The organism is Camelimonas fluminis (assembly GCF_014656355.1).
Classification (GTDB): domain Bacteria; phylum Pseudomonadota; class Alphaproteobacteria; order Rhizobiales; family Beijerinckiaceae; genus Camelimonas; species Camelimonas fluminis.
On record NZ_BNCG01000003.1, the window covers coordinates 115343 to 230685 of the forward strand.

The following is a 115343-nucleotide window of genomic DNA, read 5'->3' on the forward strand; positions in this document are numbered from 1 at the left end:
TAAACCAGCTCCATCCCCACCTTGTAGAAACTCACCGCGTCGCCAAGGCGCGCTGTCATGGCGCGCGCCGCCGCCACGTCCGGAAAATCCAGCGCGACGATCAGACGGTCGCGGGGTGGAATGGCCGCGCGGGACGGCCGGGGGGGAGTTTGCGCGTTCATGACGCCTCTTCGCACAGGCGCCGCGCCGCACTCAAGCCCTGGAGCGGGTGATTCCGTCTCGACCAAAGGCCAGAGCGCCGCGGCGGCGGATCAACGCGGACGATGTTTGCCGTTGGGAAGCGCCTGGTGAGCATGGGCATGCCCGTTGGCGTTCTGGCGGCGGTAAGCCCAGACCCGCGCTGGCGGCAGGTTCCACCAGACGCGGCCGGACGGCTGCGAGCTGTAGTCGTCGGATTTCGGGATCGGCGAGACCGGCGAATATGTGAACTGCACGAAAGGCGCGCCGGGCTGCATCAGATGGAAGGCGTCGTTCAGCAGTTTCATGCGCATGGGCAGCGGCTTGGTGAACAGCGGCAGGCTGGACACGGTGGCCGCCGCCGGTTCCTGCAGACGCTCGGCCAGCAGCTCCGGAAAATTGTAGGCGTCGCCCTGCAGGATGGTGGCGGCGGGAAAGCGCCTGGCCAGCAGGCTGCAAAAATCGGCGCTGTACTCCACCAGGATCAGGCGGTTCTCCGGCACGCCGCGGCGCAGGATGGCTTCCGTGACCGGGCCGGTGCCAGGCCCAAGCTCGATGACCGGGCCGGTGGCGGCCGGATCAAGATAGCTGGCCATGGTGCGGGCCAGCATCTTGCCCGAGGGCGTCACCGCGCCAGTGACGAGCGGACGCTCCACCCACGAGCGCAGGAACCGCGCCTCATCCTCGATGCGGACGGGCGGTTTTCCGGATTGGCGTTGGCGGGGCAAGGTCAGCGGGCTCCGGCCGGGTGGAGAGAGGCGGCGCAAGGGACAGGGCCGCTGTGCTCCACGGTTGCTGCTGCATGATCGCCAGCTGACATGGAATTCCTTCCATCGATGCATCGCCCCGCCAGCGGACGGGTCACAGGCTGATGCTCCAGCCGACCTGACCGTCTGACAGACGGACTGGCCAGCTTTAACTGTTTCTGGTTACACCCGTTGCGCCGGAGCGCATAGGGCTCCCGATCAAATTCCGGTCAGGACAACCGGTTTTGATGGCGCTGTCCGCCATGAACAGCGCGACGGGCCCGGGCAATCCCGCCGTCTTCAGCCGCCGAGGCCGCCGAACAGCTCCTTGACGCGGGACAGGAAGCCGGCGCTCTCCGGGTGCGTTTCACCCGATGACTCGCGCTCGAATTCCTGCAGCAGCTCACGCTGGCGACGCGACAGGTTTTGTGGCGTCTCGACCACCACCTGGATGTACAGGTCGCCGACATTGCGGCTGCGCAGCACCGGCATGCCCTTGCCCTTCAGGCGCAGCTGGCGTCCGGTCTGGGTGCCCGCCGGAATCGACACTTTCGCCGGCTCGCCGTCGAGCGTCGGAGCCTCGAACTCGCCGCCAAGCGCCGCGAGGGTCATCGACACCGGGGCGCGGCAGAACAGGTCGGCGCCGTCGCGCTGGAAGATGGCGTGCGGCTTGATGGCGAGGAAGATGTAAAGGTCGCCGGCCGGGCCGCCGTTGCCGCCCGCCTCGCCCTCGCCCGACAGGCGGATGCGCGTGCCGTCCTCAACGCCAGCCGGCACATTGACCGACAGGTTGCGTTCGCGGGTGACGCGGCCGGCGCCGTGGCAGACGTCGCATGGATTGTCGATGATCTCGCCGCGGCCGCCGCAGGTGGGGCAGGTCCGCTGGATGGCGAAAAAGCCCTGGGCCGCCCGCACCTGACCAGCGCCGCCGCAGGTGCCGCAAGTGCGGGCGCGTGAGCCCGCCTTGGCCCCGGAGCCCTCGCAGCTGTCACAGCGCACCGCTGTCGGCACGCGGATCGCCGCGGTCTTGCCGGCGAACGCCTCTTCCAGGGTGATTTCGAGATTGTAACGGACATCGGAGCCGCGATTGCGGCCCTGGCGGCCGCCGCGGGCGCGACTGTCGCCGAAGAAATTGTCAAAGATGTCGGTCATGAAATCGGAGAAGTCGGCGCCAAAGCCTGGACCTCCGCCGCCCACGCCGCCCTGCTCGAAGGCCGCGTGTCCAAACCGGTCGTAAGCGGCGCGCTTCTGGCCGTCCTTCAGAACCTCATACGCCTCGGCCACTTCCTTGAAACGCACCTCGGCGGCCGCGTCGCCGGGATTCTTGTCCGGGTGCCATTTCATGGCCAGCTTGCGAAAAGCGACCTTCAGGTCACCGTCAGAGGCGGTCCGTTCAACCTCAAGGACCTCGTAGTAGCAGCGCTTGGTCATCGGGCAAATTCCAGACCTGATCCTGTCATCTTCTCATCGTCAGCCATGCGCGTGAGCGTCATGACCATTCAGCCGGGCACAACCAGACCGCCGCCCGGTCTCTCCCGGCATGCGCGTCATATGGTGATCCGGCTTTTTCCAGAAAACGTCCAAACCCTGAAGCCATTGTCCAGCGGGGCCTTTTCCGCCGCACGCCGGGATATGGCTTCCATTCAGCCAGGGCCGGTTTCCGGCCCTGGCGCCGGCCTTCGCCCGGACGCGCGAACCGTCGCGACGCCCGGACTGCTGCGCCAAAGGCAACGGGGCCGCAAATTGCGGCCCCGCGTCAGTCGGCTTAGCCGTGCTTCTTGTTGTCGTCGACTTCCTGGAAGTCGGCGTCGATGACGTCGTCATCCTTCTTGGCGCCAGCGGCGCCGGCGTCGCCGCCTTCCGAAGCCTGCTGGGCTTCGTACATGGCCTGGCCCAGCTTCATGGAAGCCTGCATCAGCTCATTGGTGCGCGCCGTGATCGCCTCGGCGTCCTCGCCTTCAAGCGCGGTCTTCAGGGCGGCGACAGCCGTCTCGATCGCCGTCTTGTCAGCGGCCGAAACCTTGTCGCCGAACTCCGCCACCGACTTCTCGGTGGAATTGATCAGCGCCTCGCCCTGGTTCCGGGCTTCGACAAGCGCGCGCCGCTTCTTGTCTTCATCGGCGTGAGCCTCGGCGTCCTTGACCATCTTGTCGATGTCGGCGTCTGAGAGACCGCCGGAAGCCTGGATGCGGATGGCCTGCTCCTTGCCGGTCGCCTTGTCCCTGGCCGAGACGTTGACGATGCCGTTGGCGTCGATGTCGAAGGCCACCTCGACCTGCGGCACGCCGCGCGGCGCCGCCGGGATGCCGGCCAGGTCGAACTGTCCCAGCGCCTTGTTGTCGGCGGCCATTTCACGCTCGCCCTGGAAGACGCGGATGGTCACGGCGGTCTGGTTGTCTTCAGCCGTCGAGAACACCTGGCTCTTCTTCGTCGGGATTGTCGTGTTGCGGTCGATCAGACGGGTGAACACGCCGCCCAGGGTCTCGATGCCCAGGGAGAGCGGGGTCACGTCGAGCAGCAGCACGTCCTTGACGTCGCCCTGGAGAACGCCGGCCTGGACAGCCGCGCCGATGGCGACAACCTCATCCGGGTTGACCCCCTTGTGCGGCTCCTTGCCGAAGAACTGCTTCACGACTTCCTGGACCTTCGGCATGCGGGTCATGCCGCCGACCAGAACCACTTCATCGATCTGGCCGGCCGAGAGGCCGGCGTCCTTCAACGCCTTGCGGCACGGCTCGACAGTGCGCTGGATCAGGTCGTCGACCAGGCTCTCGAACTTGGCGCGCGACAGCTTGAGCGCCAGGTGCTTCGGACCGGAGGCGTCCGCCGTGATGTACGGCAGGTTGATCTCGGTCTGCGAGGCGGACGACAGCTCGATCTTGGCCTTCTCGGCGGCTTCCTTCAGGCGCTGCAGGGCGAGCTTGTCCTTCTTCAGGTCAATCCCCTGCTCCTTCCTGAACTCATCCGCCAGGTACTCGACCAGGCGCATGTCGAAGTCTTCGCCGCCAAGGAAGGTGTCGCCATTCGTCGACTTCACCTCGAACACGCCGTCGCCGATCTCGAGGATCGACACGTCGAAGGTGCCGCCGCCCAGATCGTACACGGCAATGGTGCCGGCGGCTTTCTTGTCGAGGCCATAGGCCAGCGCCGCGGCGGTCGGCTCGTTGATGATGCGCAGCACTTCAAGGCCGGCGATCTTGCCGGCGTCCTTGGTGGCCTGACGCTGGGCGTCGTTGAAGTACGCCGGCACGGTGATGACGGCCTGATCGACGGTCTGGCCCAGAAAAGCCTCCGCCGTCTCTTTCATCTTCTGCAGCGTGAACGCCGAAATCTGCGACGGCGAATAGTCCTTGCCATCAGCTTCGACCCAGGCGTCGCCGTTCTTCGCCTTGACGATCTTGTACGGAACAAGGCCGATGTCCTTCTGGGTCATCGGATCGTCGAAGGAGCGGCCGATCAGGCGCTTGATGGCGAAGAAGGTCTTCTCCGGATTGGTGACGGCCTGGCGCTTGGCCGGCTGGCCAACGAGGCGCTCGCCGTCATCAGTGAACGCGACGATCGACGGCGTGGTGCGCGCGCCTTCCGCGTTCTCGATAACTTTTGGCGTCGAGCCGTCCATGACGGCGACGCAGGAATTGGTGGTGCCGAGGTCGATGCCAATGACCTTACCCATGATTGATCCCTCACTTTCAAAGCAGACCGCCAGGCCCCGAAGCGACCCGGCCATGGCCCGGCCTGTCATCCATGCCGGCATGACAGACCAGATAGACTGAATGCGACCGCCTGCTGGATGTGCAACCGCATCCTGGTGGTTTGATCGCGCCTTCTCCCGGGCGGCGGATCGCCGTCCGGCAGACAGAACGCGCTGTTCTCATCGCGCTATATAGGAGGCCGTTCCATGGCTCGCAAGCCAACCTAAGGCACGCAGGATCCACATGGCTGACGCCTGTCGCGGCATGAGCTCCGCGCCATTGGCATGACAACCGCATATGGCCTGAAGCCTGTCGGTGGAACGCCCGCCTGGAGCGGTTTCCGGTCAACGGGATCGGAAACCGCTCCAGGTTTTGCTGTTTTGAGCGCATTCTGCTCGACCAGACAGGCTCCGCCTGTCCGGCATGCGCTGTCGCGGCGGCATTGCGCGCAATGCCGCCCGCACTGGCGCTCAATTGGCGGGCCAGACCGCAGCATGCAAGAGGCGCAACCGGCAAAATCCATGCTGTCGGCAGGTCAGGCGACTGTTTGGCGCGAAATGTCTTTGAAATGAAGCGAAATTTCTGGCGACGCCCCTGTATCTGCGGCGGCTCCGGCCAGTTTCAGACCGGCTGTTGCACGAAAGTTCGAAAAGGCCTCAGTAACGCAGTTCGCCCCGCCGGGCCGCGCCCAGCGCCGCGGACAGGGCGGCCGCGAAACTCTCCCGCTCCGCCGCCGACAGCGCCTCGCCAACCGCCACCACCTGGCCGCGCGAAGCCAGACTGAGCCGCAGCAGGCCGAATTCATCGTCGTTCTCGCGCAGCAGGCTGGTCCACAGCGGATTGAAGCGCCACTCCGCCTGCTCGCCGGTGTGCGACACCTTGCGCAACATCAGGCTGACGCTGGTGACGACGATCTCCTCGAAGGCCGCGGCGTGCGAGAAGCTGAGGCGAAAAGCAAGGTAGAGGGCCAGCACGTCGACGCCGAAGAAGCCGGCGACGGGCCAGGCGCCCATGATGACGAACGGCAGGCTGGCCACGACGCTGCACGCCAGAACCAGCGCCATCACCAGCCGGAAGCCGCGCGCGCCCAGCGAACGGTGCGGCGTGATCAGCACGCGGAACTCATCCCGTTCCGCCGGATCAGGCCAGCGGGCCGGGCTCATCGCGTCATCCGGCGGCGCGAGCGACAGCGCCGGCTGAACGCTATGTGGATTGCCTGTCATGATGGCTTTCACCATAACCCCCTCATGACCATCCGCAAATCCGCTTCTTCCGCAAAAACATCGTCAGCGAAAAAGCCGGCCAGCAAGGGCGCGGGCAAGGCGGCCCCGGGGCCGGCCCAGCCGCAACTGCTGCCGCCAGAGGACGTCGCCGAGATTTTCGCCCGCTTCCACAAGGCGGACCCGGAGCCGCAGGGCGAGCTGGAATATGTCAACGCCTACACGCTGCTGGTGGCGGTGGTGCTGTCGGCCCAGGCGACGGACGTCGGCGTCAACCGGGCGACGCGCGGCCTGTTCGCCGTGGCCGACACGCCGCAGAAGATGCTGGCGCTCGGCGAGGACGCGGTGCGCGATCACATCAAGACCATCGGCCTGTTCCGCGCCAAGGCGCGCAATGTCATCGCCCTCTCGCAACTGCTGATCGACCGTCATGGCGGCGAGGTCCCGGTGGATCGCGAGGCGCTGGAAGCCCTGCCGGGCGTGGGACGCAAGACCGCCAATGTGGTGCTGAACATTTTCTTCGGCCACGCCACCATCGCCGTCGACACGCATCTGTTCCGGATCTCGAACCGGATTCCGCTGGCGCCGGGCCGCACGCCGCTGGAGGTGGAGCAGGGCCTGCTGCGCGTAATTCCGGAGCAATACCTGCTGCACGCCCACCACTGGCTGATCCTGCACGGCCGCTATGTCTGCAAGGCGCGCAAGCCCGAATGCTGGCGCTGCCTGATCGCCGATATCTGCCGGTATGAACCCAAAAGCACGCCGGGGTGAGCCGGAACGCCCCCCTTTGCCGGCTCAGCCGAACACGATCAGACCGGCGAGACCCGCGGCGCCGACAACCAGCCGCCACCAGCCGAACAGGGCGAAGCCGTGGCGCGACACGTAGCCGAGCAGGCTGCGCACGACGAACAGGCCGGAGATGAAGGCCATGGTAAAGCCGATGACGATGAGGCCGCCGTCATTGAAGGTTAGCTGCTTGTAGTTCTTCAGCAGGTCCCAGGCGAAGGCGCCGGCCATGGTCGGCATGGCCAGCCAGAAGGAAAACTCCGCCGCCGCCCGCTTGGTCGCGCCCAGAAACATGGCGCTGACGATGGTGGCGCCCGAGCGCGACACGCCGGGGATCATGGCGAGACACTGGGCGCAGCCGATGGCCAGATAGGTGCGCAGGGGGAACGTTTCGGCGTCGTCGTAGCGCGGCTCCAGCTTCAGCCCGTCCACCACCAGCAGCACCAGGCCGCCAACGATCAGCGCCACGCAGACAATCCACGGATTGAACAGCACGCCCTTGATAAAGCCATGCAGCAGCGCGCCCAGGATCGCCGCCGGCAGGAAACCGACCAGCACGCCAATGACGAAACGCTGTGTCTCCGGCCGCGTGCGCAGGGTGCGGAGCAGGAAAATGATGCGACCGAAGTAGACGGAGACGATGGCGAGGATGGCGCCAAGCTGCACCAGCACCTCGAAGCTCTGGCCGGTCGACCTGAAACCGAGGAAGTGGCCCAGCAACAGCAGATGGCCGGTCGACGACACCGGCAAAAATTCGGTCAGCCCTTCCACCAGACCCAGGACCGCAGCCTGGAACGCCTCAATGATGCCCATTCCTGTTGCTCCAGACTGCCTGTCGTCGCCACGATTTCCATCCAGCGATCAACAATTGCTCGTGATGCAGACCCATGCTCCGCCGGAGGCGGATTTCGTCCTGCGCCTTTGGTTTCACGCGTCTTGCGCGCCGTCAGCGCAACGGCGCTGCGTGAGGCGGCCCCCGGCGGCGGCGCCAATTGCGCAGCTTGCGCCGGATCGTCGCCACATTCCGCAGTGATACAGGTCGAATCATGGCGTCAAAACGTCGGCAGGCGTTGACAGCGACGGCTGGCCTTTCGACGCCGAAAGGCTCAAGCAGGTATCTCCGCATCACTAAATGGACGGTTAATGCCCCCACTCATCACAGGAACTGCCGGCGCGGCGCAAAAGACAATGATTGTCGCCGGATGCGCCCCTGACTATACGGGAGCCTTTCCCGATAAATCCTGGTCTGGCCGCCGCCTGACGCCTGAGTGGATCTGCCCCTGATGGCCACCCTGCACCATCACGCCTTCTGTCCGCACTCCCGCTTTGTCCGCCTGGTGCTGGGCGAGTTCGATCTTGAGCCGGAACTGGTCGAAGTGCGGCCGTGGGAGCGGCGTCAGGAGTTCCTGATGCTCAATCCGGCCGGCGACGCGCCGGTGCTGGAAGCAGACGGCGCGCTGCATCCGGACAGCGACGCGGAGGGCGACGCCCCGGCCGACGCCGCGCCGCTGGTGCTCTCTGGCGCCGCCGTCATCAACGAATATGTCGACGAGTTGCTGGGCGCCCGTCACCCTGACCGGCGTCTGTTGCCTGGCGGCATTGCAGCGCGCGCAGAAGCCCGCCGCCTCACCGCCTGGTTCAACGAAAAATTCTTCGCGGAAGTCACCACCTACCTGTGCACCGAGAAGATCTACAAGCGCTTCATGGCGACGGAACTGGGCGGCGGCCCACCGGATATGAACGGCGTGCGCGCGGCCCGCGCCAATGTACGCTATCATCTGCGCTACATCGGCTTTCTGCTGCGCGACGCGCCGTTTCTCGCCGGCGGGCGTCTCACCAGCGCCGATCTGGCGGCGGCGGCGCACCTGTCCTGCGTCGACTACCTCGGCGACGTGCCGTGGGGCGAGGACGAGGCGGCGGCGGCGTGGTATGGTCGCATCAAGTCGCGGCCATCGTTCCGCACCCTGCTGCAGGATCTGGTGCCCGGCATGGCTCCGGCGGCGAGTTATACGCGGCTGAACGTCTAGGGTATTTTCGGAAAACGTGGGCTCCACTTTTCCTGAAGAAAGCGCGCCGAATCAAAAGGACAGAGCTTTTTTCCTGTCCTTTGAGCCGGTTCATGGCGACGTCGCTGGAAACGCGCCAGGCGGCTGTCCGTTGCCAAGAGAAGATGCATCGAATCAACGACATGAGCCAGAATCCGGCTTCCGCGCGATCCGCTTTGCTTCAGTTTGCGGAAGGGCTGGCGCGGCGGCGCCCCAGGACCCGAAGCCGGCGACGGAATGACAATGCATGACGCTTCCCGGCCCGAGGCGCGCCAGCAGGCGCCCGCCAGTCACAAGGCGACGGCCGGAAACACGCCAGCGGCTGTATTGAGCGGCGCGGCGCTGCGCGAGGCCGTGGTGGCGCGCGCCCTGGCTGAAGGGTTCGACGTGGCCGGCGTTGCGCCGGCCGCCGCCCTGCCCGAAACCGGCGCGCGACTGATGGCCTGGCTCGCCGCCGGCTATCACGGCGAGATGGACTGGATGCGCGCGGGCGCCGAACGGCGCATCAGCCCGCAGGCGATGTGGCCGGAAGCGCGCTCCGCTTTGGTGCTCGGCCTCAATTACGGCCCGGAACACAATCCCCTTGATGGCCTGGCGGACCGGGACCGCGGTCTGATTTCCGTTTACGCCCAGGGGCGCGACTATCATGAGATCATCAAGGGGCGGCTGAAGCAGGTCGCCGGTTTTCTCGCCTCGCGCGCCGGCGCCGACGTCAAGGTATTCGTTGATACGGCGCCGCTGATGGAGAAGCCGCTGGCCGCCCTGGCTGGCGTTGGCTGGCAGGGCAAGCACAGCGTGCTGGTGTCGCGGAGCCTGGGCAACTGGCTGTTTCTTGGCGTCATTCTCACCACCGCCGAATTGCCGCCCGACCCGCCCGGCAGGCCGAGTTGCGGCTCGTGCCGCGCCTGCCTCGACGTCTGCCCGACCGATGCGTTCCCGGCGCCGTATCAACTCGATTCACGTCGTTGCATCTCCTATCTGACCATCGAGCACGCCGGACCGGTGCCCCATGCCTTCCGCAAGGCGATCGGCAACCGGATTTTCGGTTGCGACGACTGCCTCGCCGTCTGCCCGTGGAACAAGTTCGCCCGGGCCGGCCGTGACGCGAAGCTGGCGGCGCGGCAGGAGAATGACCGGCCGGCGCTGGCTGAACTGCTGGCGCTCGATGACGCGACGTTCAGAAGCCGTTTCGCCGGGACGCCGGTGAAACGTACGGGACGCGACCGGTTTTTGCGCAATGTGCTGATCGCCACGGGAAACTCTGGCGACGCCAGGCTGGCGGAGCCGGCGGCGCGGTTGCTTGATGATCCATCAGCGCTGGTGCGCGGCGCCGCCGTCTGGGCCCTCGGCCAGTTGCTGGATGCGGGCAGTCTTGGCAAATTGCGGCGCCAGCACGCCGCCGAAACCGAGCAGGACGTCCTGGCCGAATGGGAGGCTGTGGCAGACCTCCCGGCGCGGATATCGGAACCGGAGCAGACGTAATGTCAGAGCTGTTTGTGTTTGGGTTGGGGTTCTCGGCGCAGGGCTATGTCCGCCGTTACGGCGCCGGCTACCAGCGCATCGCCGCCACCCGCCGGCAGGCGCCTGACAACACCACAGACGCGACGGCGGCCAGCGGCGTTGTCATGCACGCCTTTGACGGCGCCGCGACAACCACGCCTGATCCGGCGATTGCCGCCGCGCTCGGTCGCGCCAGCCATCTGCTGGTTTCGGCGCCGCCGGACCAGGCCGGAGATCCGGCCCTGCGTCACTTCAGCGGAGTCATCGCCGGCGCCGCCGGGCTGACGCACATCGTTTATCTCTCCACCATCGGCGTTTACGGCGACCATCAGGGCGCGGTGATCGGGGAAGACGCCGAACTCCGGCCCGGCAGCGCCCGCAACCGCGAGCGCGTCGCCGTCGAGCAGCAATGGCTGGAACTGGGGCGCGCCGCCGGCAAGTCCGTGCATGTATTGCGCCTGTCCGGCATTTACGGGCCGGGCCGCAACCAGTTGGTGAAGATCCGCGAAGGCGTGGCGCACCGGCTGATTCGCGCCGGCCAGGTGTTCAATCGCATCCACGTGGACGACATCGCCGCGGCGATCGACGCCGCCTTCCGCCGGCCGCAGACCGAACAGCGCGTCTGGAACATCACCGACAGCGAACCCTGCGCGCCGCAATTGCCGATCGAATACGCCGCCGGACTGCTGGGCGTCGCGCCGCCGCCGGCCATTCCGTTCGAGGAGGCCGAGTTGACGCCCATGGCGCGCAGCTTCTGGGGCGAGAACAAGCGCGTTTCCAACCGCCGCATGCGCGAGGAGCTGGGCGTGACGCTGGCCTATCCGAGTTATCGCGAGGGTCTGGCGGCGCTGGCCGCCGCCGGCGAAGGGCGCTGAACCGCGCCCTGGAGCGAGGCGCCGGACCCGGCGGGATGCTGATCCATGGCATCGCACGGTCGCGCCATGGGTCGTGTATCCGCCCGCAAAGCGCCGCCGACATTTGCGCCGCCGCCCTGCATCGCGTGATGCGAATGATGGCTGCAGACCGTCAGGCCTCGCCGCCCGCGGCGAAATGATTGACGTAGCGCTTGCTGATAAAGGAAACCGGCAACAGCACGAGCACGTCAGTGGTGCCGAACTGGCGGTCGACCACGGCTTCCCCGCCGAATGAGGCGCCGAGGCGCAGATAGCCCTTGATCAGCGGCGGCAGCGCGTGCAGCGCCTTTTTCGGATCCACCGCCTCTTTGGCCATGCGGTTCATGTCGACGCGGCAGGACGGCAGCGCCTGCACGGCCCAGTCCTCCGGCGGCGCGGCGAAATGGTGCAGGAAGCTCAGCGGCAGGGCCAGCTTTTCCGGATCGACGCCTTCAAGGCTGGCGCAGCCGAACATGGCGTCGATGCGGTGGTGCTGCACATAATTCCAGATGCCCTGCCACAGCAGCTCCACCGTACGCTTGGTGCGATATTCCTTCAGCACGCACGAGCGGCCCAGCTCCAGGAAACGCTTGCCGCGGTGGCGGGCCAACAGCGGCGCGATATCGAATTCACTGGCGGTGTAGAAACCGGAGTGGCGCTCCGCCACCTCCTGACGCAGCAGGCGGTAGGTGCCGACCACCTTCGGCTTGCGCTTCTCCACCCCGCCGGCGCCGCTGTTGTCGATCACCAGCAGATGATCACAAATGGCGTCGAAGCCATCCATGTCGCGCCGGGCCAGGCGGGCGGCGGGGTTGGGGACCGCCGACATTTCCTCGTAAAAGACCCGGTATCGCAGGCGCTGCGCCTGCTTGATCTGCTTGCGCGTCGTGGCGAGCCGCACTTCCAGCGGGCCGATGCGTCCCAGCACCGGCGAAATATCGCCAAGGTCGGCGACGAAATCGGGCAGCGGAACGTGGCCGGGAATCAGCCTCAACGCGCCATTGCCCGCGCGCCGCGCCGGATACAGCATGGCCGCCGCCGCCATCGGTGCAAAACGGTTGAGAAGCGGATTGCCCCCGGCGGGCCGGCCTTCGCGCCAGTCGTTGCTCATGCAGACGCGCCTCTTGATCGCATCAGGTGCCCCACCCAGCCGCGCGCCCATGCGCGCGCTGCAGGCGATGCGCTTATAATCATATTCCCTGAGCCGGAATGTGACAATCATGAGCCTTTGCACACAAGGGCTCCGGCCATTTGCGACAGGTGCGTCACGCGTGCCCTGGATGTCACAGTGGCGGCGGCCTTTGACGCAGCCGCCCCGGCGTGCCAGATGCCCAGATACGGCGACGCGCCGGCGCGGCCGCCGGCAATGACAGGAAAGGCGCGGCAATGGGCGATCTGGACGGGCTGCTGGTGGTGTCGATCGAGCAGGCGGTCGCCGCGCCTTACGCCTCTTCGCGGCTTGCCGACGCGGGCGCGCGCGTCCTCAAGATCGAGCGGCGCGAGGGCGATTTCGCCCGCCGCTATGACCGGCACGTCAACGGCCAGAGCAGCTATTTCGTCTGGCTGAACCGGGGCAAGGAATCGATCGCCGTCGATTTGCGCGACCCGGGCGACATCGCCCTGATCCGCCGGATGGCGCTGCGGGCTGACGTCTTCATCCAGAACGCCGCGCCGGGCGTGCTGGCCAGCCTTGGCCTCGACATGGCGGAGCTGCGGGCCGCCAATCCGCGTCTCATCACCTGCTCCATTTCTGGTTATGGCGAAGAGGGCCCGCTGAAGGACCTCAAGGCATACGATCTGCTGGTGCAGGGCGAAACCGGGCTTGCCGCCATCACCGGCACGCCGGAAGGCTCCGGCCGCGTCGGCGTTTCGGTCTGCGACATCGCCGCCGGCATGACCGCGCATCAGGCGATCCTGCAGGCGCTGATCGGCCGCGCCCGCACCGGCAAGGGCCGGCACATCGCCGTCTCGCTGTTCCACGCGCTCGCCGACTGGATGAACGTGCCCTATCTGCAATTCGTCATGGGCGGCGCGGCGCCAACGCGCATGGGACTCAACCACCCCACCATCGCGCCCTATGGCGCTTACGCCTGCGCTGGCGGCAAGGAGATCCTGTTCTCCATCCAGAACGAGCGGGAATGGCGCAAGCTGTGCGACGACGTGCTCGGCCAGCCGGAACTCGCCGACGATCCGCGCTTTGCGGACAACACCGCCCGCGTACACAACCGTCCGGCGCTGGACGCGGCGATCAACGCCGTGTTCGGTAAGCTGCCCCGCGAGGAGGTTTCGGAACGGCTGGAGGCGGCGCGCATCGCTTGGGGCCGCATCAATGGCCTCGACGATCTGGCCAGCCACGCCCAGGCGCGCTTCGTGGACGTGGAGACGTCGAAAGGCCGCGTGACGCTGCTTGGCCCCGGCGCGCTGCACGACGGCGCCTCGCCCGTCGGGGCCCGGGTGCCGGAGGTCGACGAACAGGGTCCGGCGCTGCGGGCGGAGTTCGCGGGTTAAAGCATTCAGGAAGCGCTTCAACCGGCGCCGCCCCGCAGGCGTATTGGCGTTCCGCTTTGCCAGCCGGTTGCGTCATGGCCGGACCTGTTCCGGCGCTCCCTGGAAACAGCGTTTGCACTGTCTGCATGGAATTTGGGCGCGCAGACATGAATGTCCGCGCCACACGCGGCATGACGTGGCGGGGATGAACGGGGCAGAGCGCGCGCCATGGGAGGATGCATCCCGCCATGGCGCCAAACGCTTATTCCCCGTCGATCCAGCGCAGGGCCCGGGCGAGCAGGCTGACGGCGTGAGCGTGCAGTTTGTCGCCGGTTTCCTTCGGGGCCTTGCCGGCGCAGGCGCGGGCGTGGGTGCCTTCAATAATCAGCGCCAGCTTGTAGCAGGCGAGCACGCCGTACCATTTGATGTGCGTGAGATCGCGGCGCGAATGCTTGCCGTAGTGCTCGACGAGTTCTGGAATGGTCGGGAAGCCCGTCCATGGCTGCACGGCGATATCGTCCGGGCGCGGCGTTTCGGTTTCGGACCAGGTGGCCATCATCCAGCCGAGGTCGAGCAGCGGGTCGCCGATGGTGGTCAGTTCCCAGTCGACAATCGCCGCCATTTCCGGGCTGTCGTTGCGGAACATGACATTGGCGAGGTGATAGTCGCCATGGATGATGCCTGGCTCGAAAACCGGCGGCACGTTGGCGGCGAGCCACGCGGCCACGCGGTCAACGCCCGGCAGGCACTCCGGCCCCGGCCAGCCGGCGTATTCGCGGTAGCTTTCCAGCTGCGAGCGCCAGCGATCGACCTGGCGCTCCAGATAATTGTCGACCTTGCCGAAATCCTCCAGGCCAAGGGCGCGGTAGTCGAGCGCGCCAAGTTTGGCCACGGCTTCGACCATGGAGAAGCCCATGCGGCGGCGCACGGCCTCAGAGCCGGCGTGGTAGGGCGGCAGGCCGGTGGTGGCGTTAAACCCCTCGATCGGCTGCATCAGGTAGAAAAACGCCCCCAGCACGCTGTCGTCGGCGCAGGCGGCGATGAAGCGCGGATGCGGCACGTCGCTGTCGGCGATGGCCGCCAGCATGCGCGCCTCGCGCTGCATGGTCTTGTTGGAATTGCCGCGCAGGTGCACCGGTGGCCGGCGCAGCACATACGCCCTGCCGTCGCGATTGAAGCGCAACAGAATGTTCTGTGTGCCGCCGCTCAGGCTGGTCACGTCCGTCAGGGGGCCGGAGCCAAGACCCTGGCTGTCCATCCATCCGGCGAGCGCCGCCAGATCAACGCCGTGTTCCACGTTTCATCCTCCCGTGCGCGCCGGTTGTCCGGCCGGATGCGGACGCCGCGCGGGCGTGGGCCGCATCCCTCTGCCTTAAATACAAGCCGGCTCAATAAAGCGTCAGGCCGCCATCAACGGTGAGCGTCTGACCACAAACATAGGACGCATAAGGCGAGGCCAGGAACAGGGCGGCGCCCGCCATATCCTCCGGCTGGCCCATGCGGCCGGCGGGGATTTTGGCCAGCGACGCTTCCAGACGCTTCGGATTGCGCGTGGTGACATGGGTCAATTTGGTGTCGACCAGGCCAGGGGCGATGCCGTTGACGCGAATGCCCTCCGGCGCCCAGGCGGCGCCGAGCGTCTTGGTGAGGCTGATGGCCCCCGCCTTGGACGCCGCGTAGGCCGGATTGCCGATATTGGCGCGCTGGCCGGAAACCGAGCTGACGATAATCAGGCTGCCGGCGTTTTCGGCCAGGGTCTGGCGAAACCTGCGGGCGCAATCCATGACGCTGTTGACGTTGACGTTCATGACGCGGTCCCAGCCGTCACGCTCGAACTCGGCGCGCTTGTAGGCGACGATGCCCTGGCAGAGCACCAGCACGTCCAGGCTGGGGAAGGGCGCCGGCGCCGCGTCGACGGCGGCCTGGTCCGAGACATCGACCTTTGTATAGCCAAGGCCGTCGAGGTCGGAGCCGTCTTCCCTGGTGTAATCAGCGGCGGCGGCGCGGGTGCCCCACACATGCACATTGGCGCCATGCGCCCGGAACTGCTGGGCGATGCCATTGCCGATGCCGCTGGAGCCGCCCACAACCAGTACGTTGCGCCCCGAAAAATCGAATCCGTTCACGCGTCAACTCCCGTTGGCGACAGCCCCTAGGGCCCTGTCCCTGTTGTATGTGACTTTTGACGCAACGACAGACGGCGTCAAATGGTTTATCCAGATGACCTAAACGCGAGCAGGGGCAGTCGTCAAGATGGCGGTAAAGCAGGACCAGGCGTCCGAGGCGGCGCGGGAAGGCGCCCGCGAAGCGATCAAACGGTCGGCGCGCGACCTGTTCGCGCGGCGCGGCGTCGACGGCGTGACCGTGCGCGAGATCGTCGCCGCCTCGGGGCAGAAGAACCACGGCTCCCTCACCTATTATTTCGGCTCGAAGGAAGAACTGGTGCGCGAACTGGTGGCGGAAGGCGCGCGCGTCATCAACGAAGCGCGCAACGCCATGCTGGACGCGCTGGAACACAGGCCGGACGGGCTGACCCTGCATGAAGCGATGCAGGCGCTGGTGCTGCCGTCGTTCGCCCCGGGCGATACGGACGACAGCGTCGACAGCTACATGCGCTTCATCACCCTGCTGTCGCTGACGCACCGGCGGCTGTTCATGGCGTCGCTGGCCGGCGATCTCAACTCCGGCTATCTGCGCTGCCTCGACCTGCTGCGGCGGCTGACGCCGGGCATGGACGAGCGGCTGCGCAACCGCCGGCTGGTGTTCATCGAGGCGTCGCTCGGCGCCATGCTGTCGCTGCGCGAGACGGCGCTGGCCGGGACGCCGCCGCCGCAACATATGTGGCGCGATCCCCACGCCGTCGCCGACGTGGTCATGGCCTGCCTCGCCATTCTGACCGCGCCGGAACCGGTGGTCGCCGATGCGGCCGGGTCTCAGCCGATCCGCCCATAAGGCGGCGCCGCGATCGCCGCGCCGCGCAGGTCGGCGATGGTGGGGAAACCATTCACCGCCATCAACAGATCGGCTTCGGCCAGGATGCAGCGGATGACATGAGAAACCCCGGCCGCGCCGCCGATGGCCAGGCCATAGGTATATGGCCGGCCAATGCCGACGGCCGCCGCGCCGAGCGCCAGCGCCTTGGCCACGTCGGAACCGCTGCGCACGCCGGAATCGAACAGCACCGGCGTGTTGCCCGAGGCCTTCACCACCGCCGGCAGCATGTCGATGGCGGCGATGCCGCCGTTGGCCTGACGTCCGCCGTGGTTGGAGCAGTAAATGCCATCGGCGCCGCCATCGATGGCGCGGCGGGCGTCATCGGGATGGCAGATGCCCTTGAAGATCAGCGGCAGCTTCGTCAGTGAGCGCAGCCACGGCAAGTCCTCCCACGTCAGCGGGTTGCCGAAGACGCGGCCAAACATCTGCACGGCGGCGACCGGGTCCTCCTCCACCGGCTTGTCCAGCAGCTTGCGGAACACCGGATCGGAGAAATAATTGGCCAGGCACAGGCCGCGCAGTTGCGGGAAGTTCGACGTGGTGAGATCGCGCGGCCGCCAGCCGGTGACCCAGGTGTCGAGGGTGACGACGATCGCCTTGTAGCCCGCCGCCTCGGCCCGGGAAACAAGGCTGGCGGCCAGATCGCGATTGGTGGGCGTATACAGCTGGAAAAAGTTGGGCGTGTCGCCAAATTCCTGCGCCACGCGCTCCATGGGATCCTGCATCAGCGTCGAGCTGACCATCGTCACCTTGCTCTGCGCGGCGGCTTTCGCCGTGGCGATGTCGCCATGGCCATCCTGATCGCAGATGCCGATGACGCCGACCGGCGCCAGGAACAGCGGCGACGGCAGTTGCATGCCGAACAGATTGACGGAGAGGTCGCGCTTCACCGCGCCGACGAACATGCGCGGAATGACGCCCCAATGGTTGAAGGCTTCGGCGTTCAGGTCCTGGGTGCGTTCATCGCCGCAACCGCCAGCGACATAGGACAGCACGCCCGGCGACATGGCTTGTGCGGCGCGCGCCTCCAGGTCGCGGTAGCACATGGGGAATTTCGGCATGTGCCCATGCAGGCCGCCAAAGTAGATCTCGTTCTGAAAGTCGCCGAAGTGAGGCATTTTCCATCCCTGTCGTTCTGTCGTTGCCCGCCATGATAGGCGCCAGCCGTCGCCGCTCAAGCGACTTGCGCGCACGATGACGGCGGGGGAATGCGGAACGCGCGCGGGGTTTCCCGGCGTGGGGCCTTTCAGGACAATGCGACGTTCGGTTTTGCGGGAAAATGCTCTATGGCGGAGGCATGACCGACCTCGCCCCCTTCCCGGCCGCCGCTCCGCCTGCGACGACCCTGTCCGTCTGCGTGACCTGCAGGCAGCGCGTCAATGCGGCCCCCGGCTATGTCGAACCAGGCCGGCCGCTGCTTGCGGCGCTGGAGCAGCGCCTGGCTGACAGCGGGATTGTCGTGCGCGGCGTCCAGTGCTTCGCCGTCTGCAACCGCCCCTGCACCATCGCTTTGCAGGCGCCAGGCAAATGGAACCAGATCATCGGCGATCTGACGCTGGCGGGCGACGTCGACGCCATTGTCGACGCCGCCCTGATCTATGCCCGAACGCCGGACGGCATCATCCCCTGGGCGCAGACGCCGATGGCGTTCCGCCGCGGCGGCGTGGCCCGTCTGCCGCCCCCCCCCGCCTGACAGCGTTCCTGACGCTTTTGCCGCTGAAAACGCGCGCGATCAGCGTGCGGAACGCCTCAAGCCAACGCGACAAAATCAGGCCCTCAGCGCTTCCGCCAGCCAGGGGCCAGCGATATCGAGATCGGCCTTGACGAGGCCGTGACCGGCAGGAACGGTTTCCGCCCGCACCTCAACGCCGGCGGCCTGCAAATCCCGCAGCAACCGTAGCCGGCTGTCCGGCGTGACCATCGGGTCCATGGCGCCGGACACGACCAGCGCCCGCACCGGGCCGCTTTGCGACGCTGCAGGCGTGGCGGCTTCGCCGGGCGCGAAGGCCGACCCGGTGAATGGCGCCATGGCGCGGAACAGCGCCGCGCCGGCAAGCGCGCCTGGCCGGCGCAGCAACATGGCGGCGGCAATATTGGCGCCGTTGGAGAAGCCCAGCGCCACCGGAGACGCGAGGCCATGGCGGTCGCGCGCCGTCGCGATGAAATCCGCCAGCTCGTCAGCCCGGACGCGCAGATCGTCCTCGTCCAGCAACCCTTCGGCGAAGCGACGGAAGAAGCGGCGCGCGCCGCCTTCCAGCACCTTGCCGCGCACCGACAGCAACGGCGCATCCGGCGCCAGCATACGGCCGAGCGGCACAAGGTCGTTTTCGTCGCCGCCCGTGCCATGCAGCAGCAGCAGCGGCCGCCCGGCCTGATGACGGCCAGGTTCAAAGCGGTAAACAAAATCGGTGTTGGCGGCGCCAGTCATGGCCTGTCTCCCTTCCGCTGTCGCCGCCCGTGAGTGGCGGCGACAGCCTGTTTTGGCAGCGCTCAGTCTTCGAGCGACGGCAGCGTCGCTTCGATCTGCGCGCGGTGCGCCTCGTACTGCGGCGGCAGCTTCAGCTGCTCGCCCAGATGCGCCAGCGGTTCATCGACGGCGAAGCCTGGATCGTCCGTGGCGATCTCGAACAGCACGCCGCCCGGCTCGCGGAAGTAGATCGAGCGGAAATACTGCCGGTCACGCTGTTCCGTCGGCCTGAGACCGTGATCCCGGACCAGCCGGGCCGCCAGCTCCGCCTGTTCGGCGTCGCTGGCCGCCCGGAACGCCACGTGATGGACGCTGCCGCGCCCGAGGCGCCCGCCCGGAAAATTACCGGCGACGTGCAGATCAACCACCGAACGGCCTGCCCCGTCGCCCAGAGCGAGCCGGGTGACGGCGCCCTCGCGGCCGCTTTCCTGGAAGCCGAACACCGACGTCAGGATGGCGGCCGTGGGGCCGGCTTCACGCAGCAACAACGTCACGCCGTCGATCCCGGTGATGGCGTTCGCCTCCGGAACGCCCCCGCCTGTCGCGCCGGCCGTGCCGGCGGACGCTGGCGCGTCGCCTATCGCGACCAGCGACAGCAGGGCGCCGTCAGGATCTTCGAAATCGATGACGCTGTCGCCAAACCTGCGGGCGACGCCGTCATGGCGCACGCCCTTCTCGACAAAGCGGTGAGCCCAGAATCCGATCGACCCGGCGGGAACCCGAAAGGTCGTGCGCAGGACATCGCCGACGCCGGCCCGCCCCCTGGTTGCGTGGGGCCAGGGGAAAAAGGTGATCAGCGAGCCGGGCGCTCCGGCGTTGTCGCCGAAATACAGGTGCCAGGTTCCAGGGTCATCGAAATTGACCGTCCGCTTCACCAGCCGCAGCCCCAGAACATCAACATAGAAGCTGCGGTTGTGGGCGGCGGCGCCGGCAATCGCGGTGACATGGTGAATGCCGTTGAAGGTCATGGCGCATCTCCTGTCGAACGCCCGGGACATGGCCAGGGCGTCCGTTGCATGCGAACCCGGCGCGCCGGTCGCATTTCGTCTGGCCGGCATATGCGCATGCGTGAGCGCGGATAAAAGGAGATGTATCTTGCGAGCATGCAAATGAAGGTGTGCGTCTGGCGCAGGGACACGGCTCCCACGCCTGTCGGGGCGCGGGCGCGAGACAGAAAAAGGCCCGACGTCGCCGCCGGGCCTTTCATGTCTCAGGTCAGATTGACCGCAGTTTTCAGCCGCGCTTGCGGTCCATCCAGGCATTGAACTCGCCGACGATGCCGCGACGGAACAGCAGCACGCACACCACGAAGATGGAGCCGATAACCACCGGGACCGGCAGCGAGGAGGTCGCCAGGTAGTTCTCCAGGCTGACGACCAGCACGGCGCCAACCACAGGGCCCATCAGGGTGCCGATGCCGCCGAGCAGGGTCATCAGCACGACCTCGCCGGACATCTGGAAGCCCACGTCGGTCAGTGAGGCGAGCTGGAAGACGATGGCCTTCACCGAGCCGGCGAGACCCGCCAGCGACGCCGAGATCACGAAGGCGCCCAGCTTGTAACGGGAGACGCGGTAGCCCAGCGAAATGGCGCGCTGCTCGTTCTCGCGGATCGCCTTCAGGATCGAGCCGAAGGGCGAATGCACCACCCGCCAGATGAACAGGAAGCCGATGACGAACACCGCCGCCACGAAGTAATACATGTTCAGCGAGTTCGACAGGTCGATGAAGCCGAACAGCTTGCCGCGCGGCACGCCCTGGATGCCGTCTTCACCGCCGGTGAACGGGGCCTGCAGGCAGAAGAAGAAGAACATCTGCGCCAGCGCCATGGTGATCATGGCGAAGTAGATGCCCTGCCGCTTGATCGCCACATAGCCGAAGACCAGGCCCATCAGCGCCGCGAAGGCGGTGCCAAGCAGGATCGCCAGCTCCGGCGGATAGCCCCACGCCTTGATGGCGTAAGCGGTGATGTAGGCGGCGCCGCCGAAGAAGGCGGCGTGGCCGAAGGAGAGCAGACCCACGTAGCCAAGGAGCAGGTTGAACGCCGCCGCGAACAGGGCGAAGCACAACACCTTCATGACGAAGACGGGGTAGATCAGGAACGGCGCGACGAGGATCAGGGCGAGGCCGATGATCATCAGCGCGATGGTGCGCGGCGACGTTTTGTGACCGGCGGTCACGTCAGCGACGTTCGGTGAAGCGGCTTTTGTAGCCATGGTTTATTCCTTCCCGAACAGGCCGGCCGGGCGCACGAGCAGCACCAGCACCATGATGACGAAGATGACCGTGCTCGAAGCTTCCGGATAGAAGACCTTGGTCAGGCCTTCGACGAGGCCCAGCACGTAACCGGTGATGACAGCGCCCATGATCGAGCCCATGCCGCCGATCACCACCACCGCGAAGACGATGATGACAATGTTCTGTCCCATCAGCGGGCTGACCTGGTAGACAGGCGCGGCGAGCACGCCGGCAAGACCGGCGAGACCGGCGCCGATGGCGTAGGTCAGGGTCAGCAGTCGGGGCACGTTGACGCCGAACGCCTGGACCAGGGTCGGGTTCTCGGTGGCGGCCCGCAGGTAAGCGCCAAACTTGGTCTTCTCGATCAGCAGCCAGGTCGCCAGACAGACGACAACCGACGCGACGATCACGAAAGCGCGGTACTTCGGCAGGATCATGAAGCCGAGGTTAAACGCGCCCTGGAAGGTCGAGGGGATCGAATAGGGCTGGCCCGAGGTGCCATACCAGTGGCGGAACAACCCTTCGATCACCAGGGCGAGGCCGAAGGTGAGCAGCAGTCCGTAGAGGTGATCGAGATTGTAGATGCGCGACAGCAGCACCTTCTCGATGACCACGCCGACGAGGGCGACGCCAAGCGGCGCCAGCACCAGCGCCGGCCAGAAGCCGATGCCGGCGTAACGCAGCAGGAACCAGGCGAAAAATGCGCCCAGCATGTACTGCGCGCCGTGCGCGAAGTTGATGACGCGCAGCATGCCGAAAATGACCGCGAGGCCGAGGCTCAGCATGGCGTAGAACGAGCCGTTGATCAGCCCGATGAGGAGCTGGCCCATGAGGGCCGGCAATGAGATTCCAAAGACGGTGACCATGCGGGAGCGCCTTACAGACCGAGGGTTTCGTTGAGGCTGTCCATCCGGCCCTCGAGTTCGTCCGCACGGAACGTATCGATCATGTGGCCGTCTTCCATCACGTAGAAGCGGTCAGCCACCTTGCGGGCAAAACGGAAGTTCTGCTCAACGAGGAGAATGGTCATGCCCTTCGCCTTGAGGGCGCGGATGACGTCGCCGATGCGCTGCACGATCACCGGCGCGAGACCTTCGGTCGGCTCGTCAAGCAGCAGGATGTTGGCGCCGGTGCGCAGGATGCGCGCGATGGCCAGCATCTGCTGCTCGCCGCCGGAAAGCTTGGTGCCCTGGCTGTTGCGCCGCTCCGCCAGATTGGGGAACAGGTGGTAGATCTCGTCCAGGGTAAAGCCGCCCTCGGCGACTTTCGGCGGCAGCAGCAGGTTCTCGTGGACGCTCAGCCCGGAGAAGATGCCGCGCTCTTCCGGCACGAAGCCGAGGCCGGCGTAGGCGATGTGATGCAGCGGCAGGTTCATCAGATCCTTGCCACTGAGGCGGATCTCACCCTGGCGCTTGCGCAGCACGCCCATGATCGACTTGAGGGTGGTGGTTTTGCCGGCGCCGTTGCGGCCAAGCAGCGTCACCGTCTCACCCCTGTGAACCTGGAGATCGACGCCATGCAGCACATGGCTCTCGCCATACCAGGCCTGGAGGCCTTTCACCTCGAGCAATGGCTCAGTCATGTTCGGACCCCATGTATGCTTCGCGGACGCGCGGGTCCTGGCTGACGGTCTGGTAATCGCCTTCGGCGAGGATTTCGCCGCGCTGCAGCACGGTCACCGCGTCGCACAGGTCCTCCACCACGTGAAGGTTGTGCTCGACCATGATGACGGTGCGGCCCTGGGCGGCCTGGCGGATCAGGTCGGCGATGTGGCCGATGTCCTCATGGGCCATGCCGGCCATGGGCTCGTCGAGCAGCATCACGTCCGGCTCCAGCGCCAGGGTGGCGGCCAGCTCCAGGGCGCGCTTGCGGCCATAGGGCAGCTCGCCAGCCGTATGATTGATGAACGCGTCGAGTCCAACCGAGCGGATCAGAGCGGCGGCGCGGTCGTTCAGCACGGAAAGGGCGGTTTCCGGCTTCCAGAACTGCGTCGCCAGCTGCCCGGGACGCTGCAGGGCGATGCGCACGTTCTCCAGGACTGACAGGCTCGGAAACACCGCCGAAATCTGGAACGAACGCACCACGCCAAGACGGGAGATCTCCGCCGGGGCCAGACCGGTGATGTCCTGGCCGCGATAGGTGATCACGCCGCGCGTCGGCTGCAGAAACTTCGTCAGCAGATTGAAGCAGGTGGTCTTGCCGGCGCCGTTCGGTCCGATCAGGGCGTGGATCGAACCTTCGCGCACCGACAGATCGACGTCCTTGACCGCCACGAAGCCCTTGAACTCCTTGGTCAGCCCCTTTGCGGACAGGACGACGCTCCCTCCGGCGGCGCCGCCGGAGGCCGGGGCGCCAGTATTTTGATTTGTTGGCATGGTCATTTTCAGTTCGCCAGCGGGCAACCGCTTTCCTCTACGGTCATGAAGGCCTGGTTCCCGGGGATGGTGGCCAGGAGTTTATAGTAATCAAACGCTTGCTTGCTCTCCGAAGGCTTCTTGACTTCAAAAAGATACATGTCGTGGATCATGCGCCCGTTGGCGAGAACCTTGCCGTTGCGGCTGAAGGCGTCTTCAACAGGCATGGCGCGCAGCTTCGTCGCCACGGCGTCGGCGTCATCCGTACCCGCCGCCTCAATGGCCTTCAGGTACTGCAGCACGGCGGAATAGGTGCCGGCCTGGATCATGTTGGGCATGCGGCCCGTCACCTTCTGGTAGCGCTGGCCAAAGGCGCGCGCCTTGTCGTCCAGATCCCAGTAGAAACCCTCGCTCAGCACCAGGCCGTTGGCGGCTGGCAGGCCGAGGCCATGAACCTCCGACAGCGTGACCAGCAGCGACGCCAGGCGCTGGCCGCCCTGGACGATGCCAAACTCGGCCGCCTGCTTGATGGCGTTGGCGGTGTCCATGCCGGCGTTGGCCAGGCCAATGACCTTGGCGCCGGAGTTCTGGGCCTGAAGCAGGAAAGACGAGAAATCAGGGGCGTTCAGCGGGTGCCGCACCTGGCCGACGACGTTGCCGCCCTTTGATTTGACGAACTTGGCGGTCTGTTCTTCAAGCGAATGACCAAAAGCATAGTCGGCGGTCAGGAAGAACCAGTCCTTGCCGCCCTGCTCCACCAGCGCGCCGCCGACAGCCTTGGCCATGGCGTGGGTGTCGAACGCCCAGTGGAAGCCATAGGGCGAGCATTGCTTGCCGGTCAGCTCCGAGGTGGCGGCGCCAGTGACGATGTTGATGCGCTTCTTCTCGCGCGTGAGCTGCTGCACGGCGAGCGCGGCGGACGAGGAGGTCAGCTCGACAATGGCGTCGACCTTGTCGGCGTCATACCAGCGGCGAGCGATGCCGGCTGCGATATCAGCCTTGTTCTGGTGGTCGGCGTCAATCAGCTCCACCGGCGCGCCCAGAACCTTGCCGCCAAAATCTGCGATGGCGAGACGGGCGGCGGCGACTGATCCCTTGCCGCCGAAGTCCGCGTAAACGCCCGACTGGTCATTGAGAACGCCAATGCGGACAACGCCGTCTGAAATCTTGCCTGGGGCGGCAATCTTGCCTGGGGCGGCTCCCGGCTTTTCCTGCGCCTGCGCGCCGTGGGCGACGAGCACCGTGACCGCCGCGGCAGCCATGGCGACGCGCCTGATTCGGGCGCGAATCGTCACATTTCCAGCCATATTTCGCCTCCTGAACACACTGTGTTCATCGCTACAGTCTGCCCTGCGATGCTTTCAGTGCATAGGTCAATTTTTCGCTCTGAACGCTAATGACCTTGCCCTACAGCGACTTGTCAAGGCTGTTCACGCGAATCGGAGCCCCTCGCCCTACGAAGTGTCAACATGCTGTCGCTTTTTGATGTTTGCCACAATTCGACATTCTGACGGCTTGCACTTTTTGCCCGGGCCGGGTCACAGCGCCGCCACGTCATCATCATGATGTGCCTCTAACTGCGCTCCAGAATGAAGGCTCGACCAGTCTCGAAAGGATTGCGACATGGCAGACGCCGCCAGGCCGGATGCAAATGCGCCCAAAACCGGCAAGACCGACCCAGCTCCGGAGAAACAGGCGCCTGCCGGCACGAATTCTTCCCTAAAAAACGACCCGGCGCCGGGCGCCGCCACGACGAAGGCCCCTGAGCCCACTCCGGCGACGCCGGTGGCGGCGAGCGCCGGCAAGGCAGCCGCGCCTGCAGCGGGCAACGCGGGCAAGACGCCCGCGAAAGCATCCGCAGCAGCGAAAACATCCGCCCCGCCAGCGGTAAAGGACAGCGCGGCGCCGGCGGCCACGACGTCCCCGACCGGCAATCCGGCCACCGGAAAAGCGCCCGGCGCAGGCGCGCCTGCATCTGGAGCGGCCACCGCCACGCAATCCCCCGCAGTTGCGGCGGCGCCTGCCAAAGCCGCGCCCACGCCAGTGGCCTCGCCATCCGACAGGGTTGGTGCCATGGCGACGAACACGGAGAAGCCGGCCGCCAGCGCCGCCGCCACGCCCGGCCCCACGCCAGCCGGCTCCGCGAACTCCGCAACTGCGACCGCCGCCCCGTCTTCATACCAGCCGCGTCAGCCAACATCCGACTGGCGGCCCGATGGCGCGGCGACGTCAGCAAAACCATCCGCCCTGCGCCCCCTGCTGCTGGGCGCAGCCGGCGGCGTGCTGGCCGCCCTGGCCGTGGTGGCGATTGCCGGAACCGGGACCAGAACAGGCGGAGCGCCGGCGCCCGCCGCTGGCGACGGCAAGATCGCCACAGCGATGGAAGAACTCGAAAAGGAGCGCGCCGCCGCCACCGCCCGCAATTCCGCTGTTGAAACAGTGGAAAAAACCGCTGCCGGCTTGAGCGCGCGTCTGGACGCCCTGGAGCAGAAGGCCGGCGCCGCCGCCGTTCTGCCGGACGCCGTCGAGACCCGCCTCAAAACGCTTGAGCAGAAAATCGCCGGCCTGGAAAACGCCAGCCAGACTGGCCGCGTCGCCGGCGGACAGGGCGGCGCGCGCGAGGATGCGGCGATTGCCGGCCTCGACCGTCGCATCGCCGGCCTCGAACAGCGCCTTGCCGCAAACGGCGGGGGACGGAGCCAGATTGACCCGTCCGTGAGTTCCCAAAATCCGGCGGAGCGAACATCGCGACAGGAGGCGCCGCCACGACAGGAGGCGCCGCCGCGCGAGGAGCCAGCGCAGCAGGCGTATGCTCCCGGCAACGGGCCCCAGGATGGCCTGCGTCCCCCCGGCCTGATTCCCGAACCGGCGCAGCCGCCACGGCCAACGGGTCCGGTGCGCGGCTGGGTGCTGCACAATGTCTATGGCGGCGTCGCGGTGCTGGAAGGCCGCCACGCTGGCGTCGTCGAGGTGCGCCGCGGCCAGAACGTGCCTGGCCTTGGCCGCATCGCCGGCATCGAGCGACGCGGACAGCGCTGGATCGTCACCACCGACAGGGGTGTGATCTCCGCGCCAGCCTACTGAACCGGCTCGCCCAGAGCCAGGTCAGCACGAGACCCGCCGGGTCTCCCGCCAGGGGGACGCGGCGGCTTGACGGGCGGGAAAGGCAGGCGTAAGCCTTTCTCATCCGTGGTGATTTGGCCGGCCGGCTTGCAGCCACGTTAAATAATTCGCTAAAGGGCCGCGGACGTTTTTTTTGAGCGACCCGGCTTTCTGGCCGGGTTTTTTCATGTCCGCCCGGACCCCCGGCGTGGAGCATGATGCGCCACCGTGCGGCGCTGTTGTCGGGGAGACGATCGTGGCCATCAACCGCCCTCTTCATCCGGAATCACGTCTGGTTCACGCAGGATCGCTGCGCTCGCAGTTCGGCGAAACCTCGGAAGCCATGTTCCTGACCCAGGGGCATGTCTACGAGTCCGCCGAGGAATGCGAAGCCCGCTTCAAGGGCGAATTGCCGGGCTATCTCTACGCCCGGTTCTCGAACCCCACGGTCGAGATGTTTGAGCAGCGCATGGCGGCGCTGGAAGGCGCGGAAGCGGCGCGCGCCACCGCCTCCGGCATGGCCGCCGTCACCGCCGCCATTCTCGCCCAGGTCAGCGCTGGCGACCATGTGGTGGCCGCGAAGGCGCTGTTCGGCTCCTCGCGCTGGCTGACCGACGAACTGCTGCCGCGCTATGGCGTGGAAACCACGCTGGTCGACGGTGAAGACCTCGACCAGTGGCGCGCCGCCGTGCGGCCCAACACCCGGACGGCCCTGATCGAGAGCCCGGCCAATCCGACCCTAAGCATCGTCGACATCGCCGGCGTGGCGGAGATCGTCCATTCCGTCGGCGCCTCGCTGGTGGTGGACAACGTGTTCGCCACGCCATTGTGGCAAAGCCCGCTGGAACTGGGCGCCGATTGCGTCGTCTATTCGACCACCAAGCACATCGACGGTCAGGGGCGCTGTCTCGGCGGCGTCATTCTCGGCAGCCAGGCCTTCATCCAGGCGCACATCTTCAATTTCCTGCGCCAGACCGGTCCGGCGATGTCGCCGTTCAACGCCTGGGTGATGCTGAAGGGGCTGGAGACCCTCGCCGTGCGCGTGCGCCAGCAGACCGCCAACGCCGGCGCCGTCGCCGACGCCCTGGCGAGCCACCCCAAGATGTCGAAGCTGATCTATCCCGGCCGCGCCGACCATCCGCAGGCGGAGCTGATCGCCCGGCAGATGCGCGCCGGCTCGACGCTGGTGGCGCTGGAAGTAAAGGGCGGCAAGGAGGCGGCGTTCCGCTTCATGAACGCCCTGTCGCTGGTGAAGATTTCCAACAACCTCGGCGACGCCAAGAGCCTGATCACCCATCCGGCCACCACCACCCACCAGCGTTTCGACAATGCGGCGCGGGCGGCGATGGGCGTCTCGGACGGCCTGCTGCGGCTTTCGGTTGGCCTCGAACACGCCGACGACCTGATCGCCGATCTCGCGGACGCGCTCGACAGGGCGTGAGTTGTAAGCGGGGCCCTGGGCGTTTGGGCGCGGCGCGGCGGCGTGCTAACAAACAGGGCGGATCAGGAGCCGGTCCGGCCAGTCGGATCGGACGCGCTCCAGATCGCGCGTCTCCGGAAAATGGGCGATCATTTCCCCGGAGATGGCTTCTGGGGCAGAATTCCGTCGCCCGGTTCCGGGTTTTGCCTGTCGTTTTGATCCATGCGTTTTCCAGGCGCGAAGCGGCGTCCGCTTCACCGGAAAGCGCTCTGGAGCATTTTCTGTGAAACCGGATTCACAGAAACTGTTCCAACCCTTTGTATTGACGCATTTTCTTCACGAAAGGTGGGAGCCACTTTTCTCGAAAATGCTCTAGTGTGAGCGGCGCCCATGCAGACCTTCTTCGTCCAGATCAAATGCAAGCTTGGCCAGACCTACGCCGTGGCCAGCGCCCTCGCCGACCGCGAGATCGCCTCCGAGATCTATTCGATCGCCGGCGATTTCGACATTATCGCCAAGTTCCACGTGGATCGCGACGTGGACATCGGCCATTTCGTCGCCGAGAAGGTGCAGCCAATTCCCGGCATCGCCGATACCCGCACGCTCATCACCTTCAAGGCGTTCTGATATCCCGCCGTTTGGGGAGCGCCGCCGCCATATCCGCGATGCCCATCTACCCGCGATGCCCATGACCGCCGACAGCGTCTCCCGGACTGACGGCGCGCCCGCCGGGCGCGCGCCGCTGCTTGCGTTTCTCATCACCGAGGACTGGTTCTTCGCCTCGCATTTCCTGCCAATGGCGCGAGCGGCCCGGGAGATGGGCCTTGACGTGGTCATCATCACCCGGGTGCGCGAACACCGCGCCGTGCTCGAGGCGACTGGCGCGCGCGTCATCTCCCTGGAGGCCGAGCGCAAGAGCCTGAACCCGTTCGCGGTGCTGGCCAATGTCACGCGCCTCGCCGCCATCCTGAAACGTGAGAAGCCCGACATCCTGCACATGGTGGCGCTGCGACCAATCCTGGTCGGCGGCGTGGCGGCGCGGCGCGCCGGCGTGGCCCGTCGGGTGTTCGCCCTGACCGGCCTCGGCTTCCTCGGGGCCCGCAAGGATGCCGTGGGGGCCAATGCGGCGCGGGCGATCCGCGCCCTCGTGCGCGGACCGCTGGAGAACGGCACGACCCGTTATCTGTTCGAGAACCCTGACGACGCCGCCGGCCTTGATCTGGCGCCCGACGACCCGCGCGTGGTGATCGTCGGCGGCGCCGGCGTCGATCCGGAGCAGTTCGCCCCGGCGCCGCAGCCCGAAGGCCCGACGCTGCGCGTCGCCGTGGTGGCGCGGATGTTATGGTCGAAGGGCGTCGATCTGGCGGTGGAGGCGGTGCGCCTCGCCCAGGCGCGGGGGGCCGACGTCGCCCTGTCGCTCTACGGCGCCCCCGACCCGTCCAATCCGCGCGCCATTCCCGAGCCCACGCTGCGTGAATGGAACACGCGCCCGGGCGTGACCTGGCATGGCCGCACCAGCGACATCGCCGGCGTCTGGCGCGGCCACCATGTGGCGTTGCTGCCGTCACGCGGCGGCGAGGGGCTGCCGCGCACCCTGCTGGAGGCGGCGGCCTGCGGCCGCGCCGTCGTCACCACCGACGTGCCGGGCTGCCGCCATTTCGTCCGCGACGGCGTCGACGGCTTCATCGCGCCGCCGGACGATGCGGAGACGCTGGCGGACATTCTCGTGCGCCTCGCCGGTGATCGCGACCTCGTCCTGGCCTGTGGGGCGGCGGCGCGGGAGCGCCTGCTCTCCGGTTTTACCGAACGGCATGTGATGGAGCGCATCAAAGTCATGTACGCCAGCCTGCTGGACGCCCAGCCATGATCGACAACCACGACGCTTTCATCCGCGCCCACACCGCCGTCACGCCGACGCCGCACGCCCCGGAAATTTCACTGCATCTCGCCACCGAAGCGACGGAGCTGTGGAAGAAAACCGAGGAAGAGCTGGGCGAGATCGGCCTGCCACCGCCATTCTGGGCCTTCGCCTGGGCCGGCGGCCAGGCGCTGGCGCGCTATATTCTCGACCATCCTGAAACGGTCGCCGGAAAACGGGTGCTGGATTTCGCCTCCGGCTCTGGCCTTGTGGCGATCGCCGCCGCCCGCGCCGGCGCGGCCCAGGTGGAGGCGGTGGACATCGACCTGTTCTCCGCCAGCGCCATCGCCATCAACGCCGGCCTGAACAATGTCCGCATCGCGGTGCGAACCGACAATCTGCTCGGCGACCAGCACGATGGCGCGTGGCCTGCCGACGACTGGCGCGACGACGGTTGGGACGTCGTGCTCGCCGGCGACATCTGTTATGAACGCGATCTGGCGGCGCGGGTGATCGGCTGGCTGGAAGCGCTGGCCGAACGCGGCGCCAGCGTGGTGCTTGGCGACCCGGGTCGCAGCTATCTGCCGAAAGCCCGTCTCACCCAGGTCGCTGTCTATGAGGTGCCGGTAACGCGGGAACTGGAAGACAGCGAGGTGAAGCGCACCTGCGTCTGGCGGCTGCGGCGGGATTGAGGCGGTTCGCCCGGCCATTCATGCATTGAAGCGCGACGTTGCGGCGCGCTTTGGCGGGGTGGGTTTTGGCGGGATGGGTTTTGGCGGACTCTGACGAAGCGGGCTCCGGGTTGCGCCAGGAGGCGCCGGCGCCCACAATAAAGGCGAGCGGCGGCGGGACGTTCGCCAGGATCAGGATCATGACCATCAGGCACGGCCACGCGCAGCATGACGCCCATCACGGCGATCATGGCCACCACGACCACAGCCAGCACGATCATGACCATTGCGCCCACGCCGACGCGCGCCGCGAGCAGGCGCCGGTCGCCATGGCCGAGGCCGAGCGCCTGTGCCGCGAGCGCGGCGTGCGCCTGACCGATCTGCGCCGCTCGGTGCTGGCGGCGCTGTATGAAACCCACCGGCCGCTGGGCGCCTATGATCTGGCCGAGATACTGGCTGGCCAGTCAGGCAAGCGGATCGCCCCGGTCACCGTCTACCGGGTGCTGGAGTTTTTGACCGAACAGGGGTTCGTGCACCGTCTGGTGACGCGCAACGCCTTTATCGCCTGCCCGCACCAGCACGACGCCGGCGACGTCACCGTGTTCCTGATCTGCGCCCGCTGCGGCGGGGTCGATGAACTGGAATCGCCGGCGATCAACGCGGCGATCGGCGACCTGCTGAAGACATCGCAATTCACGCCGGCGGCGAAGATCGTCGAGATCGACGGCGTCTGCGCCCATTGCCACGGATCGGCCGACGCGCCGGGCGGCGCGGCATAACGCATTTCAGGTCCTACGCCCCATCATGCACCAGTCCTCCGCCATCCAGGTTTCCGCCCTCCCGGCGCGCGCGCCCTTTGACGCCGGCTTCGGCGTTTACGTGCACTGGCCGTTCTGCGCCTCCAAATGCCCCTATTGCGACTTCAACAGCCATGTGCGCCGGGCGCCCGTGGATGAGGCGCGCTATGTGGCGGCGTTCAAAACCGAGCTGGCGCACCGCGCCGCCATCGCTCCGGACCGCACGGTGTCCAGCATCTTCTTCGGCGGCGGCACCCCGTCCCTGATGAAAGGCGCGACGGTGGGCGCCATCATCGACGCCATCGCCGGCCTGTGGCCGGTGGCGCCGGACGCTGAAATCACCCTGGAAGCCAACCCCACCAGCGTCGAGGCCGGCCGGTTCCGCGACTACCGCGCCGCCGGCGTCAACCGCGTCTCGCTTGGCGTCCAGGCGCTCAACGACCCTGACCTGAAACGACTTGGCCGCCTGCACAGCGCTGGGGAGGCGCTGGCTGCGGTGCGCGTCGCCGGGGAGATTTTCGAGCGCTATTCGTTCGACCTGATTTACGCCCGCCCGCATCAGACCGCTGAGGCCTGGCGGGCCGAGCTGGAGCAGGCGATCGCGCACGCCGTCGAGCACCTGTCGCTGTACCAGCTGACCATCGAACCCGGCACCTGGTTCGACCGGCTGTATCGCGCCGGCAAGCTGACGACGCCGGACGAGGATCTGGCGCGAGCGTTGTGGGACGTGACCCAGGAGGTGTGCGACCGCCACGGCATGCCGGCCTATGAAGTATCGAATCACGCGCGCCCGGGCGCGGAAAGCCGGCACAATCTGGTCTACTGGCGCTACGGCGAATACGCCGGCGTTGGTCCAGGAGCCCATGGCCGACTGGTTGGCGCGGACGGACGCCTGGCCATGGCCACCGAACTGGCGCCGGAAAAATGGCTGGAGCAGGTGGAGCGCCAGGGTCACGGCCTGACCGAGACCGAGCGACTGACGCCTGAAGCCCAGGGCGACGAATATCTGGTGATGGGCCTGCGCCTTGCCGAGGGCATCGTCCCGGCGCGCTATGCAGCCCTCGCCGGCCGCTCCCTTGACGCTGGCCGGATTCGTGACCTGACGGAGCACGGACTGCTTCGCGCCGAAGGCGGGCGGCTGGCCATCACCCCCGCCGGCTTTCCGGTGCTGAACGCGGTGATCAGCCAGCTGGCGGCCTGAATCTTCCCGATATTTTTCTCCTGTCGGCCCCCTTGCCGACAGGAAATGATCGTCGCCCTCCCGCCATGAGACGGCGTTTTCGGGACGACGTGCTATGATGACGGCGTCGTTTCCACCTGGAACGTGGAAACAAATCACTTTCGGTTTGACACATTTTCTTCAGGCGAAGCGGTTTCGACTTCGCCTGAAACTGCTTTGAAGCGCGACGCGACGCGGCGGGGGAGCTGGACAATGGCTGAGACGCTCAAACACCGACGGCCGGACCAGGAGCACCGACAGCAGGGCGCCCATGGCGGCCCTTCGCGGCGCGAGGCGCAGCCGTCCCGCTTCACCGCCTTCGGCATGGCGGCCGAGGTCGAGCCCATCGCGCCCGGCCTGCATCTGGTGGCGACGCCGATTGGCAATCTGAAGGACATCTCCTTCCGCGCCCTGTCGACGCTGGCCGCCGCCGACGCCATCCTCGCCGAGGACACCCGCGTCACCCGCGTGCTGCTGGCGCACTACGGCGTGACCACGCCGCTGTTGAACTATCACGAGCACAACGCCGCCCAGATGCGCCCCAAAATCATGGCGCGACTGGCGGAGGGGCAAGCGCTGGCGCTGGTCTCCGACGCCGGCACGCCGCTGGTGTCGGACCCCGGCCACAAGCTGGTGGAGGATGCGCTGGCGCATGGCCACGCCGTCACCACCGCCCCCGGCCCTTCCGCGGTGCTCACCGGTCTCGTGCTCTCCGGCCTGCCCATGGACGCCTTCTTTTTCGGCGGCTTCCTGCCGACAAAACAGGCGGCGCGCAAACACCGTCTGCTTGAACTGGCAGGCGTGCCGGGCACGCTGGCGTTCTTCGAATCACCGCAACGGGTCGGCGACATGCTGGCGGACGCCGCCGGGGTGCTCGGCGATCGCCCTGCTGCCGTGGCCCGTGAACTGACCAAGATGTTCGAGAACGTGCGGCGCGGCCGGCTCAGCGAACTGGCGGCACAGTACGCCCAGGAGGGGCCGCCGCGCGGCGAGATCGTGGTGATGATTGGCGGGCCGGACCGGGCCCAGGCCGCCGCAGACGCCGGAGCTACGGTTGACGACCGTCTGCGCGCGTTGCTGCCGGCCCACTCCATGAAGGAGGCGGTGGCGCTGGTGACGGCGCAGACCGGTCTGCCGCGCAAGGAGGTTTACGCCCGCGCCCTGTTGCTGGACCGCGCCGACAGCGACGGCTGAACCGGTCGCCAGCCGATGCACGGTCGCCAGCGCATGAAGCACAATCGTCATCTGGCCAGCGGCGCGCGCGGCGCCAGCGCCGAGACCATTGCGGCGTGGCTGCTGCGCCTGAAAGGCTACCGCATCCTGGCGCGGCGGTTTCGCGCCGGGACCGGAGAGATCGACCTGATCGCGGCCCGGGGCGACGTCATTGCTTTCGTGGAAGTGAAGGCGCGGCGGCGCAGGGACGATGCGGCGATCGCCATCACGGCGGACAAACAGCGGCGCATCGCCAGCGCCGCCCGCATCTGGCTGGCGCGTCATCCAGGACTTGTGAACCGCACCTTGCGGCTGGACGCGGTGTTCATCGGCGAGCTGTCGTGGCGCACGCCCTGGCGCGCATTGCGCCATGGGGCTTCGGGCTGGCCGCGGCATCTCCGCAATATCGCGCCCCTGCCCTTTTAAAACCTGTTCTGGTCAGTATGGCCCGGAAACGGCTCCAGGTTTTCTGTTTGAACGCGCTCTGACGGCCAGACGGGTCCGGGTGGCCGGAGAGCGCTCCAGAACGCATTGCAGAACACCGGTGCGCGCCGTTGCGCCCGGAGCCTTCGCCGCCATAAATTGACGGCGCAGGGATTCTGGCGTCGCCAGGCCCGGGCATGATGAGATACGGCCTCTGACCTGTTGGACAGAGCCGGTTCTCGCGCCGCCGGAGCGGTCCGCTGTCAGGCGGACGTGACAGGCCTCCGGCATCCTGATTTGTCGCGCTTCCGGCGAAGCGAACGTCGCCCAGCCGGATGCGCCCTGACGCGAGGCCCCCATGGTCCTGAATGTTGCGGTCCAGATGGACCCGATTGAGCGCATCAACATCACCGGCGACTCCACTTTCGCCATGCTGCTGGAAGCGCAGGCCCGGGGGCACCGGCTGTTCTACTACACGCCGGACCAGCTCTCGATGCGCAATGGCGAAGTCAGCGCGCCGATGCGCACGCTGCAGGTGCGGGACGTGGCCGGCGACCATTTCACCGTCGGCGACGCCGAACGCACGCCGCTGGAGCAGCTGGACGTGGTGCTGATGCGCCAGGACCCGCCGTTCGACCTGGCCTACATCACCGCGACGCATCTGCTGGAGCGCATTCACCCCAAAGTGCTGGTGGTCAACGATCCGGCCGAGGTGCGCAACGCGCCGGAGAAGATCTTCGTCACCCATTTCCCACAACTGATGCCGCCGACCCTCATCAGCCGGGACAAGGCGGAAATCGAGGCGTTCCGCCGCGAGTACGGAGCCATCGTCATGAAGCCGCTGCACGGCCACGGCGGCGCGGCGGTGCTTCGGGTGCTGCCGGAGGACCCGAACTTCGGCTCGATGTTCGACCTGTTCTCGGTGACGTTCCGCGAGCCCTGGGTGATCCAGCGCTTCCTGCCGGAGGTCACACAGGGCGACAAGCGCATCATCCTGGTCGAGGGCAAGGCGCTGGGCGCCGTCAACCGGGTGCCCGCCCCCAATGACATCCGCTCCAACATGGTGCGCGGCGGCGCCGCCAACGCCACGGAGCTGACCGAACGTGAGCGTGAGATCTGCGAGACCATCGGACCGGAGCTGGCCAGGCGCGGCCTGATCTTTGTCGGCATCGACGTGATCGATGGAAATCTCACCGAAATCAACGTCACCTCGCCCACCGGCATCCGGGCGATCCGACGCATCGGCGGCCCGGATCTTGCTTCAGCCATGTGGGACGCCATCGAGGCGCGCCGGGCCTGACGACCAGGGCTGGCCTGCAGAATGCATGGTCCGGCGCGGTGCGCCGCGCCGAGACATGTCATGGAGCTTTTCGCTTGAACCAGGCCGCCGAAACCGTTGCTGTTCCAGCCTTGCCCGACGCGCCAGCGGACGGCGCTGCGCTGACGGACGCCGTGATGGCGCTGGCCGATGCGCACGGCGACGACCTCGACGGCCTGCGCCGCGCCCTGCTGGCCCTGCTGCGGCAGACACTGGCGGACGGGCGCGCGGCGGCGCGGACCAAACTGCTGGAGGAGCGCGACGGACTGCGCGGCGCCCGCCGGCTGTCGTGGCTGATGGATTCCATCGTGCAGGCGCTGCACGCGGTGTTCACCCGGCGGTTTTTTCCTGTCAGCAATCCCTCCACCAGCGAGCGGCTGGCCGTCGTCGCCACCGGCGGCTATGGCCGGGGCACGATGGCGCCCGGCTCGGACGTGGATCTGCTGTTCCTCACGCCCTGGAAGCCAACGCCATGGGGCGAGAGCATCGTCGAGGCGGTGCTTTACCTGCTGTGGGACCTGAAGCTGAAGGTCGGCCACGCCACCCGCTCCATTGATGAGTGCATCCGCGAAAGCCGCGGCGACCTGACGATCCGCACCTCGATTCTGGAGGCGCGGCTGGTGGCCGGCGACGCGGCGCTGTTCGAAGACATGGCCCGGCGTTTCGACGCCGAGGTGGTGGAAGGCACGGCGGCGGAATTTGTCGAGGCCAAGCTGGGCGAACGCGACGCCCGCCTGCGCCAGGCCGGCGCGGTGTCGCGCTATGTGGTCGAACCCAACGTCAAGGAAGGCAAGGGCGGCCTGCGCGATCTGAATACGCTGTTCTGGATCGGCAAATATGTCTACCGGGTGCGCGACGCGCGCGAACTGGTGCGGGCCGGACTGTTCCTGCGCCAGGAATATGCGCGCTTCAACGAATGCGAGGAATTTCTGTGGCGGGTGCGCTGCCACATGCATTTCATCACCGGCCGCGCCGAGGAGCGGCTGTCGTTCGATCTGCAGCCCCAGGTGGCGGCCGAGCTCGGTTACACCGACCACGGCGCCCTCTCCGGCGTTGAGCGGTTCATGAAGCGCTACTTCCTCATCGCCAAGGACGTGGGCGATCTCACCGCCATCGTCTGCGCCGCCATGGAGGCGCAACACGCCAAGAAGCGGCCGATGCTGGATCGCTTCATGAACCGGCTGAAGCCGGCGGCGCGGCTCAGATCCGCCGACTTCCTGCTGGAAGGCGACCGCATCACCGTGCGTTCCGAGGACGTGTTCCGCAACGATCCGGTCAATCTGGTGCGGCTGTTCTCGCTGGCGCAGCAGCACAATCTGGCGCTGCATCCCCACGCCAGCCGCCTGGTCACCCGGTCGCTGAAGCTGATGACCAGGGCGATCCGCGAGGACAGGGAAGCCAACCGGCTGTTCCTGGGCATCCTGACATCGAAAAATTCGCCGGAAGCGGTGCTGCGCGCCATGAACGAAACCGGCGTGCTCGGCCGGTTCATCCCGGAATTTGGCCGGGTCGTCGCGATGATGCAGTTCAACATGTATCACCACTACACGGTGGACGAGCATCTGCTGCGGGCGACTGGCGTGCTGGCCGAAATCGACGCCGGGCGCATGCAGGACGAGCACCCGGTGTCCAACCGGATCATCCGCACGCTGCAGCACCGGCGCGTGCTGTATGTGGCGGTGTTCCTGCACGACATCGCCAAGGGCCGCCCGGAGGACCATTCCATCGCCGGCGCGCGCGTCGCCCGGCGGCTGTGTCCGCGCCTGGGCCTGACGCGCACGGAGACCGAACTGGTCGCCTGGCTGATCGAGCATCATCTGCTGATGTCGATGACGGCGCAGAGCCGCGACCTCGCCGACCCGGTGACCATCGACACCTTTGGCCAGGTCATCCAGACGGTGGAGCGCCTGAAGCTGCTGATGATCCTGACCGTCGCCGACATCAAGGCGGTGGGACCGGGCGTCTGGAACGGCTGGAAGGGCGAGTTGCTGCGGACGCTGTATTTCGAGACCGAAAGTTACATCACCGGCGGCCACGGCGACACGGCGCGCAACGAGCGCATCCGCAACGCCCAGGAGGCGCTGCGGGCGCTGCTGCCAACGTGGAGCGACGCGGACTTCGAGGCCTACGCCGCCCGGCACTATCCCGCCTACTGGCTGAAGGTAAACCCCGAGCGCAAGGCGCGGCAGGCAGACCTGTTCCGCAGGACGACGGCGGATGGGCACACCACCGCCACGGCCGTGGTCACCGACCAGTTTCGCGGCGTCACCGAACTGACCGTCATGGCGCCGGACCATCCGCGCCTTCTGGCGATCATCACCGGCGCCTGCGCCGCGGCGGGCGGCAACATCGTCGACGCGCAGATTTTCACGACCGCCGACGGCATCGCCCTCGACACCATTTTCATCTCGCGCGCCTTTGTTGAGGACGCGGATGAGTTGCGGCGCGGCGAGCGCATCGGCGAGGCCATGGTGCGGGCGCTGAAGGGCGAGGTGAAGATCGCCGATCTGGTGGCGGCGCGCGGTTCGAAAACCCGGACGCGGCCGTTCCGGATCGATCCGGAAGTCATCATCGACAACAGCCTGTCGAACCGCGAGACGGTGCTGGAGGTCTCCTGTCTCGACCGCACCGGCCTGCTCTACGATCTGACCACGGCGATCGGCGGCCTCAACCTGAACATTTCATCGGCGCACATCGTGACTTTTGGCGAACATGCGGTCGACACCTTCTACGTCACCGACCTGACCAACGCCAAAATCGTTGCGCCGTCACGCCAGGCGGCCATCCGGCGCCGTTTGCTCGAAGCGTTGAAAGCGCCGGCGGCGGCAGGCGGCCAGGGCGCGCGCAAAACGGGCGGCCGCACGGTCGCGCCTTGATTTTGCGGACAGGCCATCTGATATGGCTGTCAATTCCTTTCCCTATTCAACCAGCCGGGTGACATGAACCAGAAGCCGAATGAAGACCGGGACGACCCGGTCGCCACGCCAGATCAGGAAACCCCCGTCTCCGCGGAAACCGGCGCTGATGGGGCGCAACGTGACCCGGGCGAGGTGATCGCCGCCCTGGCCGCCGAGAACGCCGAACTGAAGGACAGGTCGCTGCGCGCGCTGGCGGACGTGGAGAACATGCGCCGCCGCACCCAGAAGGAAGTGGCCGACGCCCGCGCCTATGGCGCGACCAATTTCGCCCGCGACATGCTGACGGTCGTCGACAACATCAGCCGGGCGCTGGAAGCCGTGCCGGAGGCTGATCGCGGCGCGCTGGACGAGCGGACGCGCGGCCTGGTGGAAGGCATCGAGCTGACCCAGCGCGACATGCTGAAGAACCTTGAGCGCCATGGCGTGAAGATGGTGTCGCCGCTCGGCGAACGCTTCGATCCCAATCTGCATCAGGCCATGTTCGAGGCGCCCGATCCGTCGGTGCCGAACGGCACGGTGGTGCAGGTGCTGCAGGTAGGCTTCACCATCGCCGACCGGGTGCTGCGCCCGGCGCTGGTGGGCGTTTCCAAGGGCGGCCCGAAAGCCGGCGCCGAGGCGCCGCAGACCGGCAACGCCTGAGAAAAACAGGCGCGGGCGCGCCCGCGCGCTACGAACAGACATTCCGGCCCGGGGCGTTTGCTCCGGGCTTTTTATTGCCGGATCAGGACACGCCGTCGTCAACACATCCCCAGGACTGGCCACAGGGCTGGCGATGGCTCACGTCAATAAAGGCGCCAAAGTCAAATCCGGGACGCGATCTGACCAATCACCCCGAACGCGCCCTGGAAACCGCGCCGGCGCCAAACCGCTGTTCGATATAGTCCTCGACCATCACGCGGAAATCAGCGGCAATGCCGGGGCCGCGCAGGGTGGTCGCCTTGGCGCCGTCGATGAACACGGGCGCCGCCGGGCTCTCGCCGGTGCCAGGCAGGGAAATGCCGATGTCGGCGTGCTTGGATTCGCCAGGGCCGTTCACGATGCAGCCCATCACCGCCACATTGAGATTCTCGACCCCCGGATAGCGCTGCTTCCACGTCGGCATGGACGTAACGATCCAGTCCTGGATATCGCGGGCCAGCTCCTGGAACACCGTGGAGGTGGTGCGGCCGCAGCCAGGACAGGCCGCCACCAGCGGCACGAAGGTGCGGAAACCCATGGTCTGGAGCAGTTCCTGGGCGGTGCGCACCTCAACCGTGCGGTCGCCGCCAGGCTCCGGCGTCAGCGAGAAGCGAATGGTGTCGCCGATGCCTTGCTGCAGCAGGATGCCGATGGCGGCGGACGAGGCGACAATGCCCTTGCTGCCCATGCCCGCCTCGGTGAGGCCGAGGTGAATGGCGTAGTCGGCGCGGCGCGACAGCTCGCGGTAGACGGCGATCAGATCCTGCACCGCCGAGACCTTGGCCGACAGGATGATGCGGTCGCGACCCAGCCCCATCTCTTCCGCCCGCTCGGCTGAGCGCAGGGCCGACTGGATCATTGCCTCGCGGGTGATGGCCCGGGCGTCGCGCGGCGTGGCCGATCCGGCGTTCTCGTCCATCAGCGACGTCAGCAATTCCTGATCCAGCGAGCCCCAGTTGGCGCCGATGCGCACCGGCTTGTCGAAACGCAACGCCATTTCGATGATGGCGCCGAACTGCCGGTCGCGCTTGTCCTTGAAGCCGACATTGCCGGGGTTGATGCGATATTTGGCCAGCGCCTCGGCGCAGGCGGGATGATCCGCCAGCAACTTGTGGCCGATGTAATGGAAATCGCCGACCAGCGGCACGTTGACGCCGATGCGCGCCAGCCGGTCGCGAATGCGCGGCACGGCCGCTGCGGCCTCATCGCGGTCGACGGTGATGCGCACGAGTTCCGAGCCGGCGTTGGCCAACGCCGCCACCTGGCGAACCGTGGCGTCGATATCCGCCGTGTCCGTATTGGTCATCGACTGGACAACGATGGGCGCGCCGCCGCCAACCTGAACCTCGCCCACCATGACGCCGACTGTCGGCCGGCGCAGGGCCGGACCTGCAACATCGGGATCCTGCGACGCCGCGAGGTCGGCGGGGCAATTGGATGGGGAAGTCGGCAACGGGGCGATGGTCACTGCGTCGTCCTGGATAGTGGGCGCCGGTTTGCTGGCGTCGGGGGTTATAGCGCCAAATGCCCCGCCCGCACAGGGAGCTTCGCGCATGCGGGCCGCGCCGGCCTGGCGTTGGAACTCCCGGTCTGGGCAAACGCTCGAGGAAGCGCGCAGATTCGCTCGTAGAAAAATTGTCGGACAATCTTTTTTGAAATCAACGCCTTGAATCCGCTCGACGCCGTTTCAATGTTAACTGTTCGGACCGGGAGGCATGCGCGCTTTCCGGAGAGACCGATGTCCATGGCCAGGTCCTGGGCAACGTTTCACCTGCGGCAGGACGCGGTTTCCTGACGTGGAGCCTGTCTCTGGAGATGAAGATGTCCCATACCGCCTCGACCTCCACCACCTCGCCCCAGTGGGAAGGCGCGCGGGCCGGCGGCAAATGCGGCCGCGGCCCCAAACGCGCCCTGGAAATCGTCGGCATTGTCTTTGCCTTTATCTGGTTCTGGCCGCTCGCCCTCGCCTACATTGCCTGGAAACTGATGGGGTATCCCGTGCCAAATGAGTTCCGCGCGTTCATGGAACGCAACTTCACGCGCATGGGCGATTTCCCGTTTGGCGACAGGACGCGCGCCGCCCAGCCGCGTCCGGCCAGCGGTCCCACCGGCAACAGTCACTTCGATGACTATCGCCGCGCCGAGATCGGGCGCCTCGAGGCGGAGCGCCGCCGTCTGGACGATGAAGTCCGGGAGTTCGGGGAGTTCGTTGAAGAGCTGAAGCGCGCCAAGGACCGTGAGGAGTTTGACGCCTATATGCGCAAACGCCGCGCCATGAGCCCGACGACCGAGGCCTGAGGCGCACGACGACGCTGAAAAAAAAGAAAGCCCGGGTTCGCGCCCGGGCTTTTCTGCTTTTTCCGGACTGTCAGGCTTTCTGGAGCAGCGCCTTCGCCAGGGTGACGAAAGCCCGGGCCCGGTGCGACAGGCCGCCGGCGCCGCCATGCGCCGCCGCGTCCCAGTCAACGCCGTGCTTGGCGTCAGCGTCCATTTGGCCGAACGTCATTTCGTGACCATCAGGCCGGAACATCGGATCGTAGCCAAAGCCGCGATCGCCGCGCGGCGGCCAGACCAGATCGCCGAACACCCGCCCCTCGAACAGCGCCTCGGCGCCATCCGGCCAGGCAACCACCAGAGCGGAGACGAAATGACCGCGCCGGCGATCGTCCGGGCCAACGCCGCGCAGGTTCAGCTCATTGTTGATGCGCGCCATGGCGCCGGGGAAGTCCTTGGCGGGACCGCCCCAACGCGCGGAGAAAATGCCTGGCGCGCCATCCAGCGCTTCGACACAGACGCCAGAATCGTCGGCCAGCGCTGGCAGACCTGACGCCTGCGCCGCCGCATGGGCCTTGATCGCCGCGTTCTCGGCGAAAGTGGTTCCGGTTTCCTCCGGCTCCGCCAGGCCAAGTTCGCCCGCCGACACCGCCGCGACCCCGAACGGCGCCAGCAGTTCGCGCATTTCCACCAGCTTGCCGGGATTGTGGGTGGCGATCACCACCTTGCCCGACAGGCGGCGCAATGTATTGGCCGGGGCGCTCACTGGCCGACCGCCTGCTTCTGCAGCCCCACAAGATTGGTGGCGCCGACGCGGGCGAGGCGCAGCAATTCCAGCAACTCCTCGTCGCTGAATGGCTTGCCTTCCGCCGTGCCCTGCACCTCAACGATGCCGCCGGAACCGGTCAGTACGAAGTTGGCGTCGGTTTCGGCGGTGGAATCTTCCGCATAATCGAGATCAAGCACCGGCGCGCCCTGAACGACGCCGCACGAGACGGCGGCGACATGGTCCTTCAACGGATGGGTGTTGATGATCGAGCGGGCGCGCATCCAGGCGATGCAGTCATGCAGGGCGACCCAGGCGCCGGTGATGGCGGCGGTGCGGGTGCCGCCATCGGCCTGGAGCACATCGCAATCGATGGAAATCTGCCGCTCGCCGAGGGCTGGCAGATCGACGACGGCGCGCAACGAGCGGCCGATCAGACGCTGGATTTCCTGGGTGCGGCCGGACGGCTTGCCGGCGTTGACCTCGCGGCGGGTGCGCTCGGCGGTGGCGCGCGGCAGCATGGAATATTCAGCCGTGACCCAGCCCCGGCCCTGGCCACGCAGCCAGCCTGGGGCGCGATCCTCGAGCGAGGCGGTGCAGAACACATGGGTTTCGCCAAAGCGCACGAGGCAGGAGCCTTCCGCATAGCGCGCCACGCCGCGCTCCAGCGTGACCTTGCGCATTTCATCGGAGGCGCGTTTTGAAGGGCGCATCTGTCTGTCCTGGGTTGTGTGGGTTCAAAATGTCGGTTTGAGACGTCGCAGAAAGCTATAACGGTCCAGGCGCGGGGCCGTAAGAGCCTGTTTGGGAATTCGGCGGCGGAGATCCGGCGAGGGATTTGCGTCTCGCCAGGAAACAATCGCCGCAGGCCGCATTGATGCTGGCCGGATCATTGACGCCACAGGGCGGGAAAGAGCCGCCGGATCGGCCAGGCCCGACAATGTCCGGACTGGCTTCCGGCCCCCGACGGCTTCACCAGCGCCGCCTCTGGCAAGGCGAACAGGGGGTCGCTACATTTGCAGCCAGGGGACAGGACGTCCCGTATCGACAGGAGCGACAGCATTGGGGCCATTCCAGGAAAGGGGCGCGCAGACGACCCTGAACGAACGGTCTCGCGAAATTTTCCGCCAGATCGTCGAGAGCTATCTGGCCACGGGCGAGCCCGTCGGCTCGCGCAACCTGTCGCGCATCATTCCGATGCACCTGTCGCCGGCCTCAATCCGCAATGTAATGTCCGATCTGGAGCACGCCGGCCTGATCTATGCGCCGCATACCTCCGCCGGCCGCCTGCCGACGGAAACCGGCTTGCGGTTTTTCGTCGACGCCATGCTGGAGACCGGGCATCTGGCCGACGAGGAGCGGCGACGCATCGAGACGGAGATGCGCGCCGCCGCCGCCGACAGTTCGCTCGACACCGCGCTGGCCCAGGCGACGCAATTGCTGTCTGGCCTGTCGCGCGGCGCCGGCGTGGTGCTGACCACCAAGACCAACGCCCGGCTGCGGCAGATCGAATTCGTGCGTCTCGGCCCCCAGCGCGGCCTGGTGGTGCTGGTGAGCGACGACGGCAATGTGGAGAACCGGCTGCTCGATCTGCCGGCGGGCCTCCCGTCCTCGGCGCTGGTCGAGGCGGCGAATTTCCTCAACGCCCGCATCAGTGGCCGCACTCTGGACGAGTTGCGCCAGGACGTGGCCGGGCAGCGCACCGCCATGGAGCGCGAGCTGGACGCGCTGACGGCGCGGCTGGTGGAGGCCGGGCTGGCGATTGCTGTCGGCGGCTCCTCGGACACCCGCCAGCTCATCGTGCGCGGCCAGGCGAATCTGCTGGAGGATGTCAGCGTTGGCGCCGACCTGGAGCGCATGCGGCTGCTGTTCGCCGACCTCGAAACACAGAAAGAAGTGATCGACCTGCTGTCGCGCGCCGAGGATGGCGAAGGCGTTCGCATCTACATCGGCTCGGAAAACCAGCTGTTCTCGCTTTCAGGCTCCTCAACCATTGCCGCGCCGTTCCGCGACGCGGAGGAACGCATCGTCGGCGTCGTCGGCGTCATTGGCCCGACGCGGCTCAATTATTCGCGCATCATTCCGATGGTCGACTACACGGCGCGGGTGGTGTCGCAGCTCTACCGGCGGCGCTGAAGCCTGGCGGCCGGCGGCTTAGTCCGCTGACAGAACTTTCTGCATCCACAACAGATCGAGCCAGCGGCCGAACTTGCGGCCAACCTGAGGCATCAGGCCGGTTTTCTCAAAGCCAAAAGCCGCGTGCAGCCGGATCGAAGCCTCGTTGTCAGCGGCAATGGCGCCGACCATGACGTGCTTGCCACAGGCGCGGGCAGCATCAATCAACGGCGGCATCAGCGCCCGGGCGACGCCGCGCCGGTGAAACTGTGGGCCGACATAGACGGAATGCTCGACAGTGGCGGCGTAGCCGTCGAAATGGCGAAAATCGCCGAAGGTGGCGTAACCGGCGATGGCGCCGTCTGCCAGTTCGGCCACCAGAAACGGATAGCCGCGCGCCGCCCGCTCCGTCATCAGCGCCAGCCGGTTGTCGAGAGAGGCCGGCGTCTCGGTCCAGACCGCCATGGTTTCGCGCACCGCGTAATTGTAGATGTCGAGAATAGCCGGGGCGTCCGCCGTTGTGGCCGCCCGCACCAGGGGCGCCCTCACCTTGCCGCCTGCCGCCAGATCTCCCGCCATCGTTCTCTCCTTCCGCCATTGCGCAGGCCATCTGCCTCCGGCCAGCCCCATTCCGCAAGAGGCATTCCACGGCCGGTGGCATGCCCCAGGCGCTGATCGGGCTGCGCCTCCCGGACCGGCCCACGGAAAAAGCCCGGTCCGGCCGCCAGGGGGAGCGGAAACGGACTTGAACCCTGCGGATCAAGCAGCGAACATTGCCGCCATCAACAAAGCCGATACAGACGGCCCATCGCCCCGATGGCAAAACCCGGGAGTGAAGGGCGGGAGGACACATGAGCGGACTGTTTTCACTCGAAGGTCGCGTCGCGCTGGTTACTGGCGGCTCGCGCGGCATCGGCAAGATGATCGCGCGCGGCTATATCGATAGCGGCGCGAAAGTTTACATCACGGCCCGCAAGGCCGCCGCCTGCGACGCCACGGCGGCCGAGCTGTCGCAGAACGGCGGTCAGTGCATATCGCTGCCTGGCGATATCTCCACCGTCGAAGGCGCCAGGGCGCTGGCGCAGCAGATTGCCGAACGTGAAGACAGGCTCGACATTCTGGTGAACAACGCTGGCGCCGCCTGGGCGGCGGAGTTCGACACCTTTCCCGAAAGCGGCTGGGACAAGGTGGTGGACCTCAACCTGAAAACGCCGTTCTTCCTGACCCAGGCGCTGGCCCCGCTGCTGCGCAAGGCCGCAAGCGCTGACAAGCCGGCAAAGGTCATCAATATAGCCTCCATCGACGGCATTTTTGTTAATCCGCTGGAGACCTATCCCTACGCCGCCTCGAAGGCCGGCCTGATCCATCTGACACGGCGCATGGCGGCGCAGCTCATCGCCGATCATATCGTCGTCACGGCCATCGCGCCCGGCCCGTTCAGCTCCAACATGAACACCGCCGCCCGCGACAGCGCCGAGGGCGTGGCCCGGCGCGTTCCTGCCGGCCGCATTGGCGATGATGACGATATGGCCGGCGCCGCCATTTTCCTGGCCTCGCGCGCCGGTGACTACGTGGTGGGCTCGACGCTGACTGTTGATGGCGGCGTGGCGTTCGCCCGGCCAGGTTTTGAGGGCGAGAGCTGGTCCGAGGACGGTTGACGCCGGTTCCGGCGAAAACAGGCGGGCGCCGCTTGAGCAGGCCGCTCCGTGGCCCCTGACGCCAAAAACCGGTGAGCCTGGCCCGCTGGAGTCTGGCGAAAAACGGCCCAACGCATTTCCCGCCAGGAAAGCGGCGGACACCATTGTGCGGCAGACACGGGCGGGGCAATCCCCGCTCGTTTTTCGTTTGCGCGCCATCGGGCAGCCGCCCAAAACGCCAGCACGCCATACAGCATTGACGCGCACATACCCCTCAAAACGCCGGAAGAATACAGTATCCATTTAGGAATTATTATAAATATCAGATACGGATAACTGAAATCTGAATACTATTCTGAATACGAGAAAATATTCCTTTTATTGAATTCATTTTTTACGGCAGACCGCAATATTCAGACTGACCCAAGACGCTGATCTTTGTCGCTGACAGGTCGCTGCCCGTAGTTTGGAAAAGAGTTTTGGCATGGGCAGCAATTCCGGCAGGTCGCGACGCGCTCGCGGGCGCAAACACGTTGCATCCGTCGTTCTGGGCGCGGTGCTCGTTACACCGGAAAACGTCAGCGCCGGCGCCCCAAAGCCCATCGCCGGCGTTTCAAAGGTCATCGCGCCGCAAGCGGCGGCGGATGGCGGACTGTTCCTGCTGTGGGGCCGCGCCGGAACCGATGGAGCGAAAACAGCCCCGGACCTGCAAATCGGGCTTGATGGCTTCCCCGATGCGCCCATGCGCATTGTCAGCGACGGCCATGGCGTCGAGGCGCGCAATCTGGGCCAGGCCGGGGGTCGCGGCGGCAACGGCGCGCATGGCATGTTCACCGCCAGCGGCGGCAATGGCGGCGCCGGCGGCAATGGCGGCGCCGTCACCGTAACCACAACGGGCCGGGGCTCCATCACCGTCAGCGGCGATGGCCATCATGGCATTGTCGCCGCCAGCGCGGGCGGTCATGGCGGCGACGGCGGCGACATCTTTTCGCTCGGCCTGGGGCTGAACCAGGCAGGCAACGGCGGCGGCGGCGGCGCGGCGGGGAACGTCATCGTCAGCAATGAATTCGACATCGTCGCCACAGGCGACGGCGGTGCCGGCATCTGGGCCGAGAGCGATGGCGGCGACGGCGGCGGCGGCGGCAAGGCTCCGGGCTTCAGCGTCGCCAGCTTTGGCGGCGCCGGCGCCGGCGCGACGGATGGCGGCGCCGTCACCGTGCGTCACGCCGGCCGGATCACCACGTCCGGCGACAATGCCTATGGCATCCTGGCGCGAAGCCGGGGCGGACGCGCTGGCGACGGCGGCGACGCCAGCAGCCTCGCGCCAACCGGCGGGCGCGGCGCCGACGCCAGCCGCGGCTCGTCCGTGGTCGTGCATACCCAAAAAGGCGGCGTCATCAGCACCTCGGGGGCCGGCGCCTCCGCCATCCTGGCGCAAAGCTCCAGCGGAAAAGCCGGGAGCGGCGGCAGCGCCGGCGGCGTCATTCCCTCCAGCGGCGCCGGCGCGGACGGCGGCGCGACAGGCAGCGTCATCGTCAACAACGGGGCGACGCTGACAACCGCCGGCGTGGGCGCCGGTGGACTTGTCGCCCAGTCAATCGGCGGCGACGGCGGCAGTGGCGGCGCGGCCGCCGGTCTCATTTTTCCCCGTGGCGGCGCCGGAGGCGCTGGCGGTCAGGGCGGCAAGGTCTGGGTCACCAACGCTGGCGACATCACCACCGGCGGCCATGATTCTGGCGGCGTCACCGCCCAGTCGATTGGTGGCGGCGGCGGCGCGGGCGGGGCCGCCATTTCCGTCAACATGCTCGGCGCCATCGCCATGGGAGGCCAGGGGGGCAAGGGCGGCTCCGCCAGCGCTGTCTGCGTCAATGGCGACGCGACGTGCTCGGCTCCGGCGCCGGCGGCCATTGCCGCGATCCACACCAGCGGCGACCGTTCGGCTGGCGTCACCGCCCAGTCTATCGGCGGCGGCGGCGGCGCGGGCGGCTTTGCCATCGCCGCGGCGGCGGGCGTCAAAACGCCAGCGATTGCCGTTGCCCTGGGCGCCAATGGCGGCGCGGGGGGAACCGGGGGCGACGTCTTTGTGGGCTCACAGGGGACGATCGTCACCACCGGCGCCTTCTCGACCGGGGTTGACGCCAGTTCGGTTGGCGGCGGCGGCGGACGGGGCGGATTTTCCATTGCGGCGGCGGCAGCGACAGATATTGGCGCCATCGCCGTGTCGCTCGGCGGCAGGGGCGGCGCCGGTGGGCGCGCAGGCGGCGTCACCGTGGACACCCGCCTCGACATCGTCACCCAGGGAGATCATGCGGCGGGCCTGTCCGCAGCCAGCATTGGCGGCGGCGGCGGCAACGCCGGTTTCTCGGTTGACGCCGGGCTGGGCGCTGGCCCGGCGATCGCCCTGTCCTTTGGCGGGACTGGCGGCGCCGGCGATGCTGGCGGCGCCGTGCAGATTCGCAATACGGGTTCGATCCGCACCGGCGTTGCGGAAACGGAGGCCGGCGCGGGCTCCACCGGCATTCTGGCCCAGTCGGTTGGCGGCGGCGGCGGCAACGGCGGCTTCAGCGTGGCCGCTGGCGTCAGCACGCTGGCTGGCGCGCAGCTGTCGCTTGGCGGCGCGGGTGCGACAGGCGCGACCGGCGGTGACGTCAACGTCGTGAACAATGACGCCGCGCACATGGGCAATCTGGTCGCCACGGCGGGGGCGAACGCGGCCGGCATCCTCGCCCAATCGATCGGCGGTGGCGGCGGTAACGGCGCATTCTCGGGAAGCGGCGGCTTTGGCGCGAACGCCGCCCTGGCCGCTTCGCTCGGCGGCGCCGGCGGATCGGGCGGCGACGCCGGCCATGCGGCGGCAAGCAGTTTCGGCCGGATCGTCACGCGCGGCGACGCCTCCGGCGCCATCATCGTCCAGTCGATCGGCGGCGGCGGCGGCAAGGGCGCGTTCACCATCGCCGCAACCGGCGGCGAAACGGCGGTTACGCTCAACCTGGGCGGCGGCGGCGGCGGCGGCGGCAAGGGCGGCGGCGTCAGCGTCGCATCGGATGGCGCCCTTGTCACCCACGGCGCCCAGGCGCACGGCGTCCTCGCCCAGTCAGTTGGCGGCGGCGGCGGCGCGGGCGGTCTCACCGGTTCAGGAAGCGCCGGCAAGTACCGCGCCATATCGCTGAATTTGGGCGGCAAGGGCGGCAGCGGCGGCGCCAGCTCCGACGTCGCCGTCTCCACCACCGGCTCGGTCAGCACCGGAGGCGCCCAGTCGGCAGGCGTTCTGGTCCAGTCCATCGGCGGCGGCGGCGGCAGCGGCGGGGTGGCCGTCAACGCCACCGGCGCTGGCCAGGACGCCATGACCTACAATGTGGGCGGGGCCGGGGTCAGCGGCGGCAACGGCGGCGGCGTTATCGTCAACAACGCGGCGGACATCGTCACGCGGGGCGCCCTGGCGTGGGGCGTGGCGGCGCAGTCCATTGGCGGCGGTGGCGGCGACGGCGGCTTCAGCATCGCCAGTGCGCTGTCGCCGAATGGCAAGGGCCTGACGAAGCTCACGGGCGGCGACAGCGTCAACGACAGCAGCGGCGGCGTGGTGACGCTGACGCATGACGGCGACATCCAGACCTCAGGCGATGGCGCCAGCGGCGTTCTGGCCCAGTCCATCGGCGGCGGCGGCGGGGCGGGCGGCTTCGCCGCGGCGCTGGCGTTTGGTCGCGATGGCGACGGAACCGCCAACGCCACCGGCGGCAAGGGCGGCGCTGGCTCGCATGGCCAGACAGTGCGGGTTTCAACACGCGGCGCCGTCAGCACCCGGGGCGCCAATGCTTCCGGCGTGGTCGTTCAGTCCATCGGCGGCGGCGGCGGCGCAGGCGCGATGGCCATCGCGGCCGGTTTCAGCTCATCGGCGAAAGGCGCGAGCAACGCCACTGGCGGGGTCGGCGGCAGTGGTGGTCATGGCGGCGACGTCGTCGTTGACAACGCAGCGGCGATCTCCGCTCGAGGTCAGGCGTCACATGGGCTACTGGCCCAATCCATTGGCGGCGGCGGCGGCCTCGGCGGTCTGGCGATTGCCGGAACCCTGTCGCTTGGTGACGACGCGGCGAGCAACGCCACCGGCGGAGCAGGCGGCCAGGGCCAGCGTGGCGGCGTGATTGACGTCGCCAACGCCGGCGACGTCACGGTGAGTGGCGCGGGAGCAGCCGCCATCATGGCGCAGTCCATCGGCGGCGGCGGCGGCGCCGGCGGGTTTGCCGGCGCCCTCGCCATCAACAGCGCGAGAAAGAGCGTAACCGATGCGACGGGCGGCCAGGGCGGAGCAGGCAATGACGGCGGCGCCGTCACGGTCACGAGTTCCCGAAAGCTGCGGGCGGACGGAGACCATGGCGGCGGCGTCATCGCCCAGTCCATCGGCGGCGGTGGCGGCGCTGGCGGCTTCGCCATTGGCGGCGGCCTCGCCTTCGCGGCGAAAGCAGCCGCCGCCACAACAGGGGGCACCGGCGGCAGTGGCGGCAACGGCGGCGCCGTCATGCTCACATTGCCAGACGGAAGCATCGAAACCCACGGTGCGCTCGCCCACGGCGCCATGGCGCAAACCATCGGCGGCGGCGGCGGCAAGGGCGGCTTCGTCATCAACGCCGATGTCGCGCTTGGCGGCGCGGCGGACGTCACGACCGGGGCCGGGGCCGGCGGCGCCAGTGGCGACGGCGGCGCGGCAAGCCTCATCAACACCGCCAGGATCGTCACGACTGGCGACGGCTCGATTGGTTTGCTGGCGCAATCCGTCGGCGGAGCCGGCGGAGCTGGCGGCTTTGTTGTCAGCGGCGCGTTTTCCAGCGCCCGTCATGGCGCGCCAGCTGATGAGAGCGGGGACGGGCCGTCCGGCGGTGACCAAAACAGCAATACTGATGCCGGCGAACAGAACGCCGGCGAACAGAACGCCGGCGCGAAGGACGACGCCGTAACGACCCGTGTCGGGAGTGCGGGCGGTGGCGGTGGCCAGGGCGGAGCTGTTCTGGCGCGAAATGGCGACCACATTCTCACCCGTGGCAGGGCGGCGACCGGACTGATGGCGCAATCCATCGGCGGCGGCGGCGGCAAGGGCGGCTTTATCATCGCCGGCGCAGGCAATCTTGACGGCGACGCTCACGGCATGGTCGGCGGCGCGGGCGCCAGCGGCGGCAACGCCGGAGCCGTTCAGGTGATTCAGGGCGCCAACGGCCAGATCGAAACCCATGGCGACCTGGCCCGGGGACTGGTCGCCCAGTCGATTGGCGGCGGCGGCGGCGACGGCGGCTTTGGCCTTGGCGCGGCTTTCAACGTATCCGGCGACGGGAGGAACGAGGTTGGCGGCGGAAGCGCGGGCCGTGGCGGACACGGCGGCGTGATCGCCGTCGCCAACGCCGGAGCCATCATCACGTCAGGCAGCGGCTCCATCGCCCTGCTGGCGCAATCGGTCGGCGCAGGCGGCGGAACTGGCGGCTTCGCCGGGGGGCTCAGCATCTCCGCCGGCAAGAGCATCAGCCAGACGACCGGCGGAGCCAGCGGCGCAGGCGGCGCGGGCGGCGCGGTTGACGTCGAAAACAGCGGGACGATCACCACAGCCGGCGCTGCCAGCGCTGGCGTGGTCGCCCAATCCATCGGCGGCGGCGGCGGTCATGGCGGCCTGGTGGCGGCTGGCGCCGTTTCCACGGGGGAAGGCGCTGCGAACAGCGTTGGCGGAACCGGTGGAGCAGGCGGGGACGGCGCCTCGGTCAGGCTTCACAACTCCGGCCGGATTGTCACCGGCGGCGACCTCGCCTGGGGGCTGATGGCCCAGTCCATCGGCGGCGGCGGCGGCGTTGGCGGCATGGCTGTCGCCGGCAGCCTCAGCACTGGCGACAAGGGTGAAACGTCCACGACTGGCGGCTCTGGAGCAGTCGGCGGCGACGGCGGCGACGTCGCGCTCCACCACAGCGGCGCCATCAACACAACCGGCAAGGGCTCTGCCGGCGTCATGGCTCAGTCCGTCGGCGGCGGCGGTGGCGTCGCCGGCTTCAGCGGCGGTCTTTCCCTGGGAAGCAATGGCCTGCTGACCAGCGCGACCGGCGGCAAGGGCGGCTCTGGCGGGCGCGGCGGCAGCGTCTCGCTGACCGGCGACGGCGACGTCGCAACCAGCGGCGACAACGCCCCCGCCGTGATCGCGCAGTCCATCGGCGGCGGCGGCGGAATGAACTCCCATACCATCGATCTCAGATCGCTGATGTCGGGCGGCGCCCTGCTGGCCGGAGGCGAAGGGGTCAGCGGCGGTTCTGGCGGCCGGGTGACGACCACACTGGGCGGCGGCGCCCTCAATACCAGCGGCGCGCTGGCGCACGGCATTGTCGCCCAATCCATCGGCGGCGGCGGAGGCCTCACCGCCCTCACCGCCAGCCAGATGCTCGAGGCAAAGGAGCTGTATCTGGTTGCTGGCGGCTCCCGCGATGCAGGCAAGGTTGCCGGATCACAGGACGGCGCCGGCGTCGACCTGCGCAGCGCCAACCACATCAGCACGGCCGGCGCCGGCGCCATGGGCGTCATCGCCCAATCCATCGGCGGCGGCGGCGGCGTCATTGGCGTCGCGCATGCTGGCGGCGACCTGACGCTGGCCGTTGCCCGCCTCGGCGCGGATGGCGTGCGCGGCGCTGGCGGCTCAGTCAGCCTGACCCAGAGCGGCGCCATCGCGACAGAAGGCTTCGCGGCCACCGGATTGCTCGCCCAATCGATCGGCGGCGGCGGCGGCGTGCTCGTTGCCACCGACACGACCTCCATGGCTGGCTGGCGGATTGGCGTAACCAATGGCGGCGGCGACGGCGGCGCGGTCAGCCTCGACAACGCCGCAACCATCGCCACGCGCGGCGACAGGGCCGCTGGCGTCATTGCCCAATCCATTGGCGGCGGCGGCGGCCTGTACCTGTCGCATGACGTCGCGTCGCTGAAGCCAGCCGCCGCGGCGGGCGAACCGTCCGCGGGCAACGGCGGGGCGGTCCACATCGCCAACGCCGGCGCCATCGCCGCCACAGGCAACCAGAGCGGCGGCATTATCGCCCAGTCGATCGGCGGCGGCGGCGGCCTCGCGGCTGGATTCGCCGGCAGCAGCGGCGGCGCGGGGGCCGGCGGGAATGTCATCGTGCGCAACAGCGGCGCCATTGCCGTAGCCGGCGCCGAGGCCATGGGGATCTTCGTCCAGAGCGCCGGCGGAACCGGCGCCGCGGCGATCAACGTCACGACCAGCGCCGACGTGCGCGCAACCGGAGCGGGCGGCGTCGCCATCCGCGCCGTCTCACAGGGCGGCGCCGGACCCGACGGCGACGTCGCGGTGACCATTGACGGCGCGACGGTTGAAGGCGGCGCTGGCGGCCGGGCTGTGGTGATCGGGACGCGCGGCGTTGGCAAGCTCGTCAATAGCGGCCATCTGCTCACACGTGACGGCGCCGCAGGCGTCGCCGTCTCCATCGACGCCAGTGAGCTGGCATTCGCCAACCAGGGGGTGATTACCGGCAACATCCATCTCAGCGGCGGCGCCACGTTGCTCGACAATGCGATCAGCGGCGTGCTCCGCCCCGGGCGCAGCATCGCGATGCCGACCGGCTCGACATTACGCAATCAGGGCGAGATCATGCCGGGCGGCCCCGGTCAACTGATGACAACGGATCTGATCGCCGACCTGGAACAGACGCAAAGCGGACGGATCGCCGCCAAACTGTCGCCCGGCGACGCGGAGGCGGACCGCATCAATGTGAAAGGCATGGCGCGCTTGCACGGCGCCATCCGGCTGTCGCCCTTTGACCCTGGAGCGGCGCGCCCCGGAACCTTCGAGACGCCGCCCGTGCTGCACGTGGAGGGCAGCTCCGACGCGGCCGACCTGGCGCTGGAGCCAATCCCCAGCGCCGTGGCCACGTTCCGGATGACGCGCCCCGCCACCGGCGACATGGCGGTTGCCTATGACGTGGACTTCCTTCCCGGCGGCCTGGCGCTCAACCAGCGGGCCATCGGCGCAACGGTCAACCGCATCCAGAGCGCAGCCAACCGCTCGCCGTTCTCACCAGTAACCGCTGGGCTGTTCGTCATTCCGACCCTGCAGCAACTGGCCTCGGCCTACGGCGCCCTGTCTGGCGAAAGCCTGACGGCGAGCCAGTCGGCCGCCTTCATGACCATGGGGGGTTTTGGCGATCAGGTTCTGGCGGCGGCGCAAGGCGGCGTGAGTTCCGACAGCGCCAGCCCTGTGATGGGCGCGAGCGAGGCGGCCCATGGGGTGCGCGCTGGCGGGCGGGTATGGGCCAGCGCCGGCGCCGGCGGCGCGCGCCACGGCGGCGACCGCTTCCACAGCGGCAGCGCCAGCCAGCGCAACTTCCACAGCGCTCTCACGGCAGGCGTTGACTATCACTTCGACAATGGGGCGATGCTTGGCGTGGCGGTGAACAACGCCCAGGGCGGCTTCAGCGTGCGCGAACGCGGTGGCTCCGCCAGCAGCCAGCACGTCCAGGGAGCCGTCTACGGCAGCGTGGCGCGCGGCGACGCCTGGCTGACGGCAACGGCGGCGGCCGGCGCGCACCAGTTCCAGAGCCAGCGCACGCTCGCCGGCATTGGCCCCACGGAACGGGCTCTGGGCAGGTTCAATGCGGAAAGCCTGAACCTGCGGACGGCAGCCGGCTACAATTTCAGTTACGGAGCCATGCGCCTCACGCCTTTCGTGGGGATCGACTACAAGCTGCTGCATGTGGACGCGTTCCGGGAGCGCGCCACGCTGCTGGACAACCAGCCCGGACCCATGGGCCTGGCGGTGCGCAGCCAGTGGAGCCGCTCGATGGAAAGCCTGGCGGGACTTGAGTTCAGCGCCAGTTTGCCCCTGGGAGCCAATGGCGTGTTGACGCCCTGGCTACGGGCGGCGTGGGTGCACGAGTTCTCGCCGCGGCGTAACCTTGTGGCGACGTTCCGCAGCGCCCCGGGCTTTGGTTTCGGCGCGATCGGCGCGGCGGCTGCGACGGACCGCGCGCGCATCGACATGGGCGTGACTGCCCGGTTTGGCGACGCATTGTCGCTCAACCTGCGCGGCGGCGCGACCCTTGCCCACCGCCTGGCTTCCTGGCAGGGCGCTGTGGAGTTGCTGTACCGCTGGTAAGCAGCCTGCGTCTTGCCTGCCCTGGTCCGGACGGCGTCGTCACCGCGCTTCCGTCCGGACCAGTCAACGTCTTGCTGCCGCAAGACCGGCATAACATCCGGTTTTGCCACGTGTCTTTTGCCGCGTGTCTGATGCGGCGGCCCTTGGCGAAGCCGCCCGACGCTGGTATTGCCCATGCAAAGGCCATCGAGCCCCGCATTGCCGGCCGGCGCGTTTGCCGCCGGGACAGCCGCCCCCAGAGAGAGCATGGCGACGCATCCCTTTGACAACATTCGCAACTTCTCGATCGTTGCGCATATCGACCATGGCAAATCCACGCTGGCGGACCGGTTGATCCAGGAAACCGGCACGGTGGCGGCGCGCGACATGGGCGAGCAGATGCTCGACTCGATGGATATCGAGAAAGAGCGCGGCATCACCATCAAGGCCCAGACCGTACGGCTGGAATACAAGGCGCAGGATGGGCGCGATTACATCCTCAACCTGATGGACACGCCCGGCCACGTCGACTTCGCCTACGAAGTGTCGCGCTCGCTGGCCGCCTGCGAAGGCTCCATCCTGGTGGTCGACGCCTCCCAGGGCGTCGAGGCGCAGACCCTCGCCAATGTCTATCAGGCGCTCGACGCCAACCACGAGATCGTGCCGGTTCTGAACAAGATCGATCTGCCCGCCGCCGAGCCCGAGCGCGTCAAGGAACAGATCGAGGACGTCATCGGCATCGACGCCTCTGAGGCGATTCCGGTTTCGGCCAAGACCGGCCTCGGCATCCCCGACGTGCTGGAAGCCATCGTCAAAAGACTGCCGCCGCCGCAGGGCGACGAGACCGCCCCGCTGAAGGCGATGCTGGTCGACAGCTGGTATGATTCCTATCTCGGCGTGGTCGTGCTGGTCCGCATCATCGACGGCGTGCTGAAGAAGGGCATGACCATCCGCATGATGGGCTCCGGCGCCAATTACGGCGTCGACAAGGTCGGGGTGTTTCGCCCGAAGATGACCGACATGGCCCAGCTCGGTCCCGGCGAGGTCGGCTTCTTCACCGGCTCGATCAAGGAAGTGGCCGATACCCGCGTCGGCGACACCATTACCGAGGAGCGTCGCCTGACGGCGGAGGCCCTGCCCGGCTTCAAGCCGGCCCAGCCGGTGGTGTTCTGCGGCCTGTTCCCGGTGGACGCGGCCGATTTCGAGAACCTGCGCGCCGCCATGGGCAAGCTGCGCCTCAACGACGCCAGCTTCTCCTATGAGATGGAGACGTCGGCTGCGCTCGGCTTCGGCTTCCGCTGCGGGTTCCTTGGGCTGCTGCATCTGGAGATCATCCAGGAGCGGCTTGAGCGGGAGTTCAATCTCGACCTGATCTCGACGGCGCCGTCGGTGGTCTACAAGCTCAACATGGCGGACGGAACGCAGGTTGAACTGCACAACCCGGCCGACATGCCCGACGTAATGAAGATTGCGTCGATCGAGGAGCCGTGGATCCGCGCCACCATCATGACGCCAGACGATTATCTCGGCGCCATCATCAAGCTGTGTCAGGACCGGCGCGGCGAGCAGGTGGATCTGAACTACGTCGGCAAGCGCGCCATGGTGGTTTACGACCTGCCGCTGAACGAGGTGGTGTTCGACTTCTACGACCGGCTGAAGTCGGTGTCGAAGGGCTACGCTTCGTTCGACTACGCCATTTCCGGCTACCGTCAGGGCGATCTGGTGAAGATGTCGCTGCTGGTCAACGCCGAGCCGGTGGACGCCCTGGCCATGCTGGTGCACCGCACCCGGGCGGAAATGCGCGGCCGCGCCATGTGCGAGAAGCTGCGCGAGCTGATCCCGCAGCACCTGTTCCAGATCCCGATCCAGGCGGCGATTGGCGGCAAGATCATTGCCCGCGAAACCATCCGCGCCCTGCGCAAGGATGTGACGGCGAAGTGCTACGGCGGCGACGCCTCGCGCAAGCGCAAGCTGCTCGACAAGCAGAAAGAAGGCAAAAAGCGCATGCGCCAGTTCGGCAAGGTGGAGATTCCACAGGAAGCCTTCATCGCCGCGCTCAAGATGGACGAGTAAGGCCACATGCTGGCGGGCGCATGAGACTGGCGTGACGGTTTCATGCGTCTTTCCCGGCCAGAGGCCAGGAATATTGCCAGACATATCGCGACAATGATCACGCCGCCACCCTGGTTTCCGGACAGCTCCGCGAGCACTTTCCCGCCAGCCGGGGGGGCTGTCAAAGCCCGGAACATCGCGTTCGACTGCATAAACCAGGGAGCCGCGCAGCAGCGCATTATGGCTCTGCCGACATCAACCCGCCGAACGGGCCAGCCACTTCAGCTCTTCCTCGGTGTGATCATTGTCGTCAGGGCTCGTCCCTGCGACTGCGACAAACGCCTCGACAGCAGCAAAGCGACTGTCGCCCAATGCGATCCGGCGCACGGCATCCACATCGGCCTCGCCGTCTGCATCATTGATTGGCCGGCCAGGAAACGCCACTGGGGACAGCGCCGGGGCAACGTCATCCGGCGCTGGGCGGAAAGCGGCCATCTCCTCCCGGAAGCTGGACATCGCAGCCTCTGGAACTTCAACCACGATTGGATCAACGGACGCAAAAGCCGGACGCAACTCCAGTATGACGCGCCCATCCTGCCATCGCAGCACCTTCAGCTCCCGGACAGGAATGCGCATGTCAAAATTACTCAATGATTCGCCCCCCGAAATGACATGCGACCGCGAGCTGTAAAACCAGCACTCGCGTCGCGCACCTTTCTTCAAACGCGCAAGATCCGGAAAAGTTCATGATTGCCGTGCACGCCGCATGCGCTGGCGCCCAGGCACGCCATGACCCGTCGGAACAAGGCTCAATAAAGCCCACCTTCCCGCGGCGTGTTTGAGTTGAGGCCTTCCCGCGACCGGAGACGCCAGGCCACCCGCCAGCATCAACCCGACTGAGTCGAATCAGCGGAATATATTGAATATATTTACCTTTCTACAAAACGCGCGCCATTTCCCGCCCCCTGGTTGCGCCCGTCGCTCCGGCGCGGCAGAGGCAAACCGCGCGACCGTCGCGTCAATCCAGATATTGCGGCCCAGATATTACGGCGGCCTCCTGCCAGCGGCCATCTGGCCCATCAGGTAAAATGGCGCATCATTCTGGCACAAATGTCGTGGCGACGCCATTGATGCAGTATCTCAGTCCAGTCGGAGGCGGTCCATCAGGAAAAACGTGCCCCAGATGGCCGCCACATCTACTGCAGTGCACTTCCGTTCGCACCATGCCATAGCTGTCATCACGGCTTATCTCAATGGAATCTGGCTCAGGACTGTCAAAACTCGGCCATCCGGTGCCGCTATCAAATTTTTTTGCCGATGAGAACAACTTTTGGCCGCATCCGGCGCAGACAAATGCGCCGTCCCGCGTCTCATGGAGCAAGGCGCAGCTGCCTGGGCGCTCCGTGCCGTGACCACGCAGCACGGCGTACTGGTCCGGCGTCAGCAGCCGCCGCCATTCCGCGTCGGTGTGCTGGACGGGATAAATTTTGTCCTGCATGGACATGAACTGAACTCCCTTGCCTGTTTGCCGGGATCAGACCCCACTCGCGGGCAACGATACTACGGCGCCCCGGAAATGGCATGAACGGTTTGCCTGTGGTTTCTCTCCGTAGGGCGGAACGGGGGGCCGCCGCTCCAGGAGGAGCGACAGGGCCTGACCACGCGCTGACATGACTTTGTATCGCCCAATTTGGCGTATCGATGTCCCGATGCCCAGATAGATGGGGCGACGCCGGCCTGATGGCAGGCGCCACATGAACAGGGCTTGATCGATGATTCCGGGTGTGACTTCCTGGCTGACGGCGGCTGCGACGATCTGGGCCCACATGGCCACGGCGGGTGACCAGTATGACTGAAGCGTCGGACGCCCGCTCCGAAGAGCCCGATGGTCCAAGCCTGTTCCGGCGCCGGATGGCCGTCATCATGGCGGCCGACGTTGCCGGCTACTCGCGTCTGCTCGCGACCGGCGAAGAAGACGCCCTGAAGCTGTTCCACCAGTGCCGAAGCGTCTTCGACGCCGAAGTGGCGCGATACGGCGGCCGGATTTTCAATACCGCCGGTGATTCGGTCATGTCCGAATTTGCCTCGGCGGTGGAAGCGGTGCGGGCGGCCATCGCCATCCAGCATGCGCTCCAGGCCGTCAACCAGCCCTGGCCAGAGGACCGGCGCGTGCGCTTTCGCATCGGCGTTACGATCGGCGATGTCATTGAACGCGATGGCGATCTGCTCGGCGATGGCGTCAACATCGCCGCCCGCCTGGAGTCGGTCGCCCGCCCCGGCGGCGTGTGCGTGTCGCGGATTGTCCACAACGCGGTGACAGGCAAAGTGTCAGCCTCCTTTCGAAGCATCGGTCCCCAGACGCTCAAGAATATTCCAGCGCCGGTCGAGGCGTTCACGGTGGCCTTCTCTGGAGAAGCCGACCAACGGCAGGCGTCCACGCCGGACGCGCGCCGGCCCGGCGGCGGCAAACGTTCCGACGGCCAGGACCGCCGCGCGCGCCGCCGGCGGCGCTGGCTGCGGATCCTCCTGATCATCCTGGCCTTTAGCGTCGTCGTGCCGACCGTGCGGCACGCCAAGCGTCTGCTGGAAACCCAGCTTGGCCTGAAACTGCCAGCGCCGCCGCCCGAGCAGACCGTCAAAACGCCGGCGCAACGGGCAATTGGAGCGCTCCCCGGTTCGGAACCGCCAGATGCGCCGGCCGGAGCGCGGGATCTCTACCAGAAAGGTCGCGCCCTCGAAGCCAGCGGAGATCTGGCTGGGGCGCGCACCGCCTATGTGGAAGCCGCCCGCGCCGGCGCGGGCTTTATGGATCCGCTCCTCCGCCTGGCTGCGCTGGTGCGATTGCAGGATGGCTCCTCCGTCGCCCGTGATCTGTTCGCTGACCTGAACACCGTGTCGCCGGACCCGGCGATCCGCATGGTCTACGCCCAGCAACTGGGCCAGGCGGAGCAAACCACGCGGCTCCGGCGGCTGCTTGATGAGAATCCATCGTTTGCGCCTGCATGGTATGCGCTTGCGCAAGCGCTCGGCGACACCCGCGCCGGCCGCGAAACGCTGACGCGGCTGCGCGCCGAGCACGCCGCTCTCGACCAGTTCCTCACGGCGAACAAATCCGGCGCGCTGAAGCGGTTTTTCATCGATCCCGCTGCGCTTCAGGAGTGGGTGGAGCGCGCCAGACGTCGCGTTGCGGAAATCGACGCCGCCTTCGCCAGCCGTCAGACCCGGCCGTCGCTGACCTTTCAGGCCGGTTCGAGCCACTGGACAGTGAATATCGCCCTGCCCGAGGACGCCACGGCGGTGCAATATCGCCTGGGCGACCGGGGCGGGTTCTCACGCGCCGAACTCAACCTGTCAGGCGATGGCAAAACAACCCGCGCCGCCACCTTCGCCATCCCGTCGCGGGCCGGCAAAACCAACATCTATGTCAGCTATGTTGATACGGCAGGCCTGACAGCAGGCCCGTTCGTCTACCGGTTCGACTCCACGGAACTGAACAGTGAACGGCAGCGCAGCATCCTGATGACGACCTCGGGTTCGTGGCTGACATGGGCGACGGACCGGGACGAAATCTATTTTCCGTATCTGCTCACCTACCGCTGCGCGATCCGCAGCGCCCATGTCGGTTTCGATGGCGCCGATCCTGACATCGCTTTGCCCCTGTCAACGGAGGGCTGCGATGACAACGCCCCGCCGCCGCCTGGCGCCCAGAACAGCCTGCCTGCCCCCCATGATGCGCGCAGCGTTTCGGTGAAGCTGGTGCTCCAGAACGGCGAGACGCCGCCGCCAGTGACGATTTCCCGCGAGCCCTGAAAAACGCGCCGCGCCCGGCCATCGGGCGGCGGCGCAGCGACCGGAACCCTGCGGGCATCATCGCAGGAGCGTCCGCGGGCGCCGCGCCAACGGCCCCTGGCCCGGCCCACAGGTTTTCAAAGCGCCTGACTGGCCATACAAGGGGTGTCGCGATCACAGACGTGTCCTGCAATGGCGTCGCGACCCGTTGCAAACAGCGCCGGACGGAATGGCCCAGCCGACACCACACAGATACAGCCTGCAAATCGTTGTGGCGGTGACGTTCGTGGCCATCATTGCGCTGATTCTGGGCGGCCTCACCTGGTTCAACCACCGGAGCATGGCCCAGCTCGCCCACCGCGAGGCGCAGGAGCGTTTCACCGATCTGGCTCGCCAGATTCGCGACGAGGCGCGCGACCAGCTGGCAAGCGCCCATATTTTCCTGAAGACCATCGGAGAAACGGCGTCGCCGTCGCAACCCAATGACGACATGGGGCGACTGCTCGTCACCCTGCTGCGCACGCTGCAGGAAACCACGCCTTCGGTGCTGGGCGTTCTGGCGGGCTGGCCGGATGGATCGCTGGTGCTCAGCCAGCGTCTGGTGAATGACGCCGTGGCGCCTGGAGCCTCCTATGAAATCGTGATCAGCACGCCCGACAGCGGATCCGGGCAATTTCTCCGCCGATCGATTTTTCTGAACGCACAAGGTGAGGTTATCCGGCGCAATGCGCCCGTATTGTCGGACTATGACGCGCGCAAGCGCATCTGGTACCAGATGGCCGCCGAAAGCCGGCGACCGGTGACGCCGCCGCCGTATCGTTTCGCCACTTTTCCTGAAATCGGCGTTACCGTAGCGCAGCGCTCCGCCATCAATCCCGGCGTTGTCTTTGGCATCGACGTGCTGCTCTCCGACCTGGACGACGTACTGAGCCGGATGCGCACCCATCCACGCCAGGAACTGGCGCTGTTCACTGTTGATGGCGAACTCGCCGCCCATCCCGATGGCCGCAAATACCGGCAAGGGAACACGCCAACCGGTCCGCATGGTCTGCCCCTGATGTCGGCCCTGCCCTCGCCCCTGCTGCGGGCTATCGCCCAGGCCTATCAGCAGGACGGGAGGGCTGGCAGCCGCACCATCCACACCGGCAGCGAGGACTATCTGGTCAGATATGAGCCTGGCCTTGCTGACATCAGCATGGTGACGGCGATCGCCATTCCGCAATCGGCGATCATGGGCGCGGCCAACGACATGGCCCGCCGGCTGCTGACCATGGGCTTTTTGGCGCTGCTCATCGCCCTGCCAATCGTGGCGCTGGCGGCGCGCAAGATCACCAGACCGCTCCAGACCCTCACCAGCGCCGTCAGCAGGATCGTCGCCTTCCAGGGCGACGGCGCCAGGCCGCCGCCGTCGCACATCACCGAGATCGATGCGCTCTCCGGGGCGGTGGGCGGCCTGCAACTGGCGATGAACAATTTCATGCGCTACGTGCCGAAGCAGATTGTGCGCGGCATCGTCAGGGATGGCGTCCAGCCCAGCCTGGGCGGCGTCCGCCAGCAGACCACGGTGGTTTTCTCGGATATCGCCAACTTCACCGGCATTGCCGAGCAGTTGCCGCCCGAGGCGCTGACCGGGCTGGTGTCGCGCTATTTCGCCGTCATCAGTAGCGCCCTGGTGGATTCGGGCGCCACCATCGACAAATTCATCGGCGACAGCGTGATGGCGTTCTGGAACGCGCCCGATCCACAGCCGGACCACGTGGCCCGCGCCTGCAACGGCGTGCTCAACGCGGCGCAACGGCTTGAAGAGCTGAACGCCACCTTCCGCAGCGAGGGCCTGCCGGAACTGCACACCCGTTTCGGCGTGCATACCGGCGAGGCGGTGATCGGCCATGTCGGATCATTCGACCGCCTGAGCTATACCGTTTTGGGTCATACAGTGAACATCGCCTCCCGTCTTGAGGCGCTGAACAAGCAATTCGGCACGATGATCCTGGCCTCGGGCGCGGTGCGGGACGGCGCTGGCGACGGGTTCATTTTCCGGGACGTGGGCCTCGCGGGCGTGCGCGGCGCCAGCGAGCCCGTTGCGGCCTGTGAACTGGTCGGTCGTGCGGGACAGGCGCAGGCTCCTGACGCTGGCTCTGGCGCGCTTGCCTCCGGTATATCTGGGCATGTAAATCCCGATGTGGTCGCCCGGCCGGACGCCAGCCGCCCGGCTGGCGCCCCCGTGTGACGCGGGCCGTGTCACGCGAGCCTGGAGACCGCCTGGCCTGACGCAATCTGACGGACCCACGGGTCAATGCTGGCGTTCCCTTCCAGGCAAACGGAACGTGGCGGGCCGTTTTGGCGACGCGCGTTCTTCAGGCTGGAACACAAGCCTGACCTGAAGGCCCGGGGAGGAGTTGACGTGGCGCAAATGCAGCAAGGCCAGCCCAGACGCGCGCGAACGTCCGACATCGAACGCGCCTGCAAGGAACGCGGCCTGCGCATGACCGGACAGCGGCGAACCATCGCGCAGGTCCTGGGCAACCTCGACGATCATCCGGACGTGGAGGAACTCCACCGGCGCGCGGCGCTGATCGATCCACGCATTTCGCTTTCCACCGTCTACCGCACCGTGCGCCTGCTTGAGGACGAGGGCATTCTGGCCCGGCATGAGTTCGGCGATGGCCGCGCCCGCTACGAACGGGCCGAGCGCCAGCATCACGACCATCTGATCGACGTGCGCACTGGAGCGGTGATCGAGTTCCAGTCAGAAGAAATCGAACGCCTGCAGGCCGAAATCGCGCGCAAGCTGGGCTACCGGCTGGTGCGGCACCGGCTGGAGCTGTATGGCGTGCCGCTTGGCGATTCCGACCCGGTGGATGGCGGGACGCCCGACGACGACGCGACGGGCTGATCATGGGAAACCTGCGGGGCAATCTGCGCGCCTGGAGCCGCATCGCCGCCCTGACCGCCATCACGCTGGTCGGCGTCCCGGTGCAATGGGCGGCGCTGCGCGTCGGCGCGCGCCCGGTCTACCAGCGTTTGCCGGTGCTGTTTCACCGGCTGGTCTGCCGGATCATCGGCGTGCGCGTTCAGGTCCAGGGCAAGCCGCCGCGCGGCCAGCCGACCCTGCTGGTCTCCAATCACGTTTCCTGGGCGGACATCACCGCCATTGCCAGCGTGACGCCCCTGTCATTCATCGCCAAATCCGAGGTGGGGGGCTGGCCGGTTTTCGGCACGTTCGCCCGCCTGCAACGTTCGGTGTTCGTCGACCGCGCACGGCGCTCCGCCACGGCGGAGGTTAACGGCGCCATTGCCAGGCGGCTGGCCGACAACGAAGCCATGGTGCTGTTCGCCGAAGGCACCACCGGCGAAGGCATGCGGGTATTGCCGTTCCGTTCGGCGCTGGTGGGCGCGGTGAAGGACGCGGCCGGCGGGCAGCCGGTGCGCTTGCAGCCCATGTGCATATGCTATGTGGCGCGCAACGGGCTGCCGCTGGGACGCGACGGCCTGCCGCGCATCGCGTGGTATGGCGACATGGACCTGGCGCCGCATCTGATGGATCTGCTGCGCAGCGGCGACCGCTATGAAGCGGTGATTTCGTTCGGCGAACCTGTGACCGGGGATGACGTCAATCGCAAGGTCGCCACCCGCATGGCGGAGGATTTTGCCCGCGCCTCTGTGCGCCGGTTGCGGCGATCGTCATGAACCTGGCGACGGCCCGATCGCGCCGTCGTATTTGTTTCACGCGAAGCCGTATGCTTGGCCGCGGGATGCGGCGTGAGGCCCTGTGCCAACTGCTTCGAAATGCGATAGAGTGCCGTCTTCGCGCGTTCTTCGCCCGTCCGAAGACGCCGCCTCCGTATCGACGAGGGCGCGGCCACGAGTTCCTTCATGCAGTTCGCATGGCCTCATGGCGCGCCGGCTCAAGTGAAAGTGTCAGACCAACGTGAAAAAGGTTCACGTCAAATCATACGGTTGCCAGATGAACGTCTACGACGCCGAGCGCATGGCGGACGTGCTGGCGGCTGAGGGGTATGTGGAGACCTCCAGCATCGATGACGCCGATCTGGTGATTCTCAACACCTGTCACATTCGTGAGAAGGCCGTCGAGAAGGTCTATTCCGAGCTTGGCCGCGTGCGTGAGAACAAGGCGGAGCGCGCCCGCGACGGCAAGGAGACGCGGGTGGTGGTGGCCGGTTGCGTCGCCCAGGCGGAAGGCGCCGAGATCATGCGTCGCGCCCCGGTGGTCGACGTGGTGGTTGGCCCACAAAGCTATCATCGCCTGCCGGAGCTGCTCGCCGCGAAAAGTCGTGATCAGGCAGTCGATACGGAATTTCCCGTCGAGGACAAGTTCCGCCAGTTGCCAGCCCGACGCATTGCGCCGCAACGCAATGTCTCGGCCTTCCTGACCATTCAGGAGGGCTGCGACAAGTTCTGCACCTTCTGCGTCGTGCCCTATACGCGGGGTGCGGAAAGCTCGCGCTCCGTCGAAGCGCTGATGAAGGAGGCGCGCCGGCTCGCCGGCCTCGGCGTCCGCGAGTTCACGCTGCTCGGCCAGAACGTCAATGCGTGGCATGGCGAAGGCCCGGACGGCAAAACCTGGACCCTGGGCCGGTTACTGCGCCATCTGGGGGAGATGGAAGGGGTGGAGCGCCTGCGCTACACCACCAGCCACCCGCGCGACATGGATGACGAACTGATCGCCGCCCATCGCGATCTGCCGCAGGTGATGCCCTATCTGCATCTGCCGGTGCAGGCTGGCTCCGACCGCATCCTTGCCGCCATGAACCGCCGCCACACCGCTGACGAATACCGGCGGATCATCGACCGGGTTCGCGACGCCCGCCCGGATATTGCCCTGTCGTCGGATTTCATTGTCGGCTTCCCGGGTGAAACCGACGCCGACTTTGCCGAGACCATGCGCCTTGTCGATGACATTGGTTTCGCCAGCGCCTTCTCCTTCAAATACAGCCAGCGCCCCGGCACCCCGGCCGCCGGGCAGGCCGACCAGATACCCGAGCAGGTGAAAGCTGACCGGCTGGCGGAGCTGCAAGCGGCGCTGGAGCGCGATCGCGCTGCGTTCAACAAGGCCATGGCCGGCCGCGTCATTGACGTGCTGGTCGAGCGCCAGGGGCGCCAGCCGGGGCAGATGGCCGGTAAATCCCCCTATCTGCAGGGCGTGCATTTCGATGCGCCGGCCGACATCTTGGGCCGGATGGCGACCGTGGAAGTCATTGAGGCCAGCGCGGGCAGCCTGTTTGGCCGCTATCTGGGCCCGGCCCAATCATCTGCCTCTGGCCACGTCGCCGGAGCCTCCCAGGCGCCGGCGGAACAGCCTCTCTCCCCGCAGCAAAGGAACGCGAATGCCGCGTGACGAAGGCGAGCTCTCACCCGAACAGTTCCGCGGCGCCGGGTCGCTGGCAAAACCGGGCGGCCGTGGCGCACAGCCGACCCGTCACGCGCCGCCGCAGACTGAACTGGTGCTGACGCTGGATGACAATCGTCTGGCCAGCTTGGTGTTCGGCCAGTTCGACCAGCATCTGGCCCACATCGAGCGCCGGCTCGACGTGCTGGCGACGGCGCGGGGCAACCGGGTGGTCATTCATGGCGAACAGCCGGCGGCTGCCAAGGCCCGCCAGGTGATCCTCGCCCTCTATGAACGCGCCCGGGCCGGCGAGGCCGTCACACCTGGCGATATTGATGGCGTCATTCAGGAAATTGCCTTGCAGGGCAATCTCTTCCCGGGCGACGACAGCTCCGTCGCGCCCGGCAACTTCCGCCAGATCGTCACGCGCAAGCGTGGCGGCGTGCGGGCCCGGAACAAGGCGCAGGACGATTATCTGCGCACGCTGCAGACGAGTGAGCTGGTGATCGCCGAGGGGCCGGCCGGCACCGGCAAGACCTGGCTGGCTGTCGGACACGCCGTCTCGCTGCTCGAACAGGGGGTGGTGGAGCGGCTGGTGCTGTCGCGGCCGGCGGTGGAAGCGGGCGAGCGTCTTGGCTTCCTGCCCGGCGACATGCGCGAGAAGATCGATCCCTATCTGCGCCCGGTCTACGACGCGCTTTACGATTTCATGGAGGCGCGGACCGTCGAGCGCGGGCTCGCCACCGGCATGATTGAGATCGCCCCCCTCGCCTTCATGCGCGGCCGCACCCTGACCCGCGCCGCCGTGCTGCTGGACGAGGCCCAGAACTGCACCACCATGCAGATGAAGATGTTTCTGACCCGTCTCGGCGAAGGCTCACGGATGATCGTAACCGGCGATCCGTCGCAAATCGACCTGCCGCCTGGCCAGCAATCCGGTCTCATTCAGGCTTCGCGCATTCTGCGCGGCGTCGAGGGCGTCGGCCATGTGCGATTCGCCGAGGGCGACGTGGTGCGCCACGACCTGGTGCGCCGGATCGTCGCCGCCTATGACGCCGAAACGCGCGCCATGGCCGAACGCGAGGTCGGCGCCGCCGCCAGGCCAGCCGGCAGACCCGCCACTCTCGCCGGAACCCGGGAATGAGCGCTTCGCCCCTGATTGACGTCGTGATTGAAAGCCCGCTGTGGCAGGCGCTGCGGGATGCGGAAGCGCTGGCCGGGCGGGCGGCGCTGGCGGCCGTCGCCGCCAGCGGCGTCGCCGTGATGGATGGCGCCGAACTGTCATTGATGCTGGCTGACGACGCGGCCGTGCAGGAACTGAACCGCACGTGGCGCGGCAAGGACAAGCCAACCAACGTGTTGTCATGGCCGGCGGCGGATCCGGACGATCTCGTCCGTTCGCCGCACTGCGGCGACATCGCCGTCGCTTACGAAACCCTTGTGCGCGAGGCCGCCGACGAGGGAAAAACAGTCGCGGACCACTTCACCCATCTGGTGGTTCATGGCGTGCTGCATCTGCTTGGCTACGACCATGAAACTGACGACGAGGCCGAGGAAATGGAGACGCTGGAAACAGATGTTCTGGCGGGCCTCGGCGTCGCCGACCCCTATGGACCGGATGGTGCGGGCATGAGCAATGTGGCGGGGGAAGCGCTGGAGAGATGAGCGAGGACCGAAGTACGCGCCCAGGGCGCCAGCTCCAGTCAACCGGCAGGCAGGATGCTCCGGGATGGTTTGACCGCCTGCTGGCGCTGACCCGGCCGCGCAATGGAACGTCCGTGCGCCACGATCTGGAAGACGTTCTGGAGCATAGCGCGCCGACCGAGGAGTTTTCCGCGACGGAGCGATCGCTTGTCCGCAACGTCCTGGCGCTCCATGAGCGCCGCGTCGAAGACGCGATGATTCCGCGCGCCGATATTGTCGCGATTCGCGAGGACGCCCAGCTCGCCGATGTGCTCGATCTCTTCCGGTCGGCCGGCCACTCACGTCTGCCGGTTTATGGCGAATCACTCGATGATCCGCGCGGCATGGTGCATATCCGTGATTTTCTTGATTATCTGGCGGGATGCACGCCCCGCGTCGTGATTGATGAAACCAGCTCCATGCCGAGTTTTTCCGGCGTCGACCTGTCGCTGCCGCTGAATGAAGCGGACATCCTGCGCCCGGTGCTGTTCGTGCCGCCGTCGATGCCCGCCATAGACCTGCTGGCGCGCATGCAGGCCAGCCGCACCCATATGGCTCTGGTCATTGATGAATATGGCGGCACCGACGGCATTGTCTCCATGGAGGACGTGGTGGAGCTGATCGTTGGCGATATTGAGGACGAGCATGATCACAATGCCGGTCCGATGATCGCTCCGGCCGGTGACAATGCGTTCGACGCCAACGCCCGCGCCGACTTGGAAGACGTGGCCCAGGCCCTGGGCGCGCCGCTGGTCGACGACACCCTGGCGGACGAGATCGACACCATCGGTGGATTGGTGGCGCATCTCGCGGGGCGCGTTCCCGCTACCGGCGAACAGATCGAAGGCCCACATGGGCTGGTCTTCGAGGTGCTGGAAGCCGATCCACGCCGCCTGAAACGCATTCGTATCTTCCGGTCTTCGTCCACTGGCGGCGCGGCGTCCGACACCGGCGACCGGCGCGCGCCTCCGTCACGCGAACCTGACGCCAGATGACGCGTCAGGTGAGAGGGCTTCTGGAGTGGGGCCGCAGATGTTGCGCCGCCGCCGCCCCTGTTCTCATGGGTGGGCGCTGGCGCCGGCGCATGACCGCGCTGATCGCAGGCGCCATTGGGGCCCTGTCGCTGGCGCCGGTCGATTTCCTGCCGGCCATGTTTGTCGCGCTGACCATGGCCGTTTGGCTCATCGACGCCGTTGTCCGGGACAGCGCAACCAGCGAAGACAGTCCTGTGCGTTGCATCGGCCTGCGGGCGCGCGCTGCGGCTGCCCTCGGCTGGTGGTTCGGGTTCGGATATTTTGTCGCAGGTTTGTGGTGGCTCGGCGCGGCTTTTCTGGTTGAGGCTGAGGAGTTCGCTTGGGCCCTGCCGCTTGGCGTGCTTGGTCTGCCCGCCGGTCTGGCTCTTTTCACTGCCTCCGGTTTCGGCCTGGCTGGAGCTTTATGGAGCCGGGGCGCGGTCCGCATCCTGACCCTCGCCGGCGTTTTGGGCGCCTCCGAATATCTGCGTGGCGTACTGCTTTCCGGTTTTCCCTGGAACACCTTTGGCATGGCCTTTGGCGGGCATCTGCTAACGGCTCAGGCAGCCTCGATTGTTGGCATGTATGGGCTAACCGTGCTCACCGTGGCCATCTGCGCCGCCCCGGCCGCCCTGGCGTCGCCCGCGGGCGAAATGGGGGACAGTCTGTCGGACAGATTCTGGCTGCGCCGCCTCGCACCGCCAGGCGTTGCCGCCATCGGGCTCGTCGCGCTTGTCGTTTATGGCTATGGCAGAATTCCCCACGGCCCCGAAGTGGCTGAGCCAGGCGTGAGACTTCGCCTTGTGCAGCCAGGCGTTTCCCAGGACACAACCGTATTCAACTGGGATAACCGGGAAAAAATACTGAACCAATACATCAGGCTAAGTGAGGGCGATGGGGAAGGAGCCAGCCTGGCGCAGCAAAACGTCACCCACGTTATCTGGCCCGAATCAGCCTTGCCGTTCCTCCTGGCGGATCATCCGGAAGCGCGCGCCGCAATCGGCGACATGTTGCCCCCCGGCGCGGTGCTGGTCACAGGCGCCGCCCGCGGCGAAGCCCTGACGCCAGGCGGACGCCCCAACCGCTTCTACAATTCAATGCAGGTCGTCGACCACGAAGGAAAGATTACTGGCGTCTACGACAAATCCCATCTGGTGCCGTTTGGAGAATACCTGCCGCTTTCTGGCGTTCTTGACTCTCTCGGCCTGAGGCAATTCGTCCATATCCCGGGCGGTTTCGCCCCAGGGGCGCCGGGCGGCGGACTTGATGTGCCAGGCCTGCCGCCGGTGACGCCGCTGATTTGTTATGAGGCGATTTTCCCTGGCTTCGGACCCGCAAGAACCGGACGCGGCGTTATCCTGAACGTTACCAACGATGGCTGGTTTGGGCAGACGCCAGGCCCCTGGCAGCATCTGGCCCAGGCGCGGTTGCGTGCGATCGAACAGGGCCTGCCACTGGTGCGTGTGGCCAATACCGGCATATCCGCTGTAGTTGACTCATGGGGCAGGACGAATACTTTTCTTCCATTGGGAAAAATTGGCTATGCCGATTCCGCCTTGCCGTCAGCTCTTGCGCCGACGGCCTACGCCAAAAGCGGCGACTTGTTTTTTGTCCTGCTTCTGATTTTCTGCTTTGGCTGCAGTGCGCTTGCCGGCTGGCGCCGCGATGCCGCCACAGACTGCAGGCAGTTGGTTGACCATGCCAACGGAGATTCACAGTGAACAAGGCCCGCAACCCTATAGACCTGTACGTCGGCGGCAGGGTTCGCATGCGACGCATGCTTGTTGGCCTTAGTCAGGAAAAACTGGGCGACGCGCTGGGCGTCACCTTCCAGCAGATCCAGAAATACGAAAAGGGCGCCAATCGCATCGGCGCCAGCCGTCTGCACCAGATCGCCCAGGTCCTTGGCGTGCCGGTCTCATTCTTCTACGATGGCGCGGCGCCCGTTGGCGACGCTGCCGCCGGCTTTGCCGAAGCGCCGGCGCTGGACCATGTCGCCGATTTTCTGGCCACCTCCGAGGGGCTTCATCTCAACAAGGCGTTTGTCCGCATCCAGGACGCCGGCGTACGCCGGAAACTGGTGGCTCTTGTCGAAGCCATGGCCAACGCCCAGCCCACGGGCAAAGACGACGGAGACTGAGTTTCGTCGCGTCGCCCGGCATCCGCCAGCTCCTTCCCCGACGCTTGACGTCGACAGGCCGGTAACCTACGCAAGCGCAAGCTGTTATTCATCTATTCGTCCGGAGGCTCGCGTGTCGCGCCAGAATTACCTGTTCACCAGTGAATCTGTGTCAGAAGGTCATCCTGACAAGGTATGTGATCGCATCTCCGACACCATTGTCGACGCCTTCCTGGCTGCTGATCCCGAAGCGCGCGTTGCCTGCGAGACCCTCGCCACGACGAACCAGGTGGTGATCGCCGGCGAAACCCGCGGTCCCGCCACGCTGACGCCAGAGTATCTGGCTCACCTCGCCCGTCTCGCCATCCGCGACATCGGCTATGAGCAGGACGGCTTCCACTGGGAAAAGAGCCAGATCGACGTGCTGCTGCACGCCCAGTCCGCCGACATTGCCGTTGGCGTTGACGCGCTTGGCAACAAGGACGAAGGCGCTGGCGACCAGGGCATCATGTTCGGCTACGCCTGCCGGGAAACCCCGGAGCTGATGCCCGCGCCGATCTACTATGCGCACAAGATTCTCAAGCGTCTGACCGACGCGCGCAAATCGGGCGAATCAGGCGTTCTGGGGCCGGACGCCAAGAGCCAGGTCACCGTCCGTTATGAGAACGGCAAGCCGGTCGCCGCGACGCAGATCGTCGTATCGACCCAGCATCTGGACGATACCCTGACCTCGCATGACGTCCAGGCCATCGTTGAACCTTATGTGCGCGAAACCCTGCCCGATGGCTGGATTTCTGATTCGACCATCTGGCACGTCAATCCAACCGGCAAATTTGTCATCGGCGGTCCGGACGGCGACTGCGGTCTGACCGGCCGCAAGATCATCGTCGACACCTATGGCGGCGCGGCTCCACATGGCGGCGGCGCATTCTCGGGCAAGGATCCCACCAAGGTCGACCGCTCGGCGGCTTACGCTGCGCGCTATCTGGCCAAGAACGTGGTGGCCGCAGGGCTTGCCGAGCGTTGCACCATCCAGCTCTCCTACGCCATCGGCGTGTCGCGTCCGCTGTCGCTCTATGTCGACCTGCACGGCACGGGACAGGCGGATGAAGCCAAGCTGGAAAGCGTGTTGATGGACGTGATGGACCTGTCGCCACGCGGCATTCGCCAGCACCTTGGCCTGAACCGGCCAATCTACGCCCGCACTGCGGCTTATGGTCACTTCGGCCGCGCGCCGGAAGATGATGGCGGCTTCTCCTGGGAGCGCGCCGACCTGGCTGACGCCATCCGCAAGGCCGTCGCCGGCTGAATGGCCCAACCGGTTATTTGACGCCGCCCTGTCCGGGGCGGCGTTTGTTTTTGGAAAGACCAAACAGGCGATGACGACCGAACAGCCCCGCGCCGGCTCCTTCTATGGCCGCAGGAAAGGACACCGCCTGCGTGAACAGCAATCCCGCCTGATGGAGGAGACGCTGCCGCGCCTGCGCATCGGTCCTGACGCTGTAAGCGACGTCAGCGCCCTGTTTGCCCGGCCCGTTTCGCAGACCTGGCTCGAAATCGGCTTCGGCGGCGGCGAGCATCTGCTGCACCAGATGCAGCTCAATCCGGACGTCGGATTCATCGGCTGCGAGCCGTTCATCAACGGCATGGCCAAACTGCTGGCGGGCGAGCCGGATGAGCAGCGCCTTGCCCTGCATGACGCTGACGCCACTGAGCTGCTGCCCCGCCTTCCCGCCGCCTCCATTGACCGTGCTTTCGTTCTTTATCCTGATCCGTGGCCAAAACGCCGCCAGCGCAAACGTCGCATTATCTCCCACGAAACCGTCAGCAATCTGGCCCGCGTGCTGAAGCCCGGAGCGATTTTCCGGTTCGCCACGGACATCGACGACTACGCGGCCTGGACGCTGGCGCGGGTGATGGCTTCGGGCCAGTTCGACTGGGCGGCTGAACGCGCTGACGACTGGCGACTGGCGTGGACCGACTGGCCTGGCACCCGTTACGAACAGAAGGCGTTTCGCGAAGGGCGCACGCCGGCCTATTTGACCTTCGTCCGGCGCGAGGCGCGGAACCTGGCCTGAAGAAAATGCGCTGGCGCCTTGTCAATGGCGGCGCCCGAGGCTATCTTCCAGCCATTCCGACATTCCAGAACGGTTTGTTACAAACCGAACCGGAGAGTGGGCTCCAGCCGGGGTCCGCTCTTTTTTGTCTTATCAGTGCGGCCCGGCCGCACAGGATCACAGGGCGAAGTCCGCTCGCAGCGGATATCGCTCCATCGTTTTGAATGAGCGCGTTTTTCTCATGCGAAGCAGCATTTGCTTCGCTGGAGGACGCGCCAGCCCGGCCGGCAGGCGTTGCCTGACCGCAGGCTTCATGAGGTCGCAGTTTCCATGGCGGATACAGCCGACAGACGGGTTGTCACCGAATCTGGCGTCGCGGCGCGGGTCGCCACGATTGTCGAACCGGTCATTGAGGACCTGGGATACGTATTGGTGCGCGTGAAGGTCACAGGCCTGAACGGCTGCACGGTGCAGATCATGGCCGAGCGGCCAGACGGCACAATGACCGTCGACGATTGCGAAACGATCAGCCGGGCGGTGTCGCTGGCGCTGGACGTGGATGATCCGGTCGACCGGGCCTACCACCTGGAAATTTCCTCACCGGGCATCGACCGTCCGCTGGTGCGCGCCTCCGATTTCACGCGCTGGGCCGACTATGAAGCCAAGGTCGAGCTCAATGCTCTTGTGTCTGGCCGGCGCAAGTATCGCGGCGTGCTGCGCGGCGTGGACGACGGTCAGGTATTGATCGAACGGCTGGATGCGGCGGCCGGCGAGGAACGGGTGGCGCGTCTGCCCCTGTCTGACATTCTCGAAGCGCGCCTGTTGCTGACCGATGCGGTGATCGCCGAGGCGCTGCGCCGCGACAAGGCGGCGCGCCATGCGCGCGGCGAGGTCGAAGAAGACGACGCGGATGTGGACGCGGAGTTTGGCGGCGACGGAGCAGCGGATACGTCCGGTCAGGGCCGTCCGCACTGATTTTTACGACGGGAAACCAGCCGTTTTGGCCTGGAATTTTTCCCGCCGGATTTGGGTGATGCTTTTTTCAGGAGCGAAGCAGCTGCTTCCCCTGAAGAGGGTGCATTTTTTGAATAACGCATGTCCGGACGCGGCGTGAACGTCGCTTCGCCGGACATGCTCCAGGTGGTTGAAAGAGGGAGAGACCCATGGCCATCAGCGCCAACAGGCTCGAATTGCTGCAGATCGCCGATGCTGTGGCCCGCGAGAAGGTTATTGATCGTCAGATCGTGCTCGCCGCCATGGAAGACGCGATCCAGAAGGCCGCCCGCTCGCGCTATGGCAGCGAGACCGAGGTGCGGGCCGAGATCAATCCCAAGAGCGGCGAGATCCGCCTGTCGCGCCTGTTGCTGGTGACCGACGAGGTGGAAAACGACGCCATCCACATTTCTGTGACCGACGCCCGCAAGCGCAATCCGGCGGCCCAGCCAGGCGACTATATCGCCGAGACGCTGCCGCCTTTCGATTTCGGCCGCATCGCCGCCCAGTCGGCCAAACAGGTCATCGTGCAGAAAGTGCGCGAAGCCGAGCGTGACCGGCAATACGAGGAATTCAAGGATCGCATCGGCGAGATCATCAACGGCCTCGTCAAGCGCGCTGAATATGGCAACGTTGTCGTCGACCTCGGTCGCACCGAAGGCATTATCCGTCGCGACGAACTGATCCCGCGTGAGGCGTTCCGCCCCGGCGACCGGGTGCGGGCTTACGTTTATGACGTGCGCCGCGAAACCCGCGGCCCGCAGATTTTCCTGTCGCGCACCCATCCGCAGTTCATGGCGAAACTGTTCGCCCAGGAAGTTCCCGAGATCTACGACGGCGTCGTCGAGATCAAGGCGGTGGCGCGCGACCCTGGTTCACGCGCCAAGATCGCCGTCGTCTCGCGCGACAGCTCGATCGATCCTGTCGGCGCCTGCGTCGGTATGCGCGGCTCGCGCGTGCAGGCCGTCGTCGGCGAGTTGCAGGGCGAGAAGATCGACATCATTCCGTGGTCGCCCGACAACGCCACCTTCATCGTCAACGCGCTGCAGCCGGCAGAAGTGGTGAAGGTCGTTCTGGATGAAGAAAGCGAGCGCATCGAGGTTGTCGTCCCTGACGACCAGCTTTCTCTGGCGATCGGGCGGCGCGGCCAGAACGTTCGCCTCGCCTCCCAGCTGACTGGCTGGGACATCGACATCATGACCGAGGCCGAGGAGTCGGAGCGCCGGCAGAAGGAATTCGCGGAGCGCACCGCCCTGTTCATGGAGGCCCTGGACGTTGACGAGGTCGTCGGCCAGTTGCTGGCGTCGGAAGGCTTCAGCTCGGTGGAGGAACTCGCTGTCGTCGATTTGCCGGAACTGGCGTCGATCGAAGGCTTCGACGACGACACCGCTCAGGAAATCCAGACGCGCGCCCAGGAATATCTGGACCAGCTGGAGGCGGAGCAGGACGCCAAGCGCGCCGAACTGGGCGTTTCCGACGACCTGCGCCAGATCGATGGCGTGACGACCGCCATGCTGGTGGCGTTCGGCGAAAACGACATCCGTTCGCTGGAAGACCTGGCTGGCGCCGTGCCGGACGACCTGTGTGGTTGGGCCGAGCGCAAGGACGGCGAGGTTATCCGTCACAAGGGCGCGCTTGATGGTTTCGAGGTTTCCCGCGTTGAAGCGGAAGCCATGATCATGGACGCCCGCGTGCTGGCCGGCTGGATCGAGGCGCCCGAACCTGAAGCGGAAGGCGTTGAGGACGAAGACGCTGAAGGTCAGGCGGAAGATGAGGCCGAAGCCTCCGCCGATGGACAGAACGGCGAAGCCAGCGCCTGAACGATGACGCCGGCCCCTGCTGGGCCGGCGCTGACGCCTTCGCAAACATTCAGGCGGGCTGCGTGGAGCAGAGCGCCTGACATCCGGGTTTCGGCATGTTCCTCCGGACTGGAGCGGGCCGGCCTTCAACCCATGGCTTCCGACGGGATGAGGACGACGTGGCGCACCGGCGCGAAGAAGATGACCGGGGACCGGAGCGGCTCTGCATCGTGACGCGCGCCTCGCGGCCGCCCGCGGAGATGCTGCGCTTCGTCGCGGCGCCAGACGGACGCCTGACGCCAGATCTGAAGCGAAAGCTGCCAGGACGCGGCGTCTGGGTGTCGCTGTCGGCGGACCTGGTGACGCAGGCGGTCAAACGCAAGGCTTTCGCAAGAAGTCTGAAGCAACCGGTCACGGTTCCGGCGGATCTGGCGGACGAGATCGACGCCCTGCTGGTGAAAGACGCCATTCAGGCATTGTCCTTCAGCAGCAAGGCCGGGGAAGCTGTCACCGGCTTCACGAAGGTTGAAAGTGCAATAAACAGGGCCAATATCGTGGCTGTGTTGCATGCGAGCGACGCCGCGCCAGACGGCGTCCGCAAGGTTGGACAGTTGTTGCGCCGGCGCCAGCAGACGGACCGGCGACCTGTCCATGTGATCGATGCATTTGACTCAAACGATTTGAGTTTGGCATTAGGTGGGGTACATGTGATACATGCTGCCCTGGAAGCCGGTCCCGCCAGCACAGGATTCCTGGCGTGCTGGGGCAGGTTGAACGCGTATCGGGGAGCGACGGCCAGTGTGGCGACGCTTCCGACAGACCAGCCGGGCGGCAGCGCGCCCGATTGATTGCAGCGTTTTCCCCCTGATGCGCCCTTGGGCCCAACGCCCTGGAGCAACCGTGCAGGCCCGAACGGCGCGCAGCATGAGCGCCGTCAGCCGCCGGATTTGAGAAGCCTGCCGGCGGTCCCCACGCGGACCACGCGTCCGGCAGATTGACAGGCCCATGGTTCAACGCCATGGACCTGCACGAGGTATATGCGGATCAGCTGATCCGGCATGCGAGCGGCAGGAACGGAATGAGCGATAGCAAGAACCCGGGCGACAAGACGATCAGCGGAGGACAGAACAAGACGCTGACGCTCAAGCGCCCGGTCGAGCATGGGACGGTGAGGCAGAGTTTCTCCCACGGCCGCAGCAAGGCGGTTGTGGTTGAGAAAGTGAAGCGTCGCGCCGTCGGGCCCGGCGAGGCGAAAGAAGCCGCGCCCGCAGCCCCCGCCGCGCCGCGCCCCGCCGCGTCAGCGACCTCCGCCCCCAAGCGTACGGCCGCCGGCCAGCGCCCGACCGGCGTTGTCTTGCGCACGTTGACCGACGAGGAGCGGGAAGCCCGCATCCGCGCCCTGGCTCTTGCCAAGGGGCGTGAAGTCGAGGAACGCAAGCAGGCCGAGCAGGAAGAGCTTCGCCGCGCCGAGCGCGAGGCCGCCGAGAAGGCTGAACGCGAAGCTGCTGAAGCACGTCAGCGCGAAGAAGACGCCCGCCAGCGCGCCGAGGAAGAGGCGGCCCGCAAGGCTGCGGCCGCCGCGCCAAAGGCAGCGCCCGCGCCGCAGAAGGTTGAGCCAGCCGCGAAAGCCTCGCCGACGCCAGAGCCAACGCCCCGTTATGAAACTGGCCCCGCGACGCCGACAGCCCTTGTGGCGCGTCCGCGCCCGGCTGGCTCACGCCCGCCGGTGCTGCTGTCGCCGCGTCCGCCGGCGCCGCCAAAGCCGGCTGAGCCAGCCAAGCCTGCTGCGACGACAACGGCGCAACCAGCCAGCTCGCGTCCCGCGACGGCGGCCCCTGCTGGCCGTCCTGCTGCGGCCACCGATGACGATGCGCCCCGCGCCCGCCGTCCCGGCGCGCTGCGCCCCGCTGCTGCGCCCAAGCCCGGCAAGTCCGGCGCGGGCGATGAGCGTCGTCGCGGCCGCCTGACCATCAGCACCGCGCACAACGCCGGTGAGGAGCGCACCCATTCGGTCGCCGCGTTCCGTCGCCGCATGCAGCGCATGAACCGCGGCGCGGCGAACGAACAGAAGGAGCGGCTGTCCCGCGAGGTGATCATTCCTGAAACGATCACCATTCAGGAGCTGGCCAACCGTATGTCCGAGCGCGGCGTGGACGTGATCCGTCTGCTGATGCGCCAGGGCCAGATGCACAAGATCACCGACGTGATCGACGCTGACACGGCTCAGCTGATCGCCGAGGAACTGGGCCATACGGTCCGCCGCGTGGCTGAGTCCGACGTTGAAGAAGGCCTGTTCAGCGCCGACGACATGGATGAGGTGAAGCTGCCGCGTCCGCCGGTTGTGACCATCATGGGCCACGTCGACCACGGCAAGACCTCGCTGCTCGACGCCCTGCGCAAAACAACCGTTGTGTCGGGCGAAGCCGGCGGCATCACCCAGCACATCGGCGCCTATCAGGTGACCTCGCCGTTGGGCGGCAAGATCACCTTCATCGACACGCCCGGCCACGCCGCCTTCACCTCCATGCGCGCTCGCGGCGCCAAGGTGACGGACATCGTGGTGCTGGTGGTGGCCGCCGATGACGGCGTCATGCCGCAGACCATTGAGGCTATTGATCACGCTCGCGCCGCCGGCGTGCCGCTGATCGTCGCCATCAACAAGATCGACAAGCCGTCGGCCGATCCGCAGCGCGTGCGCACCGAACTGCTGCGCCACGAGGTTGTGGTGGAGTCCATGGGCGGCGAGACGCTCGAGTTCGAAGTTTCAGCCAAGGCCGGGACCAACCTCGACAAGCTGCTCGAAGGTCTGCAGTTGCAGTCCGAGATTCTCGACCTGCGCGCCAATCCGGACCGTTCGGCCGAAGGCAACGTCATCGAGGCCAAGCTCGATCGCGGCCGCGGCCCTGTGGCTACGGTGCTGGTCGATCGCGGAACCCTGCGGGTTGGCGACATCGTTGTGGCCGGTTGCGAATGGGGCCGCGTGCGCGCCCTGGTGGCTGACAACGGTTCGCAGATCAAGGAGGCAGGCCCGTCCGTGCCGGCAGAGGTGCTTGGTTTCAATGGCACCCCTGAAGCTGGCGATCGCGTCGCCGTGGTCGAGAACGAAGCCCGCGCTCGCGAGATCACCGACTTCCGCACCCGTCAGCGGCGCGAAAAGCTGGCGGCGCGCGGCGCCGGAGCCGGACGCTCGCTGGCCGACATGATGCGCGACCTGCGTGAAGGCGGCGGCAAGAAGGAACTGGCGCTGGTCGTCAAGGGCGACGTGCACGGTTCTGTCGAAGCCATTCGCGGCGCGGTCGAGAAGCTTGGCAATGACGAAGTCACGGCGCGCATCCTGCACGCTGGCGTCGGCGGCATCACTGAGTCCGACGTGACCCTCGCCGGCGCCTCGAAGGCCACCGTCATGGGCTTCAATGTCCGCGCCAACAAGGAAGCGCGCGAAGCGGCTGACCGAGCCGGCATTGAGATCCGTTACTACAACATCATCTATGACCTCATTGATGATGTTCGTGACGCGATGTCGGGCCTGCTGGCGCCGACCTTGCGCGAGCACCGCCTCGGCGAAGCCGTCGTTCAGGAAGTCTTCGACGTATCGAAGGTCGGCAAGGTCGCTGGTTGCCGCGTCACGGACGGCGTGGTCGAGCGCGGCGCGCATGTGCGCATCATCCGCGACAACATCGTCATCCACGAAGGCAAGCTCAGCCAGCTCAAGCGTTTCAAGGACGACGCGAAGGAAGTCGGCTCCGGCCAGGAGTGCGGCATGGCTTTCGAGCGCTTCGAGGACATGCGCAAGGGCGATGTCATCGAATGCTACCGCGTTGAGGAAATCCGCCGCACCCTGCAGTGACAGTCATGGCGCGCATGAACGACATGCGCGCCATTCCATACCTGCTTCCCGGCGTGATCGCGCCCGTGCGCTCTTTTTTGCGGCGTCATGACGGCGATGAGAACGGTCAGGCGGCGGACGGCTCACAGGCCCCAGCCTGGATATGTCGCCTGATGCGCCACTCCGGAAAATGTCTCTCATCCCCGATCCTGGGTATGTTGTCATCCGGGGCAGGCGATTGCGCTGGCTGACATGTCGCGGAGCATTTTCCAGCCTGGCGGGCCTCGCTTTGAGCCAGGAAACTGCATGAATTCAGGACGATAGAGCAAGTCCCGGTTCAGTCTGACCGCATGTTGCTCTGGCGAAGACAGTGACCCCAATGGCAAAACGCGCCGCCTCTCCTTCTTCCGGCCCATCACAACGCCAGTTGCGCGTGGGCGAACTTGTCCGCCATGCCCTGGCGGAGATTCTCGCCCGTGGCGAGATCCAGGATGACGCCCTCAGCGGCAATGTCGTGACCGTTCCGGAAGTCCGCATGTCGCCAGACCTCAAGCTGGCCACCTGCTATGTCATGCCGCTCGGCGGCAAGGACGAAAAGCCGGTCATCGCCGCCCTGGACCGACACAAGAAATATATTCGCTCAGAACTGGCCCACCGCATCAACCTGCGCTATGCGCCGGATCTGCGTTTCCGGCGTGACGAAACATTCGATGAGGCCGGCCGCATCGAGCGGTTGCTGCAGTCCGAAAAAGTCCAGGCCGATCTCGCCAGGCCGCAGGAGCCCGACGACGAGGCGTGACCGACACGGGCGACATGTCAACGCAGCCATGCGCCGATCCGTCTGGAGTTGCCCCCTGGACGGTTCCGTTCAATCCCGGATGCGAAGCGCTCCAAAGCCCTGATCTGGCGCAATTCCGGCCGGCCTATCCGCCACCACAGGCATCGCCAAGACCGCTCCGGTCCAGGGCCGCGTCGCCCGATCAGGAGTAGCCTCCAACCCGACGCCGGACCGGCAGCGCTGCCGGATGCTCCGGAATGGAAGACCAATGACAGAGGAAGCTGAAGTCCGGATTGTGGCCTCCGCCGCGCCGCGCCCGAAAAAACGCGACGTCAATGGCTGGGTGGTGCTGGACAAGCCTGTCGGCATGACGTCGACCCACGCCGTCGCTGTCATCAAGCGGCTGTTCCGGGCCCGCAAAGCCGGCCACGCCGGCACGCTCGATCCGCTGGCTTCCGGCATCCTGCCCATCGCTCTTGGCGAGGCGACCAAGACGGTTCCATATGTCATGGATGGCCGCAAGGCGTATGCCTTTACCGTCGCCTGGGGCGAAGAAACCAATACCGATGACGCCGAAGGCCATGTGGTGGCCAGTTCCGATGAGCGCCCGGAGCCGGACGCCATCGCTGAATTGCTGCCACGCTTTACCGGCACCATCCTGCAGGTCCCACCCAAGTTCTCAGCCATCAAGATCGACGGCGAACGCGCCTACGACCGGGCGCGCGAAGGCGAGGCCGTGGAACTGCAACCACGCGCCGTCACCATTGAGCAGCTGCGACTGGTCAGTCGCACCGAGGACCGGGCCCTGTTCGAAGCGGAGTGCGGCAAGGGCACCTATGTGCGCGCCATTGCCCGCGACCTGGGCCGCAATCTTGGCTGTTTCGGCCATGTAGCGGCCCTGCGCCGGACCCGTGTCGGACCGTTCAATCTCCACAATTCCGTCACCCTCGACGCGCTTGAAACACTGGCGTCTGAAGCGCCGGATGGCCTGCCCGACACGGCGCTGCTGCCGGTCGCCACCGCCCTGTGCGATTTGCCGTCAGTCGCCGTCGATCGCACCGGCGCCGGCCGCCTGGCGCGCGGGCAGAGCATGCTGCTGCGTGGCCGCGACGCGCCGGTATTGGAGGGCACTGTCGCCGTGATGCTGGCCGGCCGCCTGGTGGCGCTCGCCGAATTTGATCGGGGCGAACTGCACCCGAAGCGGATTTTTAATCTCGGCGAACGCGGCTGACGCCTCGGGTGAATTCGCCTATCCGTTTGATCTGGCGATATTTCTTCTGGCCAATCCCTGATCGCCAGCGTGAAAATGTTATGGCCAAATCAGCCCGATTGGTGCATAAGCGCCGCCGTGCGCTCCGGTCTGCGGACCGGCGCGCGCACCCCGACCCTGCTGGACGACATCCCGGCCGGGCCATATTCCAGCTGAAAGGAAACACCGATGTCGATTACGCCTGAGCGCAAGCAGGAACTGATCAAGGAATACGCGACGTCGAATGGCGACAGCGGTTCCCCGGAAGTCCAGGTGGCGATCCTCACCGAGCGCATCGTTAACCTGACCGAGCACTTCAAGGCCCACAACAAGGACAACCACTCCCGTCGTGGCCTGCTCAAGATGGTTTCCCAGCGTCGCAAGCTGCTTGACTACGTCAAGGGCAAGGACGAAGCCCGTTACCGTTCGCTGATCGAGCGCCTCGGCATTCGTCGCTGATTGCCTCGCAGGCATCGGGCGACAGATCCGGACATGCGCCAGTGGCGGCGTCCGGCAGGTAGCCCCACAAACTGGCGCGCGCCGGCTATCTGGCGCCCGTCACTCTGCCGACGGCGCACATCGCCGTCCGCACGACCTGCGAGCAACGCCAGGCCGCGCGCACAACGAATTCACACTGGCGCAGGAAGCCCGCGCCGGGCGGTTTCAGGAAATGAAACCGCGCCCACGCTGAACCGCCGCCGCTACATCAGCGGGCCAGGCCCATTCAGCAACGTCAGTCAGGGAATGACTGGCGACGCCGGGACCCAGGTCCCACAGACGATGTTCCGGCCAGGCCGGAGCAGGATAGCCGGCGGCTCGTCGTCCTGAAGCGCGAGCCTCCCGCCATCTTGCTCATGGCGTACCCGGTGGCCGGACCGCATACCCGTGGAAAGAGAATACATGTTCGATATTCAACGCGAAGAGTTGATCTGGGCAGGTTCGAAGCTGACGCTCGAAACTGGCCGCATCGCCCGCCAGGCCGACGGCGCCGTGCTCGCCACCTATGGCGAGACCACCGTGCTGGCCACCGTCGTCGCGGCGAAAGAGCCGAAGCCTGGCATCGATTTCATGCCGCTGACGGTCAATTACCAGGAAAAGACCTTCGCCGCAGGCCGCATCCCTGGCGGTTACTTCAAGCGCGAAGGCCGTCCGAGCGAAAAGGAAACCCTGGTTTCCCGCCTGATCGACCGTCCGATCCGCCCGCTGTTCGCTGACGGCTGGCGCTGCGACACCCAGGTGATCATCACCGTGCTGTCGCACGATCTCGAGAACGATCCCGACATTGTCTCCATGGTGGCGGCCTCTGCGGCGCTCACCCTGTCCGGCGCCCCGTTCATGGGCCCGATCGGCGCCGCCCGCGTTGGCTACGCCAACGGCCAGTACAAGCTGAACCCGACCTTCGCCGAGCGCGAGGGCTCCGAGCTTGACCTCGTCGTCGCTGGCACCACCGACGCCGTGCTGATGGTGGAATCGGAAGCGAAGGAGCTGTCCGAGGACGTGATGCTTGGCGCCGTGATGTTCGGCCACAAGCACTTCCAGCCGGTGATCGAGGCCATCATCCGTCTGGCCGAGCGCGCCGCCAAGGAGCCGCGCGATCTGGTCGTTGCCGACACCTCCGACATCGAGAAGGTTGTGCTGGAGATCGCCGAGGCCGATCTGCGCAAGGCCTACATGATCACGGACAAGCAGGCCCGCTACGCTGCCGTCGACGCCGTCAAGGCCAGGGTGTTCGCCGCCCTGTTCCCTGAAGGCGAGGAGCCGCGCTTCCCGGCCGAGACCGTGAAGGGCGTCTTCAAGGAGCTGCAGGCCAAGATCGTCCGCTGGAACATCCTGGACAGTGGCGTCCGTATCGATGGTCGCGACGTTCGCACCGTCCGTCCGATCGTTTCGGAAGTCGGCTTCCTGCCGCGCACCCACGGTTCGGCGCTGTTCACCCGCGGCGAGACCCAGGCCATGGTCGTGGCGACGCTGGGCACCGCCGATGACGAGCAGTTCATCGACTCGCTGGAAGGCACCTACAAGGAGCACTTCCTGCTCCACTACAACTTCCCGCCCTACTCCGTCGGCGAGACCGGCCGCATGGGTTCGCCGGGCCGTCGCGAGATTGGTCACGGCAAGCTCGCCTGGCGCGCCGTGCGTCCGATGCTCCCGGCCAAACACGAGTTCCCCTACACCATCCGTCTGGTGTCGGAGATCACCGAGTCCAACGGTTCGTCGTCGATGGCCACCGTGTGTGGTTCGTCGCTGGCGCTGATGGACGCGGGCGTGCCGCTGCGCGCGCCGGTGGCCGGCATCGCCATGGGTCTGATCCTTGAAGGCGACCGTTTCGCCGTTCTCTCCGACATCCTCGGCGACGAGGATCACCTCGGCGACATGGACTTCAAGGTGGCCGGCTCGGCGTCGGGCATCACCTCGCTTCAGATGGACATCAAGATCGCCGGCATCACCGAAGAGATCATGCGCGTGGCGCTTGATCAGGCGAAGGGCGGTCGCGACCACATCCTTGGCGAGATGGCCATGGCGCTGACCTCGGCCCGCAGCGAGCTCGGCCAGTACGCGCCGCGCATCGAGACCATGAAGATTCCGCAGGACAAGATCCGCGAGGTCATCGGTTCGGGCGGCAAGGTCATTCGCGAGATCGTCGAGAAGACCGGCGCCAAGGTCGACATCAGCGACGACGGCACCATCAAGATCGCTTCCGCCGACCTGAAGTCGATCGAAGCGGCCATGAACTGGATCAAGTCGATCGCCTCCGAGCCGGAGGTCGGCGTGATCTATGACGGCACTGTGGTGAAGACCACCGACTTCGGCGCATTCGTCAACTTCTTCGGCGCCAAGGACGGTCTGGTCCACATCTCGCAGCTTGCGCCGCAGCGCGTCGCCAAGGTGACGGACGTGGTCAAGGAAGGCCAGAAGGTCAAGGTGAAGCTGCTGGGCTTTGATGACCGCGGCAAGGTGCGCCTGTCCATGCGCGTGGTCGATCAGACCACTGGCGAGGACCTCGAGGCGAAGCAGAAGGCCGAGAAGACCGAAGCCAACGACTGATATTTCGGGGGCGGCGCGCATGCTTCGCTCCCCTGATATACCCGTTCAAAATGGAAGCCGCCCGGTGATCGCTCGGCGGCTTTTCATTTTGTCAGCGCCAGTAGCTCTCCCATGGACGGTTTTTTTTCAGGCAAGGCGACGTCTGCCTTCGGGACGATGCGTGGCGATGCCTAAACGCGCCTGACGCCATCTATCCGCGCTGCGAAACCGGCGGCGGAAACCCCGAAGCGGCAATGCGCTGCACGGTGCTTCAGATTCCGCAACAGGCGCGGCGCACAAGTTTTTCTGCCTCCGCAGTTGCCCCAAACCTGTGTTAACCAGGCTGCGCCGCCAGGACGAAACCGGCCTTGCAAAGCGAAGGCTGGCGCAAATCTCGCGAAAACATTATGCTATGAAAGCATTCGCTGCGACCCACCGCCTTTTTTCGGCCGTGTTGGGAAGCAGACTTCACCCGAGTTCAACCCGCGTGCGGCCAGCGATGGCCACCATCGCGCTATCCGGGAAAACCACGCCACAATGCCAACGATCGCTCTCGTTGATGACGACCGTAACATTTTGACTTCCGTCTCCATCGCCCTGGAATCGGAAGGCTATCGGATCCTCACCTATACGGACGGCGCTTCAGCGTTGGACGGATTCAAGACGAATCCGCCGGACCTCGCCATTCTCGACATCAAGATGCCCCGCATGGACGGCATGGAGCTGTTGCGGCGGCTGCGTCAGAAGAGCGATCTTCCGGTTATCTTCCTCACCTCGAAGGATGAGGAAATCGATGAGCTTTTCGGCCTGAAGATGGGCGCTGACGATTTCATCCGCAAACCGTTTTCTCAACGGCTGCTGGTGGAGCGCGTAAAGGCCGTGTTGCGGCGCGCCAGCCCCCGCGATCAGACGGCGGTGCGGGAAAGCGACGCGCGCGCCCTGGAGCGCGGCGCGCTCAAGATGGACCCGGAGCGCCACACCTGCACATGGCGAAACGAACCCGTGACGCTGACCGTGACGGAGTTCCTCATCCTGCAGGCGCTGGCGCAGCGCCCGGGCGTCGTGAAAAGCCGCAACGCCCTGATGGATGCGGCTTATGACGATCAGGTCTATGTCGACGACCGCACCATCGACAGCCACATCAAGCGCCTGCGCAAGAAGTTCAAGGCTGTCGACGACAATTTCGACATGATCGAAACCCTGTATGGCGTCGGCTACCGCTTCAAGGAAGCCTGATCAGGCGTGACGCCAGAATGTGAACGGGAGCCGACGCCGCCTGCCGGGGGCGTCGCTCTGTTCGATGCAGCGGTGGAACCGTCTCTCAACACGCCCGGGCGGGCGATGCGCGCGAATGACTGACACAGTATCTGACGACCAGACTGAACCGGCCGCCGATGAAGCCGCCAAAGGTCTGGGAACCCGTATCAGGCGTTTCGCGCGCGTTATGCTGACCCGCATGTCGTCCAGCCTGACGCGCCGCATCGTCATGCTGAATCTCGCGGGCCTGGTCGTCCTGTTGATCGGCTTTCTGTATCTCAACCAGTTCCGCGAGGGGTTGATTGAGGCGCGCGTGCAAAGCCTGCTGACCCAGGGCGAGATCATCGCGGGCGCCATAGCCACCTCGGCGACAGTCGAAACCGACGCGATTCTCATCGACCCCGACAAGCTGCTGCAGCTTCAGGCCGGGGAAAGCTCCGGCTTCGGCGAGGAAGCCCTGTCGCCGCTTGAGTTCTCGATCAACCCCGAGCGCGTCGCACCACTGCTGCGCCACCTTGTGACGCCGACTGGCACCCGCGCCCGGGTATTCGATCGCGAAGGCCAGTTGCTGCTGGACTCCCAGTCACATCTGGCCCGGGGCGACGTGCTGCGACTTGATCTGCCGCCGATCCCCCGGGAGCCGCCAGGATTGCTGGAGCGTCTGTGGGAGGCCATCCGCCGCTGGACACAGACCAAGGGGCTGCCGGCTGAGGTGCTGACCACCAGCAGCGGCCGTTCCCTGCCAGAGGTCGCCAGCGCCATTGCCGGCAAGCCAGCCTCGGTTGTGCGCGTCAACAGCAATGGCGAAACCATCGTCTCTGTGGCGGTGCCTATCCAGCGGCTGAAATCCGTGCGCGGCGTCCTGCTGCTGTCGACCCAGGGCGGCGATATCGATCAGATCATCGCCAAGGAACGCCTGGGGCTGCTGCAGGTGTTCCTCATCGCCGCTCTCGTCATGGTGTTGTTGTCGTTCCTGCTGGCTGGCGCCATCGCTGGTCCGATGCGACGCCTGGCCGAGGCGGCTGACCGGGTGCGCAAGGGGGCGAGGTCCCGGCACAGCATTCCCGATTTCACCAACCGCGCGGACGAAATCGGCCACCTGTCGGGCGCCCTGCGCGACATGACCACGGCCATGTACAACCGGATCGACGCGATCGAGAGCTTCGCCGCCGATGTCGCCCATGAGTTGAAAAACCCGCTGACGTCGCTGCGCAGCGCCGTGGAAACCTTGCCACTGGCGAAAACCGACGAATCGCGTGGCCGGCTGATGGAAGTCATCCAGCATGACGTGAAACGTCTCGACCGGCTGATCACCGATATTTCCGACGCCTCGCGCCTCGATGCGGAACTGTCGCGCGAAGACGCCGAGCCGGTTGACGTCGCCCGCCTGGTGCAGGGCGTGTCGTCCATCGCCAACGAAGTGCGACGGGAGGGGCAGGCGCCAGTTGAGGTGACCATCGACGCGCATCCCCTCGGCAAGGACGCCTTCGTGGTCATGGGACATGACGGGCGCCTCAGCCAGGTCATCAACAACCTCGTGGATAATGCGCGCTCGTTCTCACCTGACGGGGCCAGCGTTCGCATCCACTTGCGACGCCTCAGGCAGGATGTGGAGATCCGCGTCGAGGATGATGGCCCAGGCATCCCCGAACACGCCCTGGAGCGCATTTTCGAGCGCTTTTATACGGACCGCCCCGAGCAGGGGTTCGGGCAGAATTCCGGTCTCGGCCTGTCTATCTCCCGTCAGATTATCTCAGCGCACAAGGGAACGATCACCGCGCGCAACCGTCTTGATCCCACCGATGAAGACGACGACGATCCAATCGTTCTCGGAGCCACTTTTGTTGTGCGCCTCCCGGCGCTGGTGGCTGCCTGATGTCGTCGCCCCCTGTTCCGGCGATGCGCCAGCAGAGCGAGGAGGCGACATCGGTCCACGCCTCCTGCGTGCTTCTGGACGACAGGGGTCTGCTCATTCTCGGCGACAGCGGCGCCGGCAAGACGACCCTGGCGCTTGGCCTGCTCGACAGATGGCGACGCGCCGGCCGCTTCGCCCGCATGGTCGCCGATGATCGCACCATGTTGTGGACATCCGGGCGCCGGGTGCTGGGACGTTCGCACCCGCGCATAGCGGGCGACTACGAGTTGTTTGGCTATGGGATCCAGGAAACCACATATGAGCGCGCCGCCGTCATCCGCGCGGCGGTATGGTGTCAAAGCGATGATGGTCCACGCTATCCCGACGACGCTGCCCCGCAGTGGCGCCATGGCGCAATGTCGTTGCCAATGATCAGTCTTGGTAAAAATCATCAGCGTGAGTTGTTGGTCATGGCTTTTCTGGACCATTCCGGCGCGAAAGAAGCCATGGAGCAACGCCGGGGGCCATCGGTATTTTGAGCGAAAAGGTCGCACCCATCTTGCGCTTGTGCGCGCGATGCTCAAAATGACTGCTCTTGTGGACGCTCCGGAGGCTGCAGAGACCTCCATGGACCGGCGTCGTCAATGGGAAGCTAAATGATCGGTCTTGTGCTTGTGACGCACGGGTGTCTGGCCACGGAATTCCGCTCCGCCCTGGAGCATGTCGTCGGCCCACAGCAACAGGTAGAAACAATCACAATCGGACCGGAAGACGACATGGACAGTCGCCGTCAGGATATTCTGACGGCGGTGCGACATGTGGACAGCGGCTCGGGCGTGGTGGTCCTTACCGACATGTTCGGCGGCACGCCCTCAAACCTCGCCATCTCATGCATGGCCGGGTTGCAGGTCGAAGTGATCGCCGGCATCAACCTGCCCATGCTGATCAAGCTCGCGAGCGTCCGTGAGGACCTGCCGTTGGCTGACGCCGTGCTTCAGGCGCAGGAAGCCGGACGCAAGTACATCAACGTCGCCAGCCGCGTTCTGGCTGGAAAGTAGGAGGCGCGCCGCTTGGACTGCGAGCCAGACTTCCCGCCTCCCGATCTGCCGCCAGGCGCGGTGTCGCGCGAGTTGCCGATTATTAACCGCAAGGGGCTTCATGCCCGTGCGTCAGCCAAGTTTGTCCAGACAGTCGACCGTTTCGAAGCCGACGTCATGGTGACGCGTTGCGGAGAAACCGTGGGCGGCCGATCAATTATGGGTCTCCTGACGCTCGCCGCGGCCAAAGGCACGTCCGTCATCGTGTCCGCCAGCGGCCATGACGCGCGGGAAGCCCTGAACGCCATTGAAGCCTTGCTGGCCGACCGGTTTGGCGAGGAAGAGTAGCCAACAAGGGCGAAGCCATTTCGGCATGTGGGCCGTCGCATGCGTCCAAGCGACGCGGAAAACGCCCGTCTGCCTGCTGATGCGCCTGATTTGCCGGAAAAGGCCAGTCTCCCGGGATAACGCGCAACCCGCCCCGTTCTCACCGTTGCATTGTACTTACATTGCCACGTAGAAACCCTGACAGATTTCTGTCATAGGAACCGCACATCTGATTGACCGCTGGCGGCCGTTGCAGGCTTCTCAAGCCCCCCGGACGGCCCCCAAGGAGGACGTTTCGTGGAGAACGTGGGCGTATTCAATGCAGCGCATGGCGCTGAAAGCTTCGGTTTTCGTGGGCTCAAACGGGTAAACTGGAACCTTGAGGCCCCCCGCCTGTATGAAGAAGCCCTGAAAAGGGATGAGGCGCAGCTGGTTCGGGGCGGCGCCCTGCTCGCCGAAACCGGCGTGCACACCGGTCGTTCCCCCAAGGACAAGTTCGTGGTGCGCGACGCCAACACCGAAAACACGGTGTGGTGGGACAATAACGGCGCCATCACGCCGGCCCAGTTCGATACGCTCCTGGCCGACTTCATCGCCCACGCCGAAGGCAAGGAACTGTTCGCGCAGGACCTCTTTGGCGGCGCCGACCCGGCCCACCGCGTGCGTGCGCGCGTCTTCACGGAATTCGCCTGGCACTCGCTGTTTATCCGCAACCTGTTGATCCGCCCGGATCGCAGCGAGGTAGGCAGCTACGTTCCCGAAATGACGATCGTCGACCTGCCGTCGTTCAAGGCCGATCCCGCCCGCCACGGCGTGCGCACCGAGACCGTCATCGCCATCGACTTCACGCGCAAGATCGTGCTCATCGGCGGCACCAGCTACGCCGGTGAAATGAAGAAGTCGGTGTTCACCTACCTCAACTACGTGCTGCCGACCGTCGGCGTGATGCCGATGCACTGTTCGGCCAACGCCGGTCCAGAAGGCGACGTGGCGGTGTTCTTCGGCCTCTCCGGCACCGGCAAGACCACCCTCTCCGCCGATCCGAAGCGTACGCTCATCGGCGACGACGAGCATGGCTGGGCTCCGACCGGCGTGTTCAATTTCGAAGGCGGCTGCTACGCCAAGACCGTGCGCCTTTCACGCGAGGCCGAGCCGGAGATCTACGCCACCACCGAGCGCTTCGGCACCGTGCTGGAGAATGTGGTCGTTGATCCGCTGACCCGCGAGCCGGACTTCGATGATACGTCGAAGACCGAAAACACCCGTTGCGCCTATCCGCTGGATTTCATTCCGAACGCCTCAGCCACGGGCCGCGCCGGCATTCCGAAGAATATCATCATGCTGACGGCCGACGCGTTCGGCGTGATGCCGCCGATCGCCCGCATGACGCCGGCCCAGGCCATGTATCACTTTCTCTCCGGCTACACCGCCAAGGTCGCTGGCACCGAGAAGGGCGTGACCGAGCCGCAGGCAACGTTCTCCACCTGCTTCGGCGCCCCGTTCATGCCGCGTCATCCCTCGGAGTACGGCAACCTGCTGCGTGAGCTGATCGCGAAGCATGGCGTGACCTGCTGGCTGGTGAATACCGGCTGGACCGGCGGCAAGCCGGGCATTGGCAGCCGCATGCCGATCCGCGCCACGCGCGCCCTGCTCGGCGCCGCCCTCGACGGCTCGCTGAACAAGGTCGAATTCCGCACCGATCCGAACTTCGGCTTCGAAGTACCCGTCGCTGTTCCCGGCATCGAGGGCGACATTCTGGACCCGGTCAAGACCTGGGCCGACAAGGCGGATTTCGCCGCCACGGCGCAGCGCCTGGTCGGCATGTTCCACGACAATTTCAAAACCTTCGAGCCGCATGTGGACGCCGCCATCCGCGCTGCGGCGCCGGGCCAGAAATAAGCCCACATGGATCCGGCAGGCGCATTGTCCTGCCGGTTGTCAAATAGACGCGGCCCGCGCCACATATGGCGCGGGCCGCGTTGTTCTGCAGGTCACCGGACGGCGTTGGCTGAACGCCCCCATCCATCCTGAAACGGGGTTTGCCCTCCGCCATGCGGTTGAACGCATCATCCCTGATGACGCCGTTCTGCTGGAAGGCTCACAGCTCCCGGGTCATCAGCACCGCCGTTGCGCGCGAGCCGTCTGCTTTGGCGTAATAGCCCTTGCGCTCGCCCGTTCTGACAAACCCAAAACCGCTGTACAGGCGCAGGGCTGGCGTATTGCCCTCCTCCACCTCCAGATGCACCGTCCTGACGCCACGCGCGGCCAGACATTGCAAATGATGCTGCAACAGGCGAAGCGACGCCCGGCGGCCGCGCCAGCGACCGGCTACGGCGATGGTGAGTATCTCGGCCTCATCCAGCACGCAGCGGCTAAGCACGAACGCCACAGGCGCATTGCCTGGTTGTCCGGCGACGAACAGGCCGTCGCCCTGGATCATGTCATCAAGGATCATCGCCGCCATGGCTTCCTCATCCCAACCATGGGCGAAGCTTGCGGCGTGGATATGCGCCAGAGCCGCAGCGCAGGCCGGTTGCAGCCGTTGCGCTGTCAGGTCCTCACTCGAGCCCCAAGGCCATCGCAAAAGGCTCATATGACCTCCTGAAGCCATTGACGGCGTGTGAGGCGATCAGGCGCGCGGCAGCGCGCCGCCTTCCTGCGGCTTCGCGTCCGGCGCGCGCAAATAATACGGCTTGGGCAGCGCCGTCGCCGGGTCGGCCAGCGCGCCCAATCGCGCCACCCATAGCGGATCAGGAAACAGGGCGTCCGGAGCGACCGTGGCGTTGACGCCGACAGACCAGGCCTCTGCAGCGAGCAGCCCGGCGCCAGACCCAGCGATCATGATATTGCCGGAACCAAGCAGGCGCGCCGCCTCACGGGCGGGCGCCAGCCGCGCCGGCACCACGACGCGCCCCCCGGGCGCTACGGCCTGAACGAAAACCTGACCATGGCGGGCGTCAATGGCGGCGACGGCGACACGGTCGCCGGCCGTGGCGACGATCGGGCTCAGCAGGGCCGAGAGGCTGGTGACGCCGACGACAGGAACCTTGAGGGCGAGCCCGATCGCCCGGGCGGCCGAGATGCCGATGCGGAGACCAGTGAAACTGCCCGGCCCCACGGTCACCACCACCCGGTCGATAGCGCTGAAACCGCCCGGCGCATGAGCCATCACGCGCTCCAGCAGCGGCAGCAGCGCCTCGGCATGGCCACGCTCCATGACCATGGTTTCCGTTGAGATCGCGGCCGAAGCCCCACGCTCCGCCACGCATGCCGAGCAGGCGCCGAGGGCCGTATCAATCGCCAGAACGCGCAATCACATCTCCCTTCGCCGCCCGATACCCGCAGGAGGCTTATACAGCTTCGACGGCCTGAACGTCCGGCAGGAAGTGCCGGAACAGGTTCTGGATGCCGTGCTGCAGGGTCGCGGTTGACGACGGACAGCCGGCGCAGGCGCCCTTCATGGACAGATAGACGGTGCCGTCGCGATAACCGACGAAGGTGATGTCCCCGCCATCATTGGCGACGGCCGGCCGCACGCGGGTTTCCAGCAGGTCCTTGATGGTGTCGACAATGCCGGCGTCCTTTTCGTCAAAGAACTCCTCGCCGTCATCCACCGGCAGGACCGCCCGGTCGGCAACCACCGGCGCGCCGGACATGAAATGCTCCATGATCGCGCCCAGAACGGCCGGCTTCAGGTGCGCCCACTCGCCACCCGCCTTGGTGACAGTGATGAAGTCGTTGCCGAAAAATACAGCGGCGACGCCGTCCACGTTGAACAGCCGCTCGGCCAGCGGAGACGCCGACGCGTCATCGCGGCTGCGGAAATCGAGCGTGCCGTCGGCCAGAACGGTGCGGCCGGGCAGGAATTTGAGCGTTGCCGGATTGGGCGTCGCCTCGGTCTGGATAAACATCGTCAACTCCTCGCACGCCGGTTCAAGGCCGGCGGGTCGGCTGAAGCCAAACCTGCTCACTGGGCGGATCTGGCCGTGTCTTTTGTTCCGACGCGTCGTTCAGAGCCGGTCATGCCGGTCTCTGCATCAAATATGGCGGGGGCGTCCAGCGAAGGCAACAAACGGCGATGTCGCGCCCACGCATGGAGGCGAGGCGCCGCCAATGTGTGGCCGCGGATTAGCGGGCGCGAATGAAACCGAGGATATCCTTGACCTCTCGCATGGTCTGGTCGGCCAGCACGCGAGCGCGGTCGGCGCCGTCGACGAGGACGGCATCGATGTAATCCGCATCCGCTACAAGGCGTTGCATCTCCGAACCGATCGGTCCCAGATGCGACACGGACAGATCGACCAGGGCGCTCTTGAAGATCGAGAATTGCGAACCGCCAAATTCGGACAGCACGTCAGCCTTGGCGCGTCCAGACAGCGCCGCGTAGATGCCAACCAGATTGTCCGCTTCAGGGCGATTGGCGAGCCCCTCCTCCTCGGACGGCAGCGGCTCCGCGTCGGTTTTGGCCTTGCGCACCTTCTGGGCGATCGCGTCGGGACCGTCGGTGAGGTTGATGCGCGAGTAATCGGACGGGTCCGATTTGGACATTTTCTTCGCGCCGTCACGCAGGCTCATGACCCGGCGGGCCGGACCCTGGATCAGTGGCTCGGCCAGCGGGAAATATGTCTCGCCGAAACCATTGCGGGCGATCGATTCGGCGAAATCATTGTTGAACTTCTGGGCGATGTCGCGGGTCAGCTCCAGATGCTGCTTCTGGTCTTCGCCGACCGGCACATGAGTGGCGCGGTAGACGAGAATGTCGGCGGCCATCAGGTCCGGATAGGTGAACAGGCCCACGGAAGCGTTTTCACGATCCTTGCCCGCCTTCTCCTTGAACTGGGTCATACGGTTGAGCCAGCCCATGCGGGCGACGCAGTTGAACACCCATGCCAGTTCCGCATGGCCGCTGACCTGGCTCTGGTTGAACACGATGTGCCGCCTTGGGTCGATGCCGCAAGCCAGAAAGGCAGCGGTGACCTCGCGAATCTGCCGCGTCAGCTCCTGAGGCTTCTGGGGGACGGTAATGGCGTGCATATCCACCACGCAATAGATGCACTCATACTGGTCCTGAAGCCCGACGAAGCGCTGGATGGCGCCAAGATAATTGCCGAGATGCAGATTGCCCGTGGGTTGCACGCCGGAGAACACGCGCTGGCCGATTGTCGCCATACTGCTTCACCATCACCCGGTGGTTAAGGTCAGGTGCGACCCGCATTCGTTGGGCGGGTGCGCCAGAAACGAACGAGAATCGCATGTCGGAAGATCGGGCATGCTCCTGGCAGATGAACGGCGCCATCCGGATCAGGCAGCGCCCCGCTGAACATGCGTCGCAAAGGCGCGTTATGACGCCCGTCACGCCCTGACGCAAGCACAACAGGGCGTCGGCGCCAGCACTCGCCCGACGCGATGGCGCCTGAGCAACTTCAGACGCCGGCGCGCCCCGGGCTTGACCAGAATGGCGAGTCAGCGTCATCGCATTCTGTTATCAGGTGACGGACCATTGATCCGGAAACCGCCAGGGCGCGTGACCGCCGCGCACCTTTCCAGCTACCCGCCCGCCAGAACGCCCATGTCCGGGCGCATCCATCAGGAGATTTCCATGTCTGCAAAGCGGCACGATGTGCTTGGCATCGGCAATGCGCTCGTCGATATTCTGGCGCGGGCCGATGAGACTTTTCTCGGTCAGCATCACATCGCCAAGGGCGCCATGCAACTCGTGGATGAAGCCCGCGCCGACGCCCTGTATGCAGCCATGGGCCCCACCACGACGGTGTCCGGCGGCTCAGCCTCCAACACCATCGCCGGCGTCGCCGCCCTCGGCGGCCGCGGCGCCCTGATCGCCAGGGTGCGCCAGGACGATCTCGGCGCGGCCTTCGCCCACGACCTGCACGCCATGGGCGTCGCCTTTCCAACGGCGGCAGCCGGGGACGGCCCTGGCACGGGACGCTGCTTCGTGCTGGTGACGCCGGACGGCGAACGCAGCATGAGCACCTATCTGGGCGCCGGACAGGATCTCAGCCCGGCCGACCTGGACGAGGAGATGATCGCCGCGTCGGGCATCGTCTATCTGGAAGGTTATCTCTGGGACCCGCCGCAGGCCAAAGCGGCCTTCCTGCGCGCCGCCGACGTGGCGCACGCCCATGGCGGGCGGGTCGCCCTGACCCTGTCTGACGCATTCTGCGTCGACCGCTATCGCGACGAATTCAATGACCTTATCGACCGCAAGGTGGTCGATATCGTTTTCGCCAATGTTCACGAACTGACCAGCCTGTACCAGACCGCAGATTTCGAGACAGCGCTGACTGAACTGGCGAAACGCGATGTGCTGGGCGTGGTCACCCGCTCGGAAAAGGGCTGCGTCATTCTGAACGACGGCAAGCGCATCGCGGTGCCAGCGGCGCCGATCGAGACCCTGGTCGACACCACCGGCGCCGGCGATCTGTTCGCGGCAGGTTTCCTCTTCGGCCTCGCCCGCAATTTGTCGCTCGAGACCTGCGGACAGCTCGGCGCCGTCGCCGCCGCCGAGATCATCCAGCACATGGGCGCACGGCCTGTGGCTGATCTCAGGCAGCTCGTTGCGCAATCAGGCTTGAAGCTCTGACAAAAACGGGGCGGCTCTGGCCGCCCCTTCCCCAACATAAAAGGCTACGCCGAACCGGTTACAGCCGGCGCAGCGACACTTCCTCGATCAGATGGCTGCCGCCCTTGCGCAGCACCAGGTCGGCGCGCCGGCGGGTTGGCAGGACATTTTCGCGCAGGTTGGTCAGATTGATGCGGCTCCACAAACGTTCCGCCATCTGCAACGCCTCGCCTTCGCTCACGCTGGCGTATTTGCGGAAATAGGACTGGGGATCACGGAACGCCGTTTCACGCAGCCGCATGAAGCGCGTCACGTACCATTCGTGCAACAGGTCCTCGTCCGCATCCAGATAAATGGAAAAGTCGAAGAAATCCGACACGAACGGAATGTCGCTGCCATCCCTCGGCAGACGCGCCGGCTGCAGAACGTTCAGGCCTTCGACGATGAGGATGTCCGGCTGGTCGACATACACATGTTCGCCAGGCACCACGTCATAGACGAGGTGGGAGTAGACAGGCCCTGCGACATTTCGCTTGCCCGATTTGATGTCGGACAGGAAATGCAGGAGTTGCTGCGTGTCGTAGCTTTCCGGAAAGCCCTTGCGCTCCATCAATCCCTGACGCTCCAGTTCAGCGTTGGGATACAGGAAGCCGTCAGTGGTCACGAGCGCCACCTTGGGCGTGTTGGGCCAGCGCGCCAGCAAGGCCTGCAGGATACGGGCCGTCGTTGATTTGCCGACGGCGACCGAACCGGCAATGCCAATGATATAGGGCGCCTTGGTTTCCTGCTCAGCCAGCAGGAAACGCTGCGTCGCCTTGAACAGCCCCTGCGTCGCGGCGACATACAGGGATAGCAAACGCGATAAAGGCAGATAAATCGCGATGACCTCTTCGAGCGAAATCGGGTCATTGAGCGACTGCAGCTTCATGACTTCATCGCCAGTCAGCGTCAACGGCGTGTCGGCGCGTAACCGCGCCCATTCCGCCCGGGTAAATTCGCGGAACGGAGAGACGGAGCGCTCGATCAGCTCAAGCGGCGTGGCGAAATCTGCTGGCGTCATTATCGTTCCTGTCTCCCGCCGCATTGTTCAGGTCTGGCGGGACGCCTTCTCCTGCAATCCGGACTGACCGGTCCGGCGTTGCAGTTCCTCCATCACAGCGCTGAGTGGAATATCGGCGCCACGCAAAACCACCAGCAGGTGGTAGAGAACATCGGCCGCTTCGCCCGTCAGGTTTTCCCTGTCGCGCGCCACAGCGGCGAGGGCGGCTTCCACGCCCTCCTCCCCCAGCTTTTTTGCAGCTTTCATGGGACCGTCGGCAAGCAGTTTCGCTGTGTACGACACATCGGGGCTCGCGGCAGCGCGAACCGCAACGATCGCCTCGAGATCCTCAAGCGTGAATTTGCCCATGTCAGACCATCCGCACCGGTATGCCGGCCGCCGCCATATGCGCTTTGGCTTCGCTGACCGTATAAGTCCCAAAGTGGAAAATTGACGCGGCCAGCACGGCGCTGACCCCACCTTCCGTCACGCCATTGACCAGATCGTCCAGCGAGCCAACGCCGCCCGAAGCAATGACCGGGGCGCTGACAGCGCTGGAAATTGCCTTCATCAGCGGCAGATCGTAGCCAGCGCGCGTGCCGTCGCGGTCCATCGAAGTGACCAGCAGCTCGCCAGCGCCCAGCGAGACCACCTCACGGGCGAAATCGATGGCGTCGATGCCGGTTTCGCGCCGGCCGCCGTGAGTGAAAATTTCCCAGCGCGGCGGCGCGCCCTCAGGCGAGACGCGCTTGGCGTCAATGGCCACGACGATGCACTGGTCGCCGAATTTCTCCGCCGCTTCACGGACGAACTGACGGTTGTTCACCGCGGCTGTATTGATCGAGACCTTGTCGGCGCCGGCCAGCAGCAGCCTGCGGATATCCTCGACGGTGCGCACGCCGCCACCGACGGTCAGGGGCGTAAAACAGGCCTCGGCCGTACGCTGCACCACATCAAGCAGGGTGCTGCGATCTTCGTGGCTGGCGGTGATATCGAGGAAGCAGAGCTCATCGGCTCCCGCCGCGTCATAGGCGCGCGCAGCTTCCACCGGATCGCCTGCGTCGACCAGATCGACGAATTTGACGCCCTTGACGACCCGCCCGTCCTTCACGTCGAGGCAGGGGATGATGCGAACCTTCAACATCGGCTCAACGTCCCACGTTCTTCAGCAACGCCAGCGCTTCGGCCGGGTCAAGGCGGCCGTCATACAGGGCGCGGCCGGAAATCGCGCCCTCCAGAATCGCGCAGTCGGGTTGCGTCAGGCGCTGAACGTCGGCGATGGAGGCCAGTCCTCCGGAGGCAATCACGGGAATCGACACGGCGCGGGCCAGGGCAAGCGTCGACTCGATATTGAGACCACCCATGGCGCCGTCGCGGCTGATGTCGGTGAAAATGATGGCGGCGACGCCAGCGTCCTCGAACTTCTTGCCAAGTTCCTCCGCGCCGATCTCCGACAGGCTGGCCCAGCCTTCGACGGCCACACGACCGTCGCGCGCATCAATGCCAACGGCGATGCGGCCAGGGTGGAGCCGCGCCGCTTCACGCACGAAGGCCGGATCGCGCACGGCCGCGGTGCCGATAATGACGCGCGACACGCCGCGCGACAGCCAGCCGTCGACCGTGCGCATGTCGCGAATGCCGCCGCCGAGTTGCATCGACATGCCAGGGGCCCGGGAGAGGATCGATTCGACCGCATTCGCATTGACCGGCCGCCCGGCGAAGGCTCCGTCCAGATCAACGATGTGCAGCCAGTCGAACCCCTGGGCGCGGAACGCTTCAGCCTGGGCGCCCGGATCATCGTTGAACACGGTGGCCTGATTCATGTCGCCATGAACCAGACGGACGCACTGGCCTTCCTTGAGGTCGATTGCGGGAAACAGGATCACGGACGCCACCTGATGAAATTGGAAAGCAGGGCCAGGCCGAAGCCCTGGCTCTTCTCGGGATGAAACTGGCTGCCGGCAACATTGTCGCGGGCAACGAAAGCTGCAATCGGTCCGCCATAGTCGGTCGTGGCGACAACGTCTTCGGGCCGGGCGGCGGACAGCGCATAGGAATGGACAAAATACGCGTCGCGGCTGCTATCGGAGCCCAGCAGATTATCCAGTAGCGGATGGGGGCGGAGCTGGGTGAGATCGTTCCAGCCCATATGAGGAATTTTCAGCGATGGATCCGCCGGGCGGATTGGCGCCACATCGCCGCTGATCCAGTCCAGCCCGGCGGTAGTCTCGTATTCCAGACCGCGCGAGGCCAACAGTTGCATGCCAACGCAGATGCCAAAGAACGGTCGGCCCTTTTCCTGAACCAGTTCCGTCAACGCCTGGGTGAGCCCTGGAACCGCATCGAGCCCCCGGCGGCAATCGGCAAAAGCGCCGACGCCCGGCAACACCACGCGATCGGCCTTCAGCACCTCCTCAGGGTCGGACGACAACCGGACAGTGACTTCGCCGGCGACGTCGCTGCCAGCGCGCTCCAGGGCCTTGCAGGCGGAGTGCAGATTGCCAGAGCCATAATCAACCACAACAACCGTATTCAACGACCGCCCTCCGGCTCGGGGAACAACCCTACAATGCCCACCATGGCGCGCCGCTCCGGCGGCGCGGCTGGAGGCGCGGCGGCGGCGGTTTGAGAAACGTCCGCCGACTGCGACAACCACCGTCTGAACATCAAATTCTCCGCCTCAGCAGCGTTGCGGGCGACGACAGCGTCCGTCAGGCGATAGCCCCGGCCACGCAAGGATCGGGCGTACAATGCCCCGGCCTCAAGCCCAATGAACAGGCGAACCGCGAGGAGAACCAACAGCACGACGCCTGATCCAACAGGGAAATAATGAGCCAGCGCCAGCACCACCGGCGTGACGAACAAGACCATGAGCGCCGCCAGCCACATCCGGAAATACAGGAACCGCAGGGTCGGCGCGAGAAACGCCAGCCAGCTGAACGAATCCCTGACCACCACCACGTTTTCGAGCGCCCCGGGGTCCCCGGACCTCGCCCCCTGGGGCGCAAACAACAGAAACGACTTCATGTCAGGTCACCCATGGCGCACAGGCGCAGATCCCGCGGGCTCGAAAGATCTGCCTGGAGCATTCCCATCCAGAGCATGGATGGGAAAACACCCCATGAACGAAATAACGCCTGCCCTGCCTGAAAAATACCCCGGTCGCTTCCGGAAGCGGGAATTTACGCCCGCACCGCCGCAGCGTCAGAGCGCGCCTTTGGTGGAGGGGATCCGGCCGCCTTCGCGGGCGTCGATCGCCACGGCCTTGCGCAGGGCGCGCCCCAGCCCCTTGAAGCAGCTTTCGGCGATATGGTGGCTGTTGAGACCGTAGAATGTCTCGACATGCAAAGTGAGCCCGGCGTTCATGGCGAAAGCCTGGAAAAACTCCCGCACCAGCTCGGTGTCAAATGTTCCGATCTTGCCGGAGGTAAATTCGGTGCGGAACACCAGGAATGGCCGCCCCGAAATGTCGACGCAAACACGGGACAGGGTTTCATCCATCGGAACGTGAGCGTCGGCGTAGCGGACGACTCCGCGCTTGTCGCCAAGCGCCTTGCGGAAGGCTTCGCCAAGAGCAATGCCGCAATCTTCCACGGTGTGATGGTCATCAACGTGCAGGTCGCCGTCAGCATGAACCTTGACGTCGAACAGGCCATGACGGGCAAACAGGTCCAGCATGTGATCGAAGAAACCAACGCCGGTGGCGACGTCAGCCTTGCCGTCCCCGTCCAGATTAATGGAAACGGAGATTTTGGTTTCGTTGGTCGATCGCGCGACTTCGCCCGCACGCATGGAGCGCTCTCCTGTCCCGTAGCCTGCGCTTTTCAGCAGCTACCCAATAACTGACCGGCGGAATGACAGGGCCATGGCGGCCGGTTCAGGTTCGTTTGACGCATAAAACGTCGCCAATCAACTGCCAGGCGCCTGCGTCGGCAGGAATCGCTGTCCGGCCGCCTCGGTTGAGGCGACGGAAAGACGGGCGCGGGCATCCGTTATCTGGGTGCGCCACCAGTCGAACGCCAGATTGATGGCGGCAAGATCATCGGCGGACAGTTCACAATTGGCGGCCCGCTCGAACACTGACGACAGCAGAAGCTCCACCCGGGTCTCCGCTTCATCCAGCTGTGGCGGCGACGTAACCGTCGCCAGGCTGGCCCCAACGGCCCGAAGCTCACCCAGCACCCGCATCAGGCGACGACGACGGCCCAACGCAAACCGGGCGGTGATGGCGGTGGCGAAGGAGGCGACGCCGCCGATCACGAACAGGCCGAGATAGAGCGCATCGCTGTAGCGGTCGAGCAGGCCGGTATTTTCGCCATCCCGGAAGGCCCGGGCGCCCTGATGCACCAGCACCGGGGAGTCCTCGGGATCCGGCACTTCATAGTGATCGTAGCCCGGCGCGGCGCGGCGGATGGCGGAGCGAACGGACAGGAATTGCTGCAACAGCCGTGAAACCTTGCCTTCATCCAGATCCGCCCGGGCCATCAGACGCACCGGAGCGGCCACCGTACCCTTCTGCTTCGCAGGCAGCGGCGGATTGCCGCGAAAGATACCGGCGGGAATGGAAACGGTTTCCAGATCGCCGACCCGTTGCGCCAGCGCCTCGGCCTCGGCCATGTCGATAATGGCGATGCCGCCTGGGCTGGTTTCGGCGATCCGGCGCACGCTGGCGGCAACAGCGGGGGCGGTCACCGAGCCCAGCAAAGCGAACGCATCAAAGCGGCGCGACGCCAGGGCGTCGGTCAGTTCCGCCGGCTGGATGACGGCGCTCTTCTGCGAGGCGCCCACGAGGCCATAATAGTCGAACAGGGCGTTCAGGCGGTTGCCGGGCTCAGGGCCTCCGAACGCCAGAACGCCGATGCGCTTGCCGGAAAGGGCGCTGACATCCGTGGCGTCATCCACGCCGGGGGCGACAATGACCAGGGCCTCACGACGGAGCAGGAGAATGGCTTCGGCGGTGGCGGCGGCGATATTGTCCGAGCGTGCAACGCCCAGATCGATGGCGCCGGCGTTCAGCGCCGTCGCCACCTCGGCGGCGTTGCGCAGCACCACCATCTTCAGGCGGATTTCTTTTTTGCGCTCGCGAAACGCCTGGTCGGCGATCTGCATGACATGTCTGCTGATCGCGTCATCCGCCGTCACGCCGACGCGCAACTGGGTCGGCTGAACAGCAATGTAAATCACGCCGCTGACGGCGGCGATACAGAACAACAAGGCCGCCAGAAGCATACGGACGTCAGTCATTGCGCGTCACCAGCCCAGGCAAATTGCAGCAAGAGAACCCTTTGAAGGATGCCGTCGGAAGGCGGGGAATTCATGGCGTCGCGCCATGGCATGAGAATGGCCTCGGATGAGCGACCTGCAATGCTGCCCCCTGGGGCTTCGACCGGAGGTGGACGGGGCGGGCGCACCGGATTTCAGCGTCACAATGTAAAACCCGGCCTGCCAGAGCGACAGGCCGGGGTTTCAGAATGTCAGCGCTGCCGCCCGTTTCAGGCGGCCGGGAGCAGGCCGCCGAGGTCCGACAGGATGCCGAGGTGATGGTCGGCGTCGCCGAACATGGCGTCGATCATGGTAAGACGCTTGAAGTAGTGGCCGATGGCGAACTCGATGGTGACGCCGACGCCGCCATGAAGCTGCACGCCGTTCTTGCCGACGACGCGACCGGAGCGGCCAACCTGAACGCGGGTGGCGGCCATGGCGCGGGCGCGCTCGTTCGCATCGCCCTCCTGGGCCATCATCGTGGCGTACATGGCCATGCTGCGCGCCTGCTCGAGCGCGGTGAACATGTCAACGGCCTGGTGCTGCAGCGCCTGGAAGTTGCCGATCGCCTGGCCAAACTGGTTGCGCGTCTTGATGTATTCAACAGTCAGCTCAAGCGCCCGCTGCATGGCGCCAACAGCTTCCGCCGAAGTGGCGGCGATGGCGTCGTCATAGACGCGACGGACAACGGCAAGGCCGTCGTCCTCGCCGCCCAGCAATGCGTCGGCGCCAACGCGGACGTTAGCCAGGTCGATGTCGGCCGCGCGCAGGCCGTCCTGGGTGGCGTAACCGCGGCGGGCCAGGCCCTTGGCGTCCGCCGGCACGAGGAACAGAGCCACGCCGTTTTCGGCGGTCTGATCACCGGAGACGCGGGCGCTAACCACCAGCAGATCGGCGCTGTCGCCATGCAGGACGCCCGATTTGGTTCCGTTCAGAACCCAGCCATCGCCGTCACGCTTCGCCGTCGCTGCGACATTGGCGAGATTGTACCGGGCCTGAGGCTCGGCGTGGGCGAGAGCAAGCTTGAGGCTGCCTTCGGCGATTTGCGGGATAATTTTCTGCTTCTGCGCAGCGCTGCCGGCGCGACGCAGGGCGCCGCCGCCCAGCACCACCGTCGCCAGATAAGGTTCGAGAACCAGGGCGCGGCCAAGCGCTTCCATGACGATCATGGTGTCGACGGCGCCGCCGCCAAAACCACCGTCTTCTTCGGCGAACGGCAGGCCGAGAATGCCGAGCTCCGCGTATTGCGCCCACAGCCCATCGCTGTAGCCCTTCGGCTCGGCGCCATAACGCTTGCGCGACTCGAAATCGTATTTGTCGGCGACCAGACGCTCGACACTGTCTTTCAGCAGGCGTTGCTCTTCGCTGAGGTCAAAATCCATGACTGACTTTTCCTTTGCCGGCTCAACAGCGTTTCAGCGCCGGAGCCCGAATAACGGAAACTTCCCGGCCCACCGGGCCGGGAAGCGGCGCCTGCCTCTCAGAGGCCCAGCACCTGCTTGCTGATGATGTTCTTCTGGATTTCGTTCGATCCGCCGTAGATGGAGACCTTGCGATAATTGAAGAAGTTGGGCGCCGAGGTCAGGGCCCATTCCGGCGCCGCCGCCGGCTCGTTGCGACCGTCCGCCCCATGCGGCTGGTAGGCAAGGGCTTCGGGGCCAGCCAGCTCGACCATCATCTCGGTCAGCGTCTGCTGGATTTCCGAGCCCTTGATCTTCAGGATCGACGAAGCCGGATCGGGCTTGCCTTCCAGGGTCGCCATATTGGCGACGACGCGCATCTGGGTCATTTCCAGCGCCTTAAGCTCCACCTCAATGGCGGCGAGCTTTTCGCGGAAACGGGCGTTCTCGATCATCGGCGGATTGCCGTGGCGCGATTCGGACGCAAGCAGCTTGATGCGGCGCACGCGCTCCTTGGAGGCGCCGACGCGGGCAATGCCAACGCGCTCGTTGCCGAGCAGGAACTTGGCGTAGTCCCAGCCGCGATTTTCCTCACCGACCAGGTTCTCCGCCGGAACCCGCACATCGTCGAAGAACACTTCGTTAACTTCGTGACCGCCCTCGATGGTGATGATGGGGCGCACGGTGATGCCTGGCGTCTTCATGTCGATCAGCAGGAAGCTGATGCCGCGCTGGGGCTTGGCCGACGGATCGGTGCGGACGAGGCAGAAGATCCAGTCAGCGTGCTGGGCGAGGGTCGTCCAGGTCTTCTGGCCGTTGACCACGTAGGCGTCGCCATCGCGCCGCGCGGTGGTCTTCAGCGAGGCGAGGTCCGAGCCGGAACCTGGCTCCGAGAAGCCCTGGCACCACCAGTCGTCCAGATTGGCCATGCGCGGCAGGAAGTGCTTCTTCTGCTCTTCCGAGCCGAACTGGATGATCACCGGACCACACATGCTGGCGTTGAAGGCCAGCGGCTCTGGCGCGGGCGCGCCCATCAACTCTTCACGGAAGATGTACTGACGCACCGGATCCCAGCCAGTGCCGCCCCACTCGACCGGCCAGTGCGGAACAGCCCAACCCTTCTTGTTCAGGGTGCGCTGCCACTCGACCTGCTCTTCCTTGCTGACGTGATGGCCCGCGCGAAGCTTGGCGCGCAGCTGTTCCGGCAGAGCGGTCCGGAAAAACGCACGCACTTCCTCACGGAAGGCCTGTTCTTCAAGGGTAAAGCTCAGATCCATCCTCTTGTCCTTCCCGTGCGCCATGTCGCCGCATGCCCCAGAGGCAACGGCGGTCCGTTTCTGCTTCCCTCATGGCTGCCGCCAAAAGAGCATTCAGTTGTGGGAGTTAGCCTGCGGCAAGCCGCGGTTTCAGCCCGTCAAACACCATCACTGCACATCACGCGCGACGGAAACCACTGCCCGCCTCTCCCAATGGATGGGCAAGAGTCGGTCAGTGCAGGCGTTTCGAGGCCATCCCCGGACGGCCTGGGCGCCTTTTCCGACATGTGGCACAAGCGAAATTGCCGTCGCGCGCCATGAACAAGGCATGCGGGCCAGTGTTAAGCGGCGGTTTGCATCATGCCAAGTAGCAATTCCGCCTGGTTGCCTTTCGGGGCTTGCACGCGCAGTTTTCCCGATCGGCGCCTCCGGCGCTTTCAATAAAGCGGCCTTCAATTATTGTAACGCCTTATAAATTCCCCATTGCCCGCAGCTTCGCGCGGACCAGGGGTTGTGCTGGCGGCGGCGGCGGTGCATGTAGCGCCCACACCCGCTTCGCATCGCATATATGAAATGACATCCTGTCCGACGGACGGGAGAAAACGCCATGATGTCCGCACTCCAAAAGCAGTCTGATGAACCCTTGGCCCGGGAGAGCCTGAGCAACCAGGCGTATTTCCGTCTGCGTCGCGACATCATGAGCGGCCGGTTCTTGCCGGGCGAAAAACTGAAGTTGCGCGACATCGCGGCGGAACTCGGCGTCAGCCCGACCCCGGTGCGCGAGGCGCTGGCGCGGCTTGTCGCCGACATGGCGGTGGCCCAGCTCGACCACCGCTCGGTGCGCATCCCGCATATCGATCCTGAGCGCTTCAGCGAAATCTGCGTGTTGCGCACCGATGTGGAAGGGCGCTCCGCTGCGCGCGCGGCGGAAATCGCCACGGCGGACCAGGTGGCGGAGCTGGAAGCGATCCATGACCGCATGATCGCCCTGAAAAAGGCCCGCGATTTCAAGGAATCCTTCGCGGAAAACCAGCGGTTTCACGCGGCGTTCTGCGCCATCGCCGACATGCCGCTACACTATCGCATTGCCGAGACCCTGTGGCTGCAAATCGGCCCGCTAATGAACGCGCTGCTGGTTCATCGCCCGACAACCCTGCCCCGTCGCCATCCCCACCACACGCTGCTGGACGGCCTGCGGCAGAAGGACCCCGGACTGGCGCGGCAGGGCGCGGAAGAGGACATTCGCATCAACGCCGAGCCAATGCTGGCGTATCTGCGCAATCCTGACGGCGTCGCGCCGGCGCTTTCCGCCGGCTGACGCCTCTCCGGGGGCAGATCAGACCGTCGCGACGGGCGTTGCCGGCGAGCCCACGGCCCCGGTAAGCCGCAGGGGCGGCGCCGTCAGCATGAAGCGATTGCGGCCATGGTTCCGTAGCCAGTCAGCCAGTGGCGTCAGATGCCACAACTCGCCCAGATGAACCCCAAGCTTGAACAGGCAGTGCTCATGCAAGGGCAGCTGGGCGCAGCAATCGCCGCCGGGGCGCGCCGGGTAGGCCTCAACCGAGTAGTTGTCGGCGATGAGCGCGGCCAGGCCGCTGTCCGTAATCCATTGCAGCAGGCGCCTGTCGCGGCCATCGAGCAGGGCGCAGGCATTTTCGACCGCGAAATGGGTCGGCGCGCCGCCGAGTTCCAGCAGAAACCCGGCGAAGCCCGTGTGCAGGCAGACCATGTCGCCGGTCTCAATCTCGACCCTGTCCTTCTCCAGTATGGCCATCAGCTGGTCATAGCCGACAATCTCGCGCGCCCGGCCGACATGGGCGTGCAGATCAATCATCACGGCGCGGCCCTGCATGCCCTTCACCGCCATGTTCTCGACCCCGAGGCGTCGGGCGCCGGACGTGCTGGGACCGTATCCTTCAGGCGCGCCGGCGTCGACCAAGTCTTTGGGACCAACCACGTCCTCGCCTGCCCGAAAGCCGTTGTAATATAAAGGCTCCGGCACGCCATCGCCATCGGCGTCGAACATGGAGCCGACGTGGGCGAAACTGTCCCACTGGGTTGAATATTGCAGGTGCAGGAGCACCAGATCGTCGCACAGCACGTCGGTGGCGCCGGCATGATCACGCCCCAGCTGGTAGTTCATGTTGACAGCGTCGCCGCGGCGTGTCGGCCTTAGCACCGGCGGAAAGCGCCGCGGGTTCAGTACGTTGCCGCCTGGATATTCCAGCGGCAGGCTGAGGCAGAACGACAGGCCTTCACGAATCTCCGCCGCGCCCTGCTTCACCTTTTCCGAGGTGATCAGGTTCAGTCGCCCCAGTTGATCGTCCGGCCCGAAGTCGCCCCAGGTGGAGCCTTCAGGCCGCTGCTTCCAGCGGCCGGATTGCGTCATGACGTTTCTCTCCCGGATTTATGTTTCACGCGAAACATCGTGCTGGAGAGTCCGTTCAGAACGGCGCCTCCCGGCGCGTGACGCGTTGATGCGGAACCATGGAATGTTCGCACATCAACGGTCAATCACCGCAGCAGATCTGCGGGCTTATGGCTTCTTGACCAGCGGGCAGCGCGATTCGGACAGGGGCTGGAACGCCTCATCGCCTGGAATCGTCTGCAGGATCTTGTAATAGTCCCACGGGCCCTTGCTCTCGGAAGGTGATTTCGCCTCGGCCAGGTACATGTCGTGCACCATGCGGCCATCCTCGCGAATCTTGCCATTGGTCGCGAAGAAATCATTGACCGGCGTTTCACGCATTTTCTTCATCACGGCGTCAGTCGCATCCGTGCCGGCCGCCTGAACGGCTTTCAGATAGTGCATGGTGGCTGAGTAGGTTCCAGCCTGGGACATGCTGGGCATGCGTCCGGTCTTCTCGAAATAACGCTTCGACCATGCCCGGGAAGCCTCATCGCGGTCCCAGTAGAACGCGGTGGTGAGCACCAGCCCCTGGGCCTTGTCGATGCCAAGGCTGTGGATGTCAGACAGGAAGACCAGCATGCCGGCGAGCTTCTGGCCGCCCTGAACCACGCCAAACTCCTGGGCCTGCTTGATGGAGTTCACCGTGTCGTTGCCACCATTTGCCAGCGCAATAATCTTTGCTTTTGAGGCCTGCGCCTGCAGCAGGAACGACGAGAAATCCAGTGTGTTGAGCGGCGCCCGCACCGAGCCGAGCACCTTGCCGCCGCCCTCGCGCACGACCCGTGTAACGTCTTTCTCCAGATCCGTGCCAAAGGTGTAGTCGGCCGTCACGAAAAACCAGGTGTCGAAGCCCTGTTTGACGGCGGCCTTGCCGGTGCCATGAGCCAGGGCGTAGGTGTCATAGGTCCAGTGGATGGACGTGGGCGTGCAGGCTTCATTGGTCAGACGCGCTGAAGCTGGGCTGGTCAGCACCACGATCTTGTTGCGCGGCCTGGCGACTTCCAGCGCCGCCAGCGACGGCGCCGTCGCAGCGACATCCATGATGGCGTCAACATTTTTGGAATCGAACCATTCCCGCGCCAGCGCGGCGGTGATGTCTGGCTTGTTGAGCGTGTCGGCGCTCAAAAGCTCGATCTTTTTTCCGAGAATCTTGCCGCCGAAATCATCGATGGCCATCTGCGCCGCTGCGACGCTGTTGGGGCCAGTGATATCGGCGTAGGGGCCGGACATGTCGAGCAACAGGCCGATCTTGACGGCGTCGCCAGAAATGGCGGGCTTGTCCCCGGCCTTCACGGCCTGCAGGCTGAAAGGCGCGAGCATCGCCGCCGCCAGCGCGGCGCGGCCGGTTTTCCGCAGACATGCAGACGTCATCTTGCGCCAGTGCGCCATGTTTGTTCCCCCCGATTTTATTCAATATTGGTGAAGAAAGCTGGAGCCGTCCCGTCGGAAAGTCAAACCGCCGCCGCGGCTCCGCCGGCTTTTTTGCGTGGCGCATTCTGACAAGTCTGTGGCGCAATCGCGCATTGCCGTCAGCGCGTTATGCGGGCTTCCTGTCAGCCACAATGGCGCTGGCGGAACAGACCTGACATGAAGCGCGCGCGCCGCACCGGATGGACTGGCTGCAGCCAGTCGAGGGAGGAATAGATGAGTTTGCCCAAGATCCTGTCGGAACGCCTGTCGCTGCCGGCGGTCGCCTCGCCGCTGTTCATCGTCTCGGGTCCCGAACTGGTCATCGCCCAGTGCAAGGCCGGCGTCGTCGGCAGCTTTCCGGCGCTCAATGCCCGCCCCAAGGAATTGCTTGACGAGTGGCTGCACCAGATCCGCGAGGAACTGGCCGCCCATGACCGGGATCATCCTGACCAGCCGTCGGCGCCGTTCGCCGTCAACCAGATCGTCCACCGCTCCAACAACCGGCTCGACTATGACGTTGAACTGTGCGTGAAGCACAAGGTTCCGGTGATCATCACCTCGCTGGGCGCCAGGGAGGACCTGAACCAGGCCATCCACAGCTACGGCGGCGTCACGCTACATGACGTCATCGACAATCGTTTCGCCCGCAAGGCTGTCGAGAAGGGCGCCGACGGCCTGATCGCCGTGGCCGCGGGCGCCGGCGGCCATGCCGGCACCATTTCGCCGCTGGCGCTGATCCAGGACATTCGCGAATGGTTTGACGGCCCGCTCGCCCTGTCGGGCGCCATCGCCAGCGGCCGCGCCATTCTGGCGGCGCAAGCCATGGGGGCGGACCTAGCTTATATTGGCTCGGCGTTCATCGCCACGCGCGAGGCCAACGCCCACGAAGCCTACAAGCAGGGCATCGTCGACGCCGATTCCTCGGGAATCGTCTACAGCAACCTGTTCACCGGCGTTCACGGCAATTATCTGCGCAAATCGATCGAGCGCGCCGGTCTCGATCCGGACAATCTGCCGACCTCGGACCCATCGAAGATGAATTTCGGCGACGATGGCAAGCAGGTGAAGCCGTGGCGTGACATCTGGGGCTCCGGCCAGGGCGTTGGTCCGATCAAGGAGATCATCGGCGCCGGTGAACTGATCGCCCGCTTCCGTCAGGAATACGCCGCCGCCCTCGCCGATCTCAACGCCAGGGCCAGCCGCTACAACCGTTTGCCGATGGCCGCAGAGTAATTTTTCCATCAGAAACGAAGCATGCGCAGGGCGGGCGTGATTCAATCCCCCGCCCTGTCGCCAAAGGCGCGGAACCGGCGCGGCCCTGGACCTCCGAAAGGCGCATTTCCGGCGCGACACTGGATTGCCGGCGCCGGAAGCCCTACATGCAGGAGCGATGTTCCAGCATGCAGACGGATCTTTCCATGCCCAGTGACGGCCCGGCCGTTTTTCACGCCACCACCATTCTCATGGTCCGCAAGGGCGACCGGGTCGTCATGGGCGGCGACGGTCAGGTCAGCCTCGGCCAGACCGTTATCAAGGGCAATGCCCGCAAGGTCCGGCGTCTGGCCGGCGGCGGCGTGCTCGGCGGCTTCGCCGGCGCGACCGCAGACGCGTTCACGCTGTTCGAACGGCTTGAGGCCAAGCTGGAGCAATACCCCGCGCAGCTTACGCGCGCCTGCGTCGAACTGGCCAAGGACTGGCGCACGGACCGCTATTTGCGCCGGCTCGAGGCGATGATGCTGGTGGCCGACAAGAACGTCAGCCTGCTGCTTTCCGGCACCGGCGACGTGGTCGAACCGGAGGCCCAGCCGGAAGGTTCGGTGATGGCCATTGGCTCGGGCGGCAATTTTGCCCTGTCCGCCGCGCTCGCCCTGCTCGACACCGACCGGGACGCCGAAGCGATTGTCCGCAAGTCGATGGCGATCGCGGGCGACATCTGCGTCTATACCAATCGCAACCTTGTCCTCGAAAGCCTCGAGATCGCGCGCTAAGCGATTCGCACGATCCGCCACTCGCGCATTTTCCGGTGAAACACCTGCTGTTTCGTCAGAGCATGCCTGGAGCAAAATCCGTTCCAACCGAACCGGTATTTTGCCCTATCTATTTGGTTTGACGCGTTTTCCTGATGCAAGTGGCGTCCACTTTTCTGGAAAACGCTCTAGCATGATGCCGCCATGACCAATTTTTCTCCCCGTGAAATCGTTTCGGAGCTGGACCGACATATCGTTGGCCAGCGTGACGCCAAGCGCGCCGTCGCCATCGCCCTGCGCAACCGCTGGCGCCGGCAACAGCTCGAGCCTGCGCTGCGTGATGAGGTGATGCCGAAGAACATCCTGATGATCGGCCCCACCGGCTGCGGCAAGACCGAGATTTCGCGTCGGCTGGCGCGACTGGCCGGCGCGCCGTTCCTCAAGGTGGAAGCCACCAAGTTCACCGAAGTCGGTTATGTAGGCCGCGATGTGGAGCAGATCGTCCGCGATCTGGTGGAGGTCGCGATCTCCCTGGTTCGTGAAACCCGCCGCAAGGATGTGCAGGCCCGGGCGCAGCTCGCTGCTGAAGAGCGGGTGCTTGACGCCCTGGTCGGCTCCACGGCCGGCGCCGCCACACGCGAATCATTCCGTCGCAAGCTGCGCGACGGTCTCCTCGACGACAAGGAAATCGACATCGAACTGCAGGCTCCCTCCAGTGGAATGCCGATGTTCGAATTGCCCGGCATGCCGGGCGCTTCCGTCGGCGCCATCAATATCGGCGACATCTTCGGCAAGGCCATGGGCAGCCGCACCAAGGCGCGCCGCACCTCCGTGCGCGAAGCCTTTGAGCCGCTGATGAGCGAGGAAAGCGACAAGCTGCTTGATCAGGAGCAACTGGTCCAGGAGGCTATCCGTCAGGTCGAGAACGACGGCATCGTTTTCCTCGACGAGATCGACAAGATCTGCGTGCGCGAGCACCGTGGCGGCGGCGATGTTTCACGTGAAGGCGTGCAGCGCGATCTGCTGCCGTTGATCGAGGGCACCATCGTCTCCACCAAGCACGGCCCGGTGAAGACGGATCACATCCTGTTCATCGCCTCCGGCGCCTTTCATGTCGCCAAGCCATCTGACCTGCTGCCCGAGCTACAGGGTCGCCTGCCGATCCGCGTCGAGTTGAGTTCGCTGGATGAAAGCGATTTCCGCCGCATTCTCACCGACACCGAGGCCAACCTCATCCGGCAGTCCATCGCCATGATGGCGACGGAGGGCGTGACGCTCGACTTCACCAGCGACGCCATCGACGCCCTGGCGCGCATTGCGGTGGAGGTGAACGCCTCGATCGAGAACATCGGCGCGCGCCGGCTTCAGACCGTGATCGAGCGCGTGCTCGACGATATTTCCTTCACTGCCGCCGACCGCGCTGGCGAGACCGTCCGCATCGACGCCGCCTATGTGGAATCCCGCCTGGGCGAACTGGCGCGGAACACTGATCTCAGCCGTTTCATCCTGTAACGGCTTCACCCATCGCTCACTCCGGGCGGCTACGCAACCGCCCGGCGAACCACACCACCAGTAGCGGCGTCAGAATGGCGGCGACAATCAGCCCAGGCTGGCCGCCCCAGCGGTCAAACATCGGCCCGATGACAGCCACGCCCGCCGTCTGGCCAATGAACAGCGCGGATGCGAACAGCGACACCGCTGAACCACGCGCCTCCGGCGCCATCTGCGTGGCGTTGGTCTGCAGCGTATTGTGCAGCATGTAGAATGACAGGCCACAAATCGCTGACGCGACAACGGCGCTCCACAGCACCGGGGTGATGGCGATCAGCGTGAAGGCGACGGCCAGACCAACGCCGCCCCAAATCACCAGACCACGCTCGCCGAACCGTTTGACCATGGTCCGGGCGTTCAGGGCGTAAGTCAGTCCGCCAAAACCAAAGACCGCGAGGATAGCGCCAGCGGTTCCGGGGCCAACGCCGAAGCGACGTTGCAGTTCCGAGCCAACATAGGCCCAGCAACCAAAGACGATGGCGCCTTCCAGGAAGACCATGACGATGACGGTGCGCGGCCATGGCCGCGCCAGAAGTCCCAGCATCTGCAATACGCCGCGTCCTACCCCTCCGGCGCCCGAACGCACCGGCGGCGGATGATCCTTGCGGAACATGTCGGCGGTCAGGCCAGCTGAGGCCAGCACGTACAGCAGCGCCAGCACCACGAACACATGCCGCCAGCCCATGATCTCGCTGAGCAGGCCACCGAACGCCTGGCCGAACACCAGTCCCAGGATCTGGCCGCTCATGAATTTGGCCAGCACCGACTGGCGCTGGTCGTAGGGCACGACGTCGCCGATCCACGCCATGGACAGGGGGATGATGGCGGCGGCGGTGGCTCCGGACAGCAGTCTGGTCGCGGCCAGCACATGCAGGGAGCCGGCGAAGGCGCTGGCGATGACGCCGAGCGACGACAGGAACGTGGCGATGGCGACCAGACGATATTTGCCAAAGGCGTCGCCGACGGGACCATAGACAGCCTGAAGCAGCCCGTAGGATATGGAGAAGGCGGCGACGATCAGTCCAGCCTGGCCCGGCGTGGCGCCGAACTCCCGGCCGATTTCCGGCAGCAGGGGATCGGCGACGCGCGCAGTGGCGGCGCTGACAAACGACGCCATGGCAAGGAACAGGATTGCCCTGCCCGGCGCGGACGGTGATCCGGCGGATGGCGCAGGATCATGGGCTGGCGCTTGCGGGCGATCTGAAGCCATATCGGTCATGAATATGCGTTCTGGTGGAGTGGTCATTCGGTGAACAGGTCTGCGCAAAAGGCAGTGGCCTCAGGACAACCGACCATAGGTGAGCGCCGGCGTGAAGCCCAGTCATGCTTGTCAGGGCTGCGTGGCTGCATCGCCGGCAAGCGATCTGTTGTGGCGGGCCGCCCATGAAGCTGGCGTCGCCAGCTGCGGCGGTTGGCCTCGCTGCGATCGTATCCCGTTTGCTGGGCTATGCGCGCGATGTGCTGGTGGCAAACCTGCTGGGCGCCGGCCCCATGGCCGAGGCATTGCTGGCTGCCCTGCGGGCGCCCAACGCCTTGCGCCGCACGCTCGGCGAAGGCGGGCTGAACGCGGCCCTCACCCCGATTTATTTGCGCCTGCGCATGCAGGAGGGCCACGTCCACGCCGCTGCCTTCGCCCGGACGACGCTGATACTGGCGACCCTTGCGCTTGGCATTCTGGGCGCCTTGCTGGCGCTGAGCGCGGGCGTGGTCATCCACCTGTCAGCGCCTGGCCTTGAAAGTCGCCCCCAGGACTTTGATCTGGCGCGCTGGTGGTTCGTGCTGATGACGCCGTTTATCAGCGTCGCGACCCTGGCGTCGATTGCCGCTGCGTTTCTCAACGCCGAGCGGCGTTACGTCATCGCGGCCCTGGCCCCGGCCATCGTCAATGCAGCGCTGGTGGGAGCTTATCTGGCGATCCCACACGTCGCCAGCACGCCCCAGACCATGGGCGCGCTGATGGCGCTATCCCTGAGCATCGGTGGATTGCTGCAGCTGGGACTTGTCCTCTGGCCGCTCATGCCGGCTCTGCGCCAGGCGGCCAACGGCCTGCAACCCGGCGTGATGGCGGGCATCGGCAAGGCTTTGCGCCTTGGCGCGCCGGCGCTGGTTGCAACGGCAAGTTTCCAGATTATCGGCGTTGTCGCTTCGGCTATTGCCTCGCAGGAGCCAGCAGCCCTGGCATGGTTTTACTACGCAGACCGGTTGTTCCAGTTGCCGCTTTCATTAGCCGGCGTCGTAATAGGGTCTGTCGTGCTGACGGAGCTTGGGGCCAATCGTGTCAACGCTTCTGAAACGCCAGCACCGCCGGGTAATGACATGCTGGACCATGCGCTTGTCTCTGCGCTCGCCATTGGTTTGCCGGCCGCAGCGGCGCTGTTTGTGCTGGCGGAGCCGATCATCCGGACATTGTTCGGGCGGGGCGCGTTCTCCAGCAGCGACGTTTCCGGCACGTCGCTGGCCCTGATGGCCATGGCCCCAGGCCTGCCTGCCGGCGTTGTGGCGCGGGTTCTGTTGCAGGAGCTTCTGGTGCGCGAGAAAGCCCTGGCGTCCGCCGCTTGCGGCATCGCTGGCATTACGGTTACTGCCCTGACGGCCGTTCTGCTGACGCCGCATTGGGGCGTCAGTGGCGCCGGCGCAGCCGTCGCTGCGGGTCTGTGGGCGCAATGCCTGGCCATTGCATCGATCCTGACATCCCGGAACTGGTGGCGACCGTCGCGGGCAATCGCCCGGCCTGTTCTGGTTCAGACGTTGGCGACTGCAATCATGACTGCAGCGCTCATCCTTGCTGGAAGTGGGCCGTTACTCGCTCATGCAAGCGGTGTCCGCCGCCTCACCGCCCTGCTGCTGCTATGCGCCGCGGGCGGAGCCATCTATGGCGCCATTATCTGGATCGGCGGCGGCGGCCTTCCCGGATCGGGTTTCCGCAAACAGAGAGCTGGCTGTCAGCGACTTCTGCGACGCAACCGCACATAGAGGGCCCCGAGACCACCATGGCGCTGGTCCGCCACTTCATAGCCAAGAACAATGTCCCTGAGTTCGGTCGATTCCAGAATGAAGGGAGCCAGCCGTCGCAATACGCCGCGTTCGCTCCGATCGCCATGCCAGAGTGGCGCATCATCTCGCGCCGGCGCGCCCTTGCCCGTCACCACCAG

97 protein-coding genes and 1 riboswitch (2 of these 98 running past the window's edge) are annotated in these 115343 nt (G+C 66.0%); of the genes, 56 read left to right on the top strand and 41 right to left on the bottom strand.

Features of this window, described 5'->3' with window-relative positions; translation table 11 throughout:
* The 5 genes from pyrF to IE243_RS05800 form a co-directional block, all read right to left on the bottom strand.
* A protein-coding gene (gene pyrF, locus IE243_RS05780; RefSeq protein WP_191318395.1) for an orotidine-5'-phosphate decarboxylase crosses the window boundary here: on the bottom strand, positions 1-161 show its start. It extends 571 nt beyond the left edge of the window; only the first 161 of its 732 coding nucleotides appear in the window; it begins with the start codon at positions 159-161; its stop codon lies off the left edge, out of view.
* A 90-nt stretch (positions 162-251) separates the two neighbouring features.
* Complete coding sequence (locus tag IE243_RS05785) at positions 252-905, bottom strand: class I SAM-dependent methyltransferase (RefSeq protein WP_244642829.1); 654 nt, start codon at positions 903-905, stop codon at positions 252-254.
* A gap of 318 nt (positions 906-1223) precedes the next feature.
* Entirely contained in the window at positions 1224-2354 is a 1131-nt protein-coding gene (gene dnaJ, locus IE243_RS05790) for a molecular chaperone DnaJ (RefSeq protein ID WP_191318396.1), read from the bottom strand.
* 334 nt (positions 2355-2688) lie between these two features.
* The gene (gene dnaK / locus IE243_RS05795; RefSeq protein ID WP_191318397.1) at positions 2689-4596 is read right to left on the bottom strand and encodes a molecular chaperone DnaK; all 1908 of its coding nucleotides are present in this window, start codon (positions 4594-4596) and stop codon (positions 2689-2691) included.
* 675 nt (positions 4597-5271) lie between these two features.
* Positions 5272-5838 carry a DUF2244 domain-containing protein gene (locus IE243_RS05800; RefSeq protein WP_244642831.1) on the bottom strand — a complete coding sequence of 189 codons (567 nt, stop codon included), beginning with the start codon at positions 5836-5838 and terminating at the stop codon, positions 5272-5274.
* Between the two features lie 24 nt (positions 5839-5862).
* Here IE243_RS05800 and nth point away from each other — a divergent pair, with 24 nt between their 5' ends.
* Positions 5863-6606 (top strand): endonuclease III, encoded by a 744-nt coding sequence (gene nth, locus IE243_RS05805; RefSeq protein ID WP_191318398.1) that lies wholly within the window; start codon positions 5863-5865, stop codon positions 6604-6606.
* 24 nt (positions 6607-6630) lie between these two features.
* Here the strand turns inward: nth and IE243_RS05810 are convergent, their stop codons facing one another.
* Positions 6631-7434 carry an undecaprenyl-diphosphate phosphatase gene (locus IE243_RS05810; RefSeq protein ID WP_191318399.1) on the bottom strand — a complete coding sequence of 268 codons (804 nt, stop codon included), beginning with the start codon at positions 7432-7434 and terminating at the stop codon, positions 6631-6633.
* A gap of 470 nt (positions 7435-7904) precedes the next feature.
* Here IE243_RS05810 and IE243_RS05815 point away from each other — a divergent pair, with 470 nt between their 5' ends.
* The 3 genes from IE243_RS05815 to IE243_RS05825 all read left to right on the top strand — a co-directional run bounded on the left by IE243_RS05815 (position 7905) and on the right by IE243_RS05825 (position 11041).
* Complete coding sequence (locus tag IE243_RS05815) at positions 7905-8648, top strand: glutathione S-transferase family protein (RefSeq protein ID WP_191318400.1); 744 nt, start codon at positions 7905-7907, stop codon at positions 8646-8648.
* 261 nt (positions 8649-8909) lie between these two features.
* On the top strand, positions 8910-10148 hold the full coding sequence (gene queG / locus IE243_RS05820; protein ID WP_191318401.1) for a tRNA epoxyqueuosine(34) reductase QueG: 1239 nt from the start codon (positions 8910-8912) through the stop codon (positions 10146-10148).
* Positions 10148-11041, top strand: coding sequence for an NAD-dependent epimerase/dehydratase family protein (locus tag IE243_RS05825; protein ID WP_191318402.1), 894 nt, complete (start codon positions 10148-10150; stop codon positions 11039-11041). The genes queG and IE243_RS05825 overlap by 1 nt, the downstream gene beginning before the upstream one ends.
* A 151-nt stretch (positions 11042-11192) precedes the next feature.
* On the opposite strand, the gene olsB is transcribed toward IE243_RS05825, so the two are convergent.
* Positions 11193-12170, bottom strand: coding sequence for a l-ornithine N(alpha)-acyltransferase (gene olsB, locus IE243_RS05830; protein ID WP_191318403.1), 978 nt, complete (start codon positions 12168-12170; stop codon positions 11193-11195).
* A 275-nt stretch (positions 12171-12445) separates the two neighbouring features.
* On the opposite strand from olsB, the gene IE243_RS05835 reads away from it, so the two are divergent.
* A complete protein-coding gene (locus IE243_RS05835) occupies positions 12446-13567 on the top strand; it encodes a CaiB/BaiF CoA transferase family protein (protein WP_191318404.1) in 1122 nt (373 codons plus the stop codon).
* Between the two features lie 241 nt (positions 13568-13808).
* Here the strand turns inward: IE243_RS05835 and IE243_RS05840 are convergent, their stop codons facing one another.
* Entirely contained in the window at positions 13809-14843 is a 1035-nt protein-coding gene (locus tag IE243_RS05840; protein WP_244642833.1) for a phosphotransferase family protein, read from the bottom strand.
* Between the two features lie 91 nt (positions 14844-14934).
* Positions 14935-15672, bottom strand: a complete 738-nt coding sequence (locus IE243_RS05845) for an SDR family NAD(P)-dependent oxidoreductase (protein ID WP_191318405.1) — start codon at positions 15670-15672, stop codon at positions 14935-14937.
* Positions 15673-15799: 127 nt separating this feature from the next.
* On the opposite strand from IE243_RS05845, the gene IE243_RS05850 reads away from it, so the two are divergent.
* Positions 15800-16498: a TetR/AcrR family transcriptional regulator gene (locus IE243_RS05850; protein ID WP_191318406.1), complete on the top strand. Its 699-nt coding sequence runs from the start codon at positions 15800-15802 to the stop codon at positions 16496-16498.
* Here the strand turns inward: IE243_RS05850 and IE243_RS05855 are convergent.
* Complete coding sequence (locus IE243_RS05855; RefSeq protein ID WP_191318407.1) at positions 16480-17658, bottom strand: alpha-hydroxy-acid oxidizing protein; 1179 nt, start codon at positions 17656-17658, stop codon at positions 16480-16482. The two genes, IE243_RS05850 and IE243_RS05855, sit on opposite strands and share 19 nt — an antisense overlap.
* 179 nt (positions 17659-17837) lie before the next feature.
* Between IE243_RS05855 and IE243_RS05860 the strand changes: the two genes are divergently transcribed.
* Positions 17838-18233, top strand: a complete 396-nt coding sequence (locus IE243_RS05860; RefSeq protein ID WP_191318408.1) for a DUF1636 family protein — start codon at positions 17838-17840, stop codon at positions 18231-18233.
* Positions 18234-18308: 75 nt separating this feature from the next.
* Here IE243_RS05860 and IE243_RS05865 read toward each other — a convergent pair whose 3' ends face one another.
* The 7 genes from IE243_RS05865 to IE243_RS05895 form a co-directional block, all read right to left on the bottom strand.
* The gene (locus tag IE243_RS05865) at positions 18309-18968 is read right to left on the bottom strand and encodes an alpha/beta hydrolase (RefSeq protein WP_191318409.1); all 660 of its coding nucleotides are present in this window, start codon (positions 18966-18968) and stop codon (positions 18309-18311) included.
* Positions 18969-19030: 62 nt separating this feature from the next.
* Positions 19031-19975, bottom strand: a complete 945-nt coding sequence (locus tag IE243_RS05870; RefSeq protein ID WP_191318410.1) for a ring-cleaving dioxygenase — start codon at positions 19973-19975, stop codon at positions 19031-19033.
* 265 nt (positions 19976-20240) lie between these two features.
* A complete protein-coding gene (locus IE243_RS05875; RefSeq protein ID WP_244642898.1) occupies positions 20241-21143 on the bottom strand; it encodes a branched-chain amino acid ABC transporter permease in 903 nt (300 codons plus the stop codon).
* 81 nt (positions 21144-21224) lie between these two features.
* Positions 21225-22109 (bottom strand): branched-chain amino acid ABC transporter permease, encoded by an 885-nt coding sequence (locus IE243_RS05880; protein ID WP_191318412.1) that lies wholly within the window; start codon positions 22107-22109, stop codon positions 21225-21227.
* A gap of 11 nt (positions 22110-22120) precedes the next feature.
* Positions 22121-22825, bottom strand: a complete 705-nt coding sequence (locus tag IE243_RS05885; RefSeq protein ID WP_191318413.1) for an ABC transporter ATP-binding protein — start codon at positions 22823-22825, stop codon at positions 22121-22123.
* Positions 22818-23624, bottom strand: coding sequence for an ABC transporter ATP-binding protein (locus tag IE243_RS05890; protein WP_373301581.1), 807 nt, complete (start codon positions 23622-23624; stop codon positions 22818-22820). The genes IE243_RS05885 and IE243_RS05890 overlap by 8 nt, the downstream gene beginning before the upstream one ends.
* Positions 23625-23626: 2 nt before the next feature.
* The gene (locus IE243_RS05895; RefSeq protein WP_308432023.1) at positions 23627-24781 is read right to left on the bottom strand and encodes an ABC transporter substrate-binding protein; all 1155 of its coding nucleotides are present in this window, start codon (positions 24779-24781) and stop codon (positions 23627-23629) included.
* 439 nt (positions 24782-25220) lie between these two features.
* On the opposite strand from IE243_RS05895, the gene IE243_RS05900 reads away from it, so the two are divergent.
* The 12 genes from IE243_RS05900 to grpE all read left to right on the top strand — a co-directional run bounded on the left by IE243_RS05900 (position 25221) and on the right by grpE (position 39174).
* A complete protein-coding gene (locus IE243_RS05900) occupies positions 25221-26681 on the top strand; it encodes a hypothetical protein (RefSeq protein ID WP_191318415.1) in 1461 nt (486 codons plus the stop codon).
* Positions 26682-26776: 95 nt separating this feature from the next.
* Positions 26777-26854: riboswitch (SAM riboswitch) on the top strand.
* 101 nt (positions 26855-26955) lie between these two features.
* The gene (locus tag IE243_RS05905; protein WP_244642837.1) at positions 26956-28140 is read left to right on the top strand and encodes an O-succinylhomoserine sulfhydrylase; all 1185 of its coding nucleotides are present in this window, start codon (positions 26956-26958) and stop codon (positions 28138-28140) included.
* 369 nt (positions 28141-28509) lie between these two features.
* Positions 28510-28746, top strand: coding sequence for an Lrp/AsnC ligand binding domain-containing protein (locus tag IE243_RS05910; protein WP_191318417.1), 237 nt, complete (start codon positions 28510-28512; stop codon positions 28744-28746).
* Between the two features lie 61 nt (positions 28747-28807).
* Positions 28808-29986 carry a glycosyltransferase family 4 protein gene (locus IE243_RS05915; RefSeq protein WP_191318418.1) on the top strand — a complete coding sequence of 393 codons (1179 nt, stop codon included), beginning with the start codon at positions 28808-28810 and terminating at the stop codon, positions 29984-29986.
* Positions 29983-30669 (top strand): class I SAM-dependent methyltransferase, encoded by a 687-nt coding sequence (locus tag IE243_RS05920; protein WP_191318419.1) that lies wholly within the window; start codon positions 29983-29985, stop codon positions 30667-30669. The genes IE243_RS05915 and IE243_RS05920 overlap by 4 nt, the downstream gene beginning before the upstream one ends.
* Before the next feature lie 179 nt (positions 30670-30848).
* Entirely contained in the window at positions 30849-31427 is a 579-nt protein-coding gene (locus tag IE243_RS05925) for a Fur family transcriptional regulator (RefSeq protein ID WP_244642839.1), read from the top strand.
* A gap of 25 nt (positions 31428-31452) precedes the next feature.
* Complete coding sequence (gene hemW, locus IE243_RS05930; RefSeq protein WP_191318420.1) at positions 31453-32646, top strand: radical SAM family heme chaperone HemW; 1194 nt, start codon at positions 31453-31455, stop codon at positions 32644-32646.
* A 342-nt stretch (positions 32647-32988) separates the two neighbouring features.
* Positions 32989-33858: a 16S rRNA (cytidine(1402)-2'-O)-methyltransferase gene (gene rsmI, locus IE243_RS05935; RefSeq protein WP_244642900.1), complete on the top strand. Its 870-nt coding sequence runs from the start codon at positions 32989-32991 to the stop codon at positions 33856-33858.
* Between the two features lie 33 nt (positions 33859-33891).
* Entirely contained in the window at positions 33892-34302 is a 411-nt protein-coding gene (locus IE243_RS05940) for a YraN family protein (RefSeq protein WP_191318422.1), read from the top strand.
* A 355-nt stretch (positions 34303-34657) separates the two neighbouring features.
* Entirely contained in the window at positions 34658-35599 is a 942-nt protein-coding gene (gshB, locus tag IE243_RS05945; protein ID WP_191318423.1) for a glutathione synthase, read from the top strand.
* A gap of 155 nt (positions 35600-35754) precedes the next feature.
* Positions 35755-38493, top strand: a complete 2739-nt coding sequence (locus tag IE243_RS05950) for a [protein-PII] uridylyltransferase (RefSeq protein WP_191318647.1) — start codon at positions 35755-35757, stop codon at positions 38491-38493.
* A gap of 63 nt (positions 38494-38556) precedes the next feature.
* Positions 38557-39174, top strand: a complete 618-nt coding sequence (grpE, locus tag IE243_RS05955) for a nucleotide exchange factor GrpE (RefSeq protein WP_191318424.1) — start codon at positions 38557-38559, stop codon at positions 39172-39174.
* 187 nt (positions 39175-39361) lie between these two features.
* Here the strand turns inward: grpE and ispG are convergent, their stop codons facing one another.
* Positions 39362-40681 (bottom strand): flavodoxin-dependent (E)-4-hydroxy-3-methylbut-2-enyl-diphosphate synthase, encoded by a 1320-nt coding sequence (gene ispG / locus IE243_RS05960; protein WP_373301584.1) that lies wholly within the window; start codon positions 40679-40681, stop codon positions 39362-39364.
* Between the two features lie 353 nt (positions 40682-41034).
* On the opposite strand from ispG, the gene IE243_RS05965 reads away from it, so the two are divergent.
* Positions 41035-41511, top strand: a complete 477-nt coding sequence (locus IE243_RS05965) for a DUF2852 domain-containing protein (RefSeq protein WP_191318426.1) — start codon at positions 41035-41037, stop codon at positions 41509-41511.
* A gap of 70 nt (positions 41512-41581) precedes the next feature.
* Here the strand turns inward: IE243_RS05965 and IE243_RS05970 are convergent, their stop codons facing one another.
* Positions 41582-42253 (bottom strand): non-canonical purine NTP pyrophosphatase, encoded by a 672-nt coding sequence (locus IE243_RS05970; protein WP_191318427.1) that lies wholly within the window; start codon positions 42251-42253, stop codon positions 41582-41584.
* Positions 42250-42966, bottom strand: coding sequence for a ribonuclease PH (gene rph, locus IE243_RS05975; RefSeq protein WP_191318428.1), 717 nt, complete (start codon positions 42964-42966; stop codon positions 42250-42252). Before rph ends, IE243_RS05970 begins: the two co-directional genes overlap by 4 nt.
* A 349-nt stretch (positions 42967-43315) precedes the next feature.
* On the opposite strand from rph, the gene hrcA reads away from it, so the two are divergent.
* A complete protein-coding gene (gene hrcA / locus IE243_RS05980; protein WP_244642841.1) occupies positions 43316-44389 on the top strand; it encodes a heat-inducible transcriptional repressor HrcA in 1074 nt (357 codons plus the stop codon).
* 18 nt (positions 44390-44407) lie between these two features.
* Here hrcA and IE243_RS05985 read toward each other — a convergent pair whose 3' ends face one another.
* Complete coding sequence (locus IE243_RS05985) at positions 44408-44947, bottom strand: GNAT family N-acetyltransferase (protein ID WP_191318429.1); 540 nt, start codon at positions 44945-44947, stop codon at positions 44408-44410.
* Between the two features lie 272 nt (positions 44948-45219).
* On the opposite strand from IE243_RS05985, the gene IE243_RS05990 reads away from it, so the two are divergent.
* From IE243_RS05990 to lepA, 3 genes are all read left to right on the top strand, one after another.
* Positions 45220-46026, top strand: coding sequence for an SDR family oxidoreductase (locus tag IE243_RS05990; RefSeq protein WP_191318430.1), 807 nt, complete (start codon positions 45220-45222; stop codon positions 46024-46026).
* 463 nt (positions 46027-46489) lie between these two features.
* Positions 46490-55129, top strand: a complete 8640-nt coding sequence (locus tag IE243_RS05995) for an autotransporter outer membrane beta-barrel domain-containing protein (protein ID WP_191318431.1) — start codon at positions 46490-46492, stop codon at positions 55127-55129.
* A gap of 246 nt (positions 55130-55375) precedes the next feature.
* The gene (lepA, locus tag IE243_RS06000; RefSeq protein WP_191318432.1) at positions 55376-57181 is read left to right on the top strand and encodes a translation elongation factor 4; all 1806 of its coding nucleotides are present in this window, start codon (positions 55376-55378) and stop codon (positions 57179-57181) included.
* Positions 57182-57415: 234 nt separating this feature from the next.
* Here the strand turns inward: lepA and IE243_RS06005 are convergent, their stop codons facing one another.
* Positions 57416-57796, bottom strand: a complete 381-nt coding sequence (locus tag IE243_RS06005; RefSeq protein ID WP_191318433.1) for a hypothetical protein — start codon at positions 57794-57796, stop codon at positions 57416-57418.
* Positions 57797-58256: 460 nt separating this feature from the next.
* Positions 58257-58658, bottom strand: a complete 402-nt coding sequence (msrB, locus tag IE243_RS06010) for a peptide-methionine (R)-S-oxide reductase MsrB (RefSeq protein WP_191318649.1) — start codon at positions 58656-58658, stop codon at positions 58257-58259.
* 350 nt (positions 58659-59008) lie between these two features.
* Here msrB and IE243_RS06015 point away from each other — a divergent pair, with 350 nt between their 5' ends.
* From IE243_RS06015 to IE243_RS06140, 26 genes are all read left to right on the top strand, one after another.
* The gene (locus tag IE243_RS06015) at positions 59009-60970 is read left to right on the top strand and encodes an adenylate/guanylate cyclase domain-containing protein (protein WP_191318434.1); all 1962 of its coding nucleotides are present in this window, start codon (positions 59009-59011) and stop codon (positions 60968-60970) included.
* A gap of 208 nt (positions 60971-61178) precedes the next feature.
* Positions 61179-63179, top strand: coding sequence for an adenylate/guanylate cyclase domain-containing protein (locus IE243_RS06020; protein WP_191318435.1), 2001 nt, complete (start codon positions 61179-61181; stop codon positions 63177-63179).
* 183 nt (positions 63180-63362) lie between these two features.
* The gene (locus IE243_RS06025; RefSeq protein WP_191318650.1) at positions 63363-63845 is read left to right on the top strand and encodes a Fur family transcriptional regulator; all 483 of its coding nucleotides are present in this window, start codon (positions 63363-63365) and stop codon (positions 63843-63845) included.
* Positions 63846-63847: 2 nt separating this feature from the next.
* A complete protein-coding gene (locus IE243_RS06030; protein ID WP_191318436.1) occupies positions 63848-64639 on the top strand; it encodes a lysophospholipid acyltransferase family protein in 792 nt (263 codons plus the stop codon).
* 241 nt (positions 64640-64880) lie between these two features.
* Positions 64881-66308 carry a tRNA (N6-isopentenyl adenosine(37)-C2)-methylthiotransferase MiaB gene (gene miaB, locus IE243_RS06035; protein WP_191318437.1) on the top strand — a complete coding sequence of 476 codons (1428 nt, stop codon included), beginning with the start codon at positions 64881-64883 and terminating at the stop codon, positions 66306-66308.
* Positions 66298-67443 carry a PhoH family protein gene (locus tag IE243_RS06040; RefSeq protein WP_191318438.1) on the top strand — a complete coding sequence of 382 codons (1146 nt, stop codon included), beginning with the start codon at positions 66298-66300 and terminating at the stop codon, positions 67441-67443. The genes miaB and IE243_RS06040 overlap by 11 nt, the downstream gene beginning before the upstream one ends.
* The gene (gene ybeY, locus IE243_RS06045) at positions 67440-67964 is read left to right on the top strand and encodes an rRNA maturation RNase YbeY (protein ID WP_191318439.1); all 525 of its coding nucleotides are present in this window, start codon (positions 67440-67442) and stop codon (positions 67962-67964) included. Before IE243_RS06040 ends, ybeY begins: the two co-directional genes overlap by 4 nt.
* Positions 67961-68977, top strand: a complete 1017-nt coding sequence (locus IE243_RS06050) for a hemolysin family protein (protein ID WP_191318440.1) — start codon at positions 67961-67963, stop codon at positions 68975-68977. Before ybeY ends, IE243_RS06050 begins: the two co-directional genes overlap by 4 nt.
* Positions 68978-69066: 89 nt before the next feature.
* Complete coding sequence (gene lnt / locus IE243_RS06055; RefSeq protein WP_244642844.1) at positions 69067-70716, top strand: apolipoprotein N-acyltransferase; 1650 nt, start codon at positions 69067-69069, stop codon at positions 70714-70716.
* A complete protein-coding gene (locus IE243_RS06060) occupies positions 70713-71135 on the top strand; it encodes a helix-turn-helix domain-containing protein (protein WP_280514577.1) in 423 nt (140 codons plus the stop codon). Before lnt ends, IE243_RS06060 begins: the two co-directional genes overlap by 4 nt.
* Before the next feature lie 112 nt (positions 71136-71247).
* Positions 71248-72423, top strand: coding sequence for a methionine adenosyltransferase (gene metK, locus IE243_RS06065; protein ID WP_191318442.1), 1176 nt, complete (start codon positions 71248-71250; stop codon positions 72421-72423).
* A 70-nt stretch (positions 72424-72493) separates the two neighbouring features.
* Positions 72494-73192: a tRNA (guanine(46)-N(7))-methyltransferase TrmB gene (gene trmB, locus IE243_RS06070; protein ID WP_191318443.1), complete on the top strand. Its 699-nt coding sequence runs from the start codon at positions 72494-72496 to the stop codon at positions 73190-73192.
* 309 nt (positions 73193-73501) lie between these two features.
* Positions 73502-74146, top strand: a complete 645-nt coding sequence (gene rimP, locus IE243_RS06075; protein ID WP_191318444.1) for a ribosome maturation factor RimP — start codon at positions 73502-73504, stop codon at positions 74144-74146.
* A 188-nt stretch (positions 74147-74334) separates the two neighbouring features.
* Positions 74335-75984 (top strand): transcription termination factor NusA, encoded by a 1650-nt coding sequence (nusA, locus tag IE243_RS06080; RefSeq protein WP_191318445.1) that lies wholly within the window; start codon positions 74335-74337, stop codon positions 75982-75984.
* A gap of 158 nt (positions 75985-76142) precedes the next feature.
* A complete protein-coding gene (locus IE243_RS06085) occupies positions 76143-76811 on the top strand; it encodes an RNA-binding protein (protein WP_191318446.1) in 669 nt (222 codons plus the stop codon).
* 230 nt (positions 76812-77041) lie between these two features.
* A complete protein-coding gene (infB, locus tag IE243_RS06090) occupies positions 77042-79810 on the top strand; it encodes a translation initiation factor IF-2 (RefSeq protein ID WP_191318447.1) in 2769 nt (922 codons plus the stop codon).
* 358 nt (positions 79811-80168) lie between these two features.
* The gene (rbfA, locus tag IE243_RS06095) at positions 80169-80588 is read left to right on the top strand and encodes a 30S ribosome-binding factor RbfA (RefSeq protein WP_191318448.1); all 420 of its coding nucleotides are present in this window, start codon (positions 80169-80171) and stop codon (positions 80586-80588) included.
* A 247-nt stretch (positions 80589-80835) separates the two neighbouring features.
* Positions 80836-81798, top strand: a complete 963-nt coding sequence (gene truB / locus IE243_RS06100) for a tRNA pseudouridine(55) synthase TruB (RefSeq protein WP_244642846.1) — start codon at positions 80836-80838, stop codon at positions 81796-81798.
* 207 nt (positions 81799-82005) lie between these two features.
* Positions 82006-82275, top strand: coding sequence for a 30S ribosomal protein S15 (gene rpsO, locus IE243_RS06105; RefSeq protein WP_191318450.1), 270 nt, complete (start codon positions 82006-82008; stop codon positions 82273-82275).
* Positions 82276-82716: 441 nt separating this feature from the next.
* Positions 82717-84861, top strand: a complete 2145-nt coding sequence (gene pnp, locus IE243_RS06110) for a polyribonucleotide nucleotidyltransferase (RefSeq protein WP_191318451.1) — start codon at positions 82717-82719, stop codon at positions 84859-84861.
* A 516-nt stretch (positions 84862-85377) separates the two neighbouring features.
* The gene (locus IE243_RS06115) at positions 85378-86076 is read left to right on the top strand and encodes a response regulator transcription factor (RefSeq protein ID WP_191318452.1); all 699 of its coding nucleotides are present in this window, start codon (positions 85378-85380) and stop codon (positions 86074-86076) included.
* A 115-nt stretch (positions 86077-86191) separates the two neighbouring features.
* Positions 86192-87973 (top strand): sensor histidine kinase, encoded by a 1782-nt coding sequence (locus tag IE243_RS06120; protein ID WP_191318453.1) that lies wholly within the window; start codon positions 86192-86194, stop codon positions 87971-87973.
* Complete coding sequence (locus IE243_RS06125) at positions 87973-88491, top strand: HPr kinase/phosphorylase (RefSeq protein ID WP_191318454.1); 519 nt, start codon at positions 87973-87975, stop codon at positions 88489-88491. The genes IE243_RS06120 and IE243_RS06125 overlap by 1 nt, the downstream gene beginning before the upstream one ends.
* A 117-nt stretch (positions 88492-88608) precedes the next feature.
* Complete coding sequence (locus tag IE243_RS06130; protein ID WP_132004340.1) at positions 88609-89010, top strand: PTS sugar transporter subunit IIA; 402 nt, start codon at positions 88609-88611, stop codon at positions 89008-89010.
* Positions 89011-89022: 12 nt separating this feature from the next.
* Complete coding sequence (locus IE243_RS06135; RefSeq protein WP_191318455.1) at positions 89023-89337, top strand: HPr family phosphocarrier protein; 315 nt, start codon at positions 89023-89025, stop codon at positions 89335-89337.
* A 276-nt stretch (positions 89338-89613) separates the two neighbouring features.
* Positions 89614-91215 (top strand): phosphoenolpyruvate carboxykinase, encoded by a 1602-nt coding sequence (locus IE243_RS06140; RefSeq protein ID WP_191318456.1) that lies wholly within the window; start codon positions 89614-89616, stop codon positions 91213-91215.
* Positions 91216-91414: 199 nt separating this feature from the next.
* Here the strand turns inward: IE243_RS06140 and IE243_RS06145 are convergent, their stop codons facing one another.
* From IE243_RS06145 to trpS, 4 genes are all read right to left on the bottom strand, one after another.
* A complete protein-coding gene (locus tag IE243_RS06145) occupies positions 91415-91909 on the bottom strand; it encodes a GNAT family N-acetyltransferase (protein WP_191318457.1) in 495 nt (164 codons plus the stop codon).
* 36 nt (positions 91910-91945) lie between these two features.
* A complete protein-coding gene (tsaB, locus tag IE243_RS06150; protein ID WP_191318458.1) occupies positions 91946-92629 on the bottom strand; it encodes a tRNA (adenosine(37)-N6)-threonylcarbamoyltransferase complex dimerization subunit type 1 TsaB in 684 nt (227 codons plus the stop codon).
* A 37-nt stretch (positions 92630-92666) separates the two neighbouring features.
* On the bottom strand, positions 92667-93227 hold the full coding sequence (locus IE243_RS06155) for a NifU family protein (protein ID WP_191318459.1): 561 nt from the start codon (positions 93225-93227) through the stop codon (positions 92667-92669).
* Between the two features lie 217 nt (positions 93228-93444).
* The gene (gene trpS / locus IE243_RS06160) at positions 93445-94485 is read right to left on the bottom strand and encodes a tryptophan--tRNA ligase (protein ID WP_191318460.1); all 1041 of its coding nucleotides are present in this window, start codon (positions 94483-94485) and stop codon (positions 93445-93447) included.
* Positions 94486-94915: 430 nt separating this feature from the next.
* Here trpS and IE243_RS06165 point away from each other — a divergent pair, with 430 nt between their 5' ends.
* Complete coding sequence (locus IE243_RS06165) at positions 94916-95917, top strand: adenosine kinase (RefSeq protein WP_191318461.1); 1002 nt, start codon at positions 94916-94918, stop codon at positions 95915-95917.
* A gap of 58 nt (positions 95918-95975) precedes the next feature.
* On the opposite strand, the gene coaA is transcribed toward IE243_RS06165, so the two are convergent.
* From coaA to pimC, 10 genes are all read right to left on the bottom strand, one after another.
* Positions 95976-96956, bottom strand: a complete 981-nt coding sequence (gene coaA, locus IE243_RS06170; protein WP_191318462.1) for a type I pantothenate kinase — start codon at positions 96954-96956, stop codon at positions 95976-95978.
* 27 nt (positions 96957-96983) lie between these two features.
* Positions 96984-97304: a phosphoribosyl-ATP diphosphatase gene (locus tag IE243_RS06175; RefSeq protein ID WP_191318463.1), complete on the bottom strand. Its 321-nt coding sequence runs from the start codon at positions 97302-97304 to the stop codon at positions 96984-96986.
* A gap of 1 nt (position 97305) precedes the next feature.
* Positions 97306-98079, bottom strand: a complete 774-nt coding sequence (hisF, locus tag IE243_RS06180; RefSeq protein ID WP_191318464.1) for an imidazole glycerol phosphate synthase subunit HisF — start codon at positions 98077-98079, stop codon at positions 97306-97308.
* 4 nt (positions 98080-98083) lie between these two features.
* Positions 98084-98830: a 1-(5-phosphoribosyl)-5-[(5-phosphoribosylamino)methylideneamino]imidazole-4-carboxamide isomerase gene (hisA, locus tag IE243_RS06185; RefSeq protein WP_191318465.1), complete on the bottom strand. Its 747-nt coding sequence runs from the start codon at positions 98828-98830 to the stop codon at positions 98084-98086.
* On the bottom strand, positions 98818-99471 hold the full coding sequence (gene hisH / locus IE243_RS06190; protein ID WP_191318466.1) for an imidazole glycerol phosphate synthase subunit HisH: 654 nt from the start codon (positions 99469-99471) through the stop codon (positions 98818-98820). Before hisH ends, hisA begins: the two co-directional genes overlap by 13 nt.
* A complete protein-coding gene (locus IE243_RS06195) occupies positions 99468-99962 on the bottom strand; it encodes a DUF2628 domain-containing protein (protein ID WP_191318467.1) in 495 nt (164 codons plus the stop codon). Before IE243_RS06195 ends, hisH begins: the two co-directional genes overlap by 4 nt.
* A 177-nt stretch (positions 99963-100139) precedes the next feature.
* Positions 100140-100727: an imidazoleglycerol-phosphate dehydratase HisB gene (gene hisB / locus IE243_RS06200; RefSeq protein ID WP_191318468.1), complete on the bottom strand. Its 588-nt coding sequence runs from the start codon at positions 100725-100727 to the stop codon at positions 100140-100142.
* Between the two features lie 117 nt (positions 100728-100844).
* The gene (locus IE243_RS06205; RefSeq protein ID WP_191318469.1) at positions 100845-102179 is read right to left on the bottom strand and encodes a TAXI family TRAP transporter solute-binding subunit; all 1335 of its coding nucleotides are present in this window, start codon (positions 102177-102179) and stop codon (positions 100845-100847) included.
* A gap of 248 nt (positions 102180-102427) precedes the next feature.
* Entirely contained in the window at positions 102428-103579 is a 1152-nt protein-coding gene (locus IE243_RS06210) for an acyl-CoA dehydrogenase family protein (protein WP_191318470.1), read from the bottom strand.
* A 98-nt stretch (positions 103580-103677) separates the two neighbouring features.
* Positions 103678-104874, bottom strand: a complete 1197-nt coding sequence (gene pimC / locus IE243_RS06215) for a pimeloyl-CoA dehydrogenase large subunit (protein WP_191318471.1) — start codon at positions 104872-104874, stop codon at positions 103678-103680.
* Between the two features lie 586 nt (positions 104875-105460).
* Between pimC and IE243_RS06220 the strand changes: the two genes are divergently transcribed.
* Positions 105461-106171: a GntR family transcriptional regulator gene (locus IE243_RS06220; protein ID WP_191318472.1), complete on the top strand. Its 711-nt coding sequence runs from the start codon at positions 105461-105463 to the stop codon at positions 106169-106171.
* 18 nt (positions 106172-106189) lie between these two features.
* On the opposite strand, the gene IE243_RS06225 is transcribed toward IE243_RS06220, so the two are convergent.
* Together IE243_RS06225 and IE243_RS06230 are read right to left on the bottom strand one after the other, a co-directional pair.
* Positions 106190-107242, bottom strand: coding sequence for a cyclase family protein (locus tag IE243_RS06225; protein WP_191318473.1), 1053 nt, complete (start codon positions 107240-107242; stop codon positions 106190-106192).
* Between the two features lie 147 nt (positions 107243-107389).
* Positions 107390-108583 carry an ABC transporter substrate-binding protein gene (locus tag IE243_RS06230; RefSeq protein WP_191318652.1) on the bottom strand — a complete coding sequence of 398 codons (1194 nt, stop codon included), beginning with the start codon at positions 108581-108583 and terminating at the stop codon, positions 107390-107392.
* A 324-nt stretch (positions 108584-108907) separates the two neighbouring features.
* On the opposite strand from IE243_RS06230, the gene IE243_RS06235 reads away from it, so the two are divergent.
* The 3 genes from IE243_RS06235 to hslU all read left to right on the top strand — a co-directional run bounded on the left by IE243_RS06235 (position 108908) and on the right by hslU (position 112152).
* Positions 108908-109906, top strand: a complete 999-nt coding sequence (locus IE243_RS06235) for an NAD(P)H-dependent flavin oxidoreductase (RefSeq protein WP_191318474.1) — start codon at positions 108908-108910, stop codon at positions 109904-109906.
* A gap of 167 nt (positions 109907-110073) precedes the next feature.
* A complete protein-coding gene (gene hslV, locus IE243_RS06240) occupies positions 110074-110661 on the top strand; it encodes an ATP-dependent protease subunit HslV (RefSeq protein ID WP_280514578.1) in 588 nt (195 codons plus the stop codon).
* Positions 110662-110844: 183 nt separating this feature from the next.
* Positions 110845-112152: an ATP-dependent protease ATPase subunit HslU gene (hslU, locus tag IE243_RS06245; RefSeq protein WP_191318475.1), complete on the top strand. Its 1308-nt coding sequence runs from the start codon at positions 110845-110847 to the stop codon at positions 112150-112152.
* 16 nt (positions 112153-112168) lie between these two features.
* On the opposite strand, the gene IE243_RS06250 is transcribed toward hslU, so the two are convergent.
* Positions 112169-113410, bottom strand: a complete 1242-nt coding sequence (locus IE243_RS06250) for an MFS transporter (RefSeq protein WP_191318476.1) — start codon at positions 113408-113410, stop codon at positions 112169-112171.
* A 164-nt stretch (positions 113411-113574) separates the two neighbouring features.
* Here IE243_RS06250 and murJ point away from each other — a divergent pair, with 164 nt between their 5' ends.
* Positions 113575-115164 carry a murein biosynthesis integral membrane protein MurJ gene (gene murJ / locus IE243_RS06255; RefSeq protein WP_191318477.1) on the top strand — a complete coding sequence of 530 codons (1590 nt, stop codon included), beginning with the start codon at positions 113575-113577 and terminating at the stop codon, positions 115162-115164.
* Here murJ and IE243_RS23845 read toward each other — a convergent pair.
* Positions 115134-115343 carry the end of a Smr/MutS family protein gene (locus IE243_RS23845; protein ID WP_308432020.1) on the bottom strand. It continues 453 nt past the right edge of the window, so 210 of the gene's 663 nt are visible here — the last part of the coding sequence; the start codon falls outside the window, past its right edge; the stop codon is at positions 115134-115136. The genes murJ and IE243_RS23845 overlap by 31 nt on opposite strands.

What these genes read in the sequence shown, in the direction of transcription:
- IE243_RS05885 (WP_191318413.1), bottom strand. Translation starts at nt 22,825, where the DNA reads ATGACTGAGCCATTGCTCGAGGTGAAAGGCCTCCAGGCCTGGTATGGC.
- IE243_RS05890 (WP_373301581.1), bottom strand. Translation starts at nt 23,624, where the DNA reads ATGACCATGCCAACAAATCAAAATACTGGCGCCCCGGCCTCCGGCGGC.
- gshB (WP_191318423.1), top strand. Translation starts at nt 34,658, where the DNA reads ATGGTCCTGAATGTTGCGGTCCAGATGGACCCGATTGAGCGCATCAAC.
- ybeY (WP_191318439.1), top strand. Translation starts at nt 67,440, where the DNA reads ATGAGCGCTTCGCCCCTGATTGACGTCGTGATTGAAAGCCCGCTGTGG.
- pnp (WP_191318451.1), top strand. Translation starts at nt 82,717, where the DNA reads ATGTTCGATATTCAACGCGAAGAGTTGATCTGGGCAGGTTCGAAGCTG.
- IE243_RS05855 (WP_191318407.1), bottom strand. Translation starts at nt 17,658, where the DNA reads ATGCCTCACTTCGGCGACTTTCAGAACGAGATCTACTTTGGCGGCCTG.
- truB (WP_244642846.1), top strand. Translation starts at nt 80,836, where the DNA reads ATGACAGAGGAAGCTGAAGTCCGGATTGTGGCCTCCGCCGCGCCGCGC.
- hemW (WP_191318420.1), top strand. Translation starts at nt 31,453, where the DNA reads ATGCACCAGTCCTCCGCCATCCAGGTTTCCGCCCTCCCGGCGCGCGCG.
- IE243_RS06195 (WP_191318467.1), bottom strand. Translation starts at nt 99,962, where the DNA reads ATGAAGTCGTTTCTGTTGTTTGCGCCCCAGGGGGCGAGGTCCGGGGAC.
- rpsO (WP_191318450.1), top strand. Translation starts at nt 82,006, where the DNA reads ATGTCGATTACGCCTGAGCGCAAGCAGGAACTGATCAAGGAATACGCG.
- trpS (WP_191318460.1), bottom strand. Translation starts at nt 94,485, where the DNA reads ATGGCGACAATCGGCCAGCGCGTGTTCTCCGGCGTGCAACCCACGGGC.
- grpE (WP_191318424.1), top strand. Translation starts at nt 38,557, where the DNA reads ATGAACCAGAAGCCGAATGAAGACCGGGACGACCCGGTCGCCACGCCA.
- hisF (WP_191318464.1), bottom strand. Translation starts at nt 98,079, where the DNA reads ATGTTGAAGGTTCGCATCATCCCCTGCCTCGACGTGAAGGACGGGCGG.
- IE243_RS05915 (WP_191318418.1), top strand. Translation starts at nt 28,808, where the DNA reads ATGACCGCCGACAGCGTCTCCCGGACTGACGGCGCGCCCGCCGGGCGC.
- queG (WP_191318401.1), top strand. Translation starts at nt 8,910, where the DNA reads ATGCATGACGCTTCCCGGCCCGAGGCGCGCCAGCAGGCGCCCGCCAGT.
- IE243_RS06225 (WP_191318473.1), bottom strand. Translation starts at nt 107,242, where the DNA reads ATGACGCAATCCGGCCGCTGGAAGCAGCGGCCTGAAGGCTCCACCTGG.
- IE243_RS06125 (WP_191318454.1), top strand. Translation starts at nt 87,973, where the DNA reads ATGTCGTCGCCCCCTGTTCCGGCGATGCGCCAGCAGAGCGAGGAGGCG.
- IE243_RS06050 (WP_191318440.1), top strand. Translation starts at nt 67,961, where the DNA reads ATGAGCGAGGACCGAAGTACGCGCCCAGGGCGCCAGCTCCAGTCAACC.
- IE243_RS06020 (WP_191318435.1), top strand. Translation starts at nt 61,179, where the DNA reads ATGGCCCAGCCGACACCACACAGATACAGCCTGCAAATCGTTGTGGCG.
- IE243_RS05870 (WP_191318410.1), bottom strand. Translation starts at nt 19,975, where the DNA reads ATGACCTTCAACGGCATTCACCATGTCACCGCGATTGCCGGCGCCGCC.
- IE243_RS06205 (WP_191318469.1), bottom strand. Translation starts at nt 102,179, where the DNA reads ATGACTGACGTCCGTATGCTTCTGGCGGCCTTGTTGTTCTGTATCGCC.
- pimC (WP_191318471.1), bottom strand. Translation starts at nt 104,874, where the DNA reads ATGGATCTGAGCTTTACCCTTGAAGAACAGGCCTTCCGTGAGGAAGTG.
- hisB (WP_191318468.1), bottom strand. Translation starts at nt 100,727, where the DNA reads ATGCGTGCGGGCGAAGTCGCGCGATCGACCAACGAAACCAAAATCTCC.
- olsB (WP_191318403.1), bottom strand. Translation starts at nt 12,170, where the DNA reads ATGAGCAACGACTGGCGCGAAGGCCGGCCCGCCGGGGGCAATCCGCTT.
- IE243_RS05995 (WP_191318431.1), top strand. Translation starts at nt 46,490, where the DNA reads ATGGGCAGCAATTCCGGCAGGTCGCGACGCGCTCGCGGGCGCAAACAC.
- IE243_RS06175 (WP_191318463.1), bottom strand. Translation starts at nt 97,304, where the DNA reads ATGGGCAAATTCACGCTTGAGGATCTCGAGGCGATCGTTGCGGTTCGC.
- IE243_RS05860 (WP_191318408.1), top strand. Translation starts at nt 17,838, where the DNA reads ATGACCGACCTCGCCCCCTTCCCGGCCGCCGCTCCGCCTGCGACGACC.
- IE243_RS05825 (WP_191318402.1), top strand. Translation starts at nt 10,148, where the DNA reads ATGTCAGAGCTGTTTGTGTTTGGGTTGGGGTTCTCGGCGCAGGGCTAT.
- murJ (WP_191318477.1), top strand. Translation starts at nt 113,575, where the DNA reads ATGAAGCTGGCGTCGCCAGCTGCGGCGGTTGGCCTCGCTGCGATCGTA.
- msrB (WP_191318649.1), bottom strand. Translation starts at nt 58,658, where the DNA reads ATGCAGGACAAAATTTATCCCGTCCAGCACACCGACGCGGAATGGCGG.
- IE243_RS05940 (WP_191318422.1), top strand. Translation starts at nt 33,892, where the DNA reads ATGAAGCACAATCGTCATCTGGCCAGCGGCGCGCGCGGCGCCAGCGCC.
- IE243_RS06030 (WP_191318436.1), top strand. Translation starts at nt 63,848, where the DNA reads ATGGGAAACCTGCGGGGCAATCTGCGCGCCTGGAGCCGCATCGCCGCC.
- rbfA (WP_191318448.1), top strand. Translation starts at nt 80,169, where the DNA reads ATGGCAAAACGCGCCGCCTCTCCTTCTTCCGGCCCATCACAACGCCAG.
- IE243_RS05865 (WP_191318409.1), bottom strand. Translation starts at nt 18,968, where the DNA reads ATGACTGGCGCCGCCAACACCGATTTTGTTTACCGCTTTGAACCTGGC.
- nusA (WP_191318445.1), top strand. Translation starts at nt 74,335, where the DNA reads ATGGCCATCAGCGCCAACAGGCTCGAATTGCTGCAGATCGCCGATGCT.
- lnt (WP_244642844.1), top strand. Translation starts at nt 69,067, where the DNA reads ATGACCGCGCTGATCGCAGGCGCCATTGGGGCCCTGTCGCTGGCGCCG.
- trmB (WP_191318443.1), top strand. Translation starts at nt 72,494, where the DNA reads ATGACGACCGAACAGCCCCGCGCCGGCTCCTTCTATGGCCGCAGGAAA.
- IE243_RS05900 (WP_191318415.1), top strand. Translation starts at nt 25,221, where the DNA reads ATGGCAGACGCCGCCAGGCCGGATGCAAATGCGCCCAAAACCGGCAAG.
- IE243_RS05910 (WP_191318417.1), top strand. Translation starts at nt 28,510, where the DNA reads ATGCAGACCTTCTTCGTCCAGATCAAATGCAAGCTTGGCCAGACCTAC.
- IE243_RS06040 (WP_191318438.1), top strand. Translation starts at nt 66,298, where the DNA reads ATGCCGCGTGACGAAGGCGAGCTCTCACCCGAACAGTTCCGCGGCGCC.
- IE243_RS06015 (WP_191318434.1), top strand. Translation starts at nt 59,009, where the DNA reads ATGACTGAAGCGTCGGACGCCCGCTCCGAAGAGCCCGATGGTCCAAGC.
- dnaK (WP_191318397.1), bottom strand. Translation starts at nt 4,596, where the DNA reads ATGGGTAAGGTCATTGGCATCGACCTCGGCACCACCAATTCCTGCGTC.
- IE243_RS06250 (WP_191318476.1), bottom strand. Translation starts at nt 113,410, where the DNA reads ATGACCGATATGGCTTCAGATCGCCCGCAAGCGCCAGCCCATGATCCT.
- IE243_RS06025 (WP_191318650.1), top strand. Translation starts at nt 63,363, where the DNA reads ATGCAGCAAGGCCAGCCCAGACGCGCGCGAACGTCCGACATCGAACGC.
- IE243_RS05850 (WP_191318406.1), top strand. Translation starts at nt 15,800, where the DNA reads ATGGCGGTAAAGCAGGACCAGGCGTCCGAGGCGGCGCGGGAAGGCGCC.
- dnaJ (WP_191318396.1), bottom strand. Translation starts at nt 2,354, where the DNA reads ATGACCAAGCGCTGCTACTACGAGGTCCTTGAGGTTGAACGGACCGCC.
- coaA (WP_191318462.1), bottom strand. Translation starts at nt 96,956, where the DNA reads ATGACGCCAGCAGATTTCGCCACGCCGCTTGAGCTGATCGAGCGCTCC.
- IE243_RS05880 (WP_191318412.1), bottom strand. Translation starts at nt 22,109, where the DNA reads ATGGTCACCGTCTTTGGAATCTCATTGCCGGCCCTCATGGGCCAGCTC.
- IE243_RS05875 (WP_244642898.1), bottom strand. Translation starts at nt 21,143, where the DNA reads ATGATCATCGGCCTCGCCCTGATCCTCGTCGCGCCGTTCCTGATCTAC.
- IE243_RS06235 (WP_191318474.1), top strand. Translation starts at nt 108,908, where the DNA reads ATGAGTTTGCCCAAGATCCTGTCGGAACGCCTGTCGCTGCCGGCGGTC.
- IE243_RS06145 (WP_191318457.1), bottom strand. Translation starts at nt 91,909, where the DNA reads ATGAGCCTTTTGCGATGGCCTTGGGGCTCGAGTGAGGACCTGACAGCG.
- IE243_RS05815 (WP_191318400.1), top strand. Translation starts at nt 7,905, where the DNA reads ATGGCCACCCTGCACCATCACGCCTTCTGTCCGCACTCCCGCTTTGTC.
- IE243_RS06115 (WP_191318452.1), top strand. Translation starts at nt 85,378, where the DNA reads ATGCCAACGATCGCTCTCGTTGATGACGACCGTAACATTTTGACTTCC.
- IE243_RS06155 (WP_191318459.1), bottom strand. Translation starts at nt 93,227, where the DNA reads ATGTTTATCCAGACCGAGGCGACGCCCAATCCGGCAACGCTCAAATTC.
- nth (WP_191318398.1), top strand. Translation starts at nt 5,863, where the DNA reads ATGACCATCCGCAAATCCGCTTCTTCCGCAAAAACATCGTCAGCGAAA.
- IE243_RS05985 (WP_191318429.1), bottom strand. Translation starts at nt 44,947, where the DNA reads ATGGCGGGAGATCTGGCGGCAGGCGGCAAGGTGAGGGCGCCCCTGGTG.
- IE243_RS05810 (WP_191318399.1), bottom strand. Translation starts at nt 7,434, where the DNA reads ATGGGCATCATTGAGGCGTTCCAGGCTGCGGTCCTGGGTCTGGTGGAA.
- IE243_RS05800 (WP_244642831.1), bottom strand. Translation starts at nt 5,838, where the DNA reads ATGACAGGCAATCCACATAGCGTTCAGCCGGCGCTGTCGCTCGCGCCG.
- IE243_RS06005 (WP_191318433.1), bottom strand. Translation starts at nt 57,796, where the DNA reads ATGCGCATTCCTGTCCGGGAGCTGAAGGTGCTGCGATGGCAGGATGGG.
- IE243_RS06230 (WP_191318652.1), bottom strand. Translation starts at nt 108,583, where the DNA reads ATGCTCGCGCCTTTCAGCCTGCAGGCCGTGAAGGCCGGGGACAAGCCC.
- IE243_RS05965 (WP_191318426.1), top strand. Translation starts at nt 41,035, where the DNA reads ATGTCCCATACCGCCTCGACCTCCACCACCTCGCCCCAGTGGGAAGGC.
- IE243_RS06210 (WP_191318470.1), bottom strand. Translation starts at nt 103,579, where the DNA reads ATGGATTTTGACCTCAGCGAAGAGCAACGCCTGCTGAAAGACAGTGTC.
- IE243_RS06220 (WP_191318472.1), top strand. Translation starts at nt 105,461, where the DNA reads ATGATGTCCGCACTCCAAAAGCAGTCTGATGAACCCTTGGCCCGGGAG.
- infB (WP_191318447.1), top strand. Translation starts at nt 77,042, where the DNA reads ATGAGCGATAGCAAGAACCCGGGCGACAAGACGATCAGCGGAGGACAG.
- rsmI (WP_244642900.1), top strand. Translation starts at nt 32,989, where the DNA reads ATGGCGGCCGAGGTCGAGCCCATCGCGCCCGGCCTGCATCTGGTGGCG.
- hslV (WP_280514578.1), top strand. Translation starts at nt 110,074, where the DNA reads ATGCAGACGGATCTTTCCATGCCCAGTGACGGCCCGGCCGTTTTTCAC.
- rph (WP_191318428.1), bottom strand. Translation starts at nt 42,966, where the DNA reads ATGCGCCCTTCAAAACGCGCCTCCGATGAAATGCGCAAGGTCACGCTG.
- IE243_RS05950 (WP_191318647.1), top strand. Translation starts at nt 35,755, where the DNA reads ATGGCGCTGGCCGATGCGCACGGCGACGACCTCGACGGCCTGCGCCGC.
- IE243_RS05925 (WP_244642839.1), top strand. Translation starts at nt 30,849, where the DNA reads ATGACCATCAGGCACGGCCACGCGCAGCATGACGCCCATCACGGCGAT.
- hslU (WP_191318475.1), top strand. Translation starts at nt 110,845, where the DNA reads ATGACCAATTTTTCTCCCCGTGAAATCGTTTCGGAGCTGGACCGACAT.
- IE243_RS06120 (WP_191318453.1), top strand. Translation starts at nt 86,192, where the DNA reads ATGACTGACACAGTATCTGACGACCAGACTGAACCGGCCGCCGATGAA.
- IE243_RS05835 (WP_191318404.1), top strand. Translation starts at nt 12,446, where the DNA reads ATGGGCGATCTGGACGGGCTGCTGGTGGTGTCGATCGAGCAGGCGGTC.
- IE243_RS05920 (WP_191318419.1), top strand. Translation starts at nt 29,983, where the DNA reads ATGATCGACAACCACGACGCTTTCATCCGCGCCCACACCGCCGTCACG.
- IE243_RS06130 (WP_132004340.1), top strand. Translation starts at nt 88,609, where the DNA reads ATGATCGGTCTTGTGCTTGTGACGCACGGGTGTCTGGCCACGGAATTC.
- IE243_RS05990 (WP_191318430.1), top strand. Translation starts at nt 45,220, where the DNA reads ATGAGCGGACTGTTTTCACTCGAAGGTCGCGTCGCGCTGGTTACTGGC.
- IE243_RS06165 (WP_191318461.1), top strand. Translation starts at nt 94,916, where the DNA reads ATGTCTGCAAAGCGGCACGATGTGCTTGGCATCGGCAATGCGCTCGTC.
- rimP (WP_191318444.1), top strand. Translation starts at nt 73,502, where the DNA reads ATGGCGGATACAGCCGACAGACGGGTTGTCACCGAATCTGGCGTCGCG.
- lepA (WP_191318432.1), top strand. Translation starts at nt 55,376, where the DNA reads ATGGCGACGCATCCCTTTGACAACATTCGCAACTTCTCGATCGTTGCG.